Source organism: Pseudoalteromonas simplex, assembly GCF_015278155.1.
GTDB classification, from domain to species: Bacteria; Pseudomonadota; Gammaproteobacteria; order Enterobacterales; family Alteromonadaceae; genus Pseudoalteromonas; species Pseudoalteromonas simplex.
Map to the genome: position 1 here is coordinate 115,343 of NZ_JADILN010000002.1, position 115,343 is coordinate 230,685.

Genomic DNA, 115,343 nt, shown 5'->3' on the forward strand with positions numbered 1-115,343 from the left:
ATGCAAAACGGAATAATAAAAAGCTTAATACGCGTGTAAAGCGCATAAAGCCCTAAATATATTAATCGTTTGATCTGCTCTTTAACTAACATGGAGTTACCTATTGCTTTGCAATTTGCAAAAAAATGCAGTTATATTTGCATTTTGAAAAAAATAAATTGCGATAATTTCAATTAGTTATTCTGTTGCAGATCTTGTTCCAAAAATAAAAAAAGCTGCGTTAATGCAGCTTTTAATAGATGAAGTTAACCAAGCCCTAGCTCATCACTTATTTGTAGCGCCTTAACTTGCCAACTGTGATTTTTTGCGTATTCAGCTTGAGTTTGTCGCCAATTAAGCTTTTGCTCATCGCTTATGCTAATGGCATAGTCCACACGCTCAATGAAGGCATTCATAGAGTCTGCGATCAGCACAGCCTCTTGATAGGGTCTCACTGCAGCAAAATTAGTTGAAACAATGGGGGTTCCTGTCGCTAGATACTCCTTAAGTTTAAGCGGATCGCATGCTCTAATTTGCGCATTATCAACAAATGGGAGAATCGAGACATGCCAATGTTGAGAAAAAGTAGCAAGTTTATGGTGCTCTACTGCGGGTACATGGGACACATTGTTAAGGGATAATAATGAATCAAAGTCTTCAATAATGTTACCAATTAACATTATTTGGTATTGAGGCCGTTCAAGTGCCAGTTTTTGCAAAAGTTCTTTGTCGAGCCACGCATTTAAAGAACCATAAAAGCCAATAACCGGTTTATTTATATTACTAAGTTCAACTGCCTTCTGCTTTTTATTATTAAATAAATCAAAGTCAACACCATGAGATAACAGCTTAACTTTATGCTTTGGCATTTTGCTAGAAAGAAATTCACTTACTACATAAATGAGGTCGGCTTTAAGAATAAGCTCTCTCTCTAGTGGAGCAACCATTAAATGATCAACACCCGCTAAGGCCGAAAAGTCATCGCCACAATAATAAACGATCTTGTCTATGGGACGTAAATTAATAAGGTATATGGCAGTAGGTACACTAACCCAATAGATGATAGGTTCATTATCAACAAAAGACTTTTTATTAAAAATCCATTTATTAAAAGCTTTTACAAGCTTATTGTCATGCCAAGGTAAAATCGGCAAAGTATGATCTTTAAGCTTACTGTGCTTGTCTGCAGATTCTTCAGTATGCCTCTTTTTCAACACTAAGGATTTTAGTTTGTAAAAAACTCTCTTTACATCAAGCAACTTTATTGTTGGCTTTCGCATACCGATTGAATTTATCCATACAATATCATGGCTTTTCGCTAATTCTTTAAAGATATGTTGAGTACTGCTTGGATGGCTTTGCCAATCTTCACCAAAAACGATAAATTTCATGACTCTGACTCCAGCTTCTTAACAACTTTCGCAGGGTTTCCTGCCACAATCGTATTTGCAGGTACATCTTTTGTAACAACACTACTTGCTGCAACTATTGCGCCCTTTCCTACTGTTACGCCAGCAAGGATTGTCGCCCCCGTTCCAACCCAAGCCCCTTGCTCTATAATGATGTCTCCGACTTGCGAATCATCATCAGGCTCACCTAAAGCGCGCCTTTGCGAGTTTAAAGGGTGGCCTGGAAAACCAGCTAAAAAAACCCGTCCAGCAAGCCTAACATCATCTTGCAGAACAATTTTACCAGCCACAGAGAATGAGTTTTGCCAACCAATATCGACATTATTACCAATGATAAGTTGCGATTTGTTTAACCCATGACTACGACCACAAAAAGTGCTAATACCACTAATACGAGAATTATCTTGGCACGTTATATCTAGCTGCCCTAAAATTTGTGGCATACCAGAATAAAGATATAAATTGCGTTTTGAACCTTTAATTTGGCTTTTAAAAATTGGCGTAAAATAGAAGATACGTAATAGTTCACTGAAAATTGTTTTAACAAGTAAATGCAGTTTGTATAGGCATGCATGGAAACCTGGTATTACAAACATTTGCGGATTGCGAATGAGTTTTGCAATTTGAAAAAGTGACTTTGCAAAAGGACTGTCACTTGATTTTAACCACTGTTTTAAATTCTCAGTCATAATGCCTTTCCTTTTGTTTATCTATAACAAGCTTTTCAAGAGCAATAGTTAACGCCAAGATGATGTATATAGGCCAAGTAAAAGCTTGAGTTAAAAAGGTTCCTGACACCATAAAGCCTATCAGCCCGCCTTTAAGTGCTTTCGCATTCACTGCTATTTTTTCATCGTTAAGCTGTTTATTTATCAAGAAAACACGGTTTAAACTTCGGTAAATACATGTGATCAGGGCAATGAATATGAACATCCCAACAATGCCTGTTTCGCCAAGTACTTGAAACCATGTACTGTGTACTGCATGATTCTTGCCATCCCAATGTGGACTATAGAAAAAATAATTCGCGACAAAATTATTTACACCTACCCCAGTCAATGGATTAGACAGCGCCATGTTAATTGCCGCATGCCAAGCATAGATACGGCCCATTGCAGACTCATCGACACCATCTTCATGAGCACCACCACTTTGTCTATCTGATATCCCTGCAAAAACAATCATCGCGAGCATTCCGACAGCACCTATACAACCAACAATGATTGGATTTTTAATTTTTTGATAGATAAAAAAGCTTAATACTGCTGCAATCCCCAGTAATCCCCCACGACTTTGAGTAGCAATAACGCCACTAATCGCAACTATTAGACAGATGAGTGCTATAAAACGTCTTATTTTATGGGCGCTACTATCAAAAACTTCAGCTGCAAGAAAAGACACTGGGAACATCATGACAAGTGATAAATCATTCGGGTCACCGAGTTGTGAGCGAAGTTCTCGCGAAATAGTCACACGAGTTCCTTCAACAAGACCGATCCCATTCATTTTATTACTTAAGGCTACAAGCGCGATGGCTGAGCCTGAAATCATAATACCAATGCGGATAACATTAAAATGTTGTAGAGAAGTCATCCACCATGAAATTGCAAACACCATTATGAGCACTTTAATCAACACACCTGACCAATACTCAAGCGCTAAACCACGGTTAGCCGCACTGAATACGCAAATAGTTAACCAAATAAACCAAGCAAAAAATATAAGGTGATTTGTATGCCAATGAGGCTTTAATTTCTGCGAAATAAATAGATGCCATGCAATCCCTAAAAGAGATGCTAATGCCAAGAGCTTAGGAATTTTTAATGGCATCAAAACAGGAAATGCTTCGTGTAGCCTAAAATAACTAAAAAGAATAAATAAGATAATAAATGCAACACTGACTTTCACTGCTGTAAACGCTGCAAAAGGAAGTAGTAATAAAGCAAAAACGGCGATAGGACCTAGTAGCGAGTAAGTCGAAATAACCAGTACGGTGACAACAATACCATTTATTACAAGTTGATTTTGCTTATAGTAATTGAGCATATTTACGCTCCTCTACCGTTTTTTTGATAACTCGTAAAATGATGCTCTTGTACTGATTAATAAATACAAAAATGTACGTTAACAGGACACCTAATTGTAGAATTAAATTGCCAGGCATAAACGAAATACCCGCTATGATCAATAAAGCAAGCCAACTAGGAGCAAGTGAAGATAGTTTAAAAGTTAGCGGAACAAATTTTTGGCTAGTTAAGTAAAAACATAACAGTTTAAAGCTCTGCATAATAATTAAAGATAAAATCGCTCCTTCTACAGCAAACATTGGCACCAGAAGATATAAAAGGCTCAGACCGACTAATGCAGTTAAAAGATTAATAATGGGTACCGAGATCCCATTCTTATGCGTATAACAACCAATATTCAAAATATCGCTATGGTGCCTAATAGCAACCACAACAATTAACAATACTAACCAGTGCTCGTTGCCGTGGTAATTATCAGGTAACACTAAATTTAAAGTGATTGGAGCAAGAACAGACATCACTACGCAAAGCGCTAAACCAACATTCAAACAGAGAATGGCTTTACTTTCGTATTCAGATTTATTGTTTTTAACTAGGCTAAAACGTTTAGCAAACCACCAAAGGCGTATAGGCTCAAACGTAAACGAAGTTAATACTGCAAACTGCGCCGCCACGTAGTAATTCGCTAACAATGTCTCATCAAAGTTTGCAACTATAAACCAATTTTCAGCGCCGTTTCCGGCATAAATAAATAAACTAGAGATAACAATAGAAATGATAAAAACAGTCTGTTTCCCTTGTATTCGCCAAGAAAACTCTGAATAACTTACATTAATAACCTTTAAAATATCAAAATAGCTAATACATACAATAAGTAAACTACTCACTACGCCCGACACCATAACTCCAGTGATACTGAAACCTAAAAATAGTAAGGTAATCGTTAATGTTGTTTGGACTAAAGCATGAGAAATGCATAAATAACAATATGTTCTCGCATTATTAGTCAAGCGGTAATAAATGTACGGAATACCAATTAGCGCCGATAGTACAAGGTTAACAATTAATAGCCTTAAATCTAGAGGATCAACTTTGGCCGGTAACTGATGTGCTATTTGCTCAGAAAAAATCAAAGAACAACCTGCAAAGAGTAAACTAAATATAAAGGTTGTTATTACCGCGTCACGAAACAGAGCAAGTTTTTCAGTATGAGTATTGTACTGTTGTTTAAGTAAAAGCTCTGGTAAGCCTATTGATAAAATAAGCGAACACAGCGCAGAAACAGTTACTAGAAAATTTAACTGACCAAACTCTACTTGACTTAGGAATCGTGTGCTAATTGGTAGCAATAAAAAGCCTAGTCCTTTTACTGATAATACTGCGACGGCAAAATAACCTATTTGTTTTAGATTACTCATAACTGTTCCTTACAAAGCTTCAACCCACTTTGATAGTTGTTTAGCCTGGTTAAATGCATTGTAGTGCTGATTAACATGTTGTTTTGCATTTTGGCCGAGTAAATAGCGTTTATGAGGTGACAACTGATGAAATTTATAAAGCATCTTGCTAATACCAGAGATACTGCTAGGCATACATTTCATGCCAACATTAGGCGTAACAATTTCATTCGCACCCATTAAAGTGGTTGTTAAAACGGGTAAACCACATGCCATTGCCTCTTTTAAAACCAGTGGCCCTGTATCTCGGTCACCATTTTTAGCAACACAAAATGGGGCAATCAAAGCTGAATAATTCACTAGGTTTTCACTTACCCAAGCATGAGGTTTTTCACCTAGAAACCTGACTGACTTTCTTACGCCAAGCTCTTCAGCCATATACATTAGGTCGTTGATCATTGGACCGTCGCCAACGATATCTAAAGTAATACCAAATTCTTTAGGCATATGTTTAAGAGCTGGTAATAAGAATTGAAGCCCTTTCTTTTCGACTAGCCTACCTATAAAAATTAACCTTACAGATTCACTTAATGATGAAGGCGTTTGGTTAAATTTTGTAGTATCGATACCGCAGTGAAGTAATTTTACGTTACTTTTTTCGCATTTTTTAAACTGCATAGCCATTTCTTCACATACAGCGACAGAGAAATCACATAAAGCTAATTTCGAGTTTAAATCGGCACTATTCACATAAACATCATGGCCATGCCCTATCGAAGAGACAGTGATATTTGCCATTTTCGCAGCAACAATGCCATATGCTAAAGGGCCATGCATAAAATGGCAGTGCAAATGATCTATTTTGGCAACTTTAAGGTACTGAGCGATTTTGTAGCCATAGCCAATAAGAGATTGTGTAGATATCGAGCGAAACTGGATTGCAGTATTTATTGCTTTACTGAGTTTCACAACATTAAACATTGCGGGAAGTATTTTTTTAAAGTCAGGCTTTTCAATCTCTTTGACTTCTATTGCACTTGATAAATTAATCAACACAGAGGTTTTTTCAAAAGTGAATACCGTCACTTTATGTCCAGCATCTAGAAGTGCATTAATTTCTGTGACAACAAATGTTTCTGATGCAACTGGGAAACTCGGAACTAAGATAGCGATGTGTTTCATAAAATGCTCCTACTAAAATATATGTAGAAACAAGGGCAATAACCATACCTGCTTTTTATGGGGTACTTTTCTCAATTTGAGACGTCAAATCTATAAATAATTGCAAAATGCAACGCACAAAAAGAAAAATCAGAGAATTATGGCCAATATCGAGCTAATAAAAGTGGCTTCTAAATTGCGTACTACAAGAATAATATGTTTAAGTTTTTGGAGTAATCTTATGTCTACTCAAGTTAGTGTAATCATCCCTAATTACAATTGTCTCAAGTATTTAGAGACATGCATAAACAGTATTTACCAACAAAATGATGTTAATTTTGAAATTATTATTGTTGATGATGGGTCTACTGACGGAAGCATAGACTACTTACAACAACTCGCTAAAACAAATAAAGAAGTACGTTTATTTACGCAAAATAGGAAAGGTGTCGTGGCAGCAAGAAACTTGGCCATCACACAAGCAAATTCAGAGTATGTTGCATTTTTAGATGCAGACGATTACTGGTCAAAAGATAAACTAGCTAAACAGTTAGCCTTTCATACCGAGCATCCAGAGTGCGTACTAAGTTTTACAGACTACATGCACTTTAATGAAAAAAATGAAGACATAATCAGCTGTTTTGACTACTGGCCTGAATTCGACAGCAATAGAACGAACACAGAATTTCATTTGCTGAAAAATCCAATAAGTCAAATGATAACAACTAACATTGTTGGCACTTCATCTGTAATGGTTAAACGTGCCGCTTTGATTGACGTAGGCGGATTTGATCACAAATTAACAAGCGCAACAGATCTGGATTGTTGGTTAAAAATAGCTAAGCAAGGTGATGTAGCTTACAGCTCTTTGTGCGCAATGCACTACTTGATGCGAGCAAACTCAATAACTGCTAATAGAGAAAATCGATTAGCCGCAATGGTTGAAATTATACGCAGGAATCAATACGGGGTTACAAAAGGAGAATTAAAGAAAATAAAAGCACGTTTAAGTGAGTGTTATGGTGAGTTTTATAGAGAATTAGGTAATTACTCGAAAGCACTATCCTATTCAAATAAGGCATTTTGGCTATTTCCTCATAAGCGAAATTTTAAACATGTTCTTTATGATCTAAAACACTTATTGGGTGCAAGCTAATGAAAGAAACTGTATTAATAATTGATGATGATGAGGCAATTTTGCGCTCATTAAAACGACTGCTAATTAGTAACTATTCTGTAGTTTGTTACAGTGATCCCTATGCAGCGATTGAATATGCGAAACAAAATGCGCTTGACCTGGTAATTTGTGATCTATTAATGCCTTCTTTGAGTGGTTTAGCTGTACTTGAGAAAATTAAGGCAGTAAAACCTTACAGTTCGCGTATGTTATTAACTGGCTATGCAGAGATGGAAGCATCTAAGCATGCAGTCAAAGATAAAGTCGCAACAATGATTACGGCAAAGCCTTGGGATAATTTTGAATTAAGTATGTTAGTAGAGATATTGATAGAAAATAGTAAATTAAGACAACTTCACTGTTTAGATAGTTTAACTTCATAGGTAAGCGACCTGTGGTCGCTACCTTTAACGAAACTAGTATTAATATTAGTTAGCCTAATTTTCTCACTTGCAATGCAATGGTCAATAGGAAGACCTAAAACTGGTAAGCCATTAAATTGAATTTTAGAAGGCCAAGTTACATAAAATCCACTACGATCAAAGCAATTATTATCAGCTTCAATAAAATAGCGCGACCATGGAACCGTGTTAAAATCCCCTGCAATTAACCAATTCCCTCCTAAAGTTTTAATTTCGTTTTGCACTTTACTTAAAACAGAGTTGCGTTGCGTCCATAGAGTTCTATCTCTTGGTGATGGAGGATGAAAAACAAGGCTATTTAACATAATGTTATTATGCAAAAAACTAAGTTTTACATAGCCTAGTTTTGGGTTATCAAAACGTTTAATTTGTTTTTGGATAATCGGAAGTTTTGAGATAACGATTATACCAAAAGGCGCGCCTTCAACTTCAGCATAACCAAACAAATGATATTCTGTGTTGAGATTATCAAGAACATGACGCTGTGTATCATTAAATTCTAATAACACCAGGATATCATTTTTCTCTTCTATCATTTGGTTATAGATAATCTGTTGTAAGTTAGGGTTACTATATTGTAGGTTTATTTGTGTAACCTTAATATCACCGACCTCCCTCTGATTAGATGAGTAAGGTTTAAAGTGCACTAAAGTCAAAATTGTACTTAAAACTAGTAAGCTTGATGCCATCTTTTTACTGTAAAAATAGGATAACCCTACAGGTAAAAAGCTAACTAAAATTAACTGACCTCTTAGCGCTGCGATTAAATCCAGCATATAAGAATCTAATTGATTAAAAGCTAAAAATAAAAGAACGCCATAAAGAACCAGAATTAGTAAACGCATAGCCACCCTCCTCTGATTACTTATAGTCCTATTTCTTAATCTTTGCTGAGATAATATTTACATAAAATTTAGTATGATGTGTTCTTTAATGTGTAAAAATAAATACCCGCAGGTACTTATTTTTTAAGTTTAACACCAATTCGCTTAATTAAGTTTTATTGCGAATTGGTATAGCCGTGCTTTATTCGAAACCGTTGATCATTTTATCGCAAACAACCGGTGTTGGCCTGTGATTATCATCAACAGCTACAAACGTGAAACTACCAGAAATAGCTAAATGCTTATCGTCTTTGTGCATTGTTTCTAAAAAGATTTCAACGTCTACTTTAAGGCTGGTGTTTCCTACATGCACCACTTTAGAAATTAGCTCTGCAAATGTACCAGCTGGAATGGCTTCTTTAAAATCTACACGGTCAGACGAAATAGTTACAAGTGGCTTACGACAAAAACGTGTAGCAGCGATAAACGCGACCTCATCCATCCAAGCCAACGCATCACCGCCAAATAAAGTATTGTGGTGATTAGTGCGGCCAGGAAAAACAGTTTTTGTTACCGACGTTGTTGAGTCAGCAATACGCTTTGCAATAATAGCGTCACGATCGATTGGTTGTGTCATAGTCTCTACTTTTTATTAGCTAATGTGTCTTGCATCATTAGCGCAGGGTCAAGGCGTTCATTTTTCCAATTAAAACGCCAGTCTAAATGAGGGCCAGTTACGCGACCGGTTGCACCGATCTCGGCAATTTTATCGCCACGCTTAATTTCATCCCCTACTTTTACATCTAATTTGCTTAAATGAATATAAGTAGAGGTAACACCATGGCCGTGGTCAAGGATTAAGGTTCCACCAGAGTAATATAAGTCAGCATCAGCAAAAACAACTGTGCCGCTTACTGGTGCATACACTGGACTACCCGTTTTATTGGCAATGTCTAAACCAAAGTGCGGGCGGCGAGGCTCACCATTAAAGTAGCGCTGGCTACCATAAACACCTGAAATACGGCCCGTTGCAGGCTTATAAACAGGATCTAAAAAGTACCGTAGGTCAGAATTGACTTGCCTCGCTTTGCGTACGGCAACAGCTTCACGGCTAATACGCTCAGACACTTCTTTAGGTGGCGAGACATATTTTTTTGCAACACCGGTGATTTTGTCAATTTTGTAATCACGCTTAGTGATCACAATTGCTTGTTCGTGGCTTACACCCGCACTATCAACCCAAGAAAGGCTATGATTTGTCTTAGCATCACGACCAAAGCCGAACACAAACTCACCATTTGTTGAAAGCTTAAGAGACTCACCATTGAAGCTAACACTTTTAGCGCCTTCAATTTGGCCTGTTACTAAACCGCCTTGAGTTAAATGTCCTTTTAATTCAACAGCACTTGCAGTAAAAGAAAACAATCCTGCAAATGCAGCTATTAGTAATCCTTTACGCATAACTGATTGACCCCTTACCAACCCCTTCGTAAGCTGTAATTTTAACTTCTGAATCAGGGTATTGGTTTTTAACTTGTGAACTTAAATAGTCTGCAATGCACTCAACCGTAGTATCGCAAGGTAAAATGTCGCAGCGTGATTTGTCTATCGCCATTTCAAAATAACCTTGCTGTGATGTATATGCAAAGCACACATCGTTTTCTTGTGCAGTTACATGCTTGAGGTCTGATTTATTGATTTCATCTTCAGCTGTTGCTAGATAAATGTCTTCCCATTTATCTGCCCACTCTTTTTGTAAGCGAGGCATAGCCATACCATCAAGGCTAATACCAATCTGTGAGCGATGGCCATGAATAATACGCTGACAATTACCATCGTGCTTTTTAAGACCATGGCTGTAATGATAGTAAAAACTTTGGCTATGCTCTGGGTATAAAGTAATTTCAATCTTTTCAATGTTGCTAGGTAGCTCAGGCATAATTGTTTTAATTAAAAACTCGGTTACCGACTTTTCATCAATAACATCAGCATCGATTAAACAATATGCTTGGTTAGGAGCACTCATAGCTAAGTGATAATTATCACCAAAATGACAATCTAGCACGCTGTGCTCAGCATGCTGTGTTAGTGAACCGTTTAGTGTGGCAGGCACAGCAAGTTTATGGTCGATACAGTTATCAATAATGCCCTTGATTTGCTTTTTAACTAAGCCAAAATCAAGCACCATCGACTCATCATTTAATTGACCGTGCAGAGTTAAATCCACAATCCAGCTCTCGCCAACTGCGCCGCGTTTATTACACAAGTAAGAAAAATCAATCACTGTCAGTGAGTTTACAAAAAGGATCATAAATTTCCTTTAGACTGGTTAAAGAATCACAGCAATTATAATGATTTTTACTTCACAATGCGCGGTTTTATCTCCCTTTATCAGCGACAGTTTAATTAAATGGTCATAAAACAAGCGAAAAATAGCAAATAATTAACTGCTCCGAGTTGTTTAGCGTACAAGTGTACGCTAAAGTACGGGGCAATTTCTAAGCGATGAATGAGAGTTATGGAACCTAAAAACAGCTATACAAAAGAAGAATTGGTCCTTTGCGGTCAAGGTGAAATGTTCGGTGAAGGCAACTGTCGTTTACCAAGTGACAACATGTTAATGATGGACCGCATTATCTCTATCACTGCTGATGGTGGTGAGCACGGTAAAGGCCAAATCGTTGCAGAACTAGATATCAACCCTGATCTTTGGTTCTTCGACTGTCACTTTAAAGGTGACCCAGTAATGCCTGGTTGTCTTGGTCTTGACGCTATGTGGCAATTAGTTGGTTTCTTCCTAGGTTGGTCTGGTGGTCCAGGTCTTGGTCGTGCACTTGGTGTAGGTGAAGTTAAATTCACAGGTCAAATCTTACCGACAGCTAAAAAAGTAACTTATCGTTTAGACATGAAGCGTGTAATTAAACGTAAATTATTCATGGGTATGGCTGATGGTACTGTAGAAGTAGATGGCCGCGTAATCTATGAAGCAAAAGATCTTAAAGTAGGTCTTTTCCAAGATACATCTGCATTCTAATATTAATTTGTAGATACAAAAAAGCCCCAAAGTGGGGCTTTTTTGCGTAAATAAGGTGCCTATTTTAAGTTTTAAACATATTTCGGTTTTCAATGGCTTCTCGCCAGCCGCCTAACCATTCTGATTTAGGGTCTATTTGTTGATAAGGGCATTGTTCTTTGGAACGGCCTGCCAAGCCTGCTTTATAACCTTGAGAATGAGCTCTTTCTAAACGATCTCTTTTCTGTCTCTTCATAGGTAATATCCTCACCTTTTATATTTATAGATATGTAGCGAAATTGACATCTACATTTAATGAATAGTTAATAAAACTGTTAAATTCAAATAGCAAAAAGCAATTAAATAAATTGACAATAACTAACGTGCTGATGCTCAAATGAATTAACATTTTAAATGACTAGGTGGTCGTACCTCTTTAACTAAAACCATCTATTAATACACTTAAATTCAGCTAAAAACGATACAGCTCTTTTAGCTTCAATATTTGTGACCTAGACTATTTCTACAAAGTTCCCAATTAAATTGTAATCATGACAAATTTGTGATGATTACAATTTAGTCTATTTATTACTTGCATATTAAAAACCGATCGGTCTAATATGGTGCTCATGGAAACAAATAACTCTGTGCCGAGCCGTCGTGGCAGGCCACCAAAAATAGCGCGTTCAAATGCAGATACGCGTGCCCTACTAATTAATACAGGGTTAGCCGTATTAACTGAAAAAGGCTTTAGCGCAACCGGCATTGATTTAATCTTAAAATCAGCACAAGTACCTAAGGGATCTTTTTATCATTACTTTAAAAGTAAAAATGATTTCGGCTTGGCACTCATAGATGCTTACGACAGCTATTTTCAGGCAAAGTTAAAACGCCACCTAGCAAACGATGCAACAACCCCTCTTGAAAGGATTGTACTGTTTGCTAATGACGCTAAACAAGGCATGGCAAAGTTTGAGTTTAATCGCGGCTGCTTAATTGGTAATTTAAACCAAGAGCTCAGCTACCTTAATGAAGCAATGATTGCACGTATTAAGCAGGCTTACACCAGCTGGCAAGCTCTAATTGAACACTGCTTAATAGACGCGAAGCAACAAAAACAAATACCTCAATCATCAGATTGTAAAATGCTTGCTGAGTTCTTCTGGATTGGCTGGGAAGGCGCAGTGATGCGCTCTAAACTTGATAAATCAAGTGAACCGCTTACCCTTTATACAGCTCAATTTTTACGCTTAATTTTATAATGCCGTTTTAATACGGTTTTATTTTAACCATTAAAAGACGATCGGTCTAAAAGGAGTCAACATGACAACATCAGTAAAATCGGTAGTTATCAACAAAGATGATCAAGGCTATCGTGCCGAATACACAGACTTTCCTGTAGAGAGCATCCACCAGCACGATGTAAATATTGATGTTGACTACAGCACTTTGAATTACAAAGATGCTTTAGCGATTACAGGTAAAGGCCCTGTGGTAAGAACATTTCCAATGATCCCAGGTATTGACCTTGCAGGCACAGTGACTGAGTCTAAAAGTGATGAATTTAAAGTAGGTGATAAAGTTCTGTTAAATGGCTTTGGTGTTGGGGAAAAATACCTAGGTGGTTTAAGTGCAAAAGCATCTATGAGTGCAGATTGGCTTATCCCCCTTCCCGCTAATTTAACACCAAAACAAGCAATGCAAATTGGTACTGCGGGGTATACCGCAATGCTGAGTATCATCGCTTTAGAAAAACAAGGTATCACACCCCAAAGTGGCGAAATTCTTGTTACCGGTGCTAATGGCGGCGTGGGCAGTTTTGCTATCTATTTACTTAATAAGCTTGGCTTTGATGTTGTTGCCACAACAGGCCGTATGAACGAAGCAGATCACCTTGAAAAATTAGGCGCAAAACGTGTTTTATCTCGCGATGAATTCTCAGCACCTGGTAAACCACTGGCAAAAGAGCAATTCGCTGGTGCAATTGATTCTGTGGGTAGCCACACCCTTGCAAATGTGTGTGCATCGATTAAATACGGTGGTGTTGTAACAGCCTGTGGTTTAGCACAAGGTATGGACTTTCCGGCAACGGTAGCGCCGTTTATCCTTCGTGGCATTAGCCTAATGGGTATTGATAGCGTAATGCGCCCTAAAGCTGACCGAATTGAAGCATGGCAACGTTTAAGTGAGTTAGTTGAGGCGCAGTACCTAGATACTATTTCACAAGAAATTACGCTATCTGAGGCCATTGCAAATGCAGAAGCCTTATTAAAAGGCGAAGTTCGTGGCCGTGTAGTGGTTAATTGTAAGTAATAGATTTAAAGGCTCTAAACACCTTAGAGCCTTTTTAAAAAAAAGAATTTAAACACCAAACGCCGCAAGCTTTTCGTTTAGTTCTTCCTTTGAAATTAATTGCATATCGTACTGTTTTTTAACTTTACGAATATTATCAAAATTATCCAATTTAAGCTGAGCTCTAGCTAATTTATCCTGCATCTCTTTTTCTGTTAATACATCCAGTTTCACAGCTTTCTCTAGCTTTTCTTTTTCTTCATCAAACTCACGTTGAAAAATTGCTTTTTCTTGTAGAATTATCTGATCTTTTAATTTTTTCTCAATTTCTACTGCTTCTTTCTCAAGCTCTATTTTTTTCTCTAAAAGAGGCTCTATTCTGTCGAGTGTATCTTTTAGAACAGCTTCAACATTTTCACCCTTATTATCGACTAAATTAGATACATACTTTTTACCAATGTCTTGGTAAGCAATATTTAGTTGCCCGTTAATTGAAGTAATTTCAGAATTAATCGCTGAAAGCTTTGATTTTTCTTTCGACGCAGTAGAGATATCACTGGTTAGTTTAGAGGTTGATTCACTAATATTTGTTCCAATTGTATTAGCTTGTGTTTTGATCTTATCAAAAAGTCCCATTTATAGATTCCTTAATCAATTTAATAAATTAGCCTCATGCCAATTCAAGCGCATAGATTACCCATATAAGGTAAACATGTAAACTTTTAAAATGGTTCGTATATCAAATTGATAAGCGGTATCTAAATTAGATCTTTCAAATTATAATTAACTAATTACGTAAACAATAAACAAGAGCATGATATGAGTAATAAAGAAATTTTCAGCAATAACCCGCTACAAGGTGTTGGTATTGAGCAAGTCGTAACAGAGCTTGTCGAACAATATGGCTGGGAATTACTCCACGCCTATATGCGGTTGAACTGCTTTAAGAATAATCCAGATGTTAAATCTGCGGTTAAGTTTTTACGTAAAACACAATGGGCTCAAGAAAAAGTCGAGAACTTTTATTTGTATCGTCTTAAAAACTTACCACGCCCAGACAATGTCAACTACGAATTACCGCCACGCGATCGCGTGATCCCTGCTGATCAAAAACCAGGTGAACCGTGTGAGTTAAGTTTTACCGACGCCAAACGCATTCACGCTAAAAAAGAAGCTAAACAACTTGCTCGAGCTCGTAAACAGCGTTCAAGTGCGAGTAATCCTTGGGGTAATTGATTTTTAAGCTTTGAGCTGTAAGATAAAATAAGCCGCCTGTTTGGGCGGTTTTTTATTTGGGTTAGCAAATTAAGAACTGAAGATTTGTCTTAGCACATCAAAAATATTTGTTATTAATTTAAGGGTAACGTGAATATGTTAGACTAATTACATTACCAGAAATATCAGTTAAAAAGGATGTGTATGTCTAACTACAACGAATCACCTGAACAAATCGCAACCGCTACGCAAGGTTATGTAATGCAACAGACAATGTTGCGCATTAAAGATCCAAAGCCTTCTTTAGATTTCTACCAGAATGTTTTAGGCATGAAGTTACTTGGTAAATATGATTTCCCTAAAATGGAGTTTACGCTGTACTTTTTAGGTTATGAGCAAGACATGCCAACTGGCACCGATAAAGAAAAAGCACAGTGGGTATTTCGCCGCCCTGCTCTTATCGAGCTTACACATAATTGGGGCACAGAAAATGACGACAGCTTTGCAGGTTACCATAGTGGTAATGATGAACCAAAAGGCTTTGGTCATATCGGTATTACCGTGCCAGACGTGTACGCAGCATGCGAACGCTTTGCAAAATACGATGTTGAGTTTGTAAAAAAACCAGACGATGGCTCTATGAAAGGCCTAGCCTTTATCAAAGACCCAGATGGTTATTGGATAGAGATACTTTCTGCTGAAGGGATCACTGAGATCATTGAAGAGCATAAGTAAGACTGCCCCTTTAATAACCTGCTATCTAGCAGGTTTTTTATTTTCATTCAAAGGTATCACTTATACATATGAGCTTGCTTTAAGATAAAAAATTCTACGATGTGAAAATTTAGTTTGCATAAAAATAGACTGCAAAAAGCAATGGAAGGTACAAAATAGAACTTACGGCTGCCAGCAACCGCATTTTATAACAGCCGAGCATTTCAGTAGCATAATCAAGCTTAGGTGACCAAAATAAAGGCAGCAAAGACCAAACTATAGCAACGCATAACCATCCATTCCAAAATAGAGGTGTTAAATAAACTCTATCTGAGATAAATCCATAAAATCCGAACAAACCCACAGACATAAAGAGCGCATTCGTTATTTCTTCAAATTTAACAAGCTTAGGACTGTCATCTTTACCTGATAGATATCCATATATCTTAAAAGGAAAAGGCACGACAGTAATGGTGAGCAAAATAATAAAGGATATTAGCCAGAACATATATTAACTCCATTTAATAATTTCTATTCCAATAATTATTATTTGGTCTTCGTCTAGCTTTTCAAGATACCTGTTACAAGCCTAATAGCACTTACCTTCACAATTACATACTTGTATAAATAATTCCCATAATTGCCATAACTAAAAGTACTAGTAGCCAATAATGTTGAACTTGATGGTTCTTACTCTTTTTATCTGAGGTGTTTACTTTAGAAGTAGCATTTTCCTTCGGTGTAGAGTGAACAAATCTAATTTCAGCGTTTTCATCAGGTAACATCATCCCAACTACTTGGTTAGCAGTAACATAATCCCCAGCTTTAACCTTAAATTCACTAATTTCACCTGCTTCAGACGCTTGAATTTCTAATATCGTTTTATCTGTTTCTATATCAAAGAGGGGGGAATTAACTAAAACAATATCGCCAACATCTACATGAACATTTGCTACCTTAACATCGCCAATATCATTTGGTAATTCAGGTATTTTTATTTCCGTTGTCATAGTAGAACGCCTTATTACAACCTAACAACAACCGTTTTACCAATAAAGTCATGTATTGCACGACGCTTTTCATTAAACAGCATGGTTATAAATTCTGACAATGCCCATACTGTAGCTAAAGAACTCAAACCCATAATTAAATAAGTTAAAAACTCATGTATGCTACCGAGTTGTTGTAACGATATTGAAATAGATAAAAGTAGTAGTATCCAAGATGAGTTAATAGCAATATTTACAGATTCTCGGCGAACCGATTGTTTAAGATTAATATCTGTTTCAGTGTCATGATCGAGAACTTTAACATCCATCACCATCTTACCAAGAGTTTGGCCATAAAACCCATGCATAAAAACAACGTAGCCAATATACTGAACGCCATTAACGGCTTGTAAAACCATGTTTTGGTTAGAGTATTCAACGCCAAAGAGTAAGCATTCAATATAAAGTAATGCTGTAAATATTAAACCATCAATAATCGCGGCCCAAAAACGAGGCCAAAAAGTAGCATACCTTTTACTCGTTTCTAGCTCTTCAAACTCTGCTTTTATTTCTGGGTCTTTTATTTTATTTGCTATCTCTAATTCTAACTCTTGTGCTCTTTGTGGGAAGCTATCTTTATCAATATATTTTTGAGCATCTAGAAGCTCATTCAATGAATAATTTTTATAATTTGGGGTGTAGTCCATGTTTGTTATTCTCCTTACTGCTTTAATTTAGTCAGCTTTTAGCATTTAGCTCTTTTTGGGTCTCGCGGATAAAACTCATCGGGCTGTTTTGTGCATAAATCAAATTCACGAGTATTCTTGTAAGGTAGCTTCATAAATCCTGCTACACCCACATCTGTGATATTAACCGCGTATTGCATGAGCTTACTTAATAAACGTTTAAATTCTGGTTCTTTACTGGCATCTAGCAGACGATAGTAATGGTGTATCTTCATCCTATCAGGTAAGGCTTCAAAAATAATACAGCCTGTATGGTGTATTTGGTTTAGCTCAAATACGCACTTTATAACCTTTTTCGGGAGCTGTAATTGCTCATCAGGGTCTTTACCATCTTCAAAGTACGAATGCGGTCTGGTTACGTCTGAGGCTTGTACATCCATTACTTCGTAATCAAGCTCAGGTAAATTCTCAAACTTAAACGCACCTGTGCCATCACGTTCGAGCTGAATGGTCTTACGCGCATCAAACAAACAACATTTAAAGAGACCTTTTTGTTCAATCCCCTGTGCTAACATCACCGTGTTGTTAATGGCATCGGTAAAGGCTGTACCAAGTGTTTCATCATGCAGGATAAGTGATGATTCAACAAACAGTGAGTTTTCTTTCCAATGAAAACTCAAGCCCCCTACTACCGGATATTTTGCTAATCGGCTAATAGAGGCCAAAAATGCTTTTTCGGTGTCGCCGGTATCAAATAAAAACTCTTTGTAGTACCTGTCGAGCTGGGCATCGTTTACATCAAGTAATTGTTGATTATGGTCCGCTTGTCTTAAAAATTGTTTACGTGAGCTATAAACTACCGTGTCTGGGTGTTCATCAAACTCACTAAACCAATAAGGGATATAAGGGCGAATGACTTTACGGGGCAGCTCAGGGAGGTAAGCTTTAGCCATTGTAGGCATGTTTCGCATAAAATAATCACCAGCGCCATCTCTGGTTGCCTTATCTTTTGAAAGCATACCGTCAATAACCCGGGCAAGCTCCATAGGTAAATTCAGGCTTGTAGCAGGAATAACCGCCGCACCAAATCGGCAAGATTGTGCAGATGCCAGTGCATAAAGAGTTGAAGCAACACCTTGCTCATCAAAACGTGGCGATGACTGCCCGCCCGACATTTGCTCATCACCAATAAAATACACATCACCCATACGTGCATTGGTTGTGCTTATATCAGCAGACATAAGATCCATAAAGTTGCTAGCAACCGGATTACCTTCAGCATCTATTTGTGCATAAACAGAGCTGCCCCAGTCTACCAACGACAACTTATTAGTTTGTTCATCATAAACAATGTTAGAGGGTTTAATATCGCCATGTACAATAGGCTGTGGGCTTAAGCCATTTTTGTGTTCACGTAAATCTACCAGCACATTACGTAGCCTAAGAGCAAGCGCCATGACTTTTGCTGCACTAAAACGCCCCTGCTTGATGGAAATTTTTTCTAAGTCTTCACCTAAAGCCCGCTCCATCATTAAAATGCCTTGCTTTTTAATGCGTTCAAAGGCATAAAATTTTGGCACCAGCGGATTATTAACTTGCGAGAGCATGTACGCTTCGTCTTCTAGACGATCACGTACACTTTGTGCAAGGGTTATCCGAGAAAACTTAAATACCCAAGGTAGGTCTTCATCATCGACACCGGCAAAAACAAATCCAAACGCACCAGAACCAATTAATTCAACGTCACTGTAACCAAGCAAAGTAAGCTGTTTAATACATATGTTAAGCCATTGACGGTGCTTTTTAGCATCATGGTGAGACAGCAAATAAACAGACTGTTCTTCATTGATATAAAAATTGCGGATTTGTTTGGGATTCACTGCATCTCTCAAAGTTAAGCGGCTTTTAACCGCTTAATTATTGAATGCTAGGCAGTTAATTACAAGGCTTTTGCTCTTCAATGATCCAGCCTTGATCTTTCATAAGAAGCTCTGATACTGCGAAGGTTAAGCAACCAAAGATAACTAACTCTAACAAGGTAAGAATATCAGCGGCAAAACACCAACCTAAAACCCCTGCAAGTAAGAATGGGATTGCTTTTAAATACCAAGCAATTTTTCGGGTTTTACCGTATGTGAGTTGATAACTGTGAACTAGCTTGCCCTCACATTCTAATGAAATAACAGAAGAAAACTTTCTTAATAAAGTCACTGAAACTGTTAATTGGCAGGCTTTACCATCAATATTAAACTCATGAACAGATTTCGTTTTAAAGTTACGTGATTCTGCTATTAATTCACCGTCTACTTTCAGAACTTCTTTACCTGAGTAAGCAGAACCCCAGTATTCAATTAAATGTTCACCCAGTTTGAAGTTGGCTTTAATTCCCTTGCTCATTGATACTGTAATGCCATCAGTGTTCATAACAAATCTCCTTATCATTATGAATTTAAAATACTTTAAAAATAAAAAAACGGCAAGCTAGGCTTACCGTTTTGGTACTTTCAATGGGTAAAGGGTTACCATTTCAAACTAAAGGCGGATACCGCCATCAATTTCAACAACACGACCTGTAAAAAAGTCGTTCTCTACAATGTATTGTGCTGTTTGAGCAATTTCATCTGCTTCACCAAAACGACCCACTGGCGTTACCGCCATCATGCGTTGTTTTGCTTCTGGTTTCATTGCATCTGTCATTGCTGTGCGAATAACACCTGGCGCGATTGCACCAACACGGATACCAAAGCGACCTAGTTCTTTCGCCCAACCCGTTGTCATCGCAACAACACCAGCTTTAGACGCTGCATAGTTTGTTTGGCCGATGTTACCAGCACGAGCAACACTCGACATATTAACAATAACGCCGCCTTTGCCAGACTCGATCATGTGGCTCGCAGCTTCACGACCAGCTAAGAATACACCGGTCAGGTTCACATCAATCACAGATTGAAATTGAGCCAACGACATTTTATCAACTACTTTGCCTTCTTTTGCTTTGATAAACATACCATCGCGTAAGATACCTGCGTTATTAATTAACACACCGATATGGCCAAAGTCTTTGTTGATAGTGTTAAACGTTGCTACCACAGCGTCTTCATCTGTGACATTAGCAGCATACGCCATGACTTTTGTGCCATACTTAGCAAGCGCTGATACTGCAGTATCTAGTACATCTTGTTGCATATCGATAAGGGCGATGTTCGCACCAAGGGATGCAAACTTTTCGGCCATTGCAAAGCCTAAACCTTGCGCACCACCGGTAATTACGATGTTGTTGTTTTTAATTTCCACAACAATCTCCTACTTCGAGAATAATTTAAAAATAGCGCTAAAATCATCACTACCCGCACCTTGATGCTGAAGCATAGTGTATAGATTCTTCGCCATTGACCCCATTGGGGTAGATGAATTACTTTGCTGAGCCGATTCCATAGCAAGACCTAAGTCTTTTGCCATTAAATCAACCATAAAGCCCGGTTTATAATCATTACTTGCTGGTGCCGTTTCCATTACACCAGGGCATGGGTTATAAAGCTCAAGTGTCCAGTTACGGCCAGAGCTTGCAGTCATGATGTCACTTAACACTTTTGGGTCTAGCCCGTTATTTATGCCCATTTGTAGTGCTTCGCTAGTACCTGCCATTAAAATGCTCAGCAGCATGTTGTTACAGATTTTTGCTACTTGGCCTGCGCCAATATCACCAGCATGGAAGATGTTTTTACCCATATCTACTAGAGCAAGCTTGGCTTTTTCAAAGTGACTTTGCTCACCACCGACGATAAAGGTTAAAGTGCCCGCTGTTGCACCTGCAACACCACCTGATACTGGTGCATCAACAAAATCAATACCTTTTTGAGCAAGTTCGCTTCCCACTTGACGCGCTGATTCTGCATCAATGGTTGAACAGTCAATCACTAAAGTTTTGCTATCAAGTAAGTTGATAAGACCTGTTTCGCCTAAGTAAAGCGATTTAACGTGTTTGCTTGCTGGTAGCATACTGATAAAAATATCAGCGCCAATGGCACACTCTGATGCATCGTTTGCAGCAATTGCACCTTTATCGGCAAGCTCACTGACCGCCGCTTTATTTAAGTCAAACACGCGAACTGTATGACCTGCATTGACAAGGTTTGCCGCCATTGGGCCACCCATGTTGCCTAAACCAATAAATCCTATTGTTAATTTAGCCATTTGTTTACCCCTTGGACTTAAGATGACGTTAATGAGTTTAGTGGGTGAGATTGCTCATCCCAGCGTGCTGTAAAGAAGCTATCTACAAGTGCTTCGTCGATATCGCTAAGCGATTTAAACTGCCAGTTAGGTGCACCGTCTTTGTCGATTAGTAACGCACGAACGCCTTCTTGAAACTCGCCTACTTCGCCACAGCGTACCGACATACCCAGCTCCATTTTGAAGCAATCTGCTAACGTCATCTCTTTTGAATTAGCTAATTGACGTTCAACCAGTGCACAACTAAGCGGACAACCATGCGCTAATGACTTTTGCGCACGGGTAAGCCATTTATCTTCAGTTTCTAAAGCTTGAATGTAGTCAATTTTGCCCTGAAGTGAGTCAAATTCAGCCAGCTTTTGAATAACCGCTAAGTTATCTTTTACATTGCCTTTAGGAACCCGGCCTGAAATATTATCAATCGAGATTAAAATGTTAGTTAGCTTTTCGTGATTTAATGAGGCTGTTTTGCCCCATTTTTCAGCGGTGATAGCCGTTAAAATAGCGTCATATTTATCTGCTGTTGCATAGTGATCAGCAAGATTAACAAACAAGGCATCTTCAGCATTGATAGACGCCGCAGTTAACCCTAAGAATAGACCCACTTGCTCAGGCATTTTATGTAAGAAGTAACTGCCACCCACATCAGGGTATAAACCAATGGTTAGCTCAGGCATTGCAATACGCGATGTTTCTGTTACCACTCGGTGACTTGCCCCAGCCATTAAGCCAAGACCGCCACCCATAACAATGCCATTACCCCAAAGTAATATTGGCTTTTCGTAGCAGTGGATTAGGTAGTCTAATTTATACTCAAGAGTAAAAAAGTCTTCAATGTAATTAGCAGGCTCTGCTGTACTCATTGCTTTATGCAGGCTTACTACATCGCCACCGGCACAAAATGCTTTTTCACCAGCCCCTTTTAGAATGACCATGGCAACTGCATCATCGTCAGCCCATTTTCTAAGCTGAGGCTCAAGCAATTGGATCATGTCGTAATTTAAGGCATTTAACGACTTAGGCGCATTGAGTGTCGCAATTGCAATGAGGCCGCTCTCGGCCTCTGCAGTTTCAAACACCACAGGCGCATCTTGATGATTTAGTAGTGTTACATTATTCATTAGCCATTTACCCAATTTGCTTTACGCTTTTCTAAGAACGCATTCACGCCTTCTTTTTGGTCTTGCGTATCAAACAACTGAACAAATAGCTCACGCTCTAATGGCAATGCATGAGCCATAGGTTGTGTGCGACCTTTTTGAATAAGCTCTTTACATGCAGTCACAGCAACTGGACTTTGCTCACCCACTTGGTTAGCAAGTTTCATTGCCGCCGCTAAACTTTCGCCAGCACCAACCACTTCTTCAACAAGGCCAATTTCGCGAGCTTTGTCTGCTTTTAGGCGCTCGCCACATAAGATCATGCGTTTTGCCCAGCCTTCACCAACAAGCCATGCAAGGTTTTGCGTACCGCCAGCACAAGGCAACAAGCCAACTTTCGCTTCAGGAAGTGCCATTTGAGCTTGCTCTTCAGCTATACGAATATCACAAGCAAGAGCCACTTCAAGACCACCGCCCATGGCATAACCATTAATTGCCGCGATTGATACACCACGGAAATTTGTTAGTGCTTCAAATGCATCACCAAACACTTTTGACATAGTAGCAGCAACGCCTTTATCACCACTGGCAAATACGTTCAGATCAGCACCAGCACTAAAGAACTTTTCACCTTGGCCTGTAATCACTAATGCATAGACATTTTTGTTAGCATTTAGCTCAGTTACAGTGTCTTTTAATGCAGTTAATGTATCTTGTGTCCAAGTATTCGCTGGCGGGTTATTCATGGTTAAAACCGCAACGTTACCTTCAATATTTAAATCAATCGATGGATTAGACATAGGTTGCTCCTTATAGAATGTCGCCAGCTGACTCAGCTAAGATACGTCGTGCGATAATCACACGCATGATTTCGTTTGTGCCTTCAAGAATTTGATGCACACGGACGTCTCTGAAATGACGCTCTAATGGATATTCTTTGATGTAACCGTAACCACCGTGAATTTGTAGTGCATCGTCACAGACTTTAAAACCAACATCTGTAGCAAAACGTTTTGCCATCGCGCAGTAAGTGGTTTTTTCGCTGTCACCGGTATCTAGTTTAAATGCGGCTAAGCGCACCATTTGACGAGCAGCAACAAGTTCGGTATTCATATCAGCAATCTTAAATTGCAGTGCTTGGAAAGCAGCTAATGGCTTACCAAATTGCTCACGTTCTTTTAGGTATTCGCGCGCAGTATTAAGAGCTGCTTGTGCTGTACCTAATGAACAGGTAGCAATATTAATTCGGCCACCATCTAGGCCTTGCATTGCAAACTTAAAGCCTTCGCCTTCTTGGCCTAGTAAGTTAGCCGCAGGAATTCTGACACCTTCAAAGCTAATTAAACGTGTTGGCTGTGCATTCCAGCCCATTTTTTCTTCAGCTTTACCGTATTCGATACCTGCTGCGTCAGCTGGCACAGCAAATGCCGAAATACCGGCAGCGCCTTCACCACCAGTGCGCGCCATAACTACAAGTAAATCAGTTTCACCAGCACCCGAAATAAACATTTTAGAGCCTGAGATCACATACTCATCGCCCTCTTTAACTGCTTTGGTTTTTAGTGATGCTGCATCAGAGCCAGAGCCAGGCTCTGTTAAACAGTAAGACGCAAGTAACTCACCCATTACTAATTGCTCACAGTACTGAGCTTTAACGTCCTCAGTACCAAAGCTTGCAATCATCCAGGTTGCCATATTATGAATGGTCAACATAGCGGTTGTTGCGGTACAACCCATTGCAAGCTGTTCGAAAATAATGCTTGAATCTAGGCGAGATAAACCTAAGCCACCCGCTTCTTCAGGAGTATATAAACCACAAAAGCCTAGCTCACCGGCAGCTTTAATGGTGTCTTTAGGGAAAATGTGTTCTTGGTCCCACTTAGCTGCATGTGGAGCAAGTTCAGACTCTGCAAACTGACGGGCTGTTTCAGCAAACGCTTGCTGATCTTCGGTTAAATTAAAGTCCATAGTAGACCTCTATTTTGTTGTCTTATTCTTGTGTGAATAACGATTGTTGTCGTTTAAATGTGTGTTCTTTGAGCGAGCGTGTGCTCGCTCAGCAGTAAATTAATTACGGCTTATTTAAGGTTAATACTCATGTTAGGACCTGAGGCGATATCATCCTCGAACCAACGTGAAGTAATTGTTTTCGTTTCTGTGTAAAAACGAATACCTTGCTTACCGTAGGTGTGTTGGTCACCGTAGAATGAACCTTTCCAACCGGTGAAAGAGAAAAACGGGAGTGGCACAGGAATTGGCACGTTGATACCAACTTGACCTACTTCGATTTCATGTTGGAATTTACGTGCAGCAGCGCCGCTTGATGTGAATAACGAAGTACCGTTACCGTAAGGCGAGTTATTGATAAGCTCAATCGCCTCTTCAAGAGTATCTACAAACATACAAGCCAATACAGGACCAAAGATCTCTTCTTTGTATAAATCCATCTCGGTGGTTACATCAGTAAATAACGTTGGACCAACCCAGTTACCTTGCTCGTAACCTTCAACAGTAAAGTCAGAGCCATCAATTAAGCACGTTGCACCTTGTTCTTTACCACTAGCGATAAGTGATAGAATACGGTCTTTAGCAGCTTTTGATGTTTGTGGGCCGTAAGCCGCGTTTGCATCATCCCATACACCTGGGCGTACATTTTCAAAGCCTGCTTTAATTTCATCAACCCAGTCTTTAGCTTGACCAACAAATACAGCAACCGAAATACCCATACAGCGCTGACCCGCAGCACCTACAGACGCACCGACTAAGTTATTTACAACATGCGATTTACTTGCATCTGGCATAATAACCATGTGGTTTTTTGCACCTACACAAGCTTGTACGCGTTTAAGGTTTGCTGTGCCTTTTGAATAGATGTATTCACCTACACCACACGAACCAACAAATGAAATAGCACGTACTGCTGGGTCTTCTAATAAACGGTCAACTTGTGGTTTTGTACCATGAACAACTTGTAACACCCCTTTTGGTGCACCCGCTTCAACAAATAGTTCAGCTAAACGCATTGGTGTTAGTGGATCTTGCTCTGATGGTTTAAGAATAAAGGTGTTACCACACACAATAGCCAGTGGGAACATCCATAATGGGATCATCGCAGGGAAGTTAAATGGCGTAATACCCGCACATACACCTAGTGGCTGCATGTAAGAGTAAGTATCGATTTTACGCGCTACGTTTTCCATTGTTTCGCCCATCATCAGTGATGGTGCATTGGCTGCTTGCTCAACAACTTCAATACCGCGCCAAACATCGCCTTTGGCATCTTCAAATGTTTTACCCAGCTCATGACAGATAATCGTCGCAAGCTCGTCATGGTTTTCTTTTAGTAGTGCAGCGTATTTCATCATAATGCGCGCACGCTCAGAAATTGGCACTTCTTTCCATGTTTTAAATGTTTCTTTTGCAGAGGCAATGGCTGCATCCATTTCAGCATCCGTTGCACACGGGACTTGCGCTAACACTTCTTGGTTCGCAGGATTGATAACATCAATCAGCTGCGATGAACTTGATTGGGTAAATTCGCCGTTGATAAATAAAGGTACTTGGTGCATGAGGCACTCCTCCCCAGTGGGTATAAAGAGGCCGCAACATGATAGTTTTTAAAATACGTTGCGGCTGTGAGAGATTAAAATTCTAAAGCGATTAAATTGCTTCAACAGCCATAGCAACAGCTTCACCACCACCGATACACAGTGAGGCAACACCTTTGCTAAGACCACGATTCTTTAATGCATGAATTAAGGTAACTAAGATACGCGCGCCGCTTGCACCAATTGGGTGACCAAGTGCACAGGCACCGCCATTGACGTTAACTTTGCTTTCATCAAGTTTTAACTCGTTAATTGCAAGCATAGTCACCATGGCAAACGCTTCGTTGATTTCCCATAAATCAACATCATTAACAGACCAACCGGCTTTTTCTAAAAGCGATTGCATCGCGCCTACCGGTGCTAAAGTAAATTCGCTCGGGGCTTGAGAATGTGTGCTGTGAGCAACGATACGACAAAGTGGTGTTAAACCTTGTGCTTTAGCATCTGACTCACGCATTAACACAAGCGCTGCTGCACCATCAGAAATTGATGACGAGTTTGCAGCTGTAATCGTGCCGTCTTTTTTGAATGCAGGACGTAAACCTGGGATTTTATCAGGACGTGCATTGCCTGGTTGCTCATCAATCGCAACGGTCACATCACCTTTGCGTGTAGAAATAGTGTGCGCTGCAATTTCATTATCAAATGCACCTGTTTCAATCGCACTATTTGCTTTATTAAGTGAGCTAAGTGCAAAGTTATCCATTTGTTCACGACCAATTGAATATTGATCGGCAGTGTCTTGTGCAAAACAACCCATTGCTTTGTTGTCGTAAGCATCTTCAAGGCCATCACACATCATGTGATCTTTTACTTCGCCATGACCCATACGCATACCTGAACGTGCATTTGGTAACATATAAGGCGCATTACTCATGCTTTCCATACCACCCGCAACAGCGGTGTTTATAGAGCCTGACTTAATTAAGTCATGAGCAAACATGGCAGCTTTTAAGCCTGAGCCACAAACTTTGTTGATTGTTGTTGCGCCAGTACCTTGATTAAGGCCCGCTTTTAACATTGCTTGGCGAGCAGGTGCTTGACCAAGACCAGCTGGTAATACACAGCCCATGATCACTTCGTCAATCTTATCGGCAGATAAACCGGCTTGCTCTAAGCTACTTTTAATAGCTGTAGCACCTAAATCAGTTGCGTGTGCACCACTTAGTGCGCCCATAAAACCACCCATAGGGGTACGTTTTGCGGCAACAATAACAACGGCTTCAGTAGTCATATTTGGCTCCATGTAAGTGGTTATCATCATGTGTTCAAATCATGTGTAACCAAACAGTTAATTTGTTATAGTTTAATTTCGATTTAATTCAGCATACATAATATTTACGTTTACGCCAACGTAAATCTAAAATCAACTTTTTTGCGGTCGTTAAAACTGTAAACTTATCTGTATTTTGTTGTATTAAAAATCGAACATCTGCTTACAAGGCTAGATAAATAAAGCTTTTCAACAAATCCAACCAGTTATCTTTATAAGTCTAAAGTATAACTCCCAAATCACCCTTTACCTTTACGTAAACTTCACTTATATTGGTGTTATTCGAATGAGGTAAATAAATCATGAAACAAGACAATCAAACAAACTTTGAAAGCGCAGCAGTTGAACCTGCTAGCAATGAGCAAACGTTTAGTATCAGCGAACTAGCAAAAGAATTTGATATTACAACCCGCTCTATCCGCTTTTATGAAGACCAAGGCCTGATCTCACCTGATCGCAATGGTCAAACTCGTATTTATTCAAAACGCGACAAAGTAAGACTAAAACTTATTCTACGCGGTAAACGCTTAGGTTTTACCTTGGCTGAAACGGGCCGTTTGTTTGAACTGTACGACGCAGATAAATCAAGCGCTAAGCAGCTAGTAACTATGCTTGACCTTATCGCAGAAAAAAAAGCAGACCTAAGCCAACAGATGGACGACATTAAAGTTGTACTAATGGAATTGGTTACAGCAGAACGCCGCTGTCGTGAAACCCTTAATAATTTAGACGAATAACCTGACAACAATCTCGACAACAGACTCTCACAGGAACACACATTATGAGCACTATTTCACTTTATAAAGAAATGAACTTCGGACTTGGCGAAACAGCAGACATGATCCGCGATCATGTTAATAGCTTTGCGAGCCAAGAAATTGCCCCACTTGCAGAACAAACAGACGTAGACAATGCCTTCCCTAATCAACTTTGGCCACAGCTTGGCGAAATGGGTTTATTAGGTATGACAGTACCTGAAGAATTTGGCGGTGCGGGCCTTGGTTACCTTGAGCATGTTATTGCAATGGAAGAAATTAGCCGTGCAAGTGCATCGATTGGTTTAAGTTATGGTGCTCATTCAAATCTATGTGTTAACCAAATTAACCGTAATGGGTCACAGGCTCAAAAAGAAAAATACCTACCTAAGCTTATCAGTGGTGAGCACATTGGTGCCCTTGCGATGAGTGAGCCAAATGCGGGTTCTGATGTTGTATCAATGAAATTAAAAGCCGAGAAAAAAGGCGATGTGTTTGTACTTAACGGTAACAAGATGTGGATCACTAATGGTCCAGATGCCGATACCTTTGTTATCTATGCAAAAACAGATTTAAATGCCGGCCCTAAAGGGATCACAGCGTTCATCGTTGAACGTAACACACCAGGATTCTCTACTGCGCAAAAGCTAGACAAACTTGGTATGCGTGGCTCTAACACCTGTGAATTAGTGTTCGAGAACTGCGAAGTACCAGCAGAAAACATTCTAGGTAACTTAAACGAAGGCGTAAAAGTACTTATGAGTGGCCTAGATTATGAGCGTGTTGTTTTAGCTGCAGGCCCGCTTGGCATTATGCAAGCATGTATGGACATTGTGGTTCCTTATATTCATGAGCGTAAACAATTTGATAGCCCTATTGGTCAGTTCCAACTGATTCAAGGCAAAATTGCTGACATGTACACGCAAATGAATGCAGCTCGTTCATATGTTTACACAGTAGCTCGTGCATGTGACCGCGGCGAAACAACGCGTAAAGATGCCGCTGGTGCTATTTTATATGCAGCAGAGCTGGCGACTAAGATGGCCCTTGATGCTATTCAAATCTTAGGTGGTAATGGTTATATCAACGAATATGCGACAGGTCGTTTATTACGTGATGCAAAACTATATGAAATTGGCGCAGGTACTTCAGAAATCCGCCGCATGCTAATTGGTCGCGAATTATTCACTGAAAGCCGATAGGGACCTTGTTATGACGATTTTAAAATCGAGTGTAAATCCACACGATCCGCAATTTTTGCAAAATCACGACAACATGGCAGCGCTCGTAAGTGATTTACGTGAAAAAGTAGCTGATATCCGTTTAGGTGGTGGCCCTGCCCTGATTGAACGCCACCAAGGCCGTGGTAAGTTGTTTGTTCGTGACCGTATTGAAACGCTACTTGATGAAGGCTCGCCATTTTTAGAGATTTCACAATTTGCTGCCTTTGGAGTGTATGAACAAGCTATTCCATGTGCCGGTGTTGTTGCTGGTATTGGTCGTGTGAAAGGCGTTGAATGTATGATCATCGCCAATGATGCAACCGTAAAAGGCGGCACATACTTTCCACTAACGGTGAAAAAACACCTGCGTGCCCAAGATATCGCAGAGCGTTGTCATTTACCGTGTATTTATTTAGTTGATTCAGGCGGTGCAAACCTGCCTGAACAAGATGATGTATTTCCAGATAAATTACACTTTGGCCGTATTTTCTATAATCAGGCACGTATGTCTGGTAAAGGCATTCCACAAATTGCGGTCGTAATGGGTTTATGTACTGCAGGTGGTGCTTATGTACCTGCGATGGCTGATGAAAGTATTATCGTAAAAGAGCAAGGCACAATTTTCTTAGCAGGCCCGCCACTGGTTAAAGCGGCTACCGGTGAAGAAGTGAGTGCTGAAGAGCTCGGTGGTGCTGATGTTCACTGTAAAACCTCAGGTGTTGCCGATCACTATGCTGAAAACGATGCCCATGCACTTTCTATCGCGCGCCAATGTATTGAACGAATAAACTATCAACGCCCTACTGCACCGTTACTTGATGATGTTAAACCGCCGCGTTACGACATTAACGAAATTTACGGCATTGTAGGTACCGACCTTAAAAAGCCATTTGATGTACGCGAAGTGATTGCCCGTGTTGTTGATGATTCATCATTTGATGAATTTAAACGCTACTTTGGCGAAACCTTAGTAACCGGCTTTGCAAAAATCTTTGGTCACCCTGTCGGTATTGTTGCCAACAACGGTATTTTATTTAGTGAATCTGCGCAAAAAGGCGCGCACTTTATACAGCTATGTGCACAACGCAAAATTCCTTTGGTGTTTTTACAAAACATTACTGGCTTTATGGTTGGTAAAAAATACGAAGCCGAAGGCATCGCCAAACATGGTGCGAAAATGGTAACTGCTGTGTCATGTGCTGATGTACCTAAATTCACCGTGTTAATTGGTGGCTCGTATGGTGCAGGTAACTACGGTATGTGTGGCCGTGCGTTTGAACCTACCATGATGTGGATGTGGCCAAACGCCCGTATCTCTGTAATGGGTGGTGAACAAGCAGCAGGCGTTCTTGCACAAGTTAAACAAGACGGTTTAGCCCGTAAAGGCGAAAGCATGACTGATGAGCAAGTCAGTGAGTTTAAAAAGCCAATTATCGAGCAATACGAAAAACAAGGTCATCCATATTACGCCAGTGCCCGCCTTTGGGATGATGGCATTATCGATCCTGCTGATACTCGCAATGTATTAGGGCTTGCCTTAAGTGCAGCTAAAAATGCACCAGAGCGCGATTCGCAGTTCGGCGTATTTAGAATGTAGTGGAGGCCTTATGTCAGTAACACTCGAAATAACAAAATCAAATGTGGCTGTACTGGTACTAAGTCGCCCAGAAAAACACAATGCATTTAACGAAGAAGTCATCAGTGAGCTGATCCGTTTAATTGAACACGCAAACAGTTGTGATGTGCGCGCACTGGTTTTAAGAACCGACGGTAAGCACTTTTCTGCTGGCGCTGATTTAAACTGGATGAAGTCGATGGCTGGCAATGACTTTGCAGAAAACTTAGCGGATTCTATGCAGCTAGCAAAACTTATGAAAGTCCTTGCTACCAGTCCGCATCCAACAATTTGTACCGTACAAGGTGCTGCATTTGGTGGTGCCTTAGGCTTGATTGCGTGTTGTGATATCGCAATTTGCCAAGACGATGCACAGTTTTGCTTAAGTGAAGTAAAGCTTGGTCTTATTCCTGCGGTTATCAGCCCTTATGTCATTAAAGCTATTGGTGAGCGCGCTGCACGTCGTTATTTTTTAACGGCAGAGATTTTTGACGCGCATACAGCCAAGCAACTGGGTTTAATTCACCAGATCACCGGCGATTTACAAACAGCGCTCGACAAACACTTACAAAACCTTGTCAACAATGGTCCTGTTGCTGTTAAAGCAGCAAAACAGCTAATCAATGATGTCGCTGGCAACGTAATAAATGATGCACTGATTGAGTTAACCGCAGAACGCATTGCACGCATTCGTGTATCTGAAGAAGGCCAAGAAGGCCTGACTGCATTTTTTGAAAAACGTGCCCCTAACTGGCAGAAATAGGAACCATTATGACAACAAAATCATTGAAAAAAATTCTCGTTGCCAACCGTGGTGAAATTGCCTGCCGAGTTATGCGTACAGCAAAGCAAATGGGCTTAACTACGGTTGCAGTGTACTCAGATGCTGATAAACATGCTCAGCACGTAAAGCTTGCTGATGAGGCGTATCACATTGGCCCTGCGCCAAGTAAAGATTCGTACTTAGTAGCAGACAAAATCATCGATGTAGCTAAACAAGCAGGTGTTGATTGTATTCACCCGGGTTATGGTTTTTTATCTGAGAACTGTGACTTTGCACTCGCGTGTGAGAAAAATGATATCGCCTTTATTGGCCCGCCAGCATCAAGTATTGAAGCCATGGGTTCAAAAACCCGCGCTAAAGAAATTATGCACCAAGCAAATGTACCATTAGTGCCAGGCTACTATGGTGACAATCAAGATACAGATTTCCTACAAGCTGAAGCTGAAAAAATTGGTTATCCGGTACTGATTAAAGCGGCCTTTGGTGGCGGTGGTAAAGGGATGCGAGTTGTTGAACACGCAAAAGACTTTATCGGTGCACTTGAAGGCGCAAAACGTGAAGCAAAAGCCGGCTTTGGTAACGATTTAGTACTGTTAGAGCGCTATGTCACCAAACCGCGCCATGTTGAAGTACAAGTTTTTGCCGATAGCCATGGTAACTGTGTGTACTTAGGTGACCGTGACTGCTCTTTACAGCGTCGTCACCAAAAAGTAATTGAAGAAGCCCCTGCTCCGGGTTTATCTGATGCACTTCGTAAAGAAATGGGTGAAGCTGCGGTACGTTGTGCCCAAGCGATTAACTATCGCGGTGCAGGTACGGTTGAGTTTTTATTATGCGGTGATGAATTCTTCTTCATGGAAATGAACACCCGTTTACAAGTAGAGCACCCAGTAACAGAAATGGTAACCGGTGTTGATTTGGTGAATTGGCAAATCAATATTGCGTCAGGTGAAGCATTACCACTTAGCCAAGCAGATATACAGCTACAAGGTCACAGCTTTGAAGCGCGTATTTATGCAGAAGATCCAAGTAATGACTTTATTCCGTGTTCTGGCCACATTGACGCCCTATTCACACCGAACGAATCTGAATTTGTACGTATAGATACAGGGATTGCAGCGGGTGATGAAATTAGCCCGTTCTACGATCCTATGATTGCTAAATTAATTGTGCATGACGATAACCGTGAGGCAGCGCTTGGGCGTTTATCAAAAGCACTAGAGCAATTCCACCTAGCAGGTTTTAGCTGTAACGTTAATTTCTTACATAATCTTGCTAACCACCCTACTTTTCAAGCAGGTGCACCCGATACGCACTTTATTGAAGACCAAGGTGAGCGCCTTGTTGCTAAAAACGAGCAACAGTCTGTTATTGCGACCGTTGTGGCAGCCTATGCGTATGCACATCAACTAAAAGGTGAAAGCAGCAGCCCATGGCAACAATTAACAGGCTTTATGCTAAACAGTGATGCTAAAACAACAATTCCGTTTGTAGATTTAAACGTTCATGCGGTTAAAACATCAGATGGCTTTAAAATTAGCTTAGATGGGGTTGACTATACAACCTCGGGCAAGGTTGAAAATGGCCTTGCAAACTTAGTTGTTAATGGCGAAAAAGTTGTGGCTCATACTAATCAAACAGACTCTCACATTACAGTGATGTACAAAGCACAGCAAATGGTGCTAGAACTGATTGATAAACACTATATTAGTGAACACGAAAGTGATGCGTTGCCACTTGCTGCACCACTCAATGGTACTGTTGTTAAACATTTAGTTGAAGTGGGTAGTACTGTTGCTAAAGGTGACGCTGTTGTCATCATCGAAGCGATGAAAATGGAATACACGCTTAATGCCCCACATGATGGTGTATTAACCAGCTATTGCTTTGCTGAAGGTGAACTGGTGAGTCACGGTGATATGCTCGCGATTGTTGAAGAGCCGGAGGCGTAATGGCACAGTTTCCTGATTTTGTTAGCATTGTAGAAGTTGGCGCCAGAGACGGTTTGCAAAATGAAGCCGCCGTTAATACCCAAGATAAAGTCGCTCTTATCAACGCCCTTGCAGATGCTGGGCTTAAAGATATTGAAGCAGGCGCCTTTGTGTCACCTAAGTGGGTGCCACAAATGGCTGACTCTAGCGATGTAATAAGCGCGTTAAATTTGCCTAATGTTAACTTAAGTGCCCTCACCCCGAATTTACGGGGTGCAGAGGCGGCAAAACAAGTCGGCATACAAGAATTTGCTATCTTTACAGCGGCAAGTGAAGCGTTTTGTCAAAAGAACATTAACTGCTCTATTGATGAAAGTATTGACCGCTTTAAGGATGTTATGGATTTTGCCAAAGCGAATAACATTCGTGTTAGAGGTTATGTTAGCTGCGTCATGGGTTGTCCATATCAAGGTGATGTCGACTACAATGATGTATTAAAGGTATCAGAGCGATTATTAGAGCTTGGTTGTTACGAAATTAGCCTTGGCGACACCATTGGTGTAGGTACGGCGAAAAAAGTCGATGAGTTATTAGATTTACTCTTGCAACATATTGATAAATCAAAGCTCGCTGTACATTTTCACGACACATACGGACAAGCGCTCACAAATATTTACACCGCCCTAACACGCGGTATATCAACGGTTGATAGTGCTGTTGCAGGCCTTGGTGGTTGCCCTTATGCCAAAGGTGCGTCAGGAAATGTTGCCACTGAAGATGTAGTTTACTTACTACAAGGACTTGGCATAGAGCATGGTATTGATTTAGAAATACTGGCGAAAGCTGGTTGGGCTATTTGCAGTGCATTAAATAAACAACCTGTCAGCAAGGTATCACTTGCTCTAAAGAACACTCAGAATAATTAAGGAGTAGGCTCATGGCCGGTTTCGATAAAGTGGTTTCAAGTTATGAAGCTGCAATGGAAGGTTTAAAAGATGGCGATACAATTATCGCTGGTGGCTTTGGCTTGTGTGGTATTCCTGAGGGACTTATCAGTGAAATTAAGCGTAAACAGACTAAAAATCTAACCGTTGTTTCAAACAACTGCGGTGTCGACGATTTTGGTTTAGGTGTTTTACTTCACGATAAGCAAATTAAAAAAATCATCGCTTCTTATGTGGGTGAAAATGCGCTTTTCGAAAAACAACTACTCGATGGCGAAATTGATGTTGTTTTAACTCCACAAGGTACACTTGCTGAGAAGATGCGCGCCGGTGGTGCGGGTATTCCTGCGTTTTATACTGCTACAGGTTACGGCACTCCGGTTGCCGAAGGCAAAGAAGTCAAAGAATTTGATGGTCGCCCGTATATCTTAGAAGAGTCAATTACAGGTGAGTTTGCCATTGTTAAAGCATGGAAAGCCGACCGCTACGGTAATCTTGTATTTCGCCACACCGCAATGAACTTCAACCCGATGGCCGCTACAGCAGGAAAAATTACCGTTGCTGAAGTAGAAGAGATTGTTGAACCAGGTGAACTTGAGCCAAGCCAAATTCATACCCCAGGCATTTATGTTAATCGCGTGATCAAAGGCGACTTTGAAAAACGCATTGAACGTGTAACAACTCGCGATTAAGGAGCAATAAAATGGCATTATCACGTGAACAAGTTGCAATGCGTGTTGCACAAGAACTACAAGATGGCTATTACGTAAACCTAGGTATTGGTATCCCTACTCTGGTTGCTAACTATGTACCTGACGGTATCGAAGTTATGTTGCAGTCTGAAAATGGCTTATTAGGTATGGGTGCGTACCCAACCAAAGACCAAGTTGATGCAGATATGATCAACGCGGGTAAAGAAACCGTGACAGCAGCCACAGGTGCAGCAATATTTAATAGTGCAGATAGTTTTGCCATGATACGGGGTGGTCATGTAGACTTAACAGTATTAGGTGCATTTGAAGTTGACCAGAACGGTAACATCGCATCGTGGATGATCCCAAAAAAGCTAATTAAAGGCATGGGTGGCGCGATGGACCTCGTTGCTGGCGCGAAGAATATTATTGTTACGATGACTCATGCAAGCAAGCATGGCGACTCTAAGTTATTAGAAAGTTGCACTTTACCGCTAACTGGGGTTAACTGTGTAAAGAAAATCGTAACTGATTTAGCCGTACTAGAAGTTAAAGACGGCGCATTTCATCTAATCGAACGCGCTCCAGGCGTGTCGGTAGATGAAATTATTAGCAAAACGGCAGGCAAATTGCTTGTTGAAGGTGATGTTCCAGAGATGGTTTTTTAAACCACTCACATCCCATGTACCGACCTCATTCCCAGTGCCAATGGCGCTGAGTTACCCAAAATCCCTCGCAAGAGGGATTTTTTTTATCTAAAGTCAGCCTTTCGCCGCACCATTTTGTCACATAAATAGTATAAAATGCCCTGCTTTAGTGAATTGGCAGTATCTAATACTGAGACTATGACGAAATAGCTAAAACTGCTAAGATCACTTTTTTACTAAACATTTGCCTAAACATAGATTAAACGAGCGATTCACGATTGTTTTTTATACAATATGGCAAGAGTTAGCTATATTCATTCTTTAATCTCTATTTTTTTACATTTTGGGATAATAATTGCTTAGCAGTTAATTAACTAACAAGCGCTTTGAGACTTACTGAAATTAACTATGCAAACACCTATTCGTGGCCTACGCTCATTTTGTTTTGCTGCACGCACCCTTAGCTTTAAAGATGCAGCAAACCAGCTTTACCTTACACCGTCTGCCGTAAGCCATCAGATCAAACAATTAGAAGAACAATTGGGTATTGAACTATTTGAACGTCAAACCCGTTCAATTCGCCTAACAGCGGCTGGTAAGAATTTTTATGACTCTGTATCACCGCTTATTAAAGCGCTAGAAAAAACCATTAATGAGTTTAGTCAGTTACAAGAGAACGTTACGATCAGTATTACGTTACCTGAGTTTTTCGCCAGTGAGCTTTTAATGCCAAAACTGAGCGAATGGACCAGTGAGCACCCAAATACAAACTTACAGCTTAATACCTTAAAAACGCGTAAAGAGCTGACTAAGCAAAGCGATTTGTCGATTGTATTGTCTTCATCTAAACCGCACGAAGGCGTTGTACATGAGCTATTTTCGCTATCGTATACACCAGCTTGCAATAAAGAAAACTGGCAAGCATGGCAAGAAAACCCGTTTCAGGCTTTAAATGAAGTTCCTCTTATACTTCATAAAGCGCGTCCTTGGGCTTGGCACCAATGGGCAGAGCATGCTGGTATTGATGACTTTGCACCAAAACAAATTATTCAGGTTGATAGTATGTTTGGTGTGGCACGTGCCGCGCAACAGGGTATGGGTATTGCCCTAATCCCCTTGCCTATCAGTCAGACTTGGTTTGATGAGCAATGGTTATTTAATTTCACCGATATGCCATTAAAAACGAAAGATAAATATTACTTAGTTCAACACGATCCTAGTGAAACTAATGCACAATTAGAGCTATTTATAAAATGGATGCTTGATACTTTCAAACATCTAAAATAATAGATTAAAGACCCTCAATTTTGTTGAGGGTCTTATATTGCTAATTTAACTTTTCGACTTGGTTACTAAAATACTCACTTTGTTTTCACCTATTTCAAAAGACGCTTGTTTACCATATTCCACAACAAAAGAAGGTGTAAAATAGCTGCCAGCGAGTGTGATTGATGTTTCTACAGCTGCCGTATTATTTTGTTGTGGTGTAACTTTAACTTCATAACTAAACCCCTCACCTATAGAGATGGTCACAGGTTGTTTTTCTTCCACCAGCATTACTGGCGATGCTAGTAGCTCATTCGCTTTATAAACAGATGTTTCAACTTGAAAACTATCAGCTGCGAAACAACTTGTTGATGCTAAAAATACGCCTGCTACTAAACCTAACTGTTTTTTCATATTTATTTCCTTATCTCATTTATAGGGTTTGTCCGTAATTAATATCAGTTAGTACGTTTATTTGATACACGGAAACTTCAGAATGTTAACTTTCTCTATCAAAGCTCTCGATAATACACATCAATGGTATGTGATATAGCTTCATAGCTGTTATTTTCGTGTTTAAAACACGCTTTTCTTAGTTCCTTCTCTTCGTAGTTTTTACCTGCCACGACGACTTGATCGAGAGTTTGTGAATTTGCACAGAATTGATTTGATGAAATTGTTTCTACTTTGACTGATTCAGCTTTTGAACGCGGTAATGAACTAGGCTTTGGATTTTGCTTCATGCCTTCAAGTAACTGTGCTTTAGTAACAGGCACAGTATCTGACCCTAGCCCAGGAATATGCAATGTTTGTTTAATCGTATAGTTTTTACTTAATAATGGCGCAAACAAAGATACATCGTTGCTCAAATAAGCTTGCTCAAAATTAAGATAAACAGCCACTTTATCTTCAGCTGCATTGGCAACGAATGGGCATAGTAATAAACACGCAAGTTTAAGCTTCATAGTCTTTTTTATTTTTTACCTATTTAACAACTATATATCACCTTAAAGTACCGATTTAGCCATTAATAAACAACTATTTGTTTAATTTATGGCTCTCCCTACCTATGATTATTTATCATCTTGCTTTTGTTTTTTACGTTGCTCATGCTTTGCTTTAGCAACGTTTTCGAACACGGGCGGCGGTATCGGAAATAATGAGATAAGCGGAAATAAAGCCATAAAAAGATAAGCGCCTTTTGGCATTTTTTTAGCCCAACGTACCATATGGGACAAAATGATAAAGGCTATAACTAGGCTAACAAAAGCAACGATAACTATAAGTAAAAGTGTAAGTAAGTCCATTTTCAATCCATCAATAGGTGACTTAAGATTAATGGGTCCTTATGTACGTTTTTTAAACCGTTAAATTGTTAATTGATAGCTAAAGCCAATTTCAGCAATCGGCATAAGATCAAATAACGAAAAGCTTCCTCTATCTAACTTCAAGCTTCCCCTCTAATTCTAATTCATTACATTAGACTAAAGTCTATAGGTTAAATTTCTTCATCTATTAGGTCATTTTTTATCGTTTGTTGAATTTGCAGCGTTCAATTAAAGTTCATTTGTCGGCGATTGATACCGACTCAAATAGAGGAAATGATTATGTTTAGTACACTTATGAAACGCGTTGCACTTAGCTCTTTATTAACTTGTTCAGCTATGGCAGTGGCTGATCAGAGTGACTACAAATTAATGGTTATTGATCAATCTACACGAGCAACAGTAGAAACAAACCGCCAATACGAACTAGCATTTAACCAATGTGCGTTAAGTGTTCAAGCAAAGAATTTTACAGAAGCTGAAACACTTTGCTCTAAAGCAATCAGCTTGCTTAGCAAGAGCAAGGTACCTGCTTACAAACGTCGTGAATTAACCTCATTTGCATTAAGCAACCGCGGTGTAGCTCGAATCATGTCTGAAAACGACACTGCTGCATTGTCTGACTTTTACGAAGCAGTACAAATTTCAGGTAACGAGCTAGTAGAGCACAACTTAACGCGTGCGAAAAAGAACTTAGCATTATAAGTTTTCACAAAATTGTGTTGTCACAAAACCCAGCTTCGGCTGGGTTTTGTCGTTTATGTACTTTGGATGTTTCCCAGCACTTAAACAGCTTGATATATAGAAGGTTTTCGAATTCATCATTGCTTTATAGAACCCAGAATAAAACAAACGCCAACATAAAACCAAATAACGCTTGCAACTATTTGCCAAATATCTAAACCTGAGGTTGTGATAAATGTTGGAATGGCAATTAAACCCCGTAAAGTGCAAATTACCGCAATAGTAACTAGAGCAGGTTTCAGAAAAGAAACTTTACGGATTAAACCAGCCGCTGAAAAAGCAAACACAGTACAAGCAAACATTAAGCTAGCTACGATTATTGTACCAATTGGGGCAAGCAATGTTCCATGTATTGAAGATTCTATAATCTGTTGAGGTGCCCTAGCAAATGCATACCAGCTAGGCCCGCCAAATATACATAGTACGTGCCAGATAGCAGAAATAAACGCAATAACACCCGCACTAATTAATAATTTTGATTGAATACTAAGGCTCAATATTGACTCCGTTCTACTGTAATCTTAGGTCTTATCAAAGCAAATCGACTATAGTCCACTTCAAACCTTTCTGAACCGGAATTTCACATTCCCCCAAAAGAGGTAATCTTTTTCGCTGCTGATAAGTTAAAGCTAACATCAAACATGACTTTATTATTACTTTTGGTGGCGAAGTTGATAAACAAAGAAATATTGCTCTATTTCCTTGAAATGGAGCTCTTCACCATATAGTTCACGAAATGTATCTACCAATTTAGTTTGGTAATTGAAAAACAGATAATAATTATTAGGTGACTTTAACTTCCAGTCGATTCGAATAGGGCTGCCTGTTTTTACACTATCGCTAGGCTCTTCCCATTTAGTGTCTCGTCAATTTCACCTAGGGCCAGTTCAAATGCAATTTCAAAAACTAACTCTCTAATCTCGAAGAGCTTAGTTCTGGCATTTTAGGGTATTTATCAAATTTTTTTTACTTCCTTGTTCATTTGAATCTCCGTTATTCATTTTATTCAGTCAAAAAAGTATGGTTGGAAAATCAATGAAGTAGTGTAGCCATACAGTAAGCCCACTTGTATTTTAAACTCACTCAGCACTTGGTCCAGATAATGCCTGTTTGTAACTTAAATCAAAGTTTTTGAGTAACTGATTCAGGTAGTTCAGGTTTATCTGGTTAGGTTTAAAACTTTGTCCCTTCTCAATATTAGCTATATGTTGTTTTAGTTTTGCTTTATCTTTATTCCAAAAAGCGATGTTTCCTAACACAAAGTCATTCCAATACATTTTTGAACCACTTACCTCTTCATTGGAATGCAATACTTTTTTAGCGTGAAAAACCGCTTGTTGATAGTCACCCGCTAACCCTTCCATTTGAGCTAAATGCCAAGTTAATGAGCTTTCATTTGAATTATTATGAGAGATATAACTTTTTATCAGAATGGCAGCTTCAGCATGGCAACCTGATTTTTCTAACAATCTAAAACCGGCATCGTACGTCTGATCAAATTGTTGGTATGTTAGGCTCAAATCGTCTTTTAACCTTTCTTCAAGCTCAACTTTACAGTCAGCAAAGCTTACATTTGATATAATTAAAAACCCGATTGATAAGAGTCCTGTTTTCATAATTCCGTCCTTAAATTTGCTAATGCCTGTATAAGATAACACTGCAATCAAACGCAAGTTCACTACAAAATAAAAGTAGTTGGTTCCATGTAACCTTTAAATTGTTGTTAATTTTCTATAATTCTAAACGAATTATTACACAAGATGATCTTAAATCACCAGAATATACAAATAGACATCCTGAATATAGCTTGACGTGCCAATTCATAAGATAAATGTAATTCGTAAACGTGTGTTCTTCATTAATGGCTATGAGAATGAAGATGAAGAGTATCTATACTTGAGCGCCTAATACAATCGTCATCTAACACTGTGTACTTATAGACATGAAAGCAGCCATACAACCCTGAGAGAATAAATAAGCTATTGCAGATACTAAGAGCCTATTACAACTTTTGTTTAACTGGGAATAATGGTAAAACACCAGCAGAAAAATTAGGCATAGCGAAAGGTCCTTTGCCCTTGATTGAGCCATATTTTTATATAACACGGAGGACACAACTTAATGGAAAGCTTTTTATTTAAGTTTGCATGTTTTGATTGCAGAGTTTCTTTTAAGAAGCCTGCTACCAATAATATTAAAGAATACAGTGCCCACTTGCCAGAAGCTGTACTATCGCATAAATGCATGATCTGCGGTAACAAGATGGCATTTATGGGTAGGCAATTTCAATCACCACAAAAATCAGACTTAAGTGGTTGGAAATCTGCTCAATTATTATGGGAGCATGGTTTTAGGTTTGTTGGAAATGGGTTTCACAATTCACCCGCATTACCAAAGAAAAAACCTGATACATTAGCTTTTATTTCGGAAAACAAAGATCACAATCAAAAGGTGTCATTTTCAGTAGATTGGGAAGTATACAAAGCAATTACGTAAATAATTCAAATAATAACAAGAGCAATTTACGCAGCCACTTGGTGCACACGAAAGGTTAATGTTAATGGCTTAGTTGAAATGGCTTTTTCTAGCGTCTGCTTTGGTATTCCGGACGCCCAGTAGCTTTTTGAAATAAAACCGTAAATTACTTCAAAATCGAGATCAGTTTTATTTGTGTTAATTCTATATCCTTGCACCAGTATTCCTTCTAACGGTTTATCATGATAATTATGAATTTATTGCTAGTCTGCGTACCACAATAAACTCTTGTTATTTAAGTTGTTTAGTTTTAACAAAGTCACTAACCAATTGCTACTGTCCAAACAATAAGACTGTGCCCCTTTGACCTAAATATATTTTAAACCACAATTTACGGACCCAAATAACATTTCTATATAAGAGACAGCATTAAATTTATTAGCACTCAACTCAGTTAATTTGTAACTTTCAATACAGGAATAAAACAACTTAACCTCCTCTACATCACAGTAAAATTTCGAATCCTGAGTAATTACTCTATAGATTAAATTTCTTCATCTATCAGTTTTAATTTAATCGTTTGTTTAGCTTTTGGGAATATTTTAAAGTTCACTCGTTGGCAAGAAACACCAACTTATTCAGAGGAAAACTATCATGTTAAAAACACTTGTAACCACTATTGCACTTAGCTCTTTATTAACTTGCTCAGCGATGGCAGTAGCCACACAAGCTGATTATAAACTGATGGTTATTGAGCAAGCTCAAACGAACGATAATGCAACTAGCCAATACGAAACTGCCTTCAACCGCTGTGCATTAAGCGTTAAAGAAAAGAATTTTTCAGAAGCGGAAAGCCTGTGTACACAAGCAATTTCTCTTCTAAGTACAAGTAAGGTACCTGGTTACAAACGCCGCGAATTAACTTCGTTTGCACTTAGTAACCGTGGTGTTGCCCGCATCATGTCTGAAAAAGATACTGCTGCACTTTCTGACTTTTATGAAGCGGTGCAAATTTCAAAAAATGAACTTGTTAATCACAACTTAAGTCGCGCAAAACAAAACCTAGCGCTGTAAAAGTTCCCCCAACCAAATTGTTGTCGATAGCCCGGTTCTTGTGTGTTCTGACCGGGCTTTTTTTATTTAATGTTTGGCAAATAAATCTGACATCCCCTTCATTGTGATGCGATCAAATTGAATTTCTACAGGTAATCCTTCTATATGGTATTCTGCTGGAATATCTACTTGCAAAATAAGTTTTAAAGCGGCTTTTTCGCCTTCGAATGGACCCGAAAGCTGCGGGGGTATCTTACTTGTAAGCTCTGTATATTCATTAATTACAGCATCAAATTTTTTACCATTTGGAAGTTTTACAGTCGCTTTTTGACCTATTTTTGAATACTCCAAAAATTTTGGTGCAAGATAAGCATGAACTCTTAGATCTCTGCCGGTATCTACTGAAAATAATGGTGAGTTTTGATCTACAAACTGACCATCTTGCACAAAGATATCGTTAATATTTCCCGAAAACGGAGTTTTAACAACAAGGTTTTGTTGCAGTGCAGACAACTTTGCAAATTCAATTGAAAGATCTTGATAGCGTTGCCCCTTTAATCCATACAAGCGTTCCATTTCTTGCCGCTCTTTTTCACGCAAGATATCAACTTTTGTCTGTTCGTAATTTAATTGAGCACTGTTAAAAGCAGCTATTGCGCTTGCTAAATCAGAAACGGGGACTATTCCGCGGCTTTTATAATCTTTATACGTATTAAGCAATTCTTGCTGCCTTTCAACGCCTTCTTTTGCGACTCGCTTTCTTTGTTCTAGCTGCGTCATAATTGTTTTGCTAAATGGTATCTGTTGTTGAGTTAGATTTAATATTTGTCGGTCAACTTCTTGATACTGCCCTGTCAATTCAGGGTTATATAATGTGAGCAATATTTCATCTTTCATCACAGAATCACCAAGGTTAACGTCAACAAATTCAATAGTTCCTTTACTTGGAGCTTTAATCAGAAGCGGTTCAGTCGTAATGATACCAACAGCTTCAACCTTAAGTTGTGGCACTAAATAAATCCATGCGACAATACAAATAGGGCTCAATGCAATCAGAATTAAAAAATACCAGCGTAATTTATGTGATGTTCTTTTTGCTCCAGCATATGGAACTTTAATTCCTTTTTCTTCGTTCGGATTGTTGACCTTTGCAGTGCTATTAAAATGCAATTTCATATTATTCCCTTAATCTAAAATTTTTGACCACGTTTAAGCACCCACCAAGGTGCCATACTAGACTCTTCATGCGACCGCCGGAATACTTCATTAACCAGCGCAAAGCAACATACTAGGCGCATTATAAATGCATAGATGGGATAGAGAGGTAACCAGAGGAATAGTGTAAAATCTTGCTTAGGCCTTTCTGAAACACTAACTAAAACTAACAAATAAAAATAGCCGATAGTTAGAAGGTATAAGGCATAAATGACGAATATTAATGCTAGTGAGAATTGCCAAGGATAAATAATAGCAACCCCAACAAAATACACAAAAATGACAAATGGCAACATAACGTTTTGCAAGTAACCATAAAAAAGTGTAAACAAAAAATTCTTCCAGCCTAAAAGCTTAGGTGAAAAAGCTGGCCAATGTTTACGCAAATATAAAAACAGCAAGTCCCCGTCCCAACGTAATCTTTGCAAGACAAGCTCTTTAAATGATTGAGGTGCGTCTGTATGTGCAATCGACGCAGTCGCGTAAGGTATTTTTAAATTAGGGTAGCGTTTAAAATACTGTTTGATACGAACTGTTAGATCTAAATCTTCTGCAGTATGAGTATCCCAACCTCCTATTTGTTTTAAGAAATCACGTCTAAATGCACCAAATGCACCTGAAATATTGTTAATTAAATTACATTGAGCTAAGCCAGTTTTACCACCCTGCATCGATATTAAGTATTCGATTGCTTGCATTCTAGTCCATAAAGTTTTATTCACATTACGAACTCTTAAAGCACCTCCCACAGCAGGTACATTAGGGTCTTCAAATAACCTGACTAAATTTGCCATCATATCATTGTCAAATGAAGTATCCGCATCAACATTGACGATAATTTCACCTTTAGCATAGGATAAGCCTGCGTTTAAAGTTGAAACTCGCCCTCCCCGCTGCCATTTTGGCAATAAAACAATCTCACGATTTTTGCGTTTAAATAACTGCTTACATTCTTTAGCTACATGGTAAGTGTGGTTATTTTGAACAGCACCATCTATTACAGCAATAATTTCAATTTTACCTGGGTAAGTTTGTTCAACGAGTGACTGAATGGTTTCTTTAACTGCATCCCCTTCTGCATAACAAGTAATAACACAGCTAACTTTTGGTAAATAAAATAATTTAGTATTGTTTATACGTGTCTTTTCTCTAGTCCATTTAATTATGCCAAACGTGATTATTAAAAATAGCGGCAACTCATAGATAAGGTATAAAGGAATAAATTTCACTAGAACTAATATATTACTTTGTACATAAAACATAATTTGTTCAGTAATATGTATTAAAGTGCTGAGCGTACTCATAAAACACTCTCCTGCTGAGCTGCAAATTGTTGCTCAAGCCAAACACCTATTTCATCTGGCATTTCTTTTGATGGAAGTGGAATGCCTTTAATCGAAAGTGAGAAATCGCTATTTTTATTGAGTAAAGAAATCCCTTTTAATTTTTGATAAACAAAGGATAAATGTTCAATTGTTGTATTAGGTAACATTAAAAGTAATGTATGCTCTCCTGCTAAACAGCAAATATCCGTGGTCCTGATACTCTCGTTAATTCTGCTCTCAAATTCGTCTATTAATTGAATAGCACGTGCTTCACCATTTTCTGCAATAAATTGCGCGAGGTTTTTTAACTCTATCTTAACTATTGAGTGTGTTTGCTGGTGCCTTACGGCAAGTTGGTTTTGCCACTTAACCACCCATTCGAAATGTGAATAGTTAATAGAGTCAGTGCTGGTTAAATTAAAATTGTCAAAACGCTCACCAAGTCTAATTAAACTTTTACCTTCCATTGATATGTTGTAACTATGAATGTTCTGTACTATTAACTCATCAACTTGATTACTGGTCTGACAGTGGAAGCATTTAGCAATAACGTCAGCATCTACAAAGCTAGTATGGCATTGGTTACATTTCTGATTTTCTATTGGGCGATCATAGTCAACGCCAATGTGTCTCAATTTTGTATGGCAATTAGGGCAGCTTAGCCCGATACCCTCTTTAAATTTAGATTCGCCATTTACATGACCACAGTTAAAACAGTGCAAACTAGATACACTGGCAATATCAATACTTTGACAACTTGGGCATGAATCAACATAATTTAAGTGCCCTGATTGGCAGTGTCTACAGTAGCGAACACGGTCGATTAACTTATCTGTCTGTAAGAGTTTTCTTCTATGGATACTCGACAACCATGACATCGCATCTTTAGTGTTAACCCCGAAACACTCTAAAAGCGGATAATAATAAACACTATTAATGCTTAAATCATGAACAGGTAACAAGCTATTACCTTTATAAATCCACATAAAAGACAAAAGCTTAGTTAAAGCTGAGTCGACTAAATTAAGACTTAGATTTAAACTAGTTGCGCGCGTTATTACGGAGTTATAAAAATCATCACTTTGTTTATTAAAAAGACCATTTGCAAGAGCTTCTGATAAATAACAAGGCGTATTTACCAAAATACAGCTTTGCCATAACAGTTCGTGCTTACGGATTTTCTTGAGCGCTTCGCCTTGGTTTACAATGTTGTCAGCAAAAACAATAAGTGGAAAATGAGATTGAGCTTCAAAAGCGGAAAAAAAGTGCTCTACGTCGTTAAATACTGTGAATTCGTGTCCGTAAACTAAAAAATCAATATCCTTAAGCTCACCAATCCAAATTTTTTGTAACGAAATATCATTTAATTGCTGTTTATTCATTTACCCTCCATGAAATGAACTATTGTATTCATACCGCATTCTAAACTGTTTTTATATAAGGTACGATCAGACTTTTCATATAACTGGTAATTTATGGTTTAAATTAACTAGTCAATAGCTTATAAAAATAAGAAGGTATGATTGAAATCTATATTTAAAATAATATTTTATTGTTATTAATTGAAATATAAACTTTATGTTAATAAAGAATTGTATGAGGTAGCTTTTAATATAAAAGCCAGCTCTGAAAGCTGGCTATAAATAAGTTCTAACTTATTAAGTTTCATCTCTTGGCACAAACTCAAGCACAGTCGCATTAATGCAGTACCTGTCTTTACCTCTTGGCCCTTCACCAGGGAACAAATGCCCTAAATGAATACCCGAGCTTTTTGATTTAAGCTCAATACGTTGCATGCCATAACTGTTGTCTTCATGCATAGTCACACTGTCTTTAACTGGATGAGTAAATGAAAGCCAGCCTGTGCCTGAGTTAAATCTATCTCGGGTATCAAAAAGCGGCGCACCACTTAGCTTATCAATGAAAATTCCATCAGGTGTGTTTTTAAAGATATCGTACTGCTTACAAAACGGGCTGTCTGTTCTGGCATGAAATGCAACTCTAAAGGCTTCACTGTCCCCCAGTTTAAATGCACCTAAGGCTTTGTAAAACTCACCTTTACTGACATAGCCTTGGCGACCATAAACCTCTTCGCCATTTTCTATAAATAATAACGTGGGTGTTGCCCAAGTCGGCGTTTTAATCGTTAAACCATCAAGTTGATCAGCATGTCGGAAAGTCATAGGAATTGTCCCCATGTACTCATTAGCGACCTCTTTTTTAAACTTTTCACAGTATGGGCAATAACCTTTAGCATCTATCACTACAATTTGCTTAGCTGCCAATAAGGCTGCGTTATCAACCTGCTGTTTTTCTACTAGTGTGAATACAACGCCCGTTGAATGATCAGGGCAATAGCCATTGGGGTTTTTCTTTAAATAATCTTGGTGATAATCCTCTGCAGCATAAAATACATCAAGCGGTTTTATCACAGTCACAATCTTGCCGTAGCCTGCTGCGGTTAATTTACTTTGGTATTCATCTTTAAGTGTATTAGCAACCTCGAGTTGCTCATTATTACTTACCAAAATTGTTGAGCGGTATTGAGTGCCAATATCATTACCTTGGCGATTTAGCTGGGTTGGATCATGATTTTCAAAATAATGCATTAACAGTGATTGTGTTGTTAACTCGTTGCTGTTGTATGTCACTTTAACAACTTCTGCATAATTGTTTTTATCAAAGCGTCGCGAGCTACGTGTTATGTTCTTGTAGGTCGCTTTAAAACCATGCCCATCGGCATAGCCAGATACCGCATCCAACACGCCATCAAGTGCTTCGTAACGTTTTTCTGCTCCCCAAAAACAACCTGAACCTAGCACAATGGTTTCAATATGCCCTGTTGCGTTATCTGGCATTGTTTCAGCTTTAATTGGGCTGGTGGTAAAAATGGCACTGCAAGTGAATAGTGTCAGTAACATCGACTTAATTGTCATACTAATTTCCTCTTAAAAGCCTGTATTTAAGACAGACCGCGCATAGGTATTAATAATTTCAACTTAAACGCATGCAAACAGCGATTCACCGCTAACAATTTAACTCTTAACCTTATTTACGGTAAAACACAGCTTTTTAACATTGGGATATTAAAAAATGAAAATTGCACACAGCTTATCTGCTATTCCATTAGGATTAACACTTGCTACGCAAGTGAATGCCGCAGAGTTCACTTTTGCAAAATCAATTAAACCGAACGACAACACACTAGTTTTATTTTTAGATACAGATAGCCAAGTTGCTAATTTTAATTATTTAAAGCCAGAAACCCAAAGTCACCTAAATAAAGTCATTGAATTTAGCGACTTTAAAGCAGGTTATGGCAAAACGTTAGAAGTTATCGCACCAAACGGTAGCGACCATCAACGCATCTTACTTGTTGGCTTAGGAGAGCAGCCACAACTAGATGCAGCAAAAATGGCAAAACTAGGTGGTAACGTTCACGCTAAATTGCAGTCGGCTAAACAAGCAAATGTTAGCCTTGATTTTTCAGAGCTTAAAGACAGCGCAATCAATGCTAAATATGCAGCAGAATTTGCACATGGCGCAAATTTACGTGACCACCGTTTTGAGCAATACAAAAAAGAACAAGACAGCCACGTTGTTAACTACACATTAGATGTTGAAAATTTAGACCAAGCGGTCGAAACCCATAAATTACTACAAAGCATTGAAAAAGGTGTATTTTTAGCACGTGACTTAACGTCTGAAGTTGCAACAGAAATGACACCGGTTGATTTTGCTAAAGCGGCAAAAGAGCTTAAAAAGTTAGGTGTTAAAATTACAGTTTTAGAACCTAAGCAAATTAAAAAGCTAGGCATGGGTGCACTTGAAGCAGTTGGTCGTGGTAGCGAAGAAGGTGCACGTTTAGTGGTTGCTCATTATCAAGGTAATAAAAACACCCCTATCGCGTTAGTGGGTAAAGGTATTACCTTTGATTCAGGTGGCTACAGCCTTAAAACAGGCGCGTCAATTGCCCGCATGAAATCAGACATGGCAGGGGCAGCTGCAGTACTGGGTACTGTTAAAGCAATGGCACTTGCTAAAGCCGACACAAACGTTGTTGCTGTAATGGGCATGGCTGCCAATATGGTATCGCAATTTGCTGTTGCGCCTGGCGATGTTGTAAGAACAGCCGAAGGTTTAAGTGTTGAAATTGTTAATACAGATGCTGAAGGTCGCTTAGTACTGAGTGATGCAATGTGGTATGCCCGTGACAAATACAAACCAAGTATTATGGTTGATGTTGCGACCCTAACCGGGTCTAAAATTCGTGCTGTAGGTAATGAATACGCGGCGGTTTTCTCTGATGATGATACTCTTGTTGAGCAACTAACTATTGCGGGTAAGCAAGTAAATGAAAACCTATGGCGTTTACCTCTAGGTTATGAAGATGCATTAAAGTCAGACATTGCTGATCTTAAAAACATCGGTTCACATGGCCCAGGTGCTACTACAGCAGCGAGTTTCTTACAAAACTTTGCCGGTGACACACGTTGGGTTCACATTGATATTGCAGGTAACGCGCTAAACTCTAAAGCAAAAGATGAACTAGCTGAAGGCGGTACAGGCTATGGTGTACGTTTACTGTCTAATTGGTTACTAAATAACGCACAGTAATTAGACATTGCACTTTATCAAGTGGTTATAAACTATTATAGCCACTTGATTGTCTTGAGTTTTTCTAATTAACACTAAAGACACATTTACATCATCAACAAACAGCCTATATGCTAATAAGCATTAAGGGATAATAATAAGATTGATACGCAATGACGACGACCAAAAGTACACCTAAAATTATGGCGCTCACTACGCATAGCATCTTTTTTGATGCCTATGAAACAGCAAGCGACATACTCACTACGCAAAAGAAAATATGGGCATTAGCACAATATTGCCAAAGCAGTGATGACTTTGTTGATGTAGTCCCTGCCAATAATAATTTAACACTTTACCTGAAAGAGCCCGCTCAACTTGCTGGTTGGCTGCCACGATTACTTGAACAATGGCACGAACTTAAAGCTACTGACTTTAACTCACGTCATCATAAACTTGCGACTCGTTATGGTGGTGAATATGGGCCTGATATAGCACATGTTGCTAAACATCATAATCTGTCTGTTGATGATGTTGCTCAAATGCACAGCAGTGCCAAATACCACGTGCTTTTTTTAGGCTTTAAACCCGGTTTTGCTTATTTAGATGGTTTAAATCCACAACTTTTCACACCCCGACATGCTGAACCAAGGCTCTCTGTTCCAAAAGGATCTGTTGCTATTGGCGGCAATCAAACCGGTATTTACCCTGAAAGCTCCCCTGGAGGCTGGCAAATTATTGGTCATACAGATTTTCGTCTATTTGATATCAATGCAGCCTCGCCTTGTGCTATCGAACCCGGTGATACTTTAGAGTTTGTTATTCAGGAGGTGTTAAAATGATCACTATCATCAAACCTGGTATGCAAATGTCTATACAAGATCAAGGCCGCACAGGATCTCGCCATTTAGGCATTGGACAATCAGGGTGCATTGACCCTTATGCTCAAGTTATTACAAACCGTTTAGTTGGCAACGACGACAACAACCCCGTTATTGAAATCACTTTGGGTCTTGCCGAAATTAAGTTCGATAACGATTACTACATTGCACTGCACGGCACAGATATGAAAGCCACAGTGAATGGCAATGCTGTTGAACCAGGCTGGAGCTTTTACATAAAAAAAGGCGATGTATTAAAGTTTAATGCGGCGCGTCATGGTTTTAGAAGTTACCTTGCGATTGGCGGCGAGTGGCATTTACCTGAGCCAATTTTAGATTCTTACTCAACAGATATATTAGCAGGTTTTGGTGGCTTGACCGGTCAAGCACTACAGGCTGGCGATAGTTTTGATATAACGCCAAGGTACAATACCAAAATTGGCTTAGGCGCTATGCTACCACCTAAAAGTACACAAATTCGTATTCATGCCGCACCACATGCAGCACTGTTACCAAAAGAAACCATCGTTAACTTTATAAATCATTCATGGCATGTATCACCAAATAGCAACCGCATGGGCACACGGCTATTAAGTGATGAGTGTGATATTAGCCATGATGTTTCGCTACCATCAATGGCTGTCGCTCCTGGCTGTATTCAGCTTCCGCCAAATGGTGAACCCATAGTGCTATTAAACGATGCGCAAACAACGGGTGGTTACCCATTACTCGGTACCGTGATCGAAGCCGATCTTCGTCACTTTGCACAATTAAAACCCGGTGATTTCCTTCACTTTAAGTTTGTTACACTTAAAGAAGCCCATGCAGCACAAGAAAAACTCACTGCGCACTTAAATCAACTTGCGATAGCACTAAACTATATTAATAAATAACGTTAATTTATTGGTGTTTAAAAGGCGAGCAAAGAAAGTCTTTGCTCGCATTGCTTTAAAGCTTGTCTATACATTTAAAAAGGTAAAAACCCCATACATTCCTTTGCACCAAAGCAGTGCAGATTATTTACTAACAAAAGCCTTTATTCCAGACTCATTATCATCCAATTTGCACAAATCAAGCATTTAAACCGCTTACCCTTTAACCACTTACCCCGTACTGGTGCAAAGCCGCCGCTTAAGGTGCATATTTTATTCTCAATTAATTAAAAAACCTGTGTGACTTAGGTAATTATTTCTGTTAAAACAAACATTCGCAGTTATATAAATTCTGTTAACTGCGCACATATTTGGAATGAGGAGTCACTATGTGTTCAATTTTTGGGGTATTAGATATTAAATCTGATCCCGCTCAATTGCGTAGCCAAGCAATTGAGATGTCAAAACTATTAAGGCACCGCGGGCCAGACTGGTCTGGCGTGTATTCATCAGATAAAGCTATTTTAGTCCACGAACGTCTAGCGATTGTTGGCGTATCGAGTGGTGCACAGCCTTTGTACAACCCTGAGCGTACAAATATTCTTGCTGTTAACGGTGAAATTTATAACCACAAAGAGCTCGCTGCCAGCTTAGAAACTGATTTTACTTTTCAAACTCAGTCTGACTGTGAAGTTATTTTGGCTTTATATAAGCAAAAAGGCCCTGAGTTTTTAGACGATTTAAATGGTATTTTCGCGTTTTGTTTATACGACGAAGAGCAAGATGCCTACTTAATTGGTCGTGACCATATCGGGATTATTCCGCTTTATACAGGTCATGATGAACATGGTAACTTTTATGTTGCCTCAGAATTAAAAGCATTATCGCCAATTTGTAAACATATTGAAGAATTCCCTCCGGGTCATTTCTTGTGGAGCAAAGATGGTCAACTTCGTAAGTATTACAGCCGCGATTGGCAAAGCTATGACGCAGTAAAAGACAACGAAGCTAAATCAAGCGATGTTAAAGAAGGCTTAGAAGCTGCTGTTAAACGTCAATTAATGTGTGACGTACCTTACGGTGTTCTATTATCAGGCGGTTTAGATTCATCGGTAATTTCAGCTATCACACAACGTTTTGCTGCAAAACGTATCGAAGATAATGATGAGTCTGATGCATGGTGGCCAAAACTGCATTCATTCTCTGTGGGTCTTGAGGGTTCACCCGATTTAGCAGCTGCACAAAAAGTAGCTGATATGATTGGTACGGTTCACCACCCTATTCACTTCACCATTCAAGAAGGTATTGATGCCCTACGTGAAGTGATTTATCACATCGAAACGTACGATGTAACAACTATTCGTGCCTCAACGCCGATGTACTTAATGGCGCGCCAAATTAAAGCCATGGGTATTAAAATGGTGTTGTCGGGCGAAGGTGCTGATGAGCTTTTTGGTGGTTACCTTTATTTCCACAAAGCACCAAATGCGCAAGAGTTCCATGAAGAGCTTAACCGTAAAGTCTCTAAACTACATATGTTCGATTGCTTACGTGCGAATAAATCAATGGCAGCATGGGGCGTTGAAGCGCGAGTGCCATTCTTAGATAAAGAATTTGTAGACGTAGCAATGCGTATCAACCCAGAAGCGAAAATGTGTAAAGACGGTAAAATCGAAAAACACATTATTCGTGAAGCGTTCGACGGCTACCTGCCAGACGACGTGCTTTGGCGCCAAAAAGAGCAGTTCTCTGATGGTGTAGGCTATAACTGGATTGATACGTTAAAAGAGTATGTGAACGAACAAGTTAGCGATCAAGACCTTGCTAATGCAAAATACAAATACCCGATCAATACGCCTGATTCTAAAGAAGCGTATTTCTATCGTAGTATTTTTGAAGAGCACTTCCCTGGTGATGCAGCTGCAAAATGTGTTCCGCATGGCAAATCTGTTGCTTGTTCTACTCCTGAAGCACTCGCTTGGGATGCATCATTCCAAAACAATGCTGACCCTTCAGGTCGTGCTGCTGGCGTTCATAACGACGCTTACAAAAAGTAGTAACTTTGTGCTGCAAGCCCTGTGTTTGCAGCACTTTCCTCTCAATTGAAATAATTTGCTTTGAAATAATACTGTCATCAAATTATTCCTTTCGCTGCCTAATTTGTTCACAATTCCAACAAAAAACCTAAAAAACTGCATTTATTCGGCTGTTTAGGGACAAAACCATTTACATTTTTTTTCGAGCTCCTACACTAAAGACTAAACTTTGGTACAAATTTAGTTCGTCTACAAACTATTTTTGGGTTTGATACGTAAAAATAGTAATAGCCAAGCTAGTGCCAACCGGCCGTTTAGCTCTCTGCTAAATATAATCACAACAAGAGGTATTCATGAGCGAACATCATGACAAGTACAGTATCGACAATACCGACTACACTGTCGGACAGGACAATGTACAAAAATGGGGTTTTGATGTGCACAACCCTGTATTTGGCATTAGTGCTGGATTAATTGCCCTATTCTTAGTGGCAACACTTATTTCAGATGCTGAAACAGCAAAAACAACTCTGAATGGAATTAAAAACGACATTATTAATAACTTTGATGGCTTTTTTATGTGGTCAGCAAACTTATTCGTATTGTTTTGCTTAGCGTTAATTGTTTCACCATACGGTAACATCCGCCTTGGTGGTAAAGAAGCACGTCCAACTCATTCGCGTATTTCTTGGCTTGCAATGTTATTTGCTGCAGGTATGGGTATAGGCTTAATGTTTTGGGGCGTCGCCGAGCCTGTTGCCTATTTTACAGGTTGGTATGAGACACCACTTGGTGTTGAAGCAAACACGCCGGAAGCCGCTAAACTGGCAATGGGTGCAACTATGTTCCACTGGGGTTTACACCCTTGGGCAATTTACGCGGTTGTTTCGCTTTCGCTCGCATTCTTTTGCTATAACAAAGGTTTGCCGTTATCTATTCGTTCAATTTTTTACCCAATTTTAGGTGACAAAGCGTGGGGCTGGCCTGGCCACCTTATTGATATTCTAGCTGTACTTGCCACTCTATTTGGCCTTGCAACATCTCTTGGTTTAGGCGCACAACAAGCCGCTGCTGGTATTAATCACGTATTTGGTACTGATAGCGGAATTGGCTTAGAAATAGGCGTTATTATTGGTGTGACGTTACTAGCTGTTATTTCTGTTGTTCGCGGTATCGACGGCGGTGTAAAACTGCTTAGTAACGTAAACATGCTTATCGCTTTTGTATTACTCGTATTTGTTGCACTTGTTGGGTTTTCTGCAGCATTTGGCAACCTTCCTAATACAGTAATGGGTTATGTTGAAAACATTATTCCACTGAGTAATCCTCATGGTCGTGAAGATGAAACATGGATGCATGGCTGGACTGTATTCTACTGGGCTTGGTGGATTTCATGGTCACCGTTCGTAGGTATGTTCATTGCACGCGTATCTGAAGGCCGCACAATCCGTGAGTTCTTAATTGCTGTATTACTAGTACCTACTGTTGTGACTATCTTCTGGATGTCAATTTATGGTGGTATCGCTATTGAACAAGTGATTGATAAAGTAGGTGTACTTGGTGAAAAAGGCTTAACTGATGTACCACTAGCTATGTTCCAAATGTTTGAAGCCCTGCCAATGTCGCAAGTGCTTTCATTCATTGCAATTGTGCTAGTACTCGTGTTCTTTATTACGTCATCTGACTCAGGTTCATTAGTAATCGACTCAATCACCGCTGGTGGTAAAGTTGACGCGCCAGTGCCACAACGTATTTTCTGGGCTACAATCGAGGGTGCGATTGCAGCTGCACTTGTTTGGATTGGTGGCACACAAGCAATCGAGGCCTTACAAGCCGGCGCCGTATCTACGGGCTTGCCGTTTACCTTTGTATTGCTATTAATGTGTGTGAGTTTACTCCTAGGTTTACGAACAGAACCAAGACACTAAATACGCTTTGAAATAATAAAAAACGCCGCATTTTTTGCGGCGTTTTTTTATTGATAAGCTTTGCTCAAATAATTTAAATACCCGACATAACGTCGGTGCTACGAGCGCTATATTAGTAATTCGCTGAGTGGCGTATCTGGGCGGTAGTGGTAAGCTATTTGCGCTTGTAGCAGCTCTGCGGTGGCTGTGGCATCATTAAGTGCATTGTGGTTTTGATACGCTGGTAACGAATAACGAATGCGAGAGTCAGCTAAGCGCACAGAATCCAGCTTAGAATTAAACAATCGCCCCAGTAACCCCTGCTTTGCTTTAAGTGCGCGCGTTTCCAGATCAAGCGTGTCTATAACGGCAAATTCAAGCCCTTCGCCTAAACGGGCTTGCAACGCTTGATATAAAAAGTGCCGTTCAATGGGAGCAAAATGCACCACAATCACTTTGCCTTTTAATGCTGCTAACAAAGGCGCCATAATCGTTGAAAAGTCAGGTGCATCGCTCACTTCTGAGTGAGTTATACCATGAATAACAATCGACTCTTCAGCAAGCTTGCGCCTTGGTTGAACAATCCAATGTTGGCTATCTTTACAAAAAATACGCTTGGTATTAAATGGAATTAAACCAACACTGACTATATCGTCATTTTGATAATTTAGACCGGTTGTTTCAAAATCAAGTGCTACTAAGGGAATATCACTAATTGGTTTGCTTAAATCACAAATAGCTGATCCATAAAACGCTTTGATTAACGGCTGTTTGCTCTGTTCTAATAACTCTTGATACCGAGTCGGCCAATCAAGTTTTGCGCCTTGTTTTGCCATTACTTCATCCCTGAGTTAGCAGAGTATCTGAATTTTAGGAAATTCTGCGCTTTATCTAAAATGGCAAACGCCTCTTTAAGATTGCGCTGCTCAAAAGGAGAAAGTAAATGAGGCTCTAAGTCGTTATCTGGCGCTTCATCAAGCTTTTCTATTTGCCACGCTTGGTGTCTAATTCTGATCATGGCAATGTACTCTAGGGCGTCTCGTAAATCTTGTGCTTTGCCTTCAGGAAGTAGTTTAGCTTCGATAATATCTTCTAAACGCTCGAATGAATTTTGTTTACGACTGCCTATCGCTAATGCATGCACGCGTATTACATCAGATAAAGGCGCTGTACCGCGGCGTTTTAAGTTCATAGATCGCTTATGCTGACCATTATGCTCTAACACAAAGTCTTTAAAGAAACCTAAAGGCGGCGTTCTGTTACGCGCATTCGCAGCAAGGTTTGCCAAGAAACGTTTATTCTTACGCCCTTCTGTTGCGATAAAGCGTTTGAGCTCATCGGCCCATTTGTTTTTACCGTAAACACCGTCTAAATCAAAAAAGATCGAGCTATGTAATAAAGCCTGCGGTTTAGGTTCGGCCATCCAACCTGCAAATTGCTCTTTCCACTGCTCGCGTGTTAAGCGCCACTTTTTAAATGACGCCATAATTTCACCTTCACAGTACTTATAGCCACATTCAGCTAAACCATCACAAACAAAATCAGCCAAATTCTGAAAATACTCGTCATGTAATTCCTCGTTAAAACTATTATCAAGGATAATAGCGTTATCTTGGTCGGTCACAATTAATTGCTCATCACGCGCCATTGAACCTAAAGCGATGAAGCAATAAGGAACCGGTGGCGGGCCAAACTTTTCTTCAGCTAAATCAAGTAAGCGCTGTTTGAAGGTACGCCCTATTACAGCCATTGCGGTACCAATCATGTGAGAGTTAGCATCTTCGTTCACCATACGAACAAAGACATTAGGTAATTGCCTTGCATAGTGAGCTAAATCTTCAACCGATTGCTGCGCTAAAATGCCGCGTACTAACAATAAACTACTTTGTGACTCGTAGCGTAAAATATCCGATAACGAAATAACGCCAATCGGCTTTTTCTTAACAACCACTGGCAGGTGGTGAATGTTATCTCTGAGCATGGCCAGTACAGCTTCAAACACATAGGCGTTACTATCAAGCAATACTAAGTCTTTTTGCATTATTTGCGCGGCTGGCGCTTCGTAACTTAACCCTTCAGCAATTACACTGGTACGTAAGTCACGGTCGGTAATTATGCCAACAACTTGGCCGTCGTCATCATCAGGATCATCACTGATTGGTTTATCGGCATCAGTAACCAGCACAGACGATACCGACTCTTGCGTCATTAATTGCGCAACCATTTGCACTGAGGCATCTTTTGCCACAGTGACAACATCACGATGAAGAAGCGACTTAACCTTGGCGGTTGTTAAATCGTTGCTGTCTGCCTGTTCAACAATTGCTTGGTGAAGGCGCACATTACCATCGGCTTCAAAAAAGTCAGCAAATGTTTCGTATTCGTCGCAGTATCGATTAAACAACTCAACATTAATGCAATAAACTAAGGTGTCTTCGAGTGCCTTTGCCGGAAAGCGTACTTTGCGGTTCATCAGAAGGCCCATTTGCCCAAAAATGCCGCCGATAGTTAAACGGTTGTATAAATCACCATCACGACGATATATCTCTACAGCACCTGTTCGAATAACAAATAAATCAGCGATATCCTCGCCATAATTTAGTATTTCAGTGCCTGCGCGAAAATAAGCGATTTCGACTTGTGATGCGAGTTTATTTACCGCCTCTTCAGGAAGATCATCAAAGGGAGCGTGATCAGAAAGAAATTGGGCGATATCGACGTGTTCGGCTTGCATACGCGTACCTAGTTTTAAACATTTGATTTAATTGTGAGGGTAATTGGCTATTTTTTCAAAGAAAAAATAGCCAATTAAGTTGGATTAGGCCTTTTCTAACTCTTCAGCCAGAAGTTTCGACTCATCACCTCTTGGTTTAGTAAAGCGAGCTAAACCAAGGTAAATAACAGGCGTTAAATAGAGGGTAAATAACACCGCCAGTGCTAAACCGCCAAATACTACCCAACCAATGGCGTTACGAGCTTCAGCCCCTGCGCCGGTAGATAAAATAAGAGGTAATGCACCCAATAAAGTTGAAACCAGTGTCATCGCGATTGGGCGAAGACGAACCAATGCGGCCTCTTCTACCGCAACTCTAACCGAGCGGCCTTGGTCACGTAATTGGTCGGCAAACTCCACCAGCAAGATGGCATTTTTAGCAATTAGACCAATCAGCATCACTAAACCAATTTGCGAGTAAATGTTTAATGATGTACCTGTTAGATATAACGCTAAAATTGCTGATGTAATACCAAATGGTACAGTGATCATAACAACGATTGCACTATTCACACTTTCAAATTGCGCTGCCAATACCAGAAGAACAATTAAAAAGGCCAGAACATAGGTCACCAATACTTCATTGGCGGTTTCTTCAAAGGTTAATGCCTCACCTTTAAACGCCAAGCTGATACCCGCAGGCAAAGATTGCTCTGAAATATCACGGATTTTTGTTACCAGCTCAGCAATAGTTACGCCCTCTGGCATTTCCATACTCAGTTCAATAGCACGGCGCTGCGCGTGGCGCTCAAGCTCAGCGGCAACACCTTCTTCAGTAATCGTTGCCACACTACTCAATGGCACTAATTGACCATTACGGCCACCAACATACAAGTTAGCTAAATCGCTCGGGTTTGTGATGGTTTGGTTTTGTGCTTGCAACATAATCGGGATTGATTGGTCACCAATGTTTAAATCGGCAATATCATCACCATTGATTGCAGCACGTAACGTTACTGATATATCACTGAGCGATACGCCTAGCTCTTCAGCACGACGTCTATCAATATTAACCCGTAATTGTGGCTGTGACGGCTGATATGAAATACGCACAGGGGCCACTTCTGGCACTGCTTTTTCTATTTCAGCAGAGAAGTCTTGCGCAGCTTTAAATATCTCGAGGTAGTCTTGGCCCAATAAGGCAAGCTCAATACCACCGCCTTGACCACGCAAGTTCAAGCTATTTGAACCACCAAGGTAACCAGCCGCACCAGGAATATTCCCTAAGGGCTCACGTATTTTATTGATAATTTCTTGCTGACTAAAATGACGTTCGTCCCAATGTTTTAGCGGCACAGTAATAAATACAATATTTGGATCCCATTGCCCAACCACAGTGTAAATAGACTCAATATCACCACTTTCAACATACGGCAGTAAGATATCTTCCATTTGCACCGCTTGCCTGTCCATAAAGTTCAAGCCAACACCATCAGGGCCACGGGCAAAAATACGAATTTTACCGCGATCTTCTGTTGGTAATAGCTCGTTATCTAAATTGAAATACAGTGCCCCAGAGCCTGCAGCGACCAACAAACACGCAAAAAAGGTAAGCCATGCATGTTCAAGTACACCATGTATTGTACGCTTATAAACAGCAGCTAAAACATGGCCAACTTTCGCAAATGGATGAAAACCGCCCTGCTTTAATTTCAATTTTGATGTCAGCGCAGGGACCAAAGACAGCGCTACAAAACTTGAAATGATCACAGCGCCAGCTAATACACCACCAAACTCTCTAAATAGTCGCCCAGCTGTTGATGGTAAAAAGGCAATAGGCACAAACACCGCAGCTAATACGGCGGTTGTTGCAACAACAGCAAAGAAAACTTCACGGGTACCAACCACTGCAGCTGCACGACGACCAAGACCTAAGCCCCGTTGACGTTGAATGTTTTCACTTACCACAATGGCATCATCTACTATTAGGCCAGTAGCTAATACTAGTGCAAGCAAGGTAAGAATATTAATCGAGAAACCAAGCGCCCAAATAAGTGCTAAAGAGCCAATTAATGCAACAGGTATCGCAAATGCAGGAACCAGCGTTGCGCGCCATGAGCCAATAAACACCCACAGTGTGATCACCACTAGTAGCACGGTTAGTAACAGAGAGTTAATAACTTCATCAACTGAGCTTCTGATAAACTGCGCATCGTCAGAGGTTAAAGTAAATTCCATTTCAGGAAAACGCACTCGCATACGCTCGATTAAAGTTAGCACTTCATCCGAAATTTCAATGGTATTAGATTGCGCCTGACGAATAATTTCCATGCCAATCACAGGTGTGCCATTAAGCCTTACGAATGAACGCGGATCAGCTGGCCCAAAGTAAACAGCCGCAACATCGCCAATACGGGTATCGTCTCGTACAATGATATCGGCTACTTGTTCTGCAGAGATTGACGTTGCATCAGCACGAACGATTACCTGTTGGTCGCTTGATTTTAAACTACCCGCCGGCACATCAAAGGGAGCCTGACGAAGTACGTTGGCAATATCTGGTACGGTAAGGTTAAAGCTGCTTAGCTTAAGTGGGTCGATGCGCACTCTAAGAACCCGTTCACGGTCGCCATTTAAACGAACATCGGCAACCCCTGGAATGGTTAAAAACTGCGGGGCTAAGTCAACATCAACACGCTCTGTCAACGCCTCAAGGGATAAGCTATCACTTGATACCGTTAACGATACAACCGCTTCGGCATCATTATCGGCTTTAATAATTGATACCCGTTCAACTTCTTCGGGTAATTCTCGCTGCACACGGGCTACCGATTCGCGTGTTTCGTTTGCAGCATCATCTAGATTAACACCGGGGCGAAACTCAACCACGATACGAGCATTGTTTTCTTCACTTTGCGCACGAATCGACTTTACACCACTTACCCTCGCAACCGCCCCTTCGAGCTTACTAGTTACTTCGGTATCTACAGTCTCCGGTGAACCACCCGGAAAAGACGCTGATACAGTAATACGTGGTCTATCAACATCAGGAAGCTCACGTACTTCAACCCCTGCTATTGCAGCGATACCGGCAATAATAATGAGTAAGTTAAGTACCACAATTAAAACAGGGCGACGTATCGCCATTGATGGCAAGTCTTCCATCATAGGTTGCTGTTTCATCATTACTCCTTGGCTAGCTGCACTTCATTGATGAAATTAAGCTCTTGATTAGGTCTTAGGCGCTGAACGCCTTCTGTCACCAATAAGTCACCTTCGTTTAAGCCACCAGAGACTAGTAAACGCCCTGCTAAGCGCTGCTCAATTTTAACATCAACGCGTGTGGCTTTTTTATCGACACTCTTCCATACGTAAGGGCCTGCTGCCCCCCACATCATGGCTGCTTCGGGTACTACAGCAAGCTCTTCACCTAGAATATTTATGTGCACACGAAAGCTCATACCCGGCATAAATTGCTGAGCATTATTGTCAAGTTTGGCTTTTGTTCTGAGTGTGCGGGTTTGCGCATTGATACGCGAATCAAGCTCTGCCACCTTAGCCGTGTAAGCTTTATCGCCTAACCAAGGCACTACTTCGACCGAAGATTTTTGTTTAAGCACTGAGATAGCGGCTTCTGGGGCATTAAAATTGATATAAAGCTCAGAAATATCATCGATAGTGGCAATGGCTGTTTGGGTTGTGATCCTATCGCCTACTTCGACGTCAGTTAAACCCATAACACCACTGAACGGAGCACGAACTTCGCGGTCTTCACGCTCTGTTTTCGCTTGCATTAACTGGACTTTTGCAAGCTCATAAAGCGTTTTCGCATCATCTAAATCACTTTGCGGCACCGCGCCACGAGCGTGGCTTTCTTCAAGCCTTTTCATGGTGCGCTCAGCATCTTTTAAGGTAATTTCTGCTTCGATCAACGCTGCTTTTTGTCTACGTGAATCAAGCTCTAATAGTAAGTCACCTTTGGCAACGTTATCGCCTGGTTTAAAGTAAACAGCGGTGACTCTGTCCCCAACGGCTGGGTAAAGAGTGACAGAGTGAATCGCTTCTGCATTACCCACTGCTTTTATCTGTTGTTTAGACTTTTCAACAGACACTGATTCTACAACTACATTAGCCGCCTCTGCGACGGAAACACAACTAATACAGGCAATTAAAGTCCATGTATGTAATTTGCCAATTGTCAAGATTTCACCTAAATAAGAATCGTTTTAATTGTTACGAAGTGTAACAGCTTTGTGATCAATAAAAAGCTGACTTCGTTTAATAAACAATTAGCCAAGGTGAAATAAACGCATACATCGCCTGTGTTTTCTAATTAGAAACGACAATGTGATGAATCGACCTCTTTTAAGTGTGCTTCGCTTGCTATGGTTACCTCTACACAATCAGATTGATCAGTTATTTGTTCCTTTTGAATAGGCATAAAAAAACCCCAGACTATGCTGGGGTTTCTATCAATTTATAAAGCTAACAATTACTGTTGGCGCTGCGCTTCTTTTTGCGCTTTTTTAGCTTCTTTACGCTTACGAAGAACTTCTTGCGCTTCGTTACCGATGTGACCTTCACCACGCGCTTGTGCTAACTCGATTTGCTTTTGACGCTCAGCAAAACGTGCACGTTGCTCTTCTGTTAGGCTGTCGTGACAGTGATGACACGAAACACCTTCCATGTACTCAGGCTTTTGCTTTTCTTCTTCAGTGATAGGCATACGACATGCGTGACATTGGTCGTAAGAGCCTTTTTGTAAATCGTGATTTACCGCTACACGGTTATCAAATACAAAACACTCACCTTCCCACATGGTTTCTTCTTTTGGTACTTCTTCTAAGTACTTAAGAATACCGCCTTCAAGGTGGAATACTTCGTCAAAGCCTTGCTCTTTCATGTACGCAGTTGATTTTTCACAGCGAATACCACCGGTACAGAACATAGCAACTTTCTTGTGCTTTTCTGGGTCTAGGTTTTCTTTCGCCCATGCCGGGAATTCACGGAATGTCTTCGTGTTTGGATCAACCGCATTTTGGAAAGTACCGATCTCGATTTCGTAATCGTTACGCGTATCGATAAGAATCACTTCAGGGTCTGAAATTAATGCATTCCAATCAGCTGGTTTTACGTATGTACCCACTACTTCACGTGGGTCGATACCTTCAACACCCATAGTTACGATTTCTTTTTTCAGTTTTACCTTAGTACGGTAGAACGGGCATTCGTCATCGTATGACTCTTTAGTCACAATGTTGTCTAGGTTTGGTTGTGCATCTAACCATGCAAGTAGGTTGTCGATACCTTCACGTTTAGCAGAAACAGTACCGTTGATACCTTCAGCCGCAAGTAACAAAGTACCGCGTACTTCATTGTCTTCCATTACTTTAAGTAGTGGTTGGCGAATCGCTTCAAAATCAGGAAGGGCTACAAATTTGTAAAGTGCGCAAACAACAAAGTGCTCGCTAGTTACATTGTCTTTATGAACAGCAGTCATGGTTTTACCTTTTGCTTTAAATGCCCATGTGGGGCGTTAACCGAATCGCAAATCCGGCGCATTGAGGGCGCGTATTTTACGCGAATTAGCGATAATTGCAAAAACTGATGCGAAATAGCTGTGTTTTTACTGTCTCCAAGTGAGGCAAGTGCGTTATAATGAACAGGATTTACAAATTTTGCTCATCGGAGATTACGCATTGCATTTTACTGAACTTGGGATTGATTCACGCCTCGAAAAACAACTTGCGCATCAAGGCATCACCCAGCCCACTGACATTCAAGCTCACGCGGTACCAACAGCTATCGCAGGCCATGATATTTTTGCACAGTCAAAAACAGGATCGGGCAAAACGCTGGCGTTTTTATTACCTGCTGTACAGCGCGTAATGAAACAAAAAGCACTCAGTAAACGCGACCCGCGCGTTTTGATCGTTGCGCCTACCCGCGAATTAGCAACCCAAGTGTACAGCCAATTAAGGCTATTAATTGCCGGCACAAACATTAGTGCAGTAAAAGTACTGGGTGGTGAAAACTTTAACGATCAAATTAAAGCGCTTCGTAAAGACCCTCATTTTGTAGTGGGTACTCCGGGGCGTTTAGCTGACCATTTGAGTCAACGCTCATTACAGCTTTCAGGCTTAGAGCTTTTAATTTTTGATGAAGCTGACCGTATTTTAGATTTAGGCTTTACCGATCAAGTTAAAATGATTAACGAGCTTGCTGATCACCGTTTACGCCAAACGTTATTGTTTTCAGCAACCCTTGACCATGCACAAGTTGATGCTTTGTCACGTAACCTTTTACGATCACCAAAACAAATTCTGTTAAGTGCATCAAACGAGCAACATAGTGACATTACTCAGCAACTTTATTTAGCTGATCACTTAGATCACAAAGAAGCGCTACTAGAGCACTTTGTAAAACAAGACAATGTTGGCCAATGCATTATTTTCACCGCAACACGTGCAGATACTCAACGTTTAAGCCAGCTATTAAATGATAAAGGCTTTAAAGCGCAAGCGCTTGCGGGTGACTTAACACAGGCTAAGCGCCTTGAAATCATGGATGCCTTCAGCCGTGAAAACTTTAAAATTTTGATCACCACCGATGTTGCATCGCGTGGTCTTGATTTATTAAGCGTCACCCACGTAATTAATTTTGACCTACCAAAACATGCTGAAGAGTATGTGCACCGTATTGGTCGTACTGGTCGCGCAGGCTTTAAAGGAACTGCTATTTCGTTAGTAGGCCCGAAAGATTGGCCAAGCTACAAAGCAATTAAAGCATTTTTAAATGATGAATTAAGCTTTTTCACCGTAGACGGTCTTGTTGGTAAATTTAAAGGTCTGCGTGAGAAAAAACCAAACACAGTTTGGAAAAAAGCAGAGAAAAAAGTGGCTGCTAAACCTGCAAAACCAAAACGCAAAGCAGCCCCTAAAAAGCCTAAAGCCCCTATTCAAGCACCAATTGATGTAGATGGTTTTGCTCCAATGCGCCGTAAGAAAAAGCCAGAACAGGAATAATAATGAGTATTTTAGGAACCACACAAACCCTTTTCGTTAACGAAATGTCTAACGAAGGTGCTTATTTAGATGGCCGTGATTTAGGCGAAGTATTCTTACCAAGCAAAGAAATTGATTACGAACTAGAAGCTGGCGACAGCGTGCAAGTATTCATTTACTTAGATCACGCAGGTCACCCAACCGGCACCACAAAAAAACCTTTAGCTGAAGTGGGCGAATATGCCCTACTACGTGTTAAAGCCATCAACAGCACTGGTGCGTTTATGGATTGGGGCCTCGAAAAAGACGTACTAGCGCCATACAACGAACAAAAGCCAAAAATGAAAGACGGCTTTTCGTATCTTGTACGCTTATATCTCGATAACGCCAGCCAACGTATTTGTGCATCGAGCAACTTTAATAAATTTTTATCGAAAGATGAACCAACTTACGCTGTAATGGAAGAAGTTGACCTCATCGTTGCCGGTAAAACAGACCTTGGCTACAAAGTACTCGTGAACGAAGCCCACATTGGCGTTGTTTACTACAACACGGTATTTAAAAAGCTATTTGTTGGCCAGCGTTTAAAAGGCTTTATTCAAAAAGTACGTGAAGACGGTAAAATCGACGTACTCCTTGAAAAGCCAGGTATGGGTAAAGTAAACGACTTAGGCGAAAAAATCTTAGCAAAATTAAAAACCGAAGGCGGCGTACTTCACCTAGGTGATAAGTCAGACCCTGAAGCAATAAAAAAGACTTTCTCAACCAGTAAAGCAAACTACAAAAAAGCCATTGGCGGTTTGTTTAAGCAAGGTTTAATCGAGATTGAAGCAACGTCGATTAGATTGAAATAGGCTTCGGGCTTCGGGCTTCGGGCTTCGGGCTTCGGGCTTCGGGCTTCGGGCTTCGGGCTTCGGGCTTCGGGCTTCGGGCTAACAAAGTATATATTATAAAAAAGAGTAAAGTATGTGCTTTGCTCTTTTTTACAAATTTTAACGCCGAATTAGAGCAAAAACCAACGCCCGCATTTGGGGCCGTAGTGAAACGCAGCGGAACGAAGATCCCAGCCCCGGAGGGCGGAACAATATGCGCTTGTTAATTTCAATTTAGCGGTTTTCTATCCGCGATTAATGCATTTGTTAAAGTAACCAAAAGCAGGTATACAGACTTCAATACTTCGTTGCCAGCTTCACTACTTTCATCTTCTTCTATGGAGGTAAGCCAAAACCAAGGGTGGTTGCAGTTGCATTTCAACTCACTTTCATTGCCCAAACAAAATTTACCACCACAGTCCCAACACCAAATATGAAAATCCGCACAGACATCGCATTTACCAATAGTAGTAATTGATACTGGATTAGATGGTGCTCCTATACCCATAGGCAAATCCCAAAGTACTAGACCTCGCTCTTTTCTTTCATTGCAACTATCACTTATACAGTCATCCCACAGCGAGAGATCGACATTTTCTAATTCAGAAAGAGCAACAATTTTCAAATTAATATAATCTTGTGCTCTTCTTTTTGCCGCATCACTATAGCCGTTTGGACAAACTAAAATGCCAACTTTTGAGGAGCAGTCCATCATCATTCCATGGAAGCTTTCAACGTCTTTAACATTAAGGGGACGGCTATATTTCTTAGCATCTACAATAACCCTGCGATTTCTATCGACACCAAAGCGAGAGTCTATTAGGACATCAACTTGCCTAATCGTTTGACTTAAGCAACCTTTGATTTTGGCATTTGGAATAACCGTGACATCTTGAGATTGATATTCTTCAGAGCAAAGTTCGGCTATGAAACGCTCATACTTCTTCCAGTCAGTCATAGTCAGTCACCTTCGAAAATTAACGCCTCGTTAAGAGGCAATAAAGTAGTTGGCTAAAATTAGCGACGAAGGAGCAAAAGCCAACTGTTTTTTGTCCTTTTAAACGACTTGTTAGCGCTTTTAAACCAACCTGTTAATAGACTTTTCTAAATTAGCTATTGATACAGACATATAGTGTCGCAATCTCTTACTTCCTTTTATACCTCTATTTGGATCGGTAATCCTATCTCTTTGTTTAGCTGACATTGATGAATTCAAACATTGCTGAAATTGGAGCTCATCTTCAAAAATTGTTTCTACATATTTTAGATCAGGGAAAGAAATCATAGCTTTTGCCGGGCAACTAACAATTGTACTCAATAAACCTTTATCCAATGTGGTAACACTTGGAATATAAAAGTTATTTTCTTTTTCTTCTGTTAGCAAAGTCTCGGTGAAACGAAATATAAATAAATCCCACGCTAGAGCGCCAATACGGTCAACTGATTTACTCTTAGGGGATTTAAGTAACTTTTCATCGAACACAGGTGTAAAATAACCAACACTGAACCCAATTACAGCTTTCCAAGCAAAATATAACTCTTTTAGAGGCAATACACCTAGTTCATTTAAACAATATTCGATGAGATTATTTAGAGCTATTTCGATAGTTATGTTATTAGTTGTCCAGCAAAGTTGAAATGTTTTAAGCATAACCGCATAAATTAAATCTCTACGATCAATCATATTCCACGTATGCTGATTGGACCTATAGCTCATCCACACCGATTCAGCTTGCTCAATATATGGCGCAAATAAATCATCTTGATTCGAAGATGAAGTTAAATTTCCTCGTAATTTATTGTCGAAATATATCGCAGCTGAGACTTTAGCAACTGGATATGGATTATTAGCACATGTAAATTCTCTTAAGTTTTCAAGCATAGGGAAAGAATAATCAAATCCTCCTCCATATACCTCGCTGACTGCTTCGATCACTTTTTCAACTTTTTTCCTTGTTGAAAACTCAGCTCCTTTAAAATATTTTGGAAGATCTGACAGAAGGTTTGTATCGAATAATGCTCTTTGTTTAAAACAGATAACTGAAGTGCCTTCCTCCATTTCAGTACGTATTGAGTCAGAGTATGCCAACAAACGTTTTTTTGAAAAAACACCAGTAAATAAATGCTCTAGTGATTCGTCTATTTGAAGTTGAGCACCGGCAGCATTTGTCGAGTACAGCATTCTAATCCCGTTAAATGCTTTTTTGTCGCTGTCGACGATATCTTTTAAAGAAGAGTTTTCTGGTGCAGTTAATATTGCTTCTTTGACTTGAGTTATTTTGTTTTTATTTTGATCCATTAAATGATGACTACTTTAATTTCGACTATAGCTCTAACGCCCAAAGCAACGGTGCGTAGCATCCGCTGCCTTTGCTTTTTTGCAGTTTATTCAGGGAGAAAAACCTTGCCATGAGAACACAATGGTTTACCGGCTGGATCTCCTAAAAAACTAGATGATGCGACACCATGATTCAGCGTCTTAATTGTCGTGGCCAGCCCTGTAAAACTGTCCACCAAAGACTTGCCTCCTGGTGTGGAACTAGTACCTACTTCACTTAACGTACCTTGAGCGGACAGTTTAACGGTAAATGTCGAAGTCTCGAAAAATGCAGGATCATATTGAACAACATACTCATTGTCAGGATCAGGAATTAATTTTTCTTCCGTTACTACTGTAGGTACACAGGCCTTATCTCCGGCTCCACCTGCAAAATGAGTAACCTCCCCCTTTGAATTGAGAATACGATCTTGCATGTAGGTTTCAGAATGTTTAATTAAAGGCCGGTAAAAAACGCCTTTATAGGTACCACTACAACTCCCGCTATCTTTGACACAAGCAGAATCTTTGGTTGTATGAGTATACAGATTTCCTGCGCAACCCGATAAGATAATAGAAGCAAAAACAGGCAAAGTTAACCAATAGCTTTTTTTCATCATTTCTCTCCATGATTCTCTGAAAAAAAGATCAAATGAATTGCCAGAGTTACAATTCAATTACTGCATAACAGCGTTTTACCAAAAATACCGATAAACACTCACGAGTGTTTTCCCTCACCTAAGTAAATACACATTTAAATTTATATTATCAACTTACTAACTTATGAGATGGATGGCAATAAAAACTCTTCAACCCAATATCGAGAGTTTACTTAATCGAGAATCAATATTTTTTATTAAACGAGAATAGCAGAGCAAAATAGCTTTAAAGTCAATTGCTTAATTTTAATAAAAACATAAAGCGAGAGTTCAAGAGTTTTGCATACCGAGAATAAGGCATGTAATTTCACTGCAATGAATTATAACTGGTTATAAAAACAGGTGTTTTAACTTATTTATAAACACTCATTATTGCTAAATGATCAAAGTGGAATACGTATTGACCCTCACTAAGTTTTCCTCCTTGCGCAAAAAACCTCTTACCTCGGGTTAAAGCCGCGACCTACACATTAACACGCGGAATACGATTTTCTTTCGCTAACTTAAGTTAGCCATACAAAAAGAGCATTGTATCTAGCGCGATATAAATCACGCTTACAATGCTCTTTAGAGACTATTTTAAATAACGAGGTTATTTTAGTGAGTCGTTAATTTCTTTTAGTGTTGCAACTGGGTCTGGCGATTGGGTGATTGGGCGGCCTACAACTAAATAGTCGCTGCCATCTTCAACGGCTTGTTTTGGTGTCATGATGCGTTTTTGGTCGCCTGCATCACTGCCTGCTGGGCGAATACCCGGCGTAACCAGTTTAAAGTCTGCGCCAAGTTCTGCTTTTAGCTTTTTCGCTTCTTGTGCTGAGCACACTACCCCATCAAGGCCTGATTCTTTAGCAAGGTTTGCTAGGTAAATCACTTGCTCTTCTGGTGTTTTATCTACACCTAAACGAGTAAGCTCTGCGGCATCCATACTAGTAAGTACAGTTACTGCAATCAGTAATGGTGCGTCATCACCAAACTGCACTAAAGCTTGCTTTGCTTTAGTCATCATTTCAACGCCACCAGAGGCGTGTACGTTAACCATCCAAACACCCATTTTGGCAGCTGCTGTTACAGCTTTAGCCACTGTGTTTGGAATATCGTGAAATTTTAGGTCTAAGAATACATCAAAACCTAAGTCAATTAGTTCCTTAACAAAGCTAGGGCCAAAATACGTGAACATTTCTTTGCCTACTTTAAGGCGACACGTATCAGGCGATAATTGCTTTACAAACGCAAGAGCTGTTTGTTGATCATCATAATCAAGGGCAATTAATACTTTTTTTGAATCTTCGACAGACATAACTTTCCTAAAAACTAATGGACTAATATGAATTAAAAACCGTCTATGCCACGGCTTGGAACAATTGTTTCCCAGTGCTTACAAGATGGACATACCCAATAAATGGTATGACTGGTAAAGCCACAGTGTTGGCACTGAAAATCAGGTTTGGTTGCGATATAAGACGTTACTAGCTTATCAATTTGATCGAGTACATCTTTAATATCGTTGTTTTGCTTGGCAAGTAGCTGTAATAAAAAACTAAAGCCACGAATAGTCGGATGACGCTTTAAACTATCCGTTAAAAATTTAATTGCTTGCTCGATGTGGCCTTGCTCAAGTAAAGCTTGGCAGTGTTTTATTTTTATTAATACACCACCTTTATCGAGCAATTCATTGAGTAATTCGTAAAACTGATGCGTTAAATTAAGCTTTTGATAGCTCAGTGCTAATTCTTCAATAAATACCGGCGCAAAAAACGTGAATTGGCTAATCAACTCACGCCAATAGTAAATTGCTTTTACATAATCTTCTTTGGTGAAAGCACTGTGACCAAGCTCATACAGTGGGCGAATGGCTTTGTGGTTTAAGCTAATGGCTTTACGCATAATTTGCGTATCGTTATCTTGTAAGGCTGCTTCACAGTAAAAATTGGCAATCGCTTTTACATGCTGAGGTTTAGTGAACAACTCACTGTGGGCCTCGTACATGTTAATGCCCTTTTCCCATTCACGGGTTTGTGAATAAAGATTAATAATAGGCTCTAACGCTTCTTTATAGCCTGCCTTAACAAGCCATACTAAATGCTCTTCTGCACCATCTAACAAGCCTGCCATTATGTAATCTTCAGCAAGCTCTAAGCGGCTGGTTGCAGCTTGTTGCTCATCAAGACTTGGGTGTTTTAATAGCAGCTCATGAATTTTAATGGCGCGGTCAAGTTCGCCACGGCGGCGGAACATAGTTGCTAGCGTTGAATAGTGTTCAACAGAATCAGCAGCAACTTCGAGTAGATTAATAAGGTGTTCTAAGCCTTGGTCTTCTTCTCTGTCTAAGAGAAATTTAAGGCCTTTAGAATATTCAGAGGTAATTTGGCGATTAAGCTGATGAGCTTGGTTTTTAGCGCTGTTTTTACCCATTATCCAACCGTAACCGGCTGCAACGGGTAAAAGTAAAAACAGAAGCTCAATCATGATTAGGTGTCTTTATTAGCAACAAGCTTTTTATTGTTATTTTCAGGCGCTAATTTCTTTTTTAAACGATAATTTTGCCACTTTAACTGAGAAAACAGAGTAAAGCTTATAAAACAACCAATTGCGACACCTAAAATAAAGCAGATACTTATTACAACAGCAAGGGGCAAAGTATTACTCGCGATTAAATAATTGATTTGCACCAATTGTGGATTCTGTGAACCAAGTACAAACGCAATAAATAAACACAGCGCAATTAATACAATTTTTAATACCCTAAACAAGTAACTACTCCTGTATAAAACTAGGCAATACTCGCATTTACGCGGTCACGTAATTCTTTACCTGGTTTAAAATGTGGTACGTGCTTACCGTCTAACTCAACTGTTTCGCCAGTCTTTGGATTACGACCTGTGCGAGGAGAACGATAATGCAATGAGAAACTTCCAAAGCCACGGATCTCGATGCGATCTGAGCTAGATAATGAGCCGGCCATTTGTTCAAGAATTTCTTTAACGGCATTTTCAACATCTTTCACAGGGATGTGTGCGTGTTGCTCGGCAAGTTGTTCTATCAATTCTGACTTAGTCATAGCGTTTCCTTAAAGAGTGGTAAAGGAAGGGCAAAACTGCCCTTCCAATTTTAAAAGACTAGATATTAGTCTTTTTGAGCATTTTTGAATGCTGCAGCCATAGCGTTTTCGAACGCTGGCTCTTCTTTCTTAAGCTTCTCTAGTACTTCTTTCTCTTCTGCTTCGAAAAGAGCTTTAACAGATAAGCTTAAAGTGCGGTTCTTACGATCAACACCAACGTATTTCGCTTCGATTTCGTCGCCTGCCGAAACTACAGTAGTAGCATCTTCAACACGCTCTTGAGCGATATCAGCTACACGGATGTAACCTTCAACGCCTTCGATTAGCTCAACAGTTGCGCCTTTCGCATCAACTTCAGTCACTTTACCTTTAACAATAGCACCTTTTTTGTTTGCGTCCAGGTAGTTATTGAATGGGTCAGCTTCGATTTGTTTAACGCCTAGAGAGATACGCTCACGCTCTGGGTCAACTTGTAATACGATAGCAGTGATTTCGTCGCCTTTCTTGAATTCACGTACAGCTTCTTCGCCTGGCGTGTTCCAAGAAATGTCTGAAAGGTGAACAAGACCGTCAATACCGCCTTCAAGACCGATGAAGATACCGAAGTCAGTGATTGATTTGATCTTACCAGTAACTTGGTCGCCTTTGTTTTGTAGACGAGCAAATTCTTGCCATGGGTTAGCAATACATTGCTTAAGACCAAGAGAAATACGACGACGCTCTTCGTCGATTTCAAGAACCATAACTTCAACAGTGTCACCTAGTGAAACAACTTTTGAAGGGTGGATGTTCTTGTTAGTCCAATCCATTTCAGAAACGTGTACTAGACCTTCTACGCCTTCTTCGATTTCAACGAAACAACCGTAGTCAGTAAGGTTAGTTACACGACCAGAAAGCTTAGAACCTTCTGGGTAACGACCAGCGATAGCTGCCCATGGATCTTCGCCAAGCTGTTTAAGGCCTAGAGATACACGAGTCTTTTCTTTGTCGAATTTAAGAACTTTAACTGCGATTTCGTCGCCAACATTAACGATTTCTGAAGGGTGCTTAACACGCTTCCACGCCATGTCTGTGATGTGTAGTAGACCGTCAACACCACCAAGGTCAACGAACGCACCGTAGTCAGTAAGGTTCTTAACGATACCTTTAACTTCTTGACCTTCAACAAGGTTAGCAAGAAGCTCTTCACGCTCTTGTGAGTTCTCTGATTCGATAACTGCACGGCGAGAAACAACAACGTTGTTACGTTTTTGGTCAAGCTTGATTACTTTGAACTCAAGCTCTTTACCTTCAAGGTGAGTTGTGTCACGTACTGGACGAACATCAACAAGTGAACCAGGTAGGAAGGCACGGATTGAATCAACTTCAACAGTGAAACCGCCTTTAACTTTACCGTTGATAACACCAGTAACAGTCTCTTGCTCTTCACATGCTTTTTCTAAGCGGATCCACGCTTCGTGACGCTTCGCTTTCTCACGAGAAAGGATAGTTTCACCGAAACCGTCTTCGATTGCGTCTAAAGCAACATCTACTTCGTCGCCAACAGCAACTTCTAGTTCACCAGCAGCATTTTTGAATTGCTCAGCAGGGATTGCACTTTCAGATTTAAGACCAGCATCAACAAGTACGATGTTGTTCTCGATTGAGATAACAGTACCTTTAACGATAGAGCCTTGCTCTGCTTCAAAACCCTTAAGGCTTTCTTCAAATAACTGCGCAAAATTTTCTGACATTATACGTCTCTAAATAATTAAATAACCAATTAGCAACCATGCTGCATGGGGTTGTTAAAATAGCACTGGCTTCCTGCCGGCACCTTAATAAATTACTTTTAAGCTTTTGGAAGCTTTCCTGCAAGTACGGCTTCGTCGAGTAAAGTTACAACTTTATCAAACACTTGCATTGCATTAAGCTCGCTAGTATCGAGCTCAATGGCGTCTTCTGCAGGAACAAGCGGCGCAACTTCACGCGTCATATCACGGTGATCGCGAGCTTTTATGTCCTCAAGTAGACCACTTAGTGTAACATCAAGACCGCGTTCGTTCAACTCAGCAAAGCGACGACGAGCGCGCTCTTCAGCTGATGCGGTTAAATAAATCTTCAATGGTGCATCTGGGAACACAACTGTGCCCATGTCACGACCATCGGCAATTAAGCCGCTCTCAGTACGAAACGCACGTTGACGACGTAATAATGCTTCTCTCACCCGTGGTAATGCAGCAATTTTTGATGCCGCAGCACCCACTTCTTCGTTACGAATTGTGGTTGTGACGTCTTCGCCTTCCAAGACAATTTTAGAAGTATGCGTTTGACTATCGACCAAAAACTGTACATCTAAGTTTGCAGCTAGCGGAACTAGCGCATCTTCATTATCTAGTTCAATTTGATGATGAAGCGCTGCAAGTGACAGCACACGGTAAATCGCTCCACTGTCTAATACATCCCAACCTAATTTCTCGGCTAACAAGCGACAAACAGTTCCTTTACCTGAACCACTTGGGCCATCGATGGTGATTACGGGCATTGATAACGCCTGCATTTATAACCTCCTGCAATGCACACCAAAATAAAACCGCGATATTATACGCCAGTTCTAGAAATAGATCCGCATTTAGAATGTAACTTTTTATATTTTCTTCTGTTTTATTGACTTGAGACAGACTCTAGTACTTTGAAAAACGTTGGAAAAGTTTTGTATGTACACTTAGGATCGTTAATGGTTATCGGCTTTCCGCCAACGGCAACCATTGCAAAACACATGGCAATACGGTGATCGTTATAGGTATCAATCGCTACATCGTTAAAAGTGTCTGGTGGTGTAATTTCGATGAAATCTTCACCTTCAACCACTTCTGCGCCAACTTTACGAAGCTCTGTAGCCATGGCATATAAGCGATCTGTTTCTTTGACACGCCAGTTATAGATATTACGAATTGCCGTTTTACCTTTTGCAAAAAGCGCAACAGTGGCGAGTGTCATTGCCGCATCAGGGATTGCATTGGCATCAATATCAACCGCGTTTAGCTCGCCTTTACGAACCACCAGCTTTTCATCGTACCAATCGATTTTGGCGCCTACTTGCTCCATCACTTTGGCAAAACCAATATCACCTTGAACAGATGCCGCACCTACCCCGTTAATTTCAATTTCGCCACCTGCTATTGCAGCCGCCGCAACAAAATAAGAGGCGCTTGATGCATCACCTTCAACCATAATGCGCTCAAGTGCTTGATACTGCTGACAGCCTTTAACGTAAAATGTTTCGTAATTGTCATGGCTTACAGTAACGCCAAAGCGCTTCATTACATCTAGTGTAATATCAATGTATGGCTTTGATACTAGCGTGCCTTTAATGGTGATTTCTGTATCGCCATTAAATAATGGCGCTGCCATTAGTAACGCTGTTAAAAACTGGCTAGAAATGCTGCCATCAATTGCAACTTTACCACCGTTGATTTTGCCGCCTTTTATGGCCAGTGGTGGATAATCTTTATGCTTAAGGTATTCAACATCACCACCCAGTACTTGCAGTGCATCTACCAAATGGCCGATTGGGCGCTCTTCCATACGAGGCTCACCCACCAGCTGGTACTCGCCTTCTACAGCAGCTAAAACCGCTGTCAGTGGACGATAAGCAGTACCGGCATTACCTAAAAATAAAGGCTCACTCGGAGTTTTAAATTTACCTGCAACACCCTCTACGGTAGCCACTGTTTTATCTTCATTAAGCGATACATTCACGCCTAGAAGATTTAATGCACCTAACATGTGACGAATGTCATCACTATCTAGTAGGTTTTCAACAACTGTTGTGCCCTCTGCAAGAGCAGCAAGCAGTAAGATACGGTTTGATAAGCTTTTTGAGCCTGGCAGTGTCACACTACCATTTACCTTTGTAATCGGTTCAAGACGAAGCTGTTCCATAATTAGCTGTTCTCCTTGGCGAATTTTTCCATAAAATTAGCCAAGGCTTGAACACCTTCAAGTGGCATCGCATTATAAATGCTTGCGCGCATACCACCGACAATACGGTGACCTTCAAGGGCTAATAAGCCTGCTTCTTTTGATTCACTAATGAATTTATCATTCAGTGATTCGTCGTTTAGCCAAAACGGTACGTTCATACGCGAACGGCAATGTTTAGCAACTTTGTTGCTGTAAAAATCTGAGCTATCAATGTAGTTGTAAAGAAGTTCTGCTTTTGCGATGTTTTGTTCTTCCATCGCTTTAACGCCGCCGTTTGCTTCAAGCCATTCAAATACTTCAGCTGCTAAGTACCACGCAAATGTCGGTGGCGTGTTATACATGCTGCCTTGTTTTGCTTCTAAGGCGTAATCAAGAATACCTGGCTTGGCAAGACCTTCACGCTCAAGAAGTGTTTTGCGAATAATAACAATCGATAAACCAGACGGGCCGATATTCTTTTGTGCGCCAGCGTAAATAAGATCAAACTGATTTACGTCAAACTCGCGCGATAAAATAGTCGATGACATATCAGCCACAATCGGTGCTGATGGGTGTGACGGTACGTCAAAAATTTCAATGCCATCGACGGTTTCATTCGGACAATAGTGAATGTATGACGCATCAGCTGGTAATTCCCAGCTGCTTGCTGGTTTTATAGAGAACTGGCCATTTTGCTGCTCATCATCACGTACATTGATGCTTTCAACTGCAGTGAATTTTGCTGCTTCTGACGTGGCCCCTTTAGACCACACACCGTTTTCACAGTACACGGCTGGCTTATCATCAAGGTGAAGGTTCAGTGGTACAGCACTGAATTGACCACGGCCACCGCCGTGCATAAATAACACTTCAAACTCATCGCTAATATTCATTAAACGACGCAGGCTTGCTTCACATTTAGTGGTAAGCGCTAAAAAGTCGCTGCTGCGATGGCTAATTTCCATCACAGAGACACCTAAACCTTGCCAGTCTATAAATTCTTTTTGTGCTTTTTGCATAACTGCCGGCGGTAGCATTGCCGGTCCTGCACAAAAATTATACTTAGTCATTACTTTGCCTCATTCCAGTAATTATAGTGCGGATAAAAAAAGCGGCCGAAGCCGCTTTTTAAATCAATGTTATTCTGAAGGTGGGTTATCACCCGTTTCTTCAGTATTGGTATCGACTACTTCAACGGCCTCGCCTTCGATGGCTTCTAGCTCATCAACTTCGATTTCTTCGATACGTTGTAAACCAACTACTTGCTCTTCGTCAATAGTTCGTATCAAAATAACGCCTTGAGTATTACGACCAACCGTAGAAACCTCGTTTACACGGGTACGTACTAAGGTACCGCGATTCGAGATAATCATGATTTCGTCGTTATCGTCAACTTGTACTGCACCAACCACAGCGCCATTACGCTCGCTTACTTTGATTGATACAACACCTTGTGTTGCACGGCTCTTCGATGGGTAGTCTTCAAGTGCTGTACGCTTACCGTAACCGTTTTCTGTCACAGTCAAGATTGCGCCATCTGACTTAGGTACGATTAACGACACAACGCGTTGGTCGTCAGCCATCTTAATACCACGAACACCTGTTGCTGTACGACCCATTGGACGTACACCTTTGAAGCGGATTTCTGGGTTACCGTTTTCGTCTAGAACTGGGTTACCGTTTTCATCAACAACTGCTGACTCTTCTGCTTCTTTAAAGCGAACAACTTTACCAGCATCAGTGAATAGCATGATTTCATTCGTGCCATCAGTGATATCAACACCAATTAGGCTATCGCCTTCATTTAGGTTAACTGCGATGATACCGCTCGCACGTTGACGGCTGTATGCTGTAAGTGGTGTTTTCTTAACTGTACCAAACGCAGTTGCCATGAAGATGTATTTATCTTCTTCGTACTCACGTACTGGTAAAATAGCAGTAATACGCTCATCAGCTTCAAGAGGTAATAAGTTAACAATTGGCTTACCACGCGCTGCACGGCTTGCTAATGGTAACTGATATACTTTCAACCAGTATAAGCGACCTGCTGTTGAGAAACATAAGATTGTATCGTGGGTATTTGCAACTAATAGACGTTCGATGAAGTCTTCATCTTTCATCTTCGTTGCTGACTTACCTTTACCACCACGACGCTGTGCTTCGTAATCCGATAATGGTTGATACTTAACGTAACCTTCGTGAGAAAGCGTTACAACAACGTCTTCTTCATTGATCAGGTCTTCAAGGCTAATATCGTGAGCTGCTGCACTGATTTCAGTACGACGTTCGTCACCATATTGCTCTTTAATTTCTACTAGCTCGTCGCGGATAACTTCCATTAAACGCTCTGGGCTTGAAAGAATATGTAAAAGCTCAGCAATTAGATCAAGAAGTGTTTGATACTCGTCTAAGATCTTCTCATGCTCAAGACCTGTAAGTTTATGTAAACGTAAGTCTAGAATTGCTTGTGCTTGTTGCTCAGATAAATAGTACTGACCGTCACGGATACCTAAATCAGCCGCTAACCAATCAGGACGTGCTACGTTATCTTCACCTGCTTTTTCAAGCATTGCTTTAACAGTGCCGAGTTCCCAAGAACGCGCTGTTAGTGCCACTTTTGCTTCTGCTGGTGTTGGTGACTTACGAATAAGCTCGATAATTGGGTCGATATTCGCAAGGGCAATCGCTAAGCCTTCAAGCGTGTGAGCACGGTCACGGGCTTTACGTAAATCGAATACGGTACGACGTGTAACAACTTCACGACGGTGTACGATAAACGCTTCAAGCATTTCTTTTAAGTTGAAACACTTAGGTTGGTTGTTATCAAGTGCAACCATGTTCATACCAAACACAGTTTGTAACTGAGTTTGTGCATATAGGTTGTTTAAGATTACTTCACCAACATCACCACGTTTGATTTCAATAACGATACGCATACCGTCTTTATCTGATTCATCACGTAGTGCACTAATACCTTCAATCTTCTTATCTTTAACAAGCTCTGCGATCTTTTCGATTAGGCGTGCTTTGTTAACTTGATAAGGGATTTCGTGAACGATGATTGTTTCACGACCGGTTTTTTCGTCAACTTCGATTTCAGCGCGAGCACGGATATATACTTTACCACGACCGGTTAAGTACGCTTGCTCAATGCCTTTTTTACCATTGATAATCGCCGCAGTCGGGAAATCTGGACCTGGGATATATTCAATAAGGTCAGCAATTGACATATCAGGGTTTTGAATCAGCGCTAAACAACCATTGATAACTTCTGTTAAGTTATGAGGTGGAATGTTCGTCGCCATACCAACCGCGATACCCGAAGAACCATTTACTAATAAGTTAGGTACTTTAGTAGGTAATACGTCAGGAATTTGCTCAGTACCGTCGTAGTTCGGTACGTAATCAACCGTTTCTTTTTCTAAATCAGCTAATAATTCATGTGACATTTTCGCCATACGGACTTCCGTATAACGCATTGCTGCCGCAGAGTCACCGTCAACAGAACCAAAGTTACCTTGGCCATCAACAAGCATGTAGCGTAATGAGAAAGGCTGCGCCATACGAACGATGGTGTCATATACCGCGCTGTCGCCATGTGGGTGGTACTTACCGATTACATCACCAACAACACGTGCTGATTTCTTGTAAGGTTTATTCCAATCATTATTGAGTTCGTTCATTGCAAATAGAACGCGGCGGTGAACTGGCTTTAAGCCGTCACGTACGTCTGGCAATGCACGTCCTACGATTACACTCATCGCGTAATCAAGGTAGGAGTTTTTTAATTCATCTTCAATATTGACTGGCAGAATTTCATTGGCGAGATCAGTCATTTGATTTCACATTCCTTCAGTATTGACTCATTAAGAGGCAAACCGCCGTCTTAAGAGCTTTAGTTATTATTTCCAGACCATGCTATCACAATTTATTTAGATTTACAGGCGCTAAATCTTTGCGATTTATTAATTTCCCCCTATATAATGGCCTCAGATTAACGAGGAAGTTTTTTATGACCGAGCATCAAAATGTAGATAATGCAGAAATTGCAAAGTTTGAAGCCATCGCAGAACGTTGGTGGGACCGCGACGGAGAGTTCAAACCCCTTCATGAAATAAATCCTCTACGTTTGGATTTTGTCGCTGATAAAGTAGGCGGCTTATTTGATAAGGAAACCTTAGATGTTGGCTGTGGTGGCGGCATCTTAAGTGAAAGTATGGCGCGTATGGGCGCTAAAGTAACCGGTATCGATATGGGCCAAGAGCCACTTACCGTTGCTAAGTTACATAGTTTAGAAACAGGCGTACCTGTTGATTATATAAAAGTACCTGCAGAGCAATTCGCTGCTGAGCACCCTGCTCGCTTTGATGTAGTGACTTGTATGGAAATGCTTGAGCATGTTCCAGACCCTGCTTCTATTATTCGTGCTGTAGCAGACCTTGCTAAACCGGGCGCTGATGTGTTCTTTTCAACATTAAATAAAACACCAAAAGCCTACTTGTTTGCTATTGTCGGTGCTGAAAAGCTTTTAAAGATGGTGCCTGAAGGTACGCATGACCATAAAAAGTTTATCAAACCTGCGCAGCTTATTGCATGGGCAGAAGAAGCAGGATTAAAAGTACGCGCCAGTACCGGCCTTCACTATAACCCGTTTTCTAAGCAGTACAGCTTAAATGATGATGTAAGTGTTAATTACATCCTGCACTTTGAGAAACTAGCCTAATGAGTGGTGTGCAAACACCCTCTATCGATTTTGATGCGTTTATCTTTGATTTAGATGGCACACTACTCGATACCGCGGATGACTTAGGTGGTGCATTAAACCGCGTGTTAGCAGACGCCAATGTGGCGCCTGTTGCTGAGCATGTTTATCGCCCTGTTGCGTCTAACGGTGCAAATGCATTATTAGAAGTAGGGTTTGGGGATAAATGGCCCGAACTTGAACAACTCGCCTTGCGCCAGCAGCTTCTTGACTATTACGCCGAAGATATTGCTGTGCACAGTAAATGCTTCAACGGCATCGAACAGCTTTTAATTGCACTTGAGCAAAACAATATTAAGTGGGGCATTATGACTAATAAGCCCGGCTTTTTAACTGAGCCCTTAGTGCAGGCTATTCCCTCCTTGCGTGATGCAAAGGCAGTTGTGAGTGGCGATACATTAGCTGTGTCAAAACCATCACCGGATCCACTATTACACACTGCTGAGATCTTAGATGTTGCTCCAAGCCGTTGTTTATATATCGGTGATGCTGAACGTGATATTCAAGCAGCAAAAGCAGCCAACATGTATAGCGCAACAGCGTTATGGGGTTATATACCGAGTGTAGACGCTGCACTTGGCTGGCAAGCGGATTTTAATTGGCAAACGCCGATTGATGGTTTCAACCATATATAGTGTTATTTGATAACTGAAACACCATATGTTGTGATTTGATTTACTTTTGAGCATTCATTGATGATAAAAAAATCAGTCAAAATTTATTTTTCAAAACGGTAAATTTTCTGGATCTTTTGTTGATTTCTACAAATTTCGTCGTCTATGAATGTTCAAAGGTTAATGGTTACTAACACAATGCGCTTATCCAATAGTTATCCACAAATTGGGGCAATTCTATCCCTTGCAAAACAACTCAGACCACACTATCTTGTGATCTGCAATTTAAACAACACCAGATATTGTGGCTAAATGTTATTCAATTAGTTTATCTTGGTGTTGAATAATAATAATTACATTAAAGAATACCTTTGTCTTACAACTAAAATTTCCCAAGGAATACAGGCAAAACTATGAACCAACAGCTATCTGTAAGCAAACGTGACGGCCGTAAAGAGTCACTTGATCTAGATAAGATCCATCGCGTGATCGCTTGGGCCGCAGAAGGTCTAGAGAATGTGTCTGTCTCACAAGTTGAATTAAAATCACACATTCAATTTTATGACGGCATTCGTACCGATGACATTCATGAAACAATCATCAAAGCTGCAGCTGATCAGATCTCTAAAGATACGCCTGATTACCAATACCTCGCTGCTCGCTTAGCTGTATTCCATTTACGTAAAAAAGCATATGGTCAATTTGAGCCGCCGCGCTTATACGATCACATCACCAAATTAGTTGAAGACAAGCGTTATGATCAACACCTACTTGTTGATTATACCGAACAAGAAATTGACGAGTTAGATGCTTACATTGATCACAACCGTGACTTAAACTTCAGCTACGCTGCTGTTAAGCAACTTGAAGGTAAGTATTTAGTTCAAAACCGTGTTACTGGTGAAATCTACGAAAGTGCACAGTTTTTATATATCTTAGTGGCTGCAAGCTTATTCTCTGATTATCCAAAAGAGACACGCCTTGATTACATCAAGCGTTTTTATGATGCAGTATCTACATTCAAAATTTCATTACCGACACCTATCATGGCTGGTGTACGTACCCCTACACGTCAGTTCAGCTCATGTGTACTTATTGAATGTGGTGATAGCCTAGATTCTATTAATGCAACATCGTCTGCGATTGTTAAATATGTTTCGCAACGTGCAGGTATTGGTATTAATGCCGGTCGCATCCGTGCCCTTGGTAGCCCTATTCGTAACGGCGAAGCGTACCACACAGGTTGTATTCCGTTTTATAAGCACTTCCAAACAGCAGTTAAGAGCTGTTCACAAGGTGGTGTTCGTGGCGGCGCAGCAACGCTGTTCTACCCACTTTGGCACTTAGAAGTTGAAAACCTACTTGTTCTTAAGAACAACCGTGGTGTTGATGATAACCGTGTACGTCACCTTGACTATGGTGTGCAGTTCAACAAATTAATGTATAGCCGTTTAATCAAAGACGATTACATCACGTTATTTAGCCCATCAGATGTACCGGGTCTATACGATGCGTTCTTTGAAGATCAAGCGAAGTTTGATGAGCTATACATCAAATACGAGCAAGACGAGTCAATTCGTAAAAAACGTATTAAGGCGATTGAGTTATTCTCAATGTTTGCACAAGAGCGTGCCAGCACAGGTCGTATCTACTTACAAAACGTTGACCACTGTAATACGCACAGCCCATTCATCTCGACTGTGGCACCAATTCGTCAATCTAACTTATGTTTAGAAATTGCATTACCAACTAAGCCACTTAGCAATGTAATGGATGAAGAAGGTGAAATTGCACTTTGTACGCTGTCGGCATTTAACTTAGGTGCAATTGAGTCACTTGACGAATTAGAAGAGCTTGCTGAACTTGCAGTACGTGCTCTTGATAACTTACTTGATTTCCAAGACTACCCTGTTCCTGCGGCGAAAAACGCGACTATGGGTCGTCGTACGCTAGGTATTGGTGTTATTAACTACGCGTACTACTTAGCGAAAAATGGTAAGCGTTACTCAGATGGCAGCGCAAATGCCCTAACTCACAAGACATTTGAAGCAATTCAATATTACCTAATGAAAGCATCAAATGAGTTAGCGAAAGAACGTGGTGCGTGTCCTAAATTTAACGAGACAACGTATTCTCAAGGCATTATGCCGACAGATACTTACAAACGTGACCTAGATCAGTTCTGTGATGAGCCTCTTCACTTAGATTGGGATTCACTACGCGAAAGCATTAAAGAGCACGGTATGCGTAACTCAACGCTATCTGCCCTTATGCCTTCAGAGACATCATCGCAAATCTCTAACGCGACAAATGGTATCGAGCCACCACGTGGTCATATCAGTGTTAAAGCAAGTAAAGATGGTATCTTAAAGCAAGTAGTGCCTGATTATGAAAATCTTAAAGATAACTACGAGCTACTGTGGGATATTCCTTCAAACGATGGTTATCTACAACTTGTTGGTATTATGCAAAAATTCGTTGACCAAACGATCTCTGCAAACACTAACTATGATCCATCTAAGTACGAAGGCGGTAAAGTACCTATGAAGGTGCTATTAAAAGACCTACTGACTGCGTATAAACTTGGTGTTAAAACTCTGTACTATCACAACACACGTGATGGTGCATCAGACTCTCAAGATGAGTTAACACCAGAGGTAGAAGATGACGGTTGTGCAGGCGGCGCTTGTAAAATCTAATTAAATTAATAACATAACAAAAGCGGGCTCATTTGCCCGCTTTGTCCTGACTGTTTTTTGAGAAATCACTATGTCATATACAACTTTTAGCCGAAATCATAATAACCAATTACAAGAACCGATGTTTTTCGGCCAAACGGTAAACGTGTCACGTTACGACCAACAAAAGTACCCTATCTTCGAAAAGCTAATCGAAAAGCAACTTTCGTTCTTTTGGCGTCCTGAAGAAGTTGATGTAAGTAAAGACCGTCTTGACTTCCAAGCGTTACCAGAACACGAAAAGCACATATTTTTAAGTAACTTAAAATATCAAACGCTTCTTGATAGTGTACAAGGCCGTTCACCTAACGTTGCGTTATTACCTATTGTGTCTATTCCTGAGTTAGAAACTTGGATTGAAACATGGGCGTTCAGTGAAACCATTCATAGCCGTTCATACACGCACATTATTCGTAACGTTACGCAATCTCCTGAACTTATCTTTGACGATATCGTAAGCAACGAGAAGATCAGTGAGCGTGCTGATGCGGTAACTAAGTACTACGATGATTTAATTAACATGATTTCTGTTTACAACCTATATGGTGAAGGTAAACATGTGATCAACGGTGAAGAAGTTAAAGTCAGTTTATTTGACCTTAAAAAGCAACTTTACCTAGCAATGATGTCGGTTAACATCTTAGAAGCGATTCGTTTCTATGTAAGCTTTGCTTGTTCATTTGCTTTCGCTGAGCGTGAATTGATGGAAGGTAATGCAAAAATCATCAAGCTAATCGCCCGTGATGAAGCGTTACACTTATCTGGCACACAGCACATCTTGAACATTATGCAAGAAGGTAAAGACGACCCAGAAATGGCAATCGTTGCAGCACAGTGTCGTGAAGAAGCAATTCAGATGTTTGTTGAAGCAGCAGAACAAGAAAAAGATTGGGCAGAATACCTGTTCAAGGATGGTTCTATGATTGGTCTTAACAAAGATATCTTATGCCAATACGTTGAATACATAACTAATGCACGTATGACTGCGGTAGGCCTACCTACACAGTTCGAAAGTAAGAGTAACCCTATTCCGTGGATCAACTCTTGGTTAGTATCTGACAACGTTCAAGTTGCTCCACAAGAAGCTGAAATCAGCTCTTACCTTGTTGGTCAAATTGACTCTCAAGTTGATGCATCTGACTTTGGTGACTTCGACCTGTAATGAGCTCAAACAACACTGCAGAGGTTATCCTTGCAGGAACAGACAGCCAGAATCTTGAATTTGATTCTGGCTGTTCATCTCTCCTTGAATGCCTAGAACAACACAAAATAGATGTCCCCTACCAATGCCGTGAAGGTTATTGTGGCGCATGCCGTGCAAAATTAGTCGAAGGTGATGTGAGCTACAATCAAGAACCGCTTGCTTTTGTTAGAACTGGTGAAGTATTGCTGTGTTGTAGTAAACCCAATGGCAAGGTAAAAATTGAGCTTTAATGCCAAATAAGCTGACTCGTTTGGTAGAAATTTTCTTTATCTGACACACTCACCATTTGCTGATCAATCGTAACATCCCACTGCAGATTTTTAGTTAGATGACTCGCTAATTCCTCAATGAAGCTGTCATCAAACGCAATTAAATGACCATTATTAATAAGTTCCAACTGGTGCTCATTTTCTTTAAGCCAGTCGTTGTTTAAGGTTGTCACAACCCATAGTTCATCGACCCGCTTTGCAATTTTAATCAGTTGTAAAATATCTGGTTGGTCAACAGCAAGCCATGTTTGATAATGGTCATCAAGCGCTTTTATTGACACATCCGGTTCAGCATGACTGAACCTTGCATTCAATATGGCTGTTTCGTTGTGTGAAAATAAGCAATAACTTAAAAGCTTGAGTACAAAGTGTTGATAGCTTTCACGACGGTCACAAGCAGTGGTAAACACCTCTTTGTGATTACGATGCTCTCTTAAATCAGCAATAGTAAAATTTGCTTTGAATACCCTATTTTTATCAGACATAAAATTCAGCCATCTCAGTGTAACAGTCTCAGTATAGTGTATGGTGATAAAATCGCGACTTAGGGTTAAGGTATAGGTAAAGTTATAGTATAACGTTATTGCGATTAATATTTTCAGCGTTATAATATAACGCAACACTCAACAACAAACTTAGAAGTAGTAATGATGAAGCAAGTTTCAATTCTTTCTAGTGCTGTTGCCGCTGCGCTGTTTTCTCAATCAACAATGGCTGCTGTGATCACAGGTCAAGTATTAGATAAAAACCAACAACCTATCAGCAATGCTGAAATACATGTACACGGCAAATCACAAAGCGTTGTGACTGACAAACAAGGTCAGTTTAAAATTGATGTAGACAATAAAGGTCAGCTTCACATCAGTAAAAACAATTTCATCGATAAGCGTATTGCTATTAATGGCGAAGACCAAAATGTTGTAGTTACCCTTACACCAACCTCAGTTGAAACGGTTGTTGTTTATGCATCAGCGCTTCATAAAAATAGTCTTGAAATGATTTCGCCTGTGAATGTTTTAGCCGGTGATGAGTTAAAAGACAAAGCAAAACCGACATTAGGCGAAACACTAAAAGGTTTACCGGGCGTTAATGCTAGCTACTTTGGCCCAGTTTCATCAAGCCCAATTATTCGTGGTTTAGATGGTCCGCGTGTGAAGATCACCCAAAATGGCCTTGATAGCAGTGATGCATCTCGTATAGGCCCTGACCACGCAACATCAAATGACAGCCTAGCAGCAGAGCAAATCGAAGTACTTCGCGGCCCTGCTACTCTACTTTATGGCTCTGGCGCTATCGGTGGTGTGGTGAACGTTGTTGATAACCGTATTCCTACCGATAACATCGAGTCTTTAACCGGTGCTGCTCAATATACACACGATACAGTATCTAATACCAACACCTATGCTGCAAAACTTGAAACTGGTAACGATGGTTTCAACTTCCATTTTGACGGTACTAAGCGCAAAGGTCACGATTACGACACACCGAACTTTGAGCTTCCTGAGGAACATGAAGAGCACGAGGAGCATGAAGGTGAAGAACATGAAGAACACGAAACAGCTAACAGCGTAGAAAACACCTTTATTGATAGCCAAACAGTTAACTTTGGTACTAGTTACGTGGGCGATCATCTAACGCTAGGTGTGTCATACGGCCGCATCGAAACAGATTATGGTATTCCTGCTCATGAGCATCATCATCATGAAGAAGAGGAAGATCATGACGAACATGAAGGTGAAGAAGAGCACGAAGAATCAGTATTTGCACAGCTAGAGCAAGATCGCTGGCAAGGCTACATGAGCTATGCACTTCATGATAACTGGATTGAAAATATCTCACTACGCGTTGGCTACACAGACTACAAACACGCTGAAATCGAAGATGGTGCAGTGGGCACCGTGTTTACAAACAAAACAACCGAAGCACGTGCAACCGTTGAGCACAAGTTAGGCCTTTGGCACGGTATGGCTGGTTATCACTACACTGAGTCTGACTATGATGCAGATGGTGAAGAAGCCTTTACGCCAGCAAGTGTCACTAAAACAAACGCGTTATTCGTTCTTGAAGAGCGCCAGTTTGGTGATGTGACCATTGAGCTAGGTGCACGCCTTGAAGATTATCAAATCGATTCTGCTGTAAGCATGGCTGAGCATCATCATGATCACGATCATGAAGAGGAAGAAGAGCACCATGACGAAGAAGAAGCTGAAATAATTAACTACAGTGAAGATTTCACAAATCTAAGCTTATCTGCAGGTGCAATTTGGCAATATCAAGAAGGCCAAAGTGTTGCTCTGAGTGTATCACGTTCAGAACGTGCGCCGCTAAGTGCTGAATTACTTTCAAACGGTATTCATATCGCAACAGGTACTTATGAGCTAGGCCTTGGTTATCATATTGAAGATGGCGAAATTCATTTTGAGCCAGAAGATATCAAGCAAGAAACTGCAACTAACTTTGATTTAAGTTTCCGTCGTTTTATTGGTGACTTTGGTTACACAGTTAACTTCTTCTATAACGACATTGAAAACTACTACTACCAGCAAAATACCGGTTTAGTTTTTGATGAAGAGCATGGCTTAGAATCAGCAGCTGATGCAGATGAAGATGCAATGGCGGTTTACCAATTCACAAGTAAAGATGCGAAATTATACGGTATTGAATTTGACGTACATTATCAAGTGACGCCAAGTGCGTTAGTTAAAGTGTTTGGTGATTCAACAACGGCTAAGCTAAAAGATGATGAAGGTTACTTACCGCGTATTCCGGCTAATAAACTGGGTTCTGAATTACAGTACACAGTGTCTGATTGGAAGTTTAGCCTAACCGGTACTCATTATTTTGAGCAGTCTGACATTACTGCTTACGAGACAAAAACTGACGGCTATACCCTATTTGATGCATCAGCTAACTACCAACTTGACTTAGGTCCTGTTGATACACAGCTTTACATCAATGTTGACAACTTAACCGATGAACTTGGTTTCGTACACAGCTCATTCATTAAAGAAAAAGCACCACTACCTGGTCGTAACTTCAGCTTGGGTATTCGCGGTTATTTCTAATCGCTTTTAATAGTTATAAAAAAACCCTTTCACTTTTAAAGTGAAAGGGTTTTTTATTAAGCATAGAAACTAAATAGGTTAGCTATTAGCCTTTTTGTTCAATCTTCGCCCATGAATCACGAAGACCCACAGTTTGATTGAATACTAATGTTTCTGCTTTGCTATCACGACAGAAGTAACCTGTACGCTCAAACTGGAAGCCCTGCTCTGCTTGTGCATTTGCAAGTGACGGCTCAACTTTCGCATTTTCAAGAACCACAAGTGATTCAGGGTTTAGTGTTGCGTTAAAGTCTTCTGCTGCCGCTGGGTTTGGCACGTTAAATAAACGGTCGTATAAACGAACTTCAGCTGTGATAGATTCACTCGCTGATACCCAGTGAATTACACCTTTAACTTTACGGCCATCACTTGGGTTTTTACCCAGAGTTTCAGGATCGTAAGAGCAGAAGATAGTCGTAATTTCGCCGTTTTCGTCTTTTTCAACGCGCTCAGCTTTAATTACATAAGCACCACGTAAACGTACTTCTTTATCAAGAACTAAACGCTTAAACTTGTTGTTTGCTTCTTCACGGAAGTCTTCACGCTCGATATAAAGTTCACGAGTGAAAGGTACGTCACGGCGACCCATCTCTTCTTTATTCGGGTGATTTGCAACAGATAACGTTTCTACTTTATCTGCGTCATAGTTTTCGATAACAATCTTCACCGGATCAAGAACAGCCATTGCACGAGGTGCATGTTCATTTAGGTCTTCACGGATACAGGCTTCTAGCATGCCCATTTCAACCATGTTCTCTTGTTTAGTGATACCGATACGAGAACAGAACTCACGTACTGATGCAGGTGTATAACCACGACGACGTAAACCTGCAATCGTTGGCATACGTGGGTCGTCCCAGCCTTCAACATGACCATTTACCACTAAGTCGTTTAATTTACGCTTAGACATAATGGTGTACTCAAGATTTAATCGTGAGAACTCGATTTGTTGCGGATGACACTCAAGGCTGATGTTATCTAATACCCAATCGTATAAACGACGGTTATCCTGGAACTCAAGCGTACATAATGAATGTGTAATACCTTCTAGCGCATCTGAAATACAGTGCGTGAAGTCGTACATTGGGTAAATGCACCACTTGTCGCCGGTTTGGTGGTGATGAGCAAAACGTACACGGTATAAAATTGGATCACGCAATACCATGAATGAGCTTGCCATATCGATTTTAGCACGCAGTACACATTCGCCTTCTTTGAACTCGCCATTACGCATTTTTTCAAATAGCGCTAGGTTTTCTTCAACTGGCGTATCACGGTATGGGCTGTTTTTACCCGGCTCTTTTAAAGTACCACGGTATTCACGGGCTTGATCTGGCGATAAGAAACACACATACGCTAGGCCTTTTTCGATAAGCTCAACAGCATAGCCATATAGCGCATCGAAATAGTTAGATGAATACTTAATTTCACCATCCCACTGGAAACCTAACCACTGCACATCTTCTTTAATCGAATTTACGTAGTTGATGTCTTCTTTTTCTGGATTCGTATCATCAAAACGTAAGTTACAAAGACCTTGATAATCTTGGGCGATACCAAAATTTAAACAAATAGACTTTGCATGACCAATGTGTAAAAAACCGTTTGGTTCAGGTGGAAAACGCGTGTGTGTAGTCGCATGCTTACCGCTTGCTAGATCTTCGTCGATACGCGTTCTAATAAAGTTACTTGGGCGATTCTCAATTTCCGCCATAGGAGCATAATCCTCTGAATATTGCATGGTGACAAAACTAATGCATTATTACAAAAACAAACCCTAACATACAGTGGTTGCATCATGTTTATTGAAGATATTACGTCGATTGTTGAATACATAGTTCACAGACTGGACAAAATCGGTAAAAAAATTGTTCTAACGCAATAAAATGATCATTGACTAGCGATATAGTGCCGTCAGTTTCACTACCAATAAGGAAAAAAGATGGCTTCGCTCAATCAACATCGAGTCTATATTCCAAGCTCAGCACGTGCAAACCAGTATGTGTTAGTTGAATTTAAACCTACTGATGAGTTTTTTGCCCAGTTCACCAATGTGAGCTGTGCTTATAAGCGTCTTGCAAGGGAGTTATTTGCACTATGTGATGAGTATGAATTACATAATGTACACCTAATCGCCAACGATAAATTACCCGTGGTTCGTTACCATGATGAGGCATATAGCTTAGAAACCGCTAAGCAGATTTTGTTTTTCTATAACCCACAATACCATGAAGCACATAATGTATTTGCTGATGGTGAGCAAAAATGCAAAAAAATTCGTTTATTATTTTTAGCGACTGGTGAAGATATTCGCGCTCATGCGGCTAGTTTTCATCATAATGTGCAAAGAGTGATCAACTCATTACAAGAAAAGCTACTAAGCGGCCAACCACCTCTTAAAATTCGTGACCACCAACATCTAACTTATGATTTATTTGCTAAAGCAAAAGGTCACAAAGAAAGCTATGGCTATAAATTACGTAGCTTATACCCACGTTACCAGTCTCGCCAATGTCATGTGCCAAATGAACACAGTGAGATGACATACGCTGGGTTTTCGATTCCAGTAACTCGCGCCATTAAAACGCAATTTCAGCATATGTTGAATGAAGAGAATTATACGCAGTTTTATCAATACATCTTTGATGCATTCAAACGAGCATGTGATAAACGCGGATTAACACTCGGCGCTTTCATCGCTAACGGTACCCGCCCTATTGTTCGTAATAGCAATATTGATAACGCACAAAGTAACAGCGAACTGCAAAAGCTGACCTTTGATTGCAGCTCTGAGCAGGTGCAATTACAACAGTATTGGGATGCAGCTCAACTTGTAGATTCACTACATTTTGTGATTGCCGCAGCCGATAAAGACAAGCATGACATTGGTTATGGTAAGTTTATGAATCAAGTGCAAAGTGCGATAAATGAAGTTACTGACGAGCTGGCATTTAATCCGACTCGCCAAGATTTACGTGTGCGTTTTTATCAGCACATTAACTATCAATATTAAGAGTATAAGAGGTGACGCATGCGTCACCTCTTATTACCTAGCTTAGTTAAATCTAGACGCAATACTTTAGAGCGGCGTTCATGATTATATAGCGCTTTTTTCTTCGGAGGTAGTTCATCAACTGTCACTATTTCAAAACTTTGCTCTAAAAACCAGTGAATGCTGCGTGTGGTGAGAGCAAATAAATGCGAATAACCTGCACGTTTAGCCTTATTAATAATAAACCTCAGTAGATAACTGCCGCGGTCGGCATCTCGGTACTGAGGGTGAACAGCCAAACTTGCAAACTCCCCTACTTGTTCATCAGCAAACGGATACAAAGCCGCACAGGCAATGATTAGCCCATCACGCTCAATAACTGTAAATTGTTCAATTTCGATTTCTAGCTGTTCACGAGAACGGCGCACTAAATAGCCTTGTTGTTCAAGGGGTCTAATAAGGTTAATGATACCGGTAATATCAGCAATACTTGCACTTCGTAATTGCTCAGAGCTTTGTGGTGCGATTTGTGTACCAATACCATCTAAAGAGAATAACTCTTGAAGTAATGCGCCATCCTCTTTGTAACTAACAAGATGGCAACGATGTACGCCACCTCGACAAGCATCAATTGCAGCTTGTAAGAATACAGTAGCACTTAAACATGAATCTGGTTGCTTACGATAGTTTACTAGTAGCTGCTCAGCTTCATTTGGCATTAGCTCTGCAATTGCTTCACCATTTTCATCCAAAATACCGGCTTCTTTACAAAAGCCAAGCATTTTATCGGCGCGTAGTTTGAGAGCTACTTGCGTAGCAATTTCTTCAGCTGTTAAGTTAAAGCTTTCACCTGTAACAGACGCCGCTATTGGCCCAAGCAGAACAATTCCGTTGTTATCTAACTGGTGGCGAATACCCGCAACATCGATACGTCTCACTCTACCTGAATGATGATAGTCAACACCTTCATCAACACCTAAAGGCTGAGCAATAACAAAATTACCACTCACAACATTTAAAAATGAGCCAGACATAGGTGTACTACTTAAAGACGTAGATAAACGCGCGGTTATATCGAACTGCATTGCACCCGCAACTTTTTTAATTACATCAAATGTTGCGTTATCAGTTACCCGTATCTCATTATGAAACTGACTAGTTATGCCAACTTGTTCAAGCGCTGCGTTAAACTGTGGGCGAGCACCAAACACTAAAACAATCTTAATACCAAGACTAGTTAATAACGCGACATCGTTGATGATGCTGCGACAACCAGACTGATCGATCGCCTCTCCGCCAAGCATAACAACGAATGTTTTACCGCGGTGAGCATTAACGTATGGAGTTGACTGGCGAAATCCATCTACCAATTCTGTGGTACGCACGTAATATTTACCTTATTAAAGTCGAATGTTTTAATAAAAACAGATATACAAGCCACAAGTGTATGGAATTTATATTCACAAATAAAGCATTATTATTCTTAATTTATAGGCGGAATTTTCGTGCGAGTTATAAGAAAGGGATAAATACAAAAAAGGCCCGCATAAGCGAGCCTTTTTTAAGAGATTAGAACTGATTACCAGCCTGTTTTCTCTTTAAGTGCATTACCGATATCAGCTAATGAACGTACAGTTTTTACGCCAGCAGCTTCTAATGCAGCAAATTTCTCATCAGCAGTACCTTTACCACCTGCGATGATTGCACCAGCGTGACCCATACGCTTACCTGCAGGTGCAGTAACACCAGCAATGTAAGAAACAACAGGTTTAGTCACGTTGTGCTTGATGTATTCTGCAGCTTCTTCTTCTGCAGTACCACCGATTTCACCGATCATAACGATAGCTTCAGTTTGCTCGTCTTTTTCGAACATTTCTAAAACGTCGATGAAGTTAGTGCCAGGGATTGGGTCACCACCGATACCAACACATGTTGATTGGCCGAAACCAGCGTCAGTAGTTTGCTTAACCGCTTCATAAGTAAGAGTACCAGAACGTGATACGATACCTACTTTACCAGGCTTGTGGATGTGACCAGGCATGATACCGATCTTAGTTTCACCCGGAGTGATAACACCTGGGCAGTTAGGACCGATCATACGAACACCAGTTTCATCAAGCTTAACTTTAACGTCAACCATGTCTAGTGTTGGGATACCTTCAGTGATACAAACGATTAGCTCGATGCCAGCATCGATAGCTTCTAAGATTGCATCTTTACAGAAAGGTGCTGGTACATAGATAACTGATGCAGTTGCGCCAGTTGCTTCAACAGCGTCACGTACTGTGTTGAATACTGGAAGACCAAGGTGCGTTTGACCGCCTTTACCTGGGCTTACACCACCAACCATTTGCGTACCGTACTCAAGCGCTTGCTCAGAGTGGAAAGTACCTTGGCCACCTGTGAAACCTTGACAGATAACTTTTGTATCTTTATTGATTAATACAGACATTATTTGCCCTCCGCAGCAGCAACAACTTTTTCAGCTGCGTCTGTTAGTGATTCAGCAGCGATGATGTTAAGGTCAGAACTAGCTAGTACTTCACGACCAAGTTCAGCGTTAGTACCTTCTAAACGTACTACTACAGGAACATTTACACCTACTTCTTTAACTGCACCGATGATACCTTCTGCGATCATGTCACAACGAACGATACCACCAAAGATGTTAACTAAAACAGCTTTAACGTTGTCGTCAGATAAGATGATCTTGAATGCTTCAGATACACGCTCTTTAGTTGCGCCGCCACCAACATCTAGGAAGTTAGCTGGCTTGCCACCGTGTAGGTTTACGATGTCCATAGTACCCATCGCTAGGCCTGCACCGTTAACCATACAACCAACGTTACCGTCTAGTGCAACGTAGTTAAGCTCGAAGCTTGCAGCGTGAGCTTCACGCGCGTCTTCTTGTGAAGGATCGTGCATTTCACGGATTTTAGGTTGACGGTAAAGCGCGTTACCATCTACACCGATTTTACCGTCTAGACAGTGAAGGTTACCTTCGTCTGTGATTACTAGCGGGTTGATTTCTAATAATGCGAAATCGAAATCGTTGAACATGTTTGCAAGACCCATGAAGATCTTAACGAACTGTTTCATTTGAGTAGGGTTTAAACCTAGTTTGAAACCTAATTCACGAGCTTGGTAAGCTTGAGGACCAACTAGTGGATCGATCTCAGCTTTGTGAATTAATTCTGGAGTTTCTTCTGCAACTTGCTCGATTTCAACACCACCTTCAGTAGATGCCATGAAAACAACTTTACGAGAAGCACGATCTACTACAGCGCCAAGGTATAATTCGTTAGCGATGTCAGTGCAGCTTTCAACAAGGATTTTAGCTACTGGCTGACCATTTTCGTCTGTTTGGTAAGTAACTAAGTTTTTACCTAACCAGTTCGCAGCGAACTCTTTAACTTCGTCGATTGTTTTAACTAGCTTAACACCACCAGCTTTACCACGGCCACCTGCGTGAACCTGTGTTTTAACAACCCACATATCACCGCCGATTTTCTCAGCAGCTGCTGCAGCTTCTTCAGGTGTATCGCAAGCGAAACCTTGAGAAACTGGTAAACCATATTCGGCAAAAAGTTGTTTTGCCTGATACTCATGCAAATTCATGATGCTTTATCCAATTTTTTATACTAAAAGAGCTGAATATTTATGCAAAATAAACAGCTATCCCAAATTGCGCACTTAGTATAAATCCCAAGGCTCCACATGAAAACCCCAGTTAGACCAAAGGCGCAAAAAAAAAGCTGTGAACGAGGTTCACAGCTTAGTTTTCATACAACCAGATTAAACATCTAGTAGTAAACGAGTCGGATCTTCAAGTAACTCTTTAATTGTTACTAAGAAACCTACTGATTCTTTACCATCGATTTGGCGGTGATCATAAGATAACGCTAAGTACATCATTGGTAAGATTTCAACTTTACCATTTACAGCCATAGGACGCTCTTGGATTTTGTGCATACCTAAGATTGAAGACTGTGGTAAGTTGATGATTGGTGTAGATAGTAATGAACCGAATACACCACCGTTAGTGATAGTGAAGTTACCACCTGTCATATCATCAATTGATAATTTACCGTCACGACCTTTAAGCGCTAGCTCACGGATACCTTTTTCGATTTCAGCAACTGATAGCTTGTCACAGTCTTTAAGAACTGGAGTAACAAGACCACGTGGTGTAGAAACCGCGATGCTGATGTCGAAGTAGTTGTGATAAACAATATCATCACCGTCGATAGACGCATTTACTTCAGGGAAACGCTTAAGTGCTTCAGTTACTGCTTTCACGTAGAAAGACATGAAACCTAAACGGATACCGTGACGCTTTTCGAATACTTCTTGGTACTGCTTACGAAGATCCATAATTGGCTTCATGTTAACTTCGTTGAAAGTCGTTAACATTGCAGTTGAGTTTTTCGCTTCAAGAAGACGATTAGCGATTGTTTTACGTAAACGAGTCATAGGAACACGTTTTTGCGTACGGTCACCCATAGGTGCTGCTGGCGCTGCTGCTTCTGCTTTAGGCGCTGCTGCCGGTGCTTTTAAGAATGTATCAACATCTTCTTTAGTTACACGGCCATTTTTGCCAGTACCTTTGATTTTTGATGCATCAAGACCTTTCTCAGCGATTAAACGACGAACTGACGGTGTTAATACGTCAGAGCTGTCATTTGATTCGCTTGCTGGTGCTGCTTCAGCTTTAGGAGCTGCTGCTGCCGGTGCTGCACCCGCTTTAACTGTACCAATTACTTGCTCACCAAGTACTGTTTCGCCTTCAGCGTGAATGTGCTCACCCATGATACCGTCTTCTTGAGCAACAACTTCAAGAACAACTTTATCAGTTTCGATGTCAACAAGGTTTTGGTCGCGTGTTACCGCTTCACCTGGTTGAACGTGCCAAGTAGCAATTGTCGCGTCTGCGACTGATTCTGGAAGTACAGGTACTTTAATGTCCACTTCTTTACCTTCTGATGCTGGTGCTGATTGCGCCGCTGGCGCGTCTTCTGATTGAGCTGGTGCAGAGTCGTCACTTGCTGGTGCAGCATCTGCATCACCAAGTAATGCAATTACTTGTTCGCCAAGTACCGTTGCACCTTCTTCTTGTGAAATTTCAGTGATTACACCGTCATTTGGTGCAACAACTTCTAAAACAACTTTATCTGTTTCAATATCTACTAAGTTTTGGTCGCGGCTTACTTTGTCGCCAACACTTACGTGCCATGTTGCAACAGTAGCATCAGCAACCGACTCAGGAAGTACAGGAACTTTAATTTCTGTGCTCATTGCTTATCCTTTCTTTTCAATAGTAAGCGCATCTGCAACGAGCGCTTGTTGTTCTTTATTATGCACTGACATGTAACCACACGCTGGTGATGCTGATGCTTTACGACCTGCGTAAGTTAATTTAGCACCGGCTGGGATTGCATCAACAAAGTGGTGTTGAGAACAATACCATGCACCTTGGTTTTGTGGCTCTTCTTGACACCAAACAAAATCTTTAACGTGTTGGTAACGCTGCATGATTGTATCCATCTCAGCGTGTGGGAATGGATATAATTGTTCTACACGAACAATAGCAATGTTATTTAATTCTTGCTTACGACGCTCTTGTAGTAGCTCGTAGTAAACTTTACCGCTACAGAATACAACGCGTTCTACTTTATCTGCTGCAATATCATCGATTTCATCGATCATATTATGGAACACACCTTCAGATAACTCTTCAAGTGAAGATGTTGCCAACGGGTGACGAAGTAGCGACTTAGGCGTCATAACAATCAATGGACGACGAAGTGGACGTACTGATTGACGACGAAGCATTGCATAAACTTGCGCTGGTGTTGAAGGAACACATACTTGCATATTGTGATCAGCACACAACTGTAAGAAACGCTCTAAACGTGCCGAGCTATGCTCAGGACCTTGACCTTCGTAGCCGTGTGGAAGTAAACATGTAAGACCACATAAACGGCCCCACTTCTGCTCACCTGAACTTAAGAATTGGTCAAATACAACTTGTGCACCATTCGCGAAGTCACCAAACTGTGCTTCCCACATTACAAGCGACGTAGGTTCAGCTGTTGCGTAACCATATTCAAATGCAAGTACCGCTTCTTCAGAAAGAACTGAGTCATACACTTCAAATGCACCTTGCTTTTCGCTGATATTTTGCAGCGGCAAGTATGTTGATGCATCTTTTTGGTTATGAACAACAGCATGACGGTGGAAGAATGTACCACGACCTGAATCTTGACCTGTTAAACGGATATCTGTACCCGCATCAACAAGCGTTGCATAAGCAAGTGTTTCAGCCATACCCCAATCAAGTGGTTTTTCACCTGTTGCCATTAACTTACGGTCGTCGTAGATTTTCTTAACGCGCGACTGTGCTTTGTGGCTTTCTGGGAAGCTTGCTACTTTTTCGCCAAGCTCTTTTAACTTTTCAACCGATACTGTTGCATCGTACTCAACATCCCAATCGTGACCAACAAACTTAGCCCAATCAGAAGAGTGTGATGTTTCTAGTTGAATTTCTTCAACAACACAGTTGCCTTTGTCTAAACCGTTACGGTAATCATCAGCAAGTGCTTTTACTTCATTTTCTGAGAATGAACCTTCAGCAACTAATTGGTCTGCGTAAATTAGACGAGGTACTGGATGCTTTTTGATTTTTTGGTACATAAGTGGTTGAGTCGCGTTCGGCTCATCCGCTTCGTTATGACCATGACGGCGATAACATACTAAATCAATCACTACATCACGTTTAAACTGGTTTCTGAAATCAAGTGCGATTTGAGTAACAAATGCAACCGCTTCAGGATCGTCAGAGTTAACGTGGAAAATTGGTGCCTGAACCATTTTCGCAATATCAGTACAGTATGGTGTAGAACGTACATCAGACTGTTTAGACGTTGTGAAACCAACTTGGTTATTTACAACGATACGGATACTACCACCACAACTAAATGCATTAGTTTGCGATAAGTTAAATGTTTCTTGTACAACACCTTGACCTGCGATTGCAGAGTCACCGTGAATAGTAATTGGTAATGCTTTAATACCTGACTTATCACCTAGACGGTCTAAACGAGCACGTACCGAACCCATAACCACTGGGTTAACAATTTCTAAGTGAGACGGGTTAAATGCAAGTGCCATGTGCACGTTGCCACCCTTAGTTGCAAAGTCAGATGAGTAACCCATGTGATATTTAACATCACCTGAGCCTAATGTGTCTTTGTGTTTACCAGCGAACTCATCGAATAATTCTGATGGGTTTTTACCTAAAACGTTCACTAGTACGTTCAAGCGACCGCGGTGAGCCATACCAATAACAGCTTCTTTTTGTCCGCTTTCACCTGCACGATGAATTAGTTCTTTAAGCATTGGTACTAACGCATCACCACCTTCAAGTGAGAAACGTTTTGCACCAGGGAACTTAGCCCCTAAGTATTTTTCAAGACCATCTGCAGCTGTTAATCCTTTAAGGATACGTAGCTTTTCTTCTTTAGAGAACGTTGGACGTGATTGCACTGATTCTAAACGTTGTTGTAACCAACGCTTTTCTTCAGTTGAAGTGATGTGCATATACTCAGCACCAACCGACCCACAATAAGTCGTTTTGAGTGCTTGATATAGCTCACCTAATGGCATGGTTTCGCGACCGACAGCAAACGAACCCACATTGAATTCACGGTCAAAATCAGCTTCAGATAAATCGTGGTACTCTAATTCTAGATCACGAACACGTTCGCGTTGCCAAATACCTAATGGATCTAGGTTGGCATTTTGGTGACCACGGAAACGGAAAGCATTAATAAGTTGTAGCACCTTGACCTGTTTAGGATCACCAGAGCCACCCTCTGCTACCACTACTTCTCTATGCTTGTTTTTAGCAAGCTGTGCAAATTGTGAACGAACTTCTGAATGTTTAACATCAACATCCACACCATCAACTTTTGGTAATTGTTCGAACACTTCTCGCCATTCTTCTGGCACAGAAGTCGCATCATCTAAGTACGCTTCATAAAGCTCTTCTACGTAAGCAACGTTACCGCCGTTTAAGTGAGAAGATTCTAGCCATGCCTTCATCACACCTTCGTGCATTTATAAGCCCTTTTCTTTAGCGCAGAAATTAATTGTTGTAAAAACAAGGTGGTTAATCACTTAACCACCTTACATATTCAAGCTTTAAACAGCGCGGTTTAAAAGCATTGATTTGATTTGTCCAATTGCTTTGGTCGGGTTAAGACCTTTTGGACACACGCTAACACAGTTCATGATACTGTGACAACGGAACACGCTGAACGCATCGTCAAGGTCAGCAAGACGCTCTTCAGTCGCTGTATCGCGGCTATCAGCCAAGAAACGATACGCATGAAGAAGGCCCGCAGGACCGATGAACTTGTCTGGATTCCACCAGAACGAAGGACACGATGTTGAACAACATGCACATAAGATACACTCATATAAGCCATCTAACTTATCACGTTCTTCGATTGACTGAAGACGCTCACCCGCCGCTGGCGTGTCGTTAATTAGGTAAGGCTTAACTTTTTCGTATTGAGTGTAGAACTGACTCATGTCAATAACAAGGTCACGTACCACAGGTAAACCTGGTAATGGGCGAATTACGATTTTACCTTTGCCACCTTTAAGTAGCGTTGATAAAGGCGTGATACACGCTAAACCATTTTTACCATTCATGTTGATACCGTCTGAACCACACACACCTTCACGGCATGAACGACGGAATGATAATGTTGGATCTTGCTCCTTCAATTGCATAAGGGCATCCAATACCATCATATCTTGGCCTTCTTGCGTTTCTAGCGAGAAGTCTTGCATACGTGGTGCATTATCAACATCTGGATTGTAACGATAAACCGAAAATTGTACTTGTGCCATCGTCTCGCTCCTAGTATGTACGTGCTTTAGGTGGGAAAGCTTCACGCAGTTTCGGCGCGTAGTTTACATCACGTTTGCTCATTTCTTCGCTCTTAGGATCGTAGATTGAGTGACATAGCCAGTTTTCGTCATCACGATCTGGGAAGTCAAAACGAGAGTGTGCACCACGGCTTTCTGTACGGAAGTTTGCAGCTACTGCTGTTGAGTATGCTGTTTCCATCAAGTTATCAAGCTCTAGACATTCGATACGTGCAGTGTTGAACTCAGTCGACTTGTCGTCAAGACGAGCGTACTGAAGACGTTCACGAATTTCTTTAAGCTCTTTAAGACCTGTTGCCATTGCATCACCTTCACGGAATACCGAGAAGTTAAGTTGCATACACATTTGAAGGTCTTTCTTGATTTGTACTGGGTCTTCACCTTGGCCAGCTTTAGAGTTTTCCCAACGATTAAAGCGTGCAAGTGATGCTTCAAGGTCTGAATCAGACGCATCTTTACCTGCTTCAACACCGTTAAGGTACTTACCTAAGAAGTTACCAGCTGCGCGGCCGAATACAACTAAGTCAAGTAGCGAGTTACCACCTAGGCGGTTAGCACCATGTACAGATACACATGCAATCTCACCAACAGCGAATAAACCTTCAACTACTTTTTCTTGGCCGTTTGCATCAATTTGTAATGCTTGACCATTTACGTTAGTTGGAACACCACCCATCATGTAGTGACATGTTGGGATAACTGGAATTGGCTCTTTTGCCGGATCAACGTGCGCGAATGTTTTCGCAAGGTCACATACGCCTGGAAGACGTAAGTTAAGTGTTTCTTCACCTAAGTGGTCAAGCTTAAGCTTGATGTGTGGACCGTAAGGACCATCGCAACCACGACCTTCACGGATCTCAGTCATCATTGAACGAGCAACAACGTCACGAGACGCTAAGTCTTTTGCATTTGGAGCGTAACGTTCCATGAAGCGTTCGCCGTCTTTATTTAGAAGGTAACCACCTTCACCACGACAACCTTCAGTTACAAGTACACCGGCACCGGCGATACCTGTTGGGTGGAACTGCCACATTTCCATATCTTGCATTGCAACGCCAGCGCGTGTAGCCATACCAACACCGTCACCAGTGTTGATGTGTGCATTCGTTGTCGATGCATAGATACGGCCTGCACCACCTGTTGCTAAAACAACAGCTTTTGATTTGAAGTAAACAACTTCACCAGACTCGATGTCGATTGCTGTACAACCAACAACGTGACCGTCGCTGTTTTTAACTAAATCTAGTGCGTACCACTCAGAGAATACGTTAGTTTTGTTTTTAACGTTCTGTTGGTATAAACAGTGTAATAGCGCGTGACCTGTACGGTCAGCTGCTGCTGCAGTACGTGCAGCCTGTTCACCACCAAAGTTTTTCGACTGGCCGCCGAAAGGACGTTGATAAACACGGCCATTTTCAAAACGAGAAAATGGTAAACCCATGTTTTCTAATTCAGTAATAGCTTCTGGGCCTGTTTTACACATATATTCGATAGCGTCTTGGTCACCGATAAAATCGGAACCTTTAACAGTATCGTACATGTGCCATTCCCAGTTATCTTCATGTGAGTTACCCAGCGCAACCGTAATACCACCCTGTGCAGACACAGTGTGAGAACGTGTAGGGAAAACTTTTGAGATAAGTGCACAGGTTTTGCCTGATTCAGTGATAGCTAGTGCTGCGCGCATACCCGCACCACCGGCACCAATCACTACAGCGTCAAATTCACGAACAGAATAATTCACTTAAACACCCCATAAAACGATTAGACCAATTGCTACGTAAGCAACAGCCATAAGGTTTAATACAAAGCCTAAAACAGCACGTAATTTAGCGCATTTAACATAGTCAGTAAGAACTTGCCAAAGGCCGATACGGGTGTGAACCATGATGCAAACTAGGGTAATTAAGGTAAACCCTTTCATTGCTAGGTTAGAGAATAGGCCTTGCCAGGCTTCGAAAGTGACTTCTGGCGTACATAAAAAATAGCCGATAATAAAAATCGCGTAAGCGCTGATTATTAATGCTGTTGCACGTAGTGATACGAAATCTTGTACACCATCACGTTTAAGAGTTGCTTGATTTAAAACCATATCCACACTCCTGCTAGAATTGCAGCTACAACACCTAAAGCTAATGCAACTTTAGCGCTGAAGTTACCTGATTCAAGTTCTTCCCAGTGACCCATGTCCATAATGATATGACGGATACCACCAATTAAGTGATACGCCAATACAGAAATGGTGCCCCATGCTATGAATTTGGCAATGAATCCGCTGAACAGACCCTTGACGAATTCAAAACCTTCTGCAGAAGAAAGAGACTCAGACCAAGCCCAAATGACAAACGTTAAAGCAAAAAATAATGCAACACCGGTGACGCGGTGTAAAATTGATGCTTTAGCCGTTGCCGGCATAGATATAGTTGTTAGATCTAGATTTACAGGTCTTTGCTTTTTCACAGTTACTTGCCCATCTTGCCCTTATCGGGCTCATCTACTTGTTTTTCTAAAACCCATCAAAATGAATTTCGATGGAACTATCTAAGTAAACCGTGTTGATACACAAAAAGTTCACACTTATGCAAAACTCAAATGTAAAAATAAAGTTTACCTACAGACAATACGGTATAAAACCTTGGATAGTATATATAGCCAAAGGTCTTTTTACAATTCTTGTTTAGTAAGAGACGTTTGCGAATTAGCCAATAGTATAATATTTAATCCTGACAGAATATTTATTATCCATTTGTGCATAATGTTTATAAAAATTGACTTTATACCCCTCTTTCACGTTAAAATGAAAAGAATGTGCTTAAACAGATTCAGAACATAACAATCAGAGTTGTTATCTTAATAGGAGATAAATAGATGGCGGATAAGAAAGCCACGGTCCATATTGATGGTCTTGATCCAATCGAACTTCCAATTTACCAAGGCACTGCTGGCCAAGACGTAATCGACGTACGTACGTTAGGTTCACACGGTCACTTCACTTACGACCCAGGTTTCATGTCGACCGGTTCTTGTGAATCTTCAATCACTTACATCGATGGCGGCAAAGGTGTTCTATTACACCGTGGTTACCCAATCGAGCAATTAGCTGATGAATCAAACTACATCGAGCTTTGCTACTTACTATTAAACGGCGAATTACCGACTAAAGAACAATACGAAGCGTTTGCTCAAGAAATCACGCACAACACAATGCTTGATACTAAAATCGCAAACTTCTTCCAAGGTTTCCGCTTTGACGCTCACCCAATGGCAATGCTGTGTGGTGTTGTAGGTGCTCTTTCTTCTTTCTACCACGAAGATTTAGACATCACTGACGCAACACAACGTAAAACAAGCGCAATCAAGCTAGTTGCTAAATTACCAACTATCGCTGCGATGGCTTACAAATACAATGTAGGTCAACCGTTCGTTTACCCACGTAACGACTTAAGCTTCGCTGAAAACTTCTTACACATGATGTTCTCAGTACCAGCTGAAGAATACAAAGTAAGCCCTGTTCTTGCCAAAGCAATGGACAAAATCTTCATGCTTCACGCTGACCACGAACAAAACGCATCAACGTCAACTGTTCGTCTAGCAGGTTCTTCAGGTGCTAACCCTTACGCGTGTATCGCGGCTGGTATCGCATCTCTATGGGGTCCTGCGCACGGTGGTGCTAACGAAGCATGTCTTAACATGTTAGAAGAAATTGGTTCTGTTGACCGTATCGATGAGTACGTTGCTAAAGCGAAAGATAAGTCTGATCCTTTCCGTCTTATGGGCTTTGGTCACCGTGTATACAAAAACTTCGACCCACGTGCGACAGTAATGCGTCAAACATGTCACGAAGTACTTGCTGAGCTAAACATTCAAGATCCACTTCTTGATATCGCTATGAAGCTTGAGCAAATTGCACTTGAAGACCCATACTTCGTTGAGAAGAAACTTTACCCTAACGTAGATTTCTACTCAGGTATCATCTTAAAAGCAATCGGTATTCCAACAAGCATGTTCACTGTAATCTTTGCAATGTCACGTACTGTTGGTTGGATCTCTCACTGGGATGAGATGCTTTCTCAACCTGGTCACAAGATCAGCCGTCCTCGTCAGTTATACACTGGTGAAACTTCACGCGATTACGTACCAACAGACAAGCGTTAATACGAATTTGCGTTTAAAAAAGGCCGCTATGCGGCCTTTTTTGTTGCCCTGCACTTGTCTATTTGTGCAAAGTAATTAAAATCGTCGCATTCTTGTAGCTTAAGGCCTTTCATGTTCGATATCACAAAAATACGTGCTGACTTTCCAATACTGAATGAAACAGTCAATGAGCAGCCTTTGGTGTATTTAGACTCAGCGGCTACCTCGCAAAAACCACAGGCAGTTATTAATGCTCTTAGCCGTTTTTATAGCCACGAGAACGCCAATGTGCACCGCGGCCGCCATACACTCAGTGAAAACGCGACACGCCAATATGAGCAAACCCGAACGCTACTTGCAGATTATTTTTCTGTAAAAAATAATGAGATAGTGTGGACCAAAGGCGCAACCGAATCGATTAATTTAATCGCAAATGGTCTGGCTTCGAGGCTTAATCCTGGCGATAAAATTGCCCTATCTGCTATTGAACACCACGCCAACATAGTCCCTTGGCAACAATTAGCACAGCGCACCGGTGCAGAAGTCATTATTTTGCCGATAGAAAATGATTTAACTATTAATAGCGTGTACTGTAGTGAATTTATCAAGCAACAAAAGCCTAAAATAGTCGCTATTACCCATGCATCAAATACCCTTGGGAATATCACTGATTTAGCGCCGATCATTAACGCATGTAAGGCCATTAATGCTATATCTGTTGTTGACGGTGCGCAGGCTGCGATGCATTTACGCCCTAATTTACAAGAAATATCATGCGACTTTTACGTATTTTCTGCCCATAAAATGCTCGGGCCGACAGGTTTAGGAGGCCTATATGGCCGATTTGAGCTGTTAAATTCGCTCGATGTATATCAAACCGGTGGCGAAATGATCGAAACAGTGAACCTAACACACAGCACTTTTCGTGATGCGCCGGGTAAATTTGAAGCAGGAACACCCAATATTGCAGGTGTCATTGCCTTTAGTGAGGCAATAAATTATTTAATATCGTTAGATTTTCAGCAAATGCGTCAACATGAGCATACAGTTTTTGACTATGCGATAAAACAATTATCAGCTATTGATGGTATTAATATCTATTCAAACCAAACAGATAACATCGGTAACATTAGTTTTAATTATCGCGATGAACATCCGTTTGATTTAGCCACCCTACTTGATGGATTTGGCGTTGCCGTGCGTAGTGGCCATCATTGTACGCAACCTATAATGAGTCATTTAGGCATACCAGGGACTGTACGAGCAAGTTTTGCGTTATATAACACTAAAGCTGATGTCGATGCCTTTATCAGTGCTGTTAAAAGTAGTATTGAGTTATTAGATTAATTTTGGATAAGTTATGAATTCAGCGTTTGAAGCCGTTAGTAAAAACATTGAAACAGCTGCTGGGTGGCAGCAAAAATATCGCCAAATAATGCTCTTAGGTAAGCAATTACCTGTTATGCCTGAAGTACTCAAAGTAGATGATGCTCTAGTTAAAGGCTGCGAAAGTAAAGTGTGGCTTTATATTGAGTTTGATCACACAGAAAACAGCCTGGTTTTAGCGGGCGATTCAGATACGCGTATCGTCAAAGGATTACTGGCTTTAATTTTAGCCTTATACAATGGTCTAACACCGGAGCAAGCAACGCAAATTAATGCCTATGATGAATTTGAACGACTCGGTCTAATTAGCCATTTGAGCCCTTCTCGTGGGAATGGTATTAAAGCCATGGTTGATAAAATTCAAACCATGGCTGAACAAAAACAATAAGTTTTATAAACTACGCTGTTTTTTATCTAGGTATTTTCTAATCGCTTTGGCTGCAACAAAAAAGCCAAAGCTGCCTGTTACCATGGTTGCAGAGCCAAAACCATTATTACAGTCCATATTCATTGAACCATCTGCACCTTGTTTTGCTTGGCAAACCTCACCTTCGGAGGTTGGATATACAAGCTGCTCTGTAGAATAAACACAATCGACGTTAAATTTTCGCTTTGGATTGCTACTAAAGTTGTACTGTTTTCGCAAAATATAACGTACTTTTGCAAGCAATGGATCATGAGTTGTCTTTGCAACGTCACCAAAACTGATTTGACTAGGGTCGGTTTGCCCGCCTGCTCCTCCGGTGGTAATAACCGGTAGTTTTATGCGTTTACAGTGAGCAATAAGCGCAGCTTTTTCTTTTACAGCATCAATACAATCAATTACATAGTCAAAGCCTTTAATATGCTCACGAATGTTATCTAGCGTAATGAAATCGTCAATAACATTAATTTTGATATCTGGGTTTATCAACTCACAACGTGTTTTCATCGCTTCTACTTTTGCTTCGCCTACGGTGCCAGTTAAAGCATGAATTTGACGATTAACATTGGTTGCACAAATATCATCTAAATCAATGAGGGTTAGTTGCCCTACACCCGTTCGAGCCAATGCTTCAGCAGCCCAACTACCTACGCCACCAATACCAATGACACAAAAATGTGCTTGTTGTAACCAATCAAATTGTTGATGACCATATAAACGTTTAATGCCACCAAAACGGATGTCTTGTGTTGTTTCTTTCATTTACCAATCCAACGTCCAAGGAGCTGTCCACTCTTTGAATTCGTCTGAGTTAAAAACTTCATTAAGATGAGCACCTAAAGTGTAATCGCATCGATATTCTTTAAGCTGCCCTTTATAGCTAAATTGTAGTGCATAGGCATGCAAGTTTGTGCGCTCGTCTTCACTACCCGCATAGGTACTATCCCCTAGAATTGGCGCACCTAAGCTTTTCATTGCGACTCTAAGCTGATGTGTTTTACCAGAGAATGGCTTTAACAAGTATGCACGAAGCCCTGGTCGAATACTTTTTGAATAAAAGCGTGTGATAGCAGGATTCGCTTGGCTCTTTAACAGCTTAAATGCACCACGACGACTTTTTTGCATATCCCCTTTTATCCAACCTTGCTTTTTCTTAGGCTTAGCATCACTCACTGCAAGATAAAACTTATTTATTTTATGATCAGAAAATAGTGAAGTGAATTCGGCTGCAGCTTCTTTGTTACGGGCTAATATAATTAAACCTGATGTCACTTTATCTAGCCGATGAACCGGATAGAGCTTCTCATTAACAAGCTCTTCAGCAAGTACGACAAAACCAGCACATTGTTCACTATGAAAGCTCACTCCTGCTGGTTTATAAAAAACAAAGAAGCCATCTTCAATGGCATGAAGATGAACATTGTTTACATCATGCATTTTTTAGTTGCCAAGCACTGCAATAACGCGCGCTAAATCTTCAGGAGTATCTACGCCTGCTTGCGGTGCACACAGAGCTTTTGCGATTTTAATTTTGTGACCATGATAAAGTACACGAAGCTGCTCTAATGACTCTAAAAGCTCTAATCGAGATTCTGGTAATTCGATGTAGTCTTTAATGAAGCCAGCACGATAAGCATAAATACCAATATGGCGCGCAAAATCAGCAAGATTTAGCTTATCTTTGTCATCATTCATCATCGCATCACGATGATAAGGGATTGGCGAGCGCGAAAAATACAGTGCGTTGTTGTCTGCATCGTTAATGACTTTCACGCAATTGGGATTAAATATATCGTCAATCTCATCAATGCTGGTGCTCAAAGTCGCCATTGGCGCATCAGAATCAGCAAGTAGCATGGCAACTTGAGATACATTTTCGCTTGCCAATAAAGGCTCATCACCTTGCACGTTGACAACAATAGTGTCACTTTCGAGTTTTAACTGTTCAACAACCTCAGCTAAACGTTCTGTGCCTGATTGGTGATCTTCTCGTGTCATCAATACATTATCAGTAAACTTCTTTACTGCATCAAACACTGTTTGATGATCAGTCGCTACATAAACTTGTGATGCACCTGAAGCAACCGCTTTTTCATAAACATGTTGGATCATTGGTTTACCACAAATATCAGCAAGTGGTTTACCTGGTAAACGCGTCGATGCGTAGCGAGCTGGGATAACGACTACGAATTCCACTTATCAACCTCTTCTTGGCTTAATTCACGGGCTTCATTTTCTAAAAGCACCGGGATATCGTCTTTGATTGGGTACGCTAATTTCGCAGCAGTACTGATAAGCTCTTGATTCTCTTTATCAAGACGTAATTTACCTTTACACACTGGGCAAGCGATAATTTCAAGTAATTTTGTATCAAAGGCCATTGAGGATCCCTTTTTGTTTTAATAATAAATTAAGTTTTTCGATAACTGCTGCTGTTGGCTTTGCATCAACAGGTAAATAATACCAATTTGGTTTAGCAAAACTAAAGCATTTAACGGCATCTTTTTCTGTCATAAATACAGCGTCATCTGCAAAATCGCTAAAGTCATTTGCTTGGTAGGCATAATGATCACGAAAATGATGAGTAGATAGTAAGTTAATGCCTTGCTGCTCAAGACTTATTTCAAAGCGTTCGGGGTTACCAATAGCACTGACCGCATGGCCTTTATCTTGAACTGAATTGGCAAGTTCTGAATTACTCACAGTTCGAAATGGGCTTGATGCTAAATCATAGCGGCTTTGTGCGTTGCCACCATTTTCTATGACTAAATCAACCGATTTTAAGCGCGCTTTGGTTTCACGAAGTGGACCTGCAGGCATTAATAAACCGTTACCAAATTGGCGTTCACTATCAACAATACAGCACTCGATATCACGCGCCATTTTATAATGCTGCATGCCATCATCAGAAATAATGACATCGATATCATGTTGCTCTAACTTTTTTATACTCGCTTGTCGGTCAGGGCCAACCATTACAACACAACCTAGGCGGCGTTTAATAAGTACAGGTTCGTCACCAGCTTGCGTTGTCGTCGTTTGTTCTGTCACTAACAGTGGATACGAATCAGACTGACCACCGTAGCCACGACTGATCACAGCCACTTTTAAACCTTGCTGCTGTAAGTACTCAGCAAGCCAAATAACAAAGGGCGTTTTGCCGTTTCCACCCACACTAATGTTACCAACAACAATGACAGGAAGATGCGCTTTAAATGCTTTTAGAATATTTAGCTTATAAAACAAAGCACGAAGCGTTGAGATTAGCCAAAAAAGCACACTGAAAGGTAACAGCAGAACGCTGAGTAAGCCTGGTTTTTTATACCAGCTTTTTTCAATAACACTCACTACTGCTCACCAAATTGCATCTTACATAACGCACTATAGGTACCGTCTTTTGCAAGCAGCTCGCTATGTGTGCCCTTTTCGATAACTTGACCATGGTCGATAACATAAATGCAATCACTGTTTTCTATTGTTGATAAACGGTGTGCTATCACAATCGATGTTTTTTCTTTCATTAAGCTATCAAGTGCTTGCTGAATCAGTTTTTCAGATTCAGTGTCAAGTGCAGATGTCGCCTCATCAAGAATCAAAATAGGGGCATTTTTTAATATTGCACGTGCAATGGCTATTCGCTGACGCTGGCCGCCTGACAACATAACGCCGTTTTCACCCACCATGGTATCTAACCCTTCTGGTAAGTCTTTAACAAACTCCCAAACATGGGCTTGCTTGGCAACCGCCATTAACTCCTCGCTTGTTAATTCGCGGTCAAGGCCATAGCAAATATTATTCGTGATGGTGTCGTTAAATAAAACCACTTGCTGTGAAACCAGTGCAAATTGCTTACGTAAGTCTGTCAGTTTGTAATCAGCGATGTTGACGCCATCAAGCAAAATTTCACTGTCACCTTCAAGCTCATAATAACGCGGCAATAAATTTGAGATGGTCGATTTACCTGAACCGGAACGGCCAACCAATGCGATGCTTTCGCCGGCATTTATCGAAAGTGATAAATTCTTTAATACAGGTTCATCTTTCGTTGGGTATTTAAAGGTCACATTGTTCACTTCAATTTTCCCAGTTACTTTAGCAACGCTGTAGGTGCCTGTGTCTTTTTCTACCTCTTCATCAAGTACCAAAAAGATACTTTGCGCTGCAGAGATACCACGTTGTAAATCGCTATTAACGTTTGAAAGTTGCTTAAGTGGACGCAGTAACATCATCATTGATGAAATTAGTAATACGAAGTCACCTGAACTGATGGTATCAATCATTGACGGCATAGACACAACCCACAAAATCACCGCCATCGCGCTTGCTGCCAAAATTTGGATAACAGAAACGCTTAACGCTTTAGTTGCATCCATTTTAATGCGCTGCTGACGATTATGATTATTAATAGCCGAAAACTGCGTTATCTCTTGCTGTTGACCACCAAAGCCATGTATCACTTTATGACCAGATAGCATTTGCTCTGAGCTACGAGTTACTTGGCCCATCGCTGATTGGATTTTTTTCGAAATCATACGAAAGCGTTTCGATACAAAGGCAACGATCACGGCCACAAGCGGAATAATAACTAAAAATATTAGTGATAGCTTCCAGCTGGTATAAAACATATTAAAAAGTAAGAAAACAACAAACGCCCCTTCTCTAACAACAATTAACAGGGCTTTGGTAATGGCTTGTTGAACCTGCTCAGTATCAAAGGTGATTTTAGAGATTAAATCGCCATTTGAATTTTTATCATGAAAAGACACCGGCAGATGTAAAATATGTTCGAATAATTGTTGGCGCAACGTTCTTACAACTTGAGAGCCAACATAACTTAAACAGTACGACGACATATAGTTAAACATGCCACGACCTAATACCAATGCAATCACAACAAATGGTGCATAAGTTAAAACATCAGTGTTACGATCATTTAAACCTTCATCAATGAAGGGCTTCATTAAATTGATAAACAATGCATCCATGGCTGAATAGCCAATCATGCCTACAATGGCGAAAAACGCGATTAACTTATAATCACCCACATAACTGATTAATCGCTTATAGATTTGGGATGTAGTTTGATCCATAACACTCTCTTATTCATAGACTTCGACTATTGTAGCCTTTAGGGGGTAAAAACAAAACGTCAATCTTGTTCGAACCAATAACTTTCCTGCTCTCGCGCAAATTCTAAGCGATACGTATCTGAATAAAATTTTATGCGTATATGGCCATACTTTGCCGTCGATAACTGCTGTATATGGTGTTGGTTATAACGATTTACAACCTCTGGGTGAGGAAAGTGCCATTGCCCTTGGTAAGCAGATGAATGGATAACTACTTCAGGATTTACTGCATCTATAAATTCATAACTTGACGAGGTATTACTGCCATGATGGGGGCTTATTAAAATAGTCGCTCGTAAATCCACCTCCTCTTCAACAAGTTTAGCTTCTGCCGCTGCTGATATATCTCCAGTTAGTAAAAGTGAATAATTAAAACCTGTTACTTTTAATAAGCAAGATTGGTCATTGCGACTCGCTTTTTCTACCTTTGCTGTAAAACTTCTGATATTAAGCTCAGCAAGTTTGATGGTGGTTGTTTTGCACTTATTTAAGAGCCCCTGAGGATGAAAAGTAGCTAATGTGTGTTGATAGCCAGCCTCTTTCCAACTGGCTAAACCGCCAGAATGATCGTTATCTAAGTGGCTTATTATGGTGTCAATCACAGATAGCTGCTGTTTATTGATGTTGTTAAGTAATACGCGGTGTACATAATCATAACGGCCAAAATACTGTGGGCCTAAATCATAAATTATTGCTTTATTTTTGCTGCTTACCATCACCATTAAGCCATGCCCGACATCAAACACATCCAACTGAAACTTAGCTTCTGGCTGTAATTTACTATCAACGGCATATATACAAACAGGAATTAAACACACATATTTATTAGGGCTAAAGTACAACAGCAGAAGTGTTATGTAACTGATGATCAATAATGAGAAATTAAACTCATTGAACGACAACCAACGCCAGTCATTAGGGATAGAAAGCAATAGTTGATAACTAAAATACAGGGCAATGTCGATAAGTGATAACAGACCTGAAATATCCAGTAGGCTAGAAATCAGACTATAAAAAATCAACAAAGGCAATAACAGCACACCGACCAAGGGCACAGCAATAAGGTTAATCAATAAACCTATCACGCTAGTACCTGAGAAGTAATATAAGGATAGCGGTAGTAAACCAACAAATAAAGCGCATTGAACTTGCAGTAGCTGTACAAATCGCTTTAAAAAACTAAGTGACAAATTAATTGTTTTTTTAGTCAGTAGAAAGATGATCGTAACGGCCAAAAAACTGAAATAGAGCCCAGGATTCAACAGCGTAAATGGGTCTATAAACAACACCACACTCAAAGCGTACAAAATTGAACGCCAACGCACTGGGTTTTTTCCTAAGTTATAGATTACAAGGTAGCAGCCTAACATTAGCAGCGCCCGACTTGCAGAAACTATAAAATCACTTAAGTAAACATAAACGAGCGAGCAACTGAACCCTATTACAACAAATAGCTTATTTAATTGAATTGATTGGCTTACACGAAAGTGACTCACTCTTAGCAGCCACTTACTACTATAAAAACCGACTGCGAAGATAAGTCCGATATGAAGACCCGAAATAGCAAGTAGATGAGACAATCCTAATTCACGCAAGTGCTTTCTATCTTCATAACCTATTTTACTTTTGTCACCGGTTAAAAGCGCATAATAAAGCCATTGTAATCGTGTGTTTGCCGTAATTTTATCAATATAAGTGCGGTAACTAACACGCAGGGAGTCATATTGATGATGATTTAAATAGCTTATCTCTCCTACGCTTCGGCCTTTATAAAATACTCGCTCAAGTAATGCTTGCCGTTCTCTACTAAAACTGTAGAAATTTTTTACTGACCGATAAGGTTTAAGTTTGAGTACTGCGCTTAATTCATCTCCACTAGTAACCGGTTTATCTGAAGTAATGCTGAGCATTGCATTAGGAGCAGGTCGGATGCTTGTAGGGCAAGATTCAATATGTTTCAGACTTGCTTTAATGTAGTAAGGGCTTTGTTCACTGTATGTTTCAACTACCTCAAATCGAACTAATCGGCTTTGTTGATAATCTATTTGACAGTCAGAGATTGAGTAAAAGACGAAGTAATGAAAAATCACTACCAAAATAGCGCAAATAAACCCTGACAATAGAGTTAAAAAAGGCTTAAAATAGGCACCTGCTAGCAATACAGCAAAACTCATTATATAAAACGCCGCAGTGTCAAATGTATATAGGGTGAAAAAACAGCCTATGACAAAGCCGCTGCATAACCAAATAGATGTAAATGGTTGCTTTAAATGGCTAAGAAAACGATCCAACGCTTTTTACCAGATCATAACAAGGTAAAAGAACACAAGTATTTAAGAATTTTTGGTCGTTTATTGCATGATGCCAATTTATGGCACTTAAATAGACGCTCAGCACGTGGTGCATTTGCGGTTGGTTTATTTTTTGCGTTCATCCCTGTTCCTTTTCAAATGGTTCTTGCAGCCGCCCTGGCTATTCCATTTCGAGTAAATTTACCGATTTCTGTTGCAACCGTGTGGATCACTAACCCACTAACCATGCCTCCTATTTTCTATTGTTCATATATTGTAGGCACGATTGCACTTGCTCAGCCACAACAGCACTTCCAATTTGAACCAAGCTGGCAATGGTTTATAGATAGCCTTACAACAATTGGCCCAGCCTTTTTAGTTGGCTCACTTATTTGTGCTACTGCTGCTGCTATCATCGGTTATTTTGCTACCGACATGCTTTGGAAACGCTCAGTCCGAAAAGCATGGATACATCGCCATAAAAAATAACTGATTTCAGTATAGACAAAAAACCCAGCTTAAAGCTGGGTTTTTTAATATTGATTAGTAAGTCTCGATTACGAAACGATTACTTTTTAAAGAAGCGACGTGCAGCTGCAAATGGTAATAGCAATAAAGCATACCATGGGAAGCTTGCTGATTGACGCTCGTATTGTTCAATCTCTTCTGCAGGACATTCTTCAACACTGCCATCAATTGGTGTTAACTTAACAGCAACAGCAATACTTTCATATTCGATATTGCCATCAACATCAACTACAACATTACCGAATGAATCTGTCTTTTCAACAGTTTTAGTCGCAACACCAAAGATTTCATTATTGTTGTTAATTGATTTCGCTTCAGCAACCGTATATTTAAAGCGAGTCTCACCATCTTCTTCATAACAAGGTAACAAGTCATTGAGATTAACTATAGAATCATCACCCACCGTATAAATAAAGCCTTCTCTACGACGAGTAGTG

106 protein-coding genes (2 of these 106 running past the window's edge) are annotated in these 115,343 nt (G+C 40.4%); 37 read left to right on the plus strand and 69 right to left on the minus strand.

Annotated elements, in window-relative coordinates; all coding sequences use genetic code 11:
- The 6 genes from IRQ78_RS04440 to IRQ78_RS04465 all read right to left on the minus strand — a co-directional run.
- Positions 1-92, minus strand: partial view of a GumC family protein gene (locus tag IRQ78_RS04440; protein WP_054553831.1) — the start only. It extends 1,384 nt beyond the left edge of the window; 92 of the gene's 1,476 nt are visible here — the first part of the coding sequence; it begins with the start codon at positions 90-92; its stop codon lies off the left edge, out of view.
- 153 nt (positions 93-245) lie between these two features.
- On the minus strand, positions 246-1,370 hold the full coding sequence (locus IRQ78_RS04445; protein ID WP_194441470.1) for a glycosyltransferase family protein: 1,125 nt from the start codon (positions 1,368-1,370) through the stop codon (positions 246-248).
- Positions 1,367-2,077 carry an acyltransferase gene (locus IRQ78_RS04450; RefSeq protein WP_138602242.1) on the minus strand — a complete coding sequence of 237 codons (711 nt, stop codon included), beginning with the start codon at positions 2,075-2,077 and terminating at the stop codon, positions 1,367-1,369. Before IRQ78_RS04450 ends, IRQ78_RS04445 begins: the two co-directional genes overlap by 4 nt.
- Entirely contained in the window at positions 2,070-3,434 is a 1,365-nt protein-coding gene (locus tag IRQ78_RS04455) for an O-antigen ligase family protein (protein ID WP_054553828.1), read from the minus strand. Before IRQ78_RS04455 ends, IRQ78_RS04450 begins: the two co-directional genes overlap by 8 nt.
- Positions 3,418-4,833, minus strand: coding sequence for a lipopolysaccharide biosynthesis protein (locus IRQ78_RS04460; RefSeq protein ID WP_166340147.1), 1,416 nt, complete (start codon positions 4,831-4,833; stop codon positions 3,418-3,420). Before IRQ78_RS04460 ends, IRQ78_RS04455 begins: the two co-directional genes overlap by 17 nt.
- A 9-nt stretch (positions 4,834-4,842) precedes the next feature.
- The gene (locus tag IRQ78_RS04465; RefSeq protein ID WP_054553826.1) at positions 4,843-5,994 is read right to left on the minus strand and encodes a glycosyltransferase; all 1,152 of its coding nucleotides are present in this window, start codon (positions 5,992-5,994) and stop codon (positions 4,843-4,845) included.
- Between the two features lie 220 nt (positions 5,995-6,214).
- On the opposite strand from IRQ78_RS04465, the gene IRQ78_RS04470 reads away from it, so the two are divergent.
- Positions 6,215-7,129, plus strand: coding sequence for a glycosyltransferase family 2 protein (locus tag IRQ78_RS04470; RefSeq protein WP_187489610.1), 915 nt, complete (start codon positions 6,215-6,217; stop codon positions 7,127-7,129).
- A complete protein-coding gene (locus tag IRQ78_RS04475; protein ID WP_054553824.1) occupies positions 7,129-7,533 on the plus strand; it encodes a response regulator in 405 nt (134 codons plus the stop codon). The genes IRQ78_RS04470 and IRQ78_RS04475 overlap by 1 nt, the downstream gene beginning before the upstream one ends.
- Here IRQ78_RS04475 and IRQ78_RS04480 read toward each other — a convergent pair.
- The 4 genes from IRQ78_RS04480 to IRQ78_RS04495 form a co-directional block, all read right to left on the minus strand.
- Positions 7,506-8,417 (minus strand): endonuclease/exonuclease/phosphatase family protein, encoded by a 912-nt coding sequence (locus IRQ78_RS04480; protein ID WP_194441471.1) that lies wholly within the window; start codon positions 8,415-8,417, stop codon positions 7,506-7,508. The two genes, IRQ78_RS04475 and IRQ78_RS04480, sit on opposite strands and share 28 nt — an antisense overlap.
- A 181-nt stretch (positions 8,418-8,598) precedes the next feature.
- Positions 8,599-9,033, minus strand: coding sequence for an acyl-CoA thioesterase (locus tag IRQ78_RS04485; protein ID WP_138602233.1), 435 nt, complete (start codon positions 9,031-9,033; stop codon positions 8,599-8,601).
- Between the two features lie 5 nt (positions 9,034-9,038).
- On the minus strand, positions 9,039-9,857 hold the full coding sequence (locus IRQ78_RS04490; RefSeq protein WP_194441472.1) for a M23 family metallopeptidase: 819 nt from the start codon (positions 9,855-9,857) through the stop codon (positions 9,039-9,041).
- Positions 9,850-10,707: a 6-carboxytetrahydropterin synthase gene (locus tag IRQ78_RS04495; RefSeq protein ID WP_194441473.1), complete on the minus strand. Its 858-nt coding sequence runs from the start codon at positions 10,705-10,707 to the stop codon at positions 9,850-9,852. Before IRQ78_RS04495 ends, IRQ78_RS04490 begins: the two co-directional genes overlap by 8 nt.
- A 207-nt stretch (positions 10,708-10,914) precedes the next feature.
- Here IRQ78_RS04495 and fabA point away from each other — a divergent pair, with 207 nt between their 5' ends.
- Entirely contained in the window at positions 10,915-11,430 is a 516-nt protein-coding gene (gene fabA, locus IRQ78_RS04500; RefSeq protein WP_054553819.1) for a bifunctional 3-hydroxydecanoyl-ACP dehydratase/trans-2-decenoyl-ACP isomerase, read from the plus strand.
- 64 nt (positions 11,431-11,494) lie between these two features.
- Here the strand turns inward: fabA and rmf are convergent, their stop codons facing one another.
- The gene (gene rmf, locus IRQ78_RS04505) at positions 11,495-11,665 is read right to left on the minus strand and encodes a ribosome modulation factor (protein WP_036968408.1); all 171 of its coding nucleotides are present in this window, start codon (positions 11,663-11,665) and stop codon (positions 11,495-11,497) included.
- A 373-nt stretch (positions 11,666-12,038) separates the two neighbouring features.
- Here rmf and acuR point away from each other — a divergent pair, with 373 nt between their 5' ends.
- Both acuR and acuI read left to right on the plus strand, forming a co-directional pair.
- The gene (acuR, locus tag IRQ78_RS04510; RefSeq protein WP_054553818.1) at positions 12,039-12,671 is read left to right on the plus strand and encodes an acrylate utilization transcriptional regulator AcuR; all 633 of its coding nucleotides are present in this window, start codon (positions 12,039-12,041) and stop codon (positions 12,669-12,671) included.
- A 61-nt stretch (positions 12,672-12,732) separates the two neighbouring features.
- Positions 12,733-13,722: an acrylyl-CoA reductase (NADPH) gene (acuI, locus tag IRQ78_RS04515; protein ID WP_194441474.1), complete on the plus strand. Its 990-nt coding sequence runs from the start codon at positions 12,733-12,735 to the stop codon at positions 13,720-13,722.
- A gap of 48 nt (positions 13,723-13,770) precedes the next feature.
- Here the strand turns inward: acuI and IRQ78_RS04520 are convergent, their stop codons facing one another.
- Entirely contained in the window at positions 13,771-14,337 is a 567-nt protein-coding gene (locus tag IRQ78_RS04520) for a hypothetical protein (protein ID WP_054553816.1), read from the minus strand.
- 183 nt (positions 14,338-14,520) lie between these two features.
- Between IRQ78_RS04520 and IRQ78_RS04525 the strand changes: the two genes are divergently transcribed.
- Together IRQ78_RS04525 and gloA are read left to right on the plus strand one after the other, a co-directional pair.
- Positions 14,521-14,937: a VF530 family protein gene (locus IRQ78_RS04525; RefSeq protein ID WP_063705328.1), complete on the plus strand. Its 417-nt coding sequence runs from the start codon at positions 14,521-14,523 to the stop codon at positions 14,935-14,937.
- A 183-nt stretch (positions 14,938-15,120) separates the two neighbouring features.
- The gene (gloA, locus tag IRQ78_RS04530; RefSeq protein ID WP_194441475.1) at positions 15,121-15,651 is read left to right on the plus strand and encodes a lactoylglutathione lyase; all 531 of its coding nucleotides are present in this window, start codon (positions 15,121-15,123) and stop codon (positions 15,649-15,651) included.
- A gap of 109 nt (positions 15,652-15,760) precedes the next feature.
- Here gloA and IRQ78_RS04535 read toward each other — a convergent pair whose 3' ends face one another.
- The 12 genes from IRQ78_RS04535 to IRQ78_RS04590 all read right to left on the minus strand — a co-directional run bounded on the left by IRQ78_RS04535 (position 15,761) and on the right by IRQ78_RS04590 (position 27,480).
- A complete protein-coding gene (locus tag IRQ78_RS04535; protein ID WP_194441476.1) occupies positions 15,761-16,138 on the minus strand; it encodes a hypothetical protein in 378 nt (125 codons plus the stop codon).
- A gap of 103 nt (positions 16,139-16,241) precedes the next feature.
- Positions 16,242-16,640: a biotin/lipoyl-containing protein gene (locus tag IRQ78_RS04540; RefSeq protein WP_194441477.1), complete on the minus strand. Its 399-nt coding sequence runs from the start codon at positions 16,638-16,640 to the stop codon at positions 16,242-16,244.
- Between the two features lie 14 nt (positions 16,641-16,654).
- Positions 16,655-17,326 carry an RDD family protein gene (locus IRQ78_RS04545; protein ID WP_194441478.1) on the minus strand — a complete coding sequence of 224 codons (672 nt, stop codon included), beginning with the start codon at positions 17,324-17,326 and terminating at the stop codon, positions 16,655-16,657.
- Positions 17,327-17,364: 38 nt separating this feature from the next.
- A complete protein-coding gene (locus IRQ78_RS04550; protein WP_187489620.1) occupies positions 17,365-19,185 on the minus strand; it encodes a protein kinase domain-containing protein in 1,821 nt (606 codons plus the stop codon).
- Between the two features lie 55 nt (positions 19,186-19,240).
- Complete coding sequence (locus IRQ78_RS04555; protein WP_194441479.1) at positions 19,241-19,729, minus strand: hypothetical protein; 489 nt, start codon at positions 19,727-19,729, stop codon at positions 19,241-19,243.
- A 108-nt stretch (positions 19,730-19,837) separates the two neighbouring features.
- Positions 19,838-20,599, minus strand: a complete 762-nt coding sequence (locus tag IRQ78_RS04560) for an SDR family oxidoreductase (RefSeq protein WP_175081973.1) — start codon at positions 20,597-20,599, stop codon at positions 19,838-19,840.
- Between the two features lie 9 nt (positions 20,600-20,608).
- Positions 20,609-21,499 (minus strand): 3-hydroxyisobutyrate dehydrogenase, encoded by an 891-nt coding sequence (gene mmsB / locus IRQ78_RS04565; protein WP_194441480.1) that lies wholly within the window; start codon positions 21,497-21,499, stop codon positions 20,609-20,611.
- A gap of 17 nt (positions 21,500-21,516) precedes the next feature.
- Entirely contained in the window at positions 21,517-22,659 is a 1,143-nt protein-coding gene (locus IRQ78_RS04570) for an enoyl-CoA hydratase/isomerase family protein (RefSeq protein WP_194441481.1), read from the minus strand.
- The gene (locus IRQ78_RS04575) at positions 22,659-23,438 is read right to left on the minus strand and encodes an enoyl-CoA hydratase (RefSeq protein ID WP_135924626.1); all 780 of its coding nucleotides are present in this window, start codon (positions 23,436-23,438) and stop codon (positions 22,659-22,661) included. The genes IRQ78_RS04570 and IRQ78_RS04575 overlap by 1 nt, the downstream gene beginning before the upstream one ends.
- Before the next feature lie 10 nt (positions 23,439-23,448).
- Positions 23,449-24,606 (minus strand): acyl-CoA dehydrogenase family protein, encoded by a 1,158-nt coding sequence (locus tag IRQ78_RS04580; protein ID WP_194441482.1) that lies wholly within the window; start codon positions 24,604-24,606, stop codon positions 23,449-23,451.
- 110 nt (positions 24,607-24,716) lie between these two features.
- A complete protein-coding gene (locus IRQ78_RS04585) occupies positions 24,717-26,207 on the minus strand; it encodes a CoA-acylating methylmalonate-semialdehyde dehydrogenase (RefSeq protein WP_055197193.1) in 1,491 nt (496 codons plus the stop codon).
- A gap of 91 nt (positions 26,208-26,298) precedes the next feature.
- Positions 26,299-27,480 carry a thiolase family protein gene (locus IRQ78_RS04590; protein WP_194441483.1) on the minus strand — a complete coding sequence of 394 codons (1,182 nt, stop codon included), beginning with the start codon at positions 27,478-27,480 and terminating at the stop codon, positions 26,299-26,301.
- Positions 27,481-27,821: 341 nt separating this feature from the next.
- Here IRQ78_RS04590 and IRQ78_RS04595 point away from each other — a divergent pair, with 341 nt between their 5' ends.
- The 9 genes from IRQ78_RS04595 to IRQ78_RS04635 all read left to right on the plus strand — a co-directional run bounded on the left by IRQ78_RS04595 (position 27,822) and on the right by IRQ78_RS04635 (position 37,397).
- The gene (locus IRQ78_RS04595) at positions 27,822-28,256 is read left to right on the plus strand and encodes a MerR family transcriptional regulator (protein ID WP_054553803.1); all 435 of its coding nucleotides are present in this window, start codon (positions 27,822-27,824) and stop codon (positions 28,254-28,256) included.
- Between the two features lie 44 nt (positions 28,257-28,300).
- The gene (locus IRQ78_RS04600) at positions 28,301-29,476 is read left to right on the plus strand and encodes an isovaleryl-CoA dehydrogenase (protein ID WP_054561519.1); all 1,176 of its coding nucleotides are present in this window, start codon (positions 28,301-28,303) and stop codon (positions 29,474-29,476) included.
- Positions 29,477-29,486: 10 nt separating this feature from the next.
- Positions 29,487-31,094, plus strand: a complete 1,608-nt coding sequence (locus tag IRQ78_RS04605; protein WP_054561520.1) for a carboxyl transferase domain-containing protein — start codon at positions 29,487-29,489, stop codon at positions 31,092-31,094.
- Positions 31,095-31,104: 10 nt separating this feature from the next.
- Positions 31,105-31,875, plus strand: coding sequence for an enoyl-CoA hydratase/isomerase family protein (locus IRQ78_RS04610; protein WP_194441484.1), 771 nt, complete (start codon positions 31,105-31,107; stop codon positions 31,873-31,875).
- A gap of 8 nt (positions 31,876-31,883) precedes the next feature.
- A complete protein-coding gene (locus tag IRQ78_RS04615; RefSeq protein WP_194441485.1) occupies positions 31,884-33,848 on the plus strand; it encodes an acetyl/propionyl/methylcrotonyl-CoA carboxylase subunit alpha in 1,965 nt (654 codons plus the stop codon).
- Complete coding sequence (locus IRQ78_RS04620) at positions 33,848-34,753, plus strand: hydroxymethylglutaryl-CoA lyase (RefSeq protein ID WP_194441486.1); 906 nt, start codon at positions 33,848-33,850, stop codon at positions 34,751-34,753. Before IRQ78_RS04615 ends, IRQ78_RS04620 begins: the two co-directional genes overlap by 1 nt.
- An 11-nt stretch (positions 34,754-34,764) precedes the next feature.
- Positions 34,765-35,463, plus strand: a complete 699-nt coding sequence (locus IRQ78_RS04625) for a CoA transferase subunit A (protein WP_054553797.1) — start codon at positions 34,765-34,767, stop codon at positions 35,461-35,463.
- An 11-nt stretch (positions 35,464-35,474) separates the two neighbouring features.
- The gene (locus IRQ78_RS04630) at positions 35,475-36,131 is read left to right on the plus strand and encodes a 3-oxoacid CoA-transferase subunit B (RefSeq protein ID WP_054553796.1); all 657 of its coding nucleotides are present in this window, start codon (positions 35,475-35,477) and stop codon (positions 36,129-36,131) included.
- A 387-nt stretch (positions 36,132-36,518) separates the two neighbouring features.
- The gene (locus IRQ78_RS04635) at positions 36,519-37,397 is read left to right on the plus strand and encodes a LysR family transcriptional regulator (protein ID WP_054553795.1); all 879 of its coding nucleotides are present in this window, start codon (positions 36,519-36,521) and stop codon (positions 37,395-37,397) included.
- Positions 37,398-37,442: 45 nt separating this feature from the next.
- Here the strand turns inward: IRQ78_RS04635 and IRQ78_RS04640 are convergent, their stop codons facing one another.
- From IRQ78_RS04640 to IRQ78_RS04650, 3 genes are all read right to left on the minus strand, one after another.
- Complete coding sequence (locus tag IRQ78_RS04640; RefSeq protein ID WP_194441487.1) at positions 37,443-37,790, minus strand: hypothetical protein; 348 nt, start codon at positions 37,788-37,790, stop codon at positions 37,443-37,445.
- Positions 37,791-37,888: 98 nt separating this feature from the next.
- Positions 37,889-38,341: a hypothetical protein gene (locus IRQ78_RS04645; protein ID WP_194441488.1), complete on the minus strand. Its 453-nt coding sequence runs from the start codon at positions 38,339-38,341 to the stop codon at positions 37,889-37,891.
- 108 nt (positions 38,342-38,449) lie between these two features.
- Positions 38,450-38,683 (minus strand): hypothetical protein, encoded by a 234-nt coding sequence (locus IRQ78_RS04650; protein ID WP_166340181.1) that lies wholly within the window; start codon positions 38,681-38,683, stop codon positions 38,450-38,452.
- A 300-nt stretch (positions 38,684-38,983) separates the two neighbouring features.
- On the opposite strand from IRQ78_RS04650, the gene IRQ78_RS04655 reads away from it, so the two are divergent.
- Entirely contained in the window at positions 38,984-39,406 is a 423-nt protein-coding gene (locus IRQ78_RS04655; protein ID WP_187489631.1) for a hypothetical protein, read from the plus strand.
- Between the two features lie 116 nt (positions 39,407-39,522).
- On the opposite strand, the gene IRQ78_RS04660 is transcribed toward IRQ78_RS04655, so the two are convergent.
- Positions 39,523-39,942 carry a hypothetical protein gene (locus IRQ78_RS04660; protein ID WP_187489632.1) on the minus strand — a complete coding sequence of 140 codons (420 nt, stop codon included), beginning with the start codon at positions 39,940-39,942 and terminating at the stop codon, positions 39,523-39,525.
- Between the two features lie 582 nt (positions 39,943-40,524).
- Positions 40,525-41,118: a hypothetical protein gene (locus IRQ78_RS04670; RefSeq protein ID WP_194441489.1), complete on the minus strand. Its 594-nt coding sequence runs from the start codon at positions 41,116-41,118 to the stop codon at positions 40,525-40,527.
- Between the two features lie 448 nt (positions 41,119-41,566).
- Between IRQ78_RS04670 and IRQ78_RS04675 the strand changes: the two genes are divergently transcribed.
- Complete coding sequence (locus tag IRQ78_RS04675; RefSeq protein ID WP_194441490.1) at positions 41,567-41,941, plus strand: hypothetical protein; 375 nt, start codon at positions 41,567-41,569, stop codon at positions 41,939-41,941.
- 633 nt (positions 41,942-42,574) lie between these two features.
- Entirely contained in the window at positions 42,575-42,994 is a 420-nt protein-coding gene (locus tag IRQ78_RS04680; RefSeq protein ID WP_194441491.1) for a tetratricopeptide repeat protein, read from the plus strand.
- Between the two features lie 66 nt (positions 42,995-43,060).
- Here the strand turns inward: IRQ78_RS04680 and IRQ78_RS04685 are convergent, their stop codons facing one another.
- The 4 genes from IRQ78_RS04685 to msrA form a co-directional block, all read right to left on the minus strand.
- Complete coding sequence (locus IRQ78_RS04685; protein WP_194441492.1) at positions 43,061-44,149, minus strand: HlyD family secretion protein; 1,089 nt, start codon at positions 44,147-44,149, stop codon at positions 43,061-43,063.
- Between the two features lie 14 nt (positions 44,150-44,163).
- A complete protein-coding gene (locus tag IRQ78_RS04690) occupies positions 44,164-45,492 on the minus strand; it encodes a glycosyltransferase family 2 protein (RefSeq protein WP_054553786.1) in 1,329 nt (442 codons plus the stop codon).
- Complete coding sequence (locus IRQ78_RS04695) at positions 45,489-46,895, minus strand: TackOD1 domain-containing metal-binding protein (protein WP_194441493.1); 1,407 nt, start codon at positions 46,893-46,895, stop codon at positions 45,489-45,491. Before IRQ78_RS04695 ends, IRQ78_RS04690 begins: the two co-directional genes overlap by 4 nt.
- A gap of 276 nt (positions 46,896-47,171) precedes the next feature.
- Complete coding sequence (msrA, locus tag IRQ78_RS04700) at positions 47,172-48,449, minus strand: peptide-methionine (S)-S-oxide reductase MsrA (protein WP_194441494.1); 1,278 nt, start codon at positions 48,447-48,449, stop codon at positions 47,172-47,174.
- A gap of 157 nt (positions 48,450-48,606) precedes the next feature.
- Here msrA and IRQ78_RS04705 point away from each other — a divergent pair, with 157 nt between their 5' ends.
- The 5 genes from IRQ78_RS04705 to IRQ78_RS04725 all read left to right on the plus strand — a co-directional run bounded on the left by IRQ78_RS04705 (position 48,607) and on the right by IRQ78_RS04725 (position 55,826).
- On the plus strand, positions 48,607-50,130 hold the full coding sequence (locus tag IRQ78_RS04705; protein WP_194441495.1) for a leucyl aminopeptidase: 1,524 nt from the start codon (positions 48,607-48,609) through the stop codon (positions 50,128-50,130).
- Positions 50,131-50,282: 152 nt separating this feature from the next.
- Entirely contained in the window at positions 50,283-50,951 is a 669-nt protein-coding gene (gene pxpB, locus IRQ78_RS04710) for a 5-oxoprolinase subunit PxpB (RefSeq protein ID WP_054553782.1), read from the plus strand.
- Positions 50,948-51,883, plus strand: a complete 936-nt coding sequence (locus IRQ78_RS04715) for a 5-oxoprolinase subunit C family protein (RefSeq protein WP_194441496.1) — start codon at positions 50,948-50,950, stop codon at positions 51,881-51,883. The genes pxpB and IRQ78_RS04715 overlap by 4 nt, the downstream gene beginning before the upstream one ends.
- A gap of 368 nt (positions 51,884-52,251) precedes the next feature.
- Positions 52,252-53,919: an asparagine synthase B gene (gene asnB / locus IRQ78_RS04720; protein WP_138619474.1), complete on the plus strand. Its 1,668-nt coding sequence runs from the start codon at positions 52,252-52,254 to the stop codon at positions 53,917-53,919.
- Positions 53,920-54,251: 332 nt separating this feature from the next.
- Entirely contained in the window at positions 54,252-55,826 is a 1,575-nt protein-coding gene (locus IRQ78_RS04725) for a BCCT family transporter (RefSeq protein WP_054553779.1), read from the plus strand.
- 107 nt (positions 55,827-55,933) lie between these two features.
- Here IRQ78_RS04725 and IRQ78_RS04730 read toward each other — a convergent pair whose 3' ends face one another.
- The 5 genes from IRQ78_RS04730 to trhO all read right to left on the minus strand — a co-directional run bounded on the left by IRQ78_RS04730 (position 55,934) and on the right by trhO (position 64,018).
- On the minus strand, positions 55,934-56,641 hold the full coding sequence (locus IRQ78_RS04730; protein ID WP_138619470.1) for a 3'-5' exonuclease: 708 nt from the start codon (positions 56,639-56,641) through the stop codon (positions 55,934-55,936).
- Positions 56,641-58,539: a DUF294 nucleotidyltransferase-like domain-containing protein gene (locus IRQ78_RS04735; protein WP_194441497.1), complete on the minus strand. Its 1,899-nt coding sequence runs from the start codon at positions 58,537-58,539 to the stop codon at positions 56,641-56,643. The genes IRQ78_RS04730 and IRQ78_RS04735 overlap by 1 nt, the downstream gene beginning before the upstream one ends.
- An 84-nt stretch (positions 58,540-58,623) precedes the next feature.
- Entirely contained in the window at positions 58,624-61,701 is a 3,078-nt protein-coding gene (locus IRQ78_RS04740) for an efflux RND transporter permease subunit (RefSeq protein WP_194441498.1), read from the minus strand.
- Positions 61,702-61,703: 2 nt separating this feature from the next.
- Positions 61,704-62,720 carry an efflux RND transporter periplasmic adaptor subunit gene (locus tag IRQ78_RS04745; protein ID WP_138619466.1) on the minus strand — a complete coding sequence of 339 codons (1,017 nt, stop codon included), beginning with the start codon at positions 62,718-62,720 and terminating at the stop codon, positions 61,704-61,706.
- Positions 62,721-63,010: 290 nt separating this feature from the next.
- On the minus strand, positions 63,011-64,018 hold the full coding sequence (trhO, locus tag IRQ78_RS04750; RefSeq protein WP_054551341.1) for an oxygen-dependent tRNA uridine(34) hydroxylase TrhO: 1,008 nt from the start codon (positions 64,016-64,018) through the stop codon (positions 63,011-63,013).
- A gap of 199 nt (positions 64,019-64,217) precedes the next feature.
- On the opposite strand from trhO, the gene IRQ78_RS04755 reads away from it, so the two are divergent.
- Complete coding sequence (locus tag IRQ78_RS04755; protein ID WP_194441724.1) at positions 64,218-65,543, plus strand: DEAD/DEAH box helicase; 1,326 nt, start codon at positions 64,218-64,220, stop codon at positions 65,541-65,543.
- 2 nt (positions 65,544-65,545) lie between these two features.
- The gene (locus IRQ78_RS04760; protein ID WP_194441499.1) at positions 65,546-66,376 is read left to right on the plus strand and encodes a CvfB family protein; all 831 of its coding nucleotides are present in this window, start codon (positions 65,546-65,548) and stop codon (positions 66,374-66,376) included.
- Between the two features lie 247 nt (positions 66,377-66,623).
- Here IRQ78_RS04760 and IRQ78_RS04765 read toward each other — a convergent pair whose 3' ends face one another.
- The 12 genes from IRQ78_RS04765 to gyrA form a co-directional block, all read right to left on the minus strand.
- Positions 66,624-67,352, minus strand: coding sequence for a restriction endonuclease (locus tag IRQ78_RS04765; RefSeq protein ID WP_138619462.1), 729 nt, complete (start codon positions 67,350-67,352; stop codon positions 66,624-66,626).
- A gap of 120 nt (positions 67,353-67,472) precedes the next feature.
- Positions 67,473-68,693, minus strand: coding sequence for a hypothetical protein (locus tag IRQ78_RS04770; RefSeq protein WP_194441500.1), 1,221 nt, complete (start codon positions 68,691-68,693; stop codon positions 67,473-67,475).
- 86 nt (positions 68,694-68,779) lie between these two features.
- A complete protein-coding gene (locus IRQ78_RS04775) occupies positions 68,780-69,331 on the minus strand; it encodes a hypothetical protein (protein ID WP_138619460.1) in 552 nt (183 codons plus the stop codon).
- A 631-nt stretch (positions 69,332-69,962) separates the two neighbouring features.
- A complete protein-coding gene (pyrF, locus tag IRQ78_RS04780) occupies positions 69,963-70,667 on the minus strand; it encodes an orotidine-5'-phosphate decarboxylase (RefSeq protein WP_194441501.1) in 705 nt (234 codons plus the stop codon).
- 32 nt (positions 70,668-70,699) lie between these two features.
- Positions 70,700-71,836, minus strand: coding sequence for a lipopolysaccharide assembly protein LapB (gene lapB, locus IRQ78_RS04785; protein ID WP_058585078.1), 1,137 nt, complete (start codon positions 71,834-71,836; stop codon positions 70,700-70,702).
- Between the two features lie 2 nt (positions 71,837-71,838).
- On the minus strand, positions 71,839-72,120 hold the full coding sequence (locus tag IRQ78_RS04790) for a lipopolysaccharide assembly protein LapA domain-containing protein (protein ID WP_194441502.1): 282 nt from the start codon (positions 72,118-72,120) through the stop codon (positions 71,839-71,841).
- A 20-nt stretch (positions 72,121-72,140) separates the two neighbouring features.
- Positions 72,141-72,428, minus strand: a complete 288-nt coding sequence (gene ihfB / locus IRQ78_RS04795) for an integration host factor subunit beta (RefSeq protein ID WP_036968575.1) — start codon at positions 72,426-72,428, stop codon at positions 72,141-72,143.
- A gap of 65 nt (positions 72,429-72,493) precedes the next feature.
- Entirely contained in the window at positions 72,494-74,161 is a 1,668-nt protein-coding gene (gene rpsA / locus IRQ78_RS04800; protein WP_054551350.1) for a 30S ribosomal protein S1, read from the minus strand.
- 98 nt (positions 74,162-74,259) lie between these two features.
- Positions 74,260-74,967, minus strand: coding sequence for a (d)CMP kinase (cmk, locus tag IRQ78_RS04805; protein ID WP_058585079.1), 708 nt, complete (start codon positions 74,965-74,967; stop codon positions 74,260-74,262).
- 104 nt (positions 74,968-75,071) lie between these two features.
- Positions 75,072-76,352, minus strand: coding sequence for a 3-phosphoshikimate 1-carboxyvinyltransferase (gene aroA / locus IRQ78_RS04810; RefSeq protein WP_194441503.1), 1,281 nt, complete (start codon positions 76,350-76,352; stop codon positions 75,072-75,074).
- Positions 76,353-76,354: 2 nt separating this feature from the next.
- Entirely contained in the window at positions 76,355-77,443 is a 1,089-nt protein-coding gene (serC, locus tag IRQ78_RS04815) for a 3-phosphoserine/phosphohydroxythreonine transaminase (RefSeq protein WP_194441504.1), read from the minus strand.
- Positions 77,444-77,512: 69 nt separating this feature from the next.
- Positions 77,513-80,209: a DNA topoisomerase (ATP-hydrolyzing) subunit A gene (gene gyrA / locus IRQ78_RS04820; protein ID WP_194441505.1), complete on the minus strand. Its 2,697-nt coding sequence runs from the start codon at positions 80,207-80,209 to the stop codon at positions 77,513-77,515.
- Positions 80,210-80,385: 176 nt separating this feature from the next.
- On the opposite strand from gyrA, the gene ubiG reads away from it, so the two are divergent.
- From ubiG to yfaE, 5 genes are all read left to right on the plus strand, one after another.
- Positions 80,386-81,096 (plus strand): bifunctional 2-polyprenyl-6-hydroxyphenol methylase/3-demethylubiquinol 3-O-methyltransferase UbiG, encoded by a 711-nt coding sequence (gene ubiG, locus IRQ78_RS04825; protein ID WP_054551355.1) that lies wholly within the window; start codon positions 80,386-80,388, stop codon positions 81,094-81,096.
- Positions 81,096-81,770 (plus strand): HAD family hydrolase, encoded by a 675-nt coding sequence (locus IRQ78_RS04830; RefSeq protein WP_194441506.1) that lies wholly within the window; start codon positions 81,096-81,098, stop codon positions 81,768-81,770. Before ubiG ends, IRQ78_RS04830 begins: the two co-directional genes overlap by 1 nt.
- Positions 81,771-82,162: 392 nt before the next feature.
- Positions 82,163-84,448: a class 1a ribonucleoside-diphosphate reductase subunit alpha gene (nrdA, locus tag IRQ78_RS04835; RefSeq protein ID WP_054551357.1), complete on the plus strand. Its 2,286-nt coding sequence runs from the start codon at positions 82,163-82,165 to the stop codon at positions 84,446-84,448.
- A gap of 70 nt (positions 84,449-84,518) precedes the next feature.
- Complete coding sequence (gene nrdB, locus IRQ78_RS04840; protein WP_138619454.1) at positions 84,519-85,649, plus strand: class Ia ribonucleoside-diphosphate reductase subunit beta; 1,131 nt, start codon at positions 84,519-84,521, stop codon at positions 85,647-85,649.
- Positions 85,649-85,921 (plus strand): class I ribonucleotide reductase maintenance protein YfaE, encoded by a 273-nt coding sequence (gene yfaE, locus IRQ78_RS04845; protein WP_194441507.1) that lies wholly within the window; start codon positions 85,649-85,651, stop codon positions 85,919-85,921. The genes nrdB and yfaE overlap by 1 nt, the downstream gene beginning before the upstream one ends.
- Here the strand turns inward: yfaE and IRQ78_RS04850 are convergent.
- Positions 85,918-86,445 (minus strand): YaeQ family protein, encoded by a 528-nt coding sequence (locus IRQ78_RS04850; protein WP_194441508.1) that lies wholly within the window; start codon positions 86,443-86,445, stop codon positions 85,918-85,920. The genes yfaE and IRQ78_RS04850 overlap by 4 nt on opposite strands.
- Before the next feature lie 165 nt (positions 86,446-86,610).
- Between IRQ78_RS04850 and IRQ78_RS04855 the strand changes: the two genes are divergently transcribed.
- Complete coding sequence (locus IRQ78_RS04855; RefSeq protein WP_194441725.1) at positions 86,611-89,025, plus strand: TonB-dependent receptor; 2,415 nt, start codon at positions 86,611-86,613, stop codon at positions 89,023-89,025.
- Positions 89,026-89,110: 85 nt separating this feature from the next.
- Here IRQ78_RS04855 and glnS read toward each other — a convergent pair whose 3' ends face one another.
- Positions 89,111-90,778 carry a glutamine--tRNA ligase gene (gene glnS / locus IRQ78_RS04860; RefSeq protein ID WP_166340235.1) on the minus strand — a complete coding sequence of 556 codons (1,668 nt, stop codon included), beginning with the start codon at positions 90,776-90,778 and terminating at the stop codon, positions 89,111-89,113.
- 228 nt (positions 90,779-91,006) lie between these two features.
- Here glnS and IRQ78_RS04865 point away from each other — a divergent pair, with 228 nt between their 5' ends.
- Positions 91,007-92,077, plus strand: a complete 1,071-nt coding sequence (locus IRQ78_RS04865; RefSeq protein WP_054551363.1) for a DUF3083 family protein — start codon at positions 91,007-91,009, stop codon at positions 92,075-92,077.
- A 23-nt stretch (positions 92,078-92,100) separates the two neighbouring features.
- Here the strand turns inward: IRQ78_RS04865 and argA are convergent, their stop codons facing one another.
- The 9 genes from argA to sdhC form a co-directional block, all read right to left on the minus strand.
- Positions 92,101-93,441: an amino-acid N-acetyltransferase gene (argA, locus tag IRQ78_RS04870; RefSeq protein ID WP_194441509.1), complete on the minus strand. Its 1,341-nt coding sequence runs from the start codon at positions 93,439-93,441 to the stop codon at positions 92,101-92,103.
- A 194-nt stretch (positions 93,442-93,635) separates the two neighbouring features.
- The gene (gene sucD, locus IRQ78_RS04875) at positions 93,636-94,508 is read right to left on the minus strand and encodes a succinate--CoA ligase subunit alpha (protein ID WP_054551365.1); all 873 of its coding nucleotides are present in this window, start codon (positions 94,506-94,508) and stop codon (positions 93,636-93,638) included.
- Positions 94,508-95,674 carry an ADP-forming succinate--CoA ligase subunit beta gene (sucC, locus tag IRQ78_RS04880; protein WP_054551366.1) on the minus strand — a complete coding sequence of 389 codons (1,167 nt, stop codon included), beginning with the start codon at positions 95,672-95,674 and terminating at the stop codon, positions 94,508-94,510. Before sucC ends, sucD begins: the two co-directional genes overlap by 1 nt.
- Before the next feature lie 177 nt (positions 95,675-95,851).
- Positions 95,852-97,351, minus strand: coding sequence for a 2-oxoglutarate dehydrogenase complex dihydrolipoyllysine-residue succinyltransferase (odhB, locus tag IRQ78_RS04885; RefSeq protein WP_187489250.1), 1,500 nt, complete (start codon positions 97,349-97,351; stop codon positions 95,852-95,854).
- A gap of 3 nt (positions 97,352-97,354) precedes the next feature.
- Positions 97,355-100,174 carry a 2-oxoglutarate dehydrogenase E1 component gene (locus IRQ78_RS04890; protein ID WP_138600672.1) on the minus strand — a complete coding sequence of 940 codons (2,820 nt, stop codon included), beginning with the start codon at positions 100,172-100,174 and terminating at the stop codon, positions 97,355-97,357.
- Positions 100,175-100,258: 84 nt separating this feature from the next.
- Complete coding sequence (locus IRQ78_RS04895) at positions 100,259-100,975, minus strand: succinate dehydrogenase iron-sulfur subunit (protein ID WP_054551369.1); 717 nt, start codon at positions 100,973-100,975, stop codon at positions 100,259-100,261.
- Positions 100,976-100,985: 10 nt separating this feature from the next.
- Positions 100,986-102,758: a succinate dehydrogenase flavoprotein subunit gene (gene sdhA / locus IRQ78_RS04900; protein WP_194441510.1), complete on the minus strand. Its 1,773-nt coding sequence runs from the start codon at positions 102,756-102,758 to the stop codon at positions 100,986-100,988.
- Positions 102,759-103,106: a succinate dehydrogenase, hydrophobic membrane anchor protein gene (gene sdhD, locus IRQ78_RS04905; protein WP_054551371.1), complete on the minus strand. Its 348-nt coding sequence runs from the start codon at positions 103,104-103,106 to the stop codon at positions 102,759-102,761.
- The gene (gene sdhC / locus IRQ78_RS04910; RefSeq protein WP_082389167.1) at positions 103,097-103,474 is read right to left on the minus strand and encodes a succinate dehydrogenase, cytochrome b556 subunit; all 378 of its coding nucleotides are present in this window, start codon (positions 103,472-103,474) and stop codon (positions 103,097-103,099) included. Before sdhC ends, sdhD begins: the two co-directional genes overlap by 10 nt.
- A gap of 408 nt (positions 103,475-103,882) precedes the next feature.
- On the opposite strand from sdhC, the gene IRQ78_RS04915 reads away from it, so the two are divergent.
- The 3 genes from IRQ78_RS04915 (at position 103,883) to IRQ78_RS04925 (ending at position 106,922) form a co-directional block, all read left to right on the plus strand.
- Positions 103,883-105,169 (plus strand): citrate synthase, encoded by a 1,287-nt coding sequence (locus tag IRQ78_RS04915; protein ID WP_054551373.1) that lies wholly within the window; start codon positions 103,883-103,885, stop codon positions 105,167-105,169.
- Between the two features lie 111 nt (positions 105,170-105,280).
- Entirely contained in the window at positions 105,281-106,495 is a 1,215-nt protein-coding gene (locus tag IRQ78_RS04920; RefSeq protein WP_194441511.1) for an aminotransferase class V-fold PLP-dependent enzyme, read from the plus strand.
- A gap of 13 nt (positions 106,496-106,508) precedes the next feature.
- Positions 106,509-106,922 (plus strand): SufE family protein, encoded by a 414-nt coding sequence (locus tag IRQ78_RS04925; protein WP_194441512.1) that lies wholly within the window; start codon positions 106,509-106,511, stop codon positions 106,920-106,922.
- Between the two features lie 3 nt (positions 106,923-106,925).
- Here the strand turns inward: IRQ78_RS04925 and tcdA are convergent, their stop codons facing one another.
- Genes tcdA through IRQ78_RS04960 form a run of 7 tightly spaced genes read right to left on the minus strand, consistent with a single transcriptional unit; the run spans position 106,926 to position 114,261 of the window.
- A complete protein-coding gene (gene tcdA / locus IRQ78_RS04930) occupies positions 106,926-107,720 on the minus strand; it encodes a tRNA cyclic N6-threonylcarbamoyladenosine(37) synthase TcdA (RefSeq protein WP_138600668.1) in 795 nt (264 codons plus the stop codon).
- Positions 107,721-108,395 (minus strand): TIGR01621 family pseudouridine synthase, encoded by a 675-nt coding sequence (locus tag IRQ78_RS04935; protein ID WP_194441513.1) that lies wholly within the window; start codon positions 108,393-108,395, stop codon positions 107,721-107,723.
- A gap of 3 nt (positions 108,396-108,398) precedes the next feature.
- Positions 108,399-109,154 carry a 3-deoxy-manno-octulosonate cytidylyltransferase gene (gene kdsB, locus IRQ78_RS04940; protein ID WP_194441514.1) on the minus strand — a complete coding sequence of 252 codons (756 nt, stop codon included), beginning with the start codon at positions 109,152-109,154 and terminating at the stop codon, positions 108,399-108,401.
- Entirely contained in the window at positions 109,142-109,339 is a 198-nt protein-coding gene (locus IRQ78_RS04945) for a Trm112 family protein (protein ID WP_036968654.1), read from the minus strand. Before IRQ78_RS04945 ends, kdsB begins: the two co-directional genes overlap by 13 nt.
- Positions 109,329-110,306 carry a tetraacyldisaccharide 4'-kinase gene (lpxK, locus tag IRQ78_RS04950; RefSeq protein ID WP_194441515.1) on the minus strand — a complete coding sequence of 326 codons (978 nt, stop codon included), beginning with the start codon at positions 110,304-110,306 and terminating at the stop codon, positions 109,329-109,331. The genes IRQ78_RS04945 and lpxK overlap by 11 nt, the downstream gene beginning before the upstream one ends.
- A complete protein-coding gene (msbA, locus tag IRQ78_RS04955) occupies positions 110,306-112,048 on the minus strand; it encodes a lipid A export permease/ATP-binding protein MsbA (RefSeq protein WP_194441516.1) in 1,743 nt (580 codons plus the stop codon). Before msbA ends, lpxK begins: the two co-directional genes overlap by 1 nt.
- A 59-nt stretch (positions 112,049-112,107) precedes the next feature.
- Positions 112,108-114,261, minus strand: a complete 2,154-nt coding sequence (locus tag IRQ78_RS04960; RefSeq protein WP_194441517.1) for a DNA internalization-related competence protein ComEC/Rec2 — start codon at positions 114,259-114,261, stop codon at positions 112,108-112,110.
- Positions 114,262-114,357: 96 nt separating this feature from the next.
- Here IRQ78_RS04960 and IRQ78_RS04965 point away from each other — a divergent pair, with 96 nt between their 5' ends.
- Positions 114,358-114,867 carry a DUF2062 domain-containing protein gene (locus tag IRQ78_RS04965; protein WP_054551382.1) on the plus strand — a complete coding sequence of 170 codons (510 nt, stop codon included), beginning with the start codon at positions 114,358-114,360 and terminating at the stop codon, positions 114,865-114,867.
- Between the two features lie 79 nt (positions 114,868-114,946).
- Here the strand turns inward: IRQ78_RS04965 and IRQ78_RS04970 are convergent, their stop codons facing one another.
- Positions 114,947-115,343: the final stretch of a DUF3466 family protein gene (locus IRQ78_RS04970; RefSeq protein ID WP_194441518.1), read on the minus strand. The gene runs 1,349 nt beyond the window's last position; 397 of the gene's 1,746 nt are visible here — the last part of the coding sequence; the start codon falls outside the window, past its right edge; its stop codon occupies positions 114,947-114,949.

Excerpts from the sequence above, each read along its gene's own strand:
- IRQ78_RS04445 (WP_194441470.1), bottom strand. The coding sequence starts at position 1,370 with ATGAAATTTATCGTTTTTGGTGAAGATTGGCAAAGCCATCCAAGCAGT.
- IRQ78_RS04450 (WP_138602242.1), bottom strand. The coding sequence starts at position 2,077 with ATGACTGAGAATTTAAAACAGTGGTTAAAATCAAGTGACAGTCCTTTT.
- IRQ78_RS04455 (WP_054553828.1), bottom strand. The coding sequence starts at position 3,434 with ATGCTCAATTACTATAAGCAAAATCAACTTGTAATAAATGGTATTGTT.
- IRQ78_RS04460 (WP_166340147.1), bottom strand. The coding sequence starts at position 4,833 with ATGAGTAATCTAAAACAAATAGGTTATTTTGCCGTCGCAGTATTATCA.
- IRQ78_RS04465 (WP_054553826.1), bottom strand. The coding sequence starts at position 5,994 with ATGAAACACATCGCTATCTTAGTTCCGAGTTTCCCAGTTGCATCAGAA.
- IRQ78_RS04470 (WP_187489610.1), top strand. The coding sequence starts at position 6,215 with ATGTCTACTCAAGTTAGTGTAATCATCCCTAATTACAATTGTCTCAAG.
- IRQ78_RS04475 (WP_054553824.1), top strand. The coding sequence starts at position 7,129 with ATGAAAGAAACTGTATTAATAATTGATGATGATGAGGCAATTTTGCGC.
- IRQ78_RS04480 (WP_194441471.1), bottom strand. The coding sequence starts at position 8,417 with ATGCGTTTACTAATTCTGGTTCTTTATGGCGTTCTTTTATTTTTAGCT.
- IRQ78_RS04485 (WP_138602233.1), bottom strand. The coding sequence starts at position 9,033 with ATGACACAACCAATCGATCGTGACGCTATTATTGCAAAGCGTATTGCT.
- IRQ78_RS04490 (WP_194441472.1), bottom strand. The coding sequence starts at position 9,857 with ATGCGTAAAGGATTACTAATAGCTGCATTTGCAGGATTGTTTTCTTTT.
- IRQ78_RS04495 (WP_194441473.1), bottom strand. The coding sequence starts at position 10,707 with ATGATCCTTTTTGTAAACTCACTGACAGTGATTGATTTTTCTTACTTG.
- fabA (WP_054553819.1), top strand. The coding sequence starts at position 10,915 with ATGGAACCTAAAAACAGCTATACAAAAGAAGAATTGGTCCTTTGCGGT.
- rmf (WP_036968408.1), bottom strand. The coding sequence starts at position 11,665 with ATGAAGAGACAGAAAAGAGATCGTTTAGAAAGAGCTCATTCTCAAGGT.
- acuR (WP_054553818.1), top strand. The coding sequence starts at position 12,039 with ATGGAAACAAATAACTCTGTGCCGAGCCGTCGTGGCAGGCCACCAAAA.
- acuI (WP_194441474.1), top strand. The coding sequence starts at position 12,733 with ATGACAACATCAGTAAAATCGGTAGTTATCAACAAAGATGATCAAGGC.
- IRQ78_RS04520 (WP_054553816.1), bottom strand. The coding sequence starts at position 14,337 with ATGGGACTTTTTGATAAGATCAAAACACAAGCTAATACAATTGGAACA.
- IRQ78_RS04525 (WP_063705328.1), top strand. The coding sequence starts at position 14,521 with ATGAGTAATAAAGAAATTTTCAGCAATAACCCGCTACAAGGTGTTGGT.
- gloA (WP_194441475.1), top strand. The coding sequence starts at position 15,121 with ATGTCTAACTACAACGAATCACCTGAACAAATCGCAACCGCTACGCAA.
- IRQ78_RS04535 (WP_194441476.1), bottom strand. The coding sequence starts at position 16,138 with ATGTTCTGGCTAATATCCTTTATTATTTTGCTCACCATTACTGTCGTG.
- IRQ78_RS04540 (WP_194441477.1), bottom strand. The coding sequence starts at position 16,640 with ATGACAACGGAAATAAAAATACCTGAATTACCAAATGATATTGGCGAT.
- IRQ78_RS04545 (WP_194441478.1), bottom strand. The coding sequence starts at position 17,326 with ATGGACTACACCCCAAATTATAAAAATTATTCATTGAATGAGCTTCTA.
- IRQ78_RS04555 (WP_194441479.1), bottom strand. The coding sequence starts at position 19,729 with ATGAACACTGATGGCATTACAGTATCAATGAGCAAGGGAATTAAAGCC.
- mmsB (WP_194441480.1), bottom strand. The coding sequence starts at position 21,499 with ATGGCTAAATTAACAATAGGATTTATTGGTTTAGGCAACATGGGTGGC.
- IRQ78_RS04570 (WP_194441481.1), bottom strand. The coding sequence starts at position 22,659 with ATGAATAATGTAACACTACTAAATCATCAAGATGCGCCTGTGGTGTTT.
- IRQ78_RS04575 (WP_135924626.1), bottom strand. The coding sequence starts at position 23,438 with ATGTCTAATCCATCGATTGATTTAAATATTGAAGGTAACGTTGCGGTT.
- IRQ78_RS04580 (WP_194441482.1), bottom strand. The coding sequence starts at position 24,606 with ATGGACTTTAATTTAACCGAAGATCAGCAAGCGTTTGCTGAAACAGCC.
- IRQ78_RS04585 (WP_055197193.1), bottom strand. The coding sequence starts at position 26,207 with ATGCACCAAGTACCTTTATTTATCAACGGCGAATTTACCCAATCAAGT.
- IRQ78_RS04590 (WP_194441483.1), bottom strand. The coding sequence starts at position 27,480 with ATGACTACTGAAGCCGTTGTTATTGTTGCCGCAAAACGTACCCCTATG.
- IRQ78_RS04595 (WP_054553803.1), top strand. The coding sequence starts at position 27,822 with ATGAAACAAGACAATCAAACAAACTTTGAAAGCGCAGCAGTTGAACCT.
- IRQ78_RS04600 (WP_054561519.1), top strand. The coding sequence starts at position 28,301 with ATGAGCACTATTTCACTTTATAAAGAAATGAACTTCGGACTTGGCGAA.
- IRQ78_RS04605 (WP_054561520.1), top strand. The coding sequence starts at position 29,487 with ATGACGATTTTAAAATCGAGTGTAAATCCACACGATCCGCAATTTTTG.
- IRQ78_RS04610 (WP_194441484.1), top strand. The coding sequence starts at position 31,105 with ATGTCAGTAACACTCGAAATAACAAAATCAAATGTGGCTGTACTGGTA.
- IRQ78_RS04615 (WP_194441485.1), top strand. The coding sequence starts at position 31,884 with ATGACAACAAAATCATTGAAAAAAATTCTCGTTGCCAACCGTGGTGAA.
- IRQ78_RS04620 (WP_194441486.1), top strand. The coding sequence starts at position 33,848 with ATGGCACAGTTTCCTGATTTTGTTAGCATTGTAGAAGTTGGCGCCAGA.
- IRQ78_RS04625 (WP_054553797.1), top strand. The coding sequence starts at position 34,765 with ATGGCCGGTTTCGATAAAGTGGTTTCAAGTTATGAAGCTGCAATGGAA.
- IRQ78_RS04630 (WP_054553796.1), top strand. The coding sequence starts at position 35,475 with ATGGCATTATCACGTGAACAAGTTGCAATGCGTGTTGCACAAGAACTA.
- IRQ78_RS04635 (WP_054553795.1), top strand. The coding sequence starts at position 36,519 with ATGCAAACACCTATTCGTGGCCTACGCTCATTTTGTTTTGCTGCACGC.
- IRQ78_RS04640 (WP_194441487.1), bottom strand. The coding sequence starts at position 37,790 with ATGAAAAAACAGTTAGGTTTAGTAGCAGGCGTATTTTTAGCATCAACA.
- IRQ78_RS04645 (WP_194441488.1), bottom strand. The coding sequence starts at position 38,341 with ATGAAGCTTAAACTTGCGTGTTTATTACTATGCCCATTCGTTGCCAAT.
- IRQ78_RS04650 (WP_166340181.1), bottom strand. The coding sequence starts at position 38,683 with ATGGACTTACTTACACTTTTACTTATAGTTATCGTTGCTTTTGTTAGC.
- IRQ78_RS04655 (WP_187489631.1), top strand. The coding sequence starts at position 38,984 with ATGTTTAGTACACTTATGAAACGCGTTGCACTTAGCTCTTTATTAACT.
- IRQ78_RS04675 (WP_194441490.1), top strand. The coding sequence starts at position 41,567 with ATGGAAAGCTTTTTATTTAAGTTTGCATGTTTTGATTGCAGAGTTTCT.
- IRQ78_RS04680 (WP_194441491.1), top strand. The coding sequence starts at position 42,575 with ATGTTAAAAACACTTGTAACCACTATTGCACTTAGCTCTTTATTAACT.
- IRQ78_RS04685 (WP_194441492.1), bottom strand. The coding sequence starts at position 44,149 with ATGAAATTGCATTTTAATAGCACTGCAAAGGTCAACAATCCGAACGAA.
- IRQ78_RS04690 (WP_054553786.1), bottom strand. The coding sequence starts at position 45,492 with ATGAGTACGCTCAGCACTTTAATACATATTACTGAACAAATTATGTTT.
- IRQ78_RS04695 (WP_194441493.1), bottom strand. The coding sequence starts at position 46,895 with ATGAATAAACAGCAATTAAATGATATTTCGTTACAAAAAATTTGGATT.
- msrA (WP_194441494.1), bottom strand. The coding sequence starts at position 48,449 with ATGACAATTAAGTCGATGTTACTGACACTATTCACTTGCAGTGCCATT.
- IRQ78_RS04705 (WP_194441495.1), top strand. The coding sequence starts at position 48,607 with ATGAAAATTGCACACAGCTTATCTGCTATTCCATTAGGATTAACACTT.
- pxpB (WP_054553782.1), top strand. The coding sequence starts at position 50,283 with ATGACGACGACCAAAAGTACACCTAAAATTATGGCGCTCACTACGCAT.
- IRQ78_RS04715 (WP_194441496.1), top strand. The coding sequence starts at position 50,948 with ATGATCACTATCATCAAACCTGGTATGCAAATGTCTATACAAGATCAA.
- asnB (WP_138619474.1), top strand. The coding sequence starts at position 52,252 with ATGTGTTCAATTTTTGGGGTATTAGATATTAAATCTGATCCCGCTCAA.
- IRQ78_RS04725 (WP_054553779.1), top strand. The coding sequence starts at position 54,252 with ATGAGCGAACATCATGACAAGTACAGTATCGACAATACCGACTACACT.
- IRQ78_RS04730 (WP_138619470.1), bottom strand. The coding sequence starts at position 56,641 with ATGGCAAAACAAGGCGCAAAACTTGATTGGCCGACTCGGTATCAAGAG.
- IRQ78_RS04735 (WP_194441497.1), bottom strand. The coding sequence starts at position 58,539 with ATGCAAGCCGAACACGTCGATATCGCCCAATTTCTTTCTGATCACGCT.
- IRQ78_RS04740 (WP_194441498.1), bottom strand. The coding sequence starts at position 61,701 with ATGAAACAGCAACCTATGATGGAAGACTTGCCATCAATGGCGATACGT.
- trhO (WP_054551341.1), bottom strand. The coding sequence starts at position 64,018 with ATGACTGCTGTTCATAAAGACAATGTAACTAGCGAGCACTTTGTTGTT.
- IRQ78_RS04760 (WP_194441499.1), top strand. The coding sequence starts at position 65,546 with ATGAGTATTTTAGGAACCACACAAACCCTTTTCGTTAACGAAATGTCT.
- IRQ78_RS04765 (WP_138619462.1), bottom strand. The coding sequence starts at position 67,352 with ATGACTGACTGGAAGAAGTATGAGCGTTTCATAGCCGAACTTTGCTCT.
- IRQ78_RS04770 (WP_194441500.1), bottom strand. The coding sequence starts at position 68,693 with ATGGATCAAAATAAAAACAAAATAACTCAAGTCAAAGAAGCAATATTA.
- IRQ78_RS04775 (WP_138619460.1), bottom strand. The coding sequence starts at position 69,331 with ATGATGAAAAAAAGCTATTGGTTAACTTTGCCTGTTTTTGCTTCTATT.
- pyrF (WP_194441501.1), bottom strand. The coding sequence starts at position 70,667 with ATGTCTGTCGAAGATTCAAAAAAAGTATTAATTGCCCTTGATTATGAT.
- lapB (WP_058585078.1), bottom strand. The coding sequence starts at position 71,836 with ATGATTGAGCTTCTGTTTTTACTTTTACCCGTTGCAGCCGGTTACGGT.
- ihfB (WP_036968575.1), bottom strand. The coding sequence starts at position 72,428 with ATGACTAAGTCAGAATTGATAGAACAACTTGCCGAGCAACACGCACAC.
- rpsA (WP_054551350.1), bottom strand. The coding sequence starts at position 74,161 with ATGTCAGAAAATTTTGCGCAGTTATTTGAAGAAAGCCTTAAGGGTTTT.
- cmk (WP_058585079.1), bottom strand. The coding sequence starts at position 74,967 with ATGCAGGCGTTATCAATGCCCGTAATCACCATCGATGGCCCAAGTGGT.
- aroA (WP_194441503.1), bottom strand. The coding sequence starts at position 76,352 with ATGGAACAGCTTCGTCTTGAACCGATTACAAAGGTAAATGGTAGTGTG.
- serC (WP_194441504.1), bottom strand. The coding sequence starts at position 77,443 with ATGACTAAGTATAATTTTTGTGCAGGACCGGCAATGCTACCGCCGGCA.
- gyrA (WP_194441505.1), bottom strand. The coding sequence starts at position 80,209 with ATGACTGATCTCGCCAATGAAATTCTGCCAGTCAATATTGAAGATGAA.
- ubiG (WP_054551355.1), top strand. The coding sequence starts at position 80,386 with ATGACCGAGCATCAAAATGTAGATAATGCAGAAATTGCAAAGTTTGAA.
- IRQ78_RS04830 (WP_194441506.1), top strand. The coding sequence starts at position 81,096 with ATGAGTGGTGTGCAAACACCCTCTATCGATTTTGATGCGTTTATCTTT.
- nrdA (WP_054551357.1), top strand. The coding sequence starts at position 82,163 with ATGAACCAACAGCTATCTGTAAGCAAACGTGACGGCCGTAAAGAGTCA.
- nrdB (WP_138619454.1), top strand. The coding sequence starts at position 84,519 with ATGTCATATACAACTTTTAGCCGAAATCATAATAACCAATTACAAGAA.
- yfaE (WP_194441507.1), top strand. The coding sequence starts at position 85,649 with ATGAGCTCAAACAACACTGCAGAGGTTATCCTTGCAGGAACAGACAGC.
- IRQ78_RS04850 (WP_194441508.1), bottom strand. The coding sequence starts at position 86,445 with ATGTCTGATAAAAATAGGGTATTCAAAGCAAATTTTACTATTGCTGAT.
- IRQ78_RS04855 (WP_194441725.1), top strand. The coding sequence starts at position 86,611 with ATGAAGCAAGTTTCAATTCTTTCTAGTGCTGTTGCCGCTGCGCTGTTT.
- glnS (WP_166340235.1), bottom strand. The coding sequence starts at position 90,778 with ATGGCGGAAATTGAGAATCGCCCAAGTAACTTTATTAGAACGCGTATC.
- IRQ78_RS04865 (WP_054551363.1), top strand. The coding sequence starts at position 91,007 with ATGGCTTCGCTCAATCAACATCGAGTCTATATTCCAAGCTCAGCACGT.
- sucD (WP_054551365.1), bottom strand. The coding sequence starts at position 94,508 with ATGTCTGTATTAATCAATAAAGATACAAAAGTTATCTGTCAAGGTTTC.
- sucC (WP_054551366.1), bottom strand. The coding sequence starts at position 95,674 with ATGAATTTGCATGAGTATCAGGCAAAACAACTTTTTGCCGAATATGGT.
- odhB (WP_187489250.1), bottom strand. The coding sequence starts at position 97,351 with ATGAGCACAGAAATTAAAGTTCCTGTACTTCCTGAGTCGGTTGCTGAT.
- IRQ78_RS04890 (WP_138600672.1), bottom strand. The coding sequence starts at position 100,174 with ATGCACGAAGGTGTGATGAAGGCATGGCTAGAATCTTCTCACTTAAAC.
- IRQ78_RS04895 (WP_054551369.1), bottom strand. The coding sequence starts at position 100,975 with ATGGCACAAGTACAATTTTCGGTTTATCGTTACAATCCAGATGTTGAT.
- sdhD (WP_054551371.1), bottom strand. The coding sequence starts at position 103,106 with ATGGTTTTAAATCAAGCAACTCTTAAACGTGATGGTGTACAAGATTTC.
- IRQ78_RS04915 (WP_054551373.1), top strand. The coding sequence starts at position 103,883 with ATGGCGGATAAGAAAGCCACGGTCCATATTGATGGTCTTGATCCAATC.
- IRQ78_RS04920 (WP_194441511.1), top strand. The coding sequence starts at position 105,281 with ATGTTCGATATCACAAAAATACGTGCTGACTTTCCAATACTGAATGAA.
- IRQ78_RS04925 (WP_194441512.1), top strand. The coding sequence starts at position 106,509 with ATGAATTCAGCGTTTGAAGCCGTTAGTAAAAACATTGAAACAGCTGCT.
- tcdA (WP_138600668.1), bottom strand. The coding sequence starts at position 107,720 with ATGAAAGAAACAACACAAGACATCCGTTTTGGTGGCATTAAACGTTTA.
- IRQ78_RS04935 (WP_194441513.1), bottom strand. The coding sequence starts at position 108,395 with ATGCATGATGTAAACAATGTTCATCTTCATGCCATTGAAGATGGCTTC.
- IRQ78_RS04945 (WP_036968654.1), bottom strand. The coding sequence starts at position 109,339 with ATGGCCTTTGATACAAAATTACTTGAAATTATCGCTTGCCCAGTGTGT.
- msbA (WP_194441516.1), bottom strand. The coding sequence starts at position 112,048 with ATGGATCAAACTACATCCCAAATCTATAAGCGATTAATCAGTTATGTG.
- IRQ78_RS04960 (WP_194441517.1), bottom strand. The coding sequence starts at position 114,261 with ATGAGTTTTGCTGTATTGCTAGCAGGTGCCTATTTTAAGCCTTTTTTA.
- IRQ78_RS04965 (WP_054551382.1), top strand. The coding sequence starts at position 114,358 with ATGGCTAAGAAAACGATCCAACGCTTTTTACCAGATCATAACAAGGTA.